General features: G+C 71.5%; 105 protein-coding genes and 2 pseudogenes (1 of these 107 running past the window's edge). 64 read left to right on the plus strand and 43 right to left on the minus strand.

All coding sequences use genetic code 11. The features are described from left to right. Positions 1-121: pseudogene (locus ACWENQ_RS37390) on the minus strand (IS5/IS1182 family transposase); the annotation flags it as partial. A 9-nt stretch (positions 122-130) separates the two neighbouring features. Here ACWENQ_RS37390 and ACWENQ_RS37395 point away from each other — a divergent pair. Both ACWENQ_RS37395 and ACWENQ_RS37400 read left to right on the plus strand, forming a co-directional pair. Continuing rightward, the gene (locus tag ACWENQ_RS37395) at positions 131-340 is read left to right on the plus strand and encodes a hypothetical protein (RefSeq protein WP_452418465.1); all 210 of its coding nucleotides are present in this window, start codon (positions 131-133) and stop codon (positions 338-340) included. After that, the gene (locus ACWENQ_RS37400; RefSeq protein ID WP_449930520.1) at positions 340-996 is read left to right on the plus strand and encodes a 2'-5' RNA ligase family protein; all 657 of its coding nucleotides are present in this window, start codon (positions 340-342) and stop codon (positions 994-996) included. Before ACWENQ_RS37395 ends, ACWENQ_RS37400 begins: the two co-directional genes overlap by 1 nt. 247 nt (positions 997-1,243) lie before the next feature. Here ACWENQ_RS37400 and ACWENQ_RS37405 read toward each other — a convergent pair whose 3' ends face one another. The 3 genes from ACWENQ_RS37405 to ACWENQ_RS37415 all read right to left on the minus strand — a co-directional run bounded on the left by ACWENQ_RS37405 (position 1,244) and on the right by ACWENQ_RS37415 (position 3,054). Continuing rightward, positions 1,244-1,954, minus strand: coding sequence for an SDR family oxidoreductase (locus ACWENQ_RS37405; protein WP_449930518.1), 711 nt, complete (start codon positions 1,952-1,954; stop codon positions 1,244-1,246). Further along, complete coding sequence (locus ACWENQ_RS37410) at positions 1,951-2,724, minus strand: hypothetical protein (protein ID WP_449930516.1); 774 nt, start codon at positions 2,722-2,724, stop codon at positions 1,951-1,953. Before ACWENQ_RS37410 ends, ACWENQ_RS37405 begins: the two co-directional genes overlap by 4 nt. A 75-nt stretch (positions 2,725-2,799) precedes the next feature. Continuing rightward, positions 2,800-3,054: a hypothetical protein gene (locus ACWENQ_RS37415; protein ID WP_449930514.1), complete on the minus strand. Its 255-nt coding sequence runs from the start codon at positions 3,052-3,054 to the stop codon at positions 2,800-2,802. Positions 3,055-3,280: 226 nt separating this feature from the next. Here ACWENQ_RS37415 and ACWENQ_RS37420 point away from each other — a divergent pair, with 226 nt between their 5' ends. From ACWENQ_RS37420 to ACWENQ_RS37435, 4 genes are all read left to right on the plus strand, one after another. Next, positions 3,281-3,466, plus strand: a complete 186-nt coding sequence (locus ACWENQ_RS37420; RefSeq protein ID WP_449930512.1) for a hypothetical protein — start codon at positions 3,281-3,283, stop codon at positions 3,464-3,466. Then, entirely contained in the window at positions 3,463-4,425 is a 963-nt protein-coding gene (locus tag ACWENQ_RS37425) for a TniB family NTP-binding protein (RefSeq protein ID WP_449930510.1), read from the plus strand. Before ACWENQ_RS37420 ends, ACWENQ_RS37425 begins: the two co-directional genes overlap by 4 nt. After that, positions 4,422-5,408: a TniQ family protein gene (locus ACWENQ_RS37430; protein WP_449930508.1), complete on the plus strand. Its 987-nt coding sequence runs from the start codon at positions 4,422-4,424 to the stop codon at positions 5,406-5,408. Before ACWENQ_RS37425 ends, ACWENQ_RS37430 begins: the two co-directional genes overlap by 4 nt. A 114-nt stretch (positions 5,409-5,522) precedes the next feature. Beyond that, the gene (locus ACWENQ_RS37435; RefSeq protein WP_452418466.1) at positions 5,523-6,386 is read left to right on the plus strand and encodes a hypothetical protein; all 864 of its coding nucleotides are present in this window, start codon (positions 5,523-5,525) and stop codon (positions 6,384-6,386) included. A gap of 62 nt (positions 6,387-6,448) precedes the next feature. Here the strand turns inward: ACWENQ_RS37435 and ACWENQ_RS37440 are convergent, their stop codons facing one another. From ACWENQ_RS37440 to ACWENQ_RS37450, 3 genes are all read right to left on the minus strand, one after another. Next, a complete protein-coding gene (locus ACWENQ_RS37440; RefSeq protein WP_452418468.1) occupies positions 6,449-7,327 on the minus strand; it encodes a recombinase family protein in 879 nt (292 codons plus the stop codon). 174 nt (positions 7,328-7,501) lie between these two features. Then, positions 7,502-7,921 carry a PPOX class F420-dependent oxidoreductase gene (locus tag ACWENQ_RS37445; RefSeq protein ID WP_449930504.1) on the minus strand — a complete coding sequence of 140 codons (420 nt, stop codon included), beginning with the start codon at positions 7,919-7,921 and terminating at the stop codon, positions 7,502-7,504. Between the two features lie 75 nt (positions 7,922-7,996). After that, positions 7,997-8,407, minus strand: a complete 411-nt coding sequence (locus ACWENQ_RS37450; protein ID WP_449930502.1) for a MarR family winged helix-turn-helix transcriptional regulator — start codon at positions 8,405-8,407, stop codon at positions 7,997-7,999. 117 nt (positions 8,408-8,524) lie between these two features. On the opposite strand from ACWENQ_RS37450, the gene ACWENQ_RS37455 reads away from it, so the two are divergent. After that, entirely contained in the window at positions 8,525-10,132 is a 1,608-nt protein-coding gene (locus tag ACWENQ_RS37455) for an MDR family MFS transporter (RefSeq protein WP_449930500.1), read from the plus strand. Then, on the plus strand, positions 10,125-10,751 hold the full coding sequence (locus ACWENQ_RS37460; RefSeq protein WP_449930498.1) for a DsbA family oxidoreductase: 627 nt from the start codon (positions 10,125-10,127) through the stop codon (positions 10,749-10,751). Before ACWENQ_RS37455 ends, ACWENQ_RS37460 begins: the two co-directional genes overlap by 8 nt. A gap of 490 nt (positions 10,752-11,241) precedes the next feature. On the opposite strand, the gene ACWENQ_RS37465 is transcribed toward ACWENQ_RS37460, so the two are convergent. Next, positions 11,242-12,135, minus strand: coding sequence for a methyltransferase domain-containing protein (locus ACWENQ_RS37465; RefSeq protein WP_452418470.1), 894 nt, complete (start codon positions 12,133-12,135; stop codon positions 11,242-11,244). Positions 12,136-12,357: 222 nt separating this feature from the next. After that, positions 12,358-13,266, minus strand: a complete 909-nt coding sequence (locus ACWENQ_RS37470; protein WP_452418471.1) for a reverse transcriptase domain-containing protein — start codon at positions 13,264-13,266, stop codon at positions 12,358-12,360. A gap of 430 nt (positions 13,267-13,696) precedes the next feature. Between ACWENQ_RS37470 and ACWENQ_RS37475 the strand changes: the two genes are divergently transcribed. The 5 genes from ACWENQ_RS37475 to ACWENQ_RS37495 all read left to right on the plus strand — a co-directional run bounded on the left by ACWENQ_RS37475 (position 13,697) and on the right by ACWENQ_RS37495 (position 18,041). Further along, positions 13,697-13,990 (plus strand): hypothetical protein, encoded by a 294-nt coding sequence (locus ACWENQ_RS37475; RefSeq protein WP_449930490.1) that lies wholly within the window; start codon positions 13,697-13,699, stop codon positions 13,988-13,990. A gap of 167 nt (positions 13,991-14,157) precedes the next feature. Continuing rightward, the gene (locus ACWENQ_RS37480) at positions 14,158-14,799 is read left to right on the plus strand and encodes a TIM barrel protein (RefSeq protein WP_449930488.1); all 642 of its coding nucleotides are present in this window, start codon (positions 14,158-14,160) and stop codon (positions 14,797-14,799) included. Positions 14,800-14,805: 6 nt separating this feature from the next. Further along, on the plus strand, positions 14,806-15,525 hold the full coding sequence (locus tag ACWENQ_RS37485; protein ID WP_452418473.1) for a YqjF family protein: 720 nt from the start codon (positions 14,806-14,808) through the stop codon (positions 15,523-15,525). Positions 15,526-15,689: 164 nt separating this feature from the next. Further along, positions 15,690-16,970 (plus strand): ATP-binding protein, encoded by a 1,281-nt coding sequence (locus ACWENQ_RS37490; RefSeq protein WP_449930484.1) that lies wholly within the window; start codon positions 15,690-15,692, stop codon positions 16,968-16,970. A 150-nt stretch (positions 16,971-17,120) separates the two neighbouring features. Then, complete coding sequence (locus tag ACWENQ_RS37495; protein ID WP_449930482.1) at positions 17,121-18,041, plus strand: NADP-dependent oxidoreductase; 921 nt, start codon at positions 17,121-17,123, stop codon at positions 18,039-18,041. 47 nt (positions 18,042-18,088) lie between these two features. Here the strand turns inward: ACWENQ_RS37495 and ACWENQ_RS37500 are convergent, their stop codons facing one another. After that, a complete protein-coding gene (locus ACWENQ_RS37500) occupies positions 18,089-19,765 on the minus strand; it encodes a right-handed parallel beta-helix repeat-containing protein (protein WP_452418475.1) in 1,677 nt (558 codons plus the stop codon). Positions 19,766-19,814: 49 nt separating this feature from the next. On the opposite strand from ACWENQ_RS37500, the gene ACWENQ_RS37505 reads away from it, so the two are divergent. Then, on the plus strand, positions 19,815-20,627 hold the full coding sequence (locus tag ACWENQ_RS37505) for a TetR/AcrR family transcriptional regulator (protein ID WP_449930478.1): 813 nt from the start codon (positions 19,815-19,817) through the stop codon (positions 20,625-20,627). 338 nt (positions 20,628-20,965) lie between these two features. Here the strand turns inward: ACWENQ_RS37505 and ACWENQ_RS37510 are convergent, their stop codons facing one another. Then, positions 20,966-22,099: a CobW family GTP-binding protein gene (locus tag ACWENQ_RS37510; RefSeq protein WP_452418477.1), complete on the minus strand. Its 1,134-nt coding sequence runs from the start codon at positions 22,097-22,099 to the stop codon at positions 20,966-20,968. Positions 22,100-22,173: 74 nt separating this feature from the next. Between ACWENQ_RS37510 and rpmG the strand changes: the two genes are divergently transcribed. Genes rpmG through rpmF form a run of 5 tightly spaced genes read left to right on the plus strand, consistent with a single transcriptional unit; the run spans position 22,174 to position 23,132 of the window. Then, positions 22,174-22,338 (plus strand): 50S ribosomal protein L33, encoded by a 165-nt coding sequence (rpmG, locus tag ACWENQ_RS37515; RefSeq protein ID WP_449930474.1) that lies wholly within the window; start codon positions 22,174-22,176, stop codon positions 22,336-22,338. Further along, the gene (locus tag ACWENQ_RS37520) at positions 22,335-22,436 is read left to right on the plus strand and encodes a 50S ribosomal protein L31 (RefSeq protein WP_449930472.1); all 102 of its coding nucleotides are present in this window, start codon (positions 22,335-22,337) and stop codon (positions 22,434-22,436) included. The genes rpmG and ACWENQ_RS37520 overlap by 4 nt, the downstream gene beginning before the upstream one ends. Beyond that, the gene (gene rpmB, locus ACWENQ_RS37525) at positions 22,433-22,663 is read left to right on the plus strand and encodes a 50S ribosomal protein L28 (RefSeq protein WP_449930470.1); all 231 of its coding nucleotides are present in this window, start codon (positions 22,433-22,435) and stop codon (positions 22,661-22,663) included. The genes ACWENQ_RS37520 and rpmB overlap by 4 nt, the downstream gene beginning before the upstream one ends. Next, complete coding sequence (rpsN, locus tag ACWENQ_RS37530; protein ID WP_449930468.1) at positions 22,663-22,962, plus strand: 30S ribosomal protein S14; 300 nt, start codon at positions 22,663-22,665, stop codon at positions 22,960-22,962. The genes rpmB and rpsN overlap by 1 nt, the downstream gene beginning before the upstream one ends. 2 nt (positions 22,963-22,964) lie before the next feature. Then, on the plus strand, positions 22,965-23,132 hold the full coding sequence (gene rpmF / locus ACWENQ_RS37535) for a 50S ribosomal protein L32 (protein WP_449930466.1): 168 nt from the start codon (positions 22,965-22,967) through the stop codon (positions 23,130-23,132). 241 nt (positions 23,133-23,373) lie between these two features. Here rpmF and ACWENQ_RS37540 read toward each other — a convergent pair whose 3' ends face one another. Continuing rightward, entirely contained in the window at positions 23,374-23,733 is a 360-nt protein-coding gene (locus ACWENQ_RS37540) for a hypothetical protein (RefSeq protein WP_449930464.1), read from the minus strand. Positions 23,734-24,124: 391 nt separating this feature from the next. Between ACWENQ_RS37540 and ACWENQ_RS37545 the strand changes: the two genes are divergently transcribed. Continuing rightward, positions 24,125-24,484, plus strand: coding sequence for a hypothetical protein (locus tag ACWENQ_RS37545; protein WP_452418478.1), 360 nt, complete (start codon positions 24,125-24,127; stop codon positions 24,482-24,484). 394 nt (positions 24,485-24,878) lie between these two features. Further along, positions 24,879-25,220, plus strand: a complete 342-nt coding sequence (locus ACWENQ_RS37550; RefSeq protein WP_449930460.1) for a TraR/DksA family transcriptional regulator — start codon at positions 24,879-24,881, stop codon at positions 25,218-25,220. 620 nt (positions 25,221-25,840) lie between these two features. Here the strand turns inward: ACWENQ_RS37550 and ACWENQ_RS37555 are convergent. Then, entirely contained in the window at positions 25,841-28,273 is a 2,433-nt protein-coding gene (locus ACWENQ_RS37555) for a SpoIIE family protein phosphatase (RefSeq protein ID WP_452418480.1), read from the minus strand. Positions 28,274-28,311: 38 nt separating this feature from the next. Next, positions 28,312-32,307 (minus strand): HAMP domain-containing protein, encoded by a 3,996-nt coding sequence (locus ACWENQ_RS37560; RefSeq protein ID WP_452418481.1) that lies wholly within the window; start codon positions 32,305-32,307, stop codon positions 28,312-28,314. A 144-nt stretch (positions 32,308-32,451) separates the two neighbouring features. Here ACWENQ_RS37560 and ACWENQ_RS37565 point away from each other — a divergent pair, with 144 nt between their 5' ends. Together ACWENQ_RS37565 and ACWENQ_RS37570 are read left to right on the plus strand one after the other, a co-directional pair. Beyond that, positions 32,452-33,654: a PP2C family protein-serine/threonine phosphatase gene (locus ACWENQ_RS37565; protein WP_449930454.1), complete on the plus strand. Its 1,203-nt coding sequence runs from the start codon at positions 32,452-32,454 to the stop codon at positions 33,652-33,654. Between the two features lie 34 nt (positions 33,655-33,688). Then, positions 33,689-34,204: a MarR family winged helix-turn-helix transcriptional regulator gene (locus ACWENQ_RS37570; RefSeq protein WP_449930452.1), complete on the plus strand. Its 516-nt coding sequence runs from the start codon at positions 33,689-33,691 to the stop codon at positions 34,202-34,204. Between the two features lie 16 nt (positions 34,205-34,220). On the opposite strand, the gene ACWENQ_RS37575 is transcribed toward ACWENQ_RS37570, so the two are convergent. Genes ACWENQ_RS37575 through ACWENQ_RS37590 form a run of 4 tightly spaced genes read right to left on the minus strand, consistent with a single transcriptional unit; the run spans position 34,221 to position 38,207 of the window. Continuing rightward, positions 34,221-35,156, minus strand: coding sequence for a hypothetical protein (locus ACWENQ_RS37575; RefSeq protein ID WP_449930450.1), 936 nt, complete (start codon positions 35,154-35,156; stop codon positions 34,221-34,223). Next, on the minus strand, positions 35,153-36,226 hold the full coding sequence (locus ACWENQ_RS37580; protein ID WP_452418482.1) for a hypothetical protein: 1,074 nt from the start codon (positions 36,224-36,226) through the stop codon (positions 35,153-35,155). Before ACWENQ_RS37580 ends, ACWENQ_RS37575 begins: the two co-directional genes overlap by 4 nt. Beyond that, positions 36,223-36,669 carry a DUF4188 domain-containing protein gene (locus ACWENQ_RS37585; protein WP_449930446.1) on the minus strand — a complete coding sequence of 149 codons (447 nt, stop codon included), beginning with the start codon at positions 36,667-36,669 and terminating at the stop codon, positions 36,223-36,225. Before ACWENQ_RS37585 ends, ACWENQ_RS37580 begins: the two co-directional genes overlap by 4 nt. Further along, complete coding sequence (locus ACWENQ_RS37590; protein ID WP_452418483.1) at positions 36,666-38,207, minus strand: phenylacetate--CoA ligase family protein; 1,542 nt, start codon at positions 38,205-38,207, stop codon at positions 36,666-36,668. The genes ACWENQ_RS37585 and ACWENQ_RS37590 overlap by 4 nt, the downstream gene beginning before the upstream one ends. 244 nt (positions 38,208-38,451) lie before the next feature. On the opposite strand from ACWENQ_RS37590, the gene ACWENQ_RS37595 reads away from it, so the two are divergent. From ACWENQ_RS37595 to ACWENQ_RS37605, 3 genes are all read left to right on the plus strand, one after another. Continuing rightward, positions 38,452-39,510 carry a hypothetical protein gene (locus tag ACWENQ_RS37595; RefSeq protein ID WP_452418484.1) on the plus strand — a complete coding sequence of 353 codons (1,059 nt, stop codon included), beginning with the start codon at positions 38,452-38,454 and terminating at the stop codon, positions 39,508-39,510. Between the two features lie 174 nt (positions 39,511-39,684). Beyond that, positions 39,685-41,610, plus strand: coding sequence for a glycosyl hydrolase family 8 (locus ACWENQ_RS37600; RefSeq protein WP_452418485.1), 1,926 nt, complete (start codon positions 39,685-39,687; stop codon positions 41,608-41,610). Positions 41,611-41,926: 316 nt separating this feature from the next. Continuing rightward, a complete protein-coding gene (locus tag ACWENQ_RS37605) occupies positions 41,927-42,187 on the plus strand; it encodes a hypothetical protein (protein WP_452418486.1) in 261 nt (86 codons plus the stop codon). Here ACWENQ_RS37605 and ACWENQ_RS37610 read toward each other — a convergent pair. The 4 genes from ACWENQ_RS37610 to ACWENQ_RS37625 form a co-directional block, all read right to left on the minus strand. Further along, complete coding sequence (locus ACWENQ_RS37610; protein WP_449930436.1) at positions 42,177-42,617, minus strand: PaaI family thioesterase; 441 nt, start codon at positions 42,615-42,617, stop codon at positions 42,177-42,179. The two genes, ACWENQ_RS37605 and ACWENQ_RS37610, sit on opposite strands and share 11 nt — an antisense overlap. Positions 42,618-43,053: 436 nt before the next feature. Beyond that, positions 43,054-43,704 carry a hypothetical protein gene (locus ACWENQ_RS37615; RefSeq protein WP_452418488.1) on the minus strand — a complete coding sequence of 217 codons (651 nt, stop codon included), beginning with the start codon at positions 43,702-43,704 and terminating at the stop codon, positions 43,054-43,056. Positions 43,705-43,826: 122 nt separating this feature from the next. Then, the gene (locus tag ACWENQ_RS37620; RefSeq protein ID WP_452418490.1) at positions 43,827-44,270 is read right to left on the minus strand and encodes a hypothetical protein; all 444 of its coding nucleotides are present in this window, start codon (positions 44,268-44,270) and stop codon (positions 43,827-43,829) included. A gap of 200 nt (positions 44,271-44,470) precedes the next feature. Next, positions 44,471-45,118, minus strand: coding sequence for a hypothetical protein (locus ACWENQ_RS37625; RefSeq protein WP_452418491.1), 648 nt, complete (start codon positions 45,116-45,118; stop codon positions 44,471-44,473). Between the two features lie 743 nt (positions 45,119-45,861). Between ACWENQ_RS37625 and ACWENQ_RS37630 the strand changes: the two genes are divergently transcribed. The 3 genes and pseudogenes from ACWENQ_RS37630 to ACWENQ_RS37640 form a co-directional block, all read left to right on the plus strand. After that, on the plus strand, positions 45,862-46,227 hold the full coding sequence (locus ACWENQ_RS37630; protein ID WP_452418493.1) for a PadR family transcriptional regulator: 366 nt from the start codon (positions 45,862-45,864) through the stop codon (positions 46,225-46,227). Further along, on the plus strand, positions 46,224-46,628 hold the full coding sequence (locus tag ACWENQ_RS37635; RefSeq protein ID WP_452418494.1) for a hypothetical protein: 405 nt from the start codon (positions 46,224-46,226) through the stop codon (positions 46,626-46,628). Before ACWENQ_RS37630 ends, ACWENQ_RS37635 begins: the two co-directional genes overlap by 4 nt. Before the next feature lie 22 nt (positions 46,629-46,650). Continuing rightward, a pseudogene (locus ACWENQ_RS37640) lies at positions 46,651-46,768 on the plus strand (transposase); the annotation flags it as partial. Between the two features lie 247 nt (positions 46,769-47,015). Here the strand turns inward: ACWENQ_RS37640 and ACWENQ_RS37645 are convergent. The 6 genes from ACWENQ_RS37645 to ACWENQ_RS37670 form a co-directional block, all read right to left on the minus strand. Next, the gene (locus ACWENQ_RS37645) at positions 47,016-47,990 is read right to left on the minus strand and encodes an alpha/beta fold hydrolase (protein ID WP_449930420.1); all 975 of its coding nucleotides are present in this window, start codon (positions 47,988-47,990) and stop codon (positions 47,016-47,018) included. 189 nt (positions 47,991-48,179) lie between these two features. Beyond that, on the minus strand, positions 48,180-48,968 hold the full coding sequence (locus ACWENQ_RS37650; RefSeq protein WP_449930418.1) for a glycerophosphodiester phosphodiesterase: 789 nt from the start codon (positions 48,966-48,968) through the stop codon (positions 48,180-48,182). Between the two features lie 265 nt (positions 48,969-49,233). Then, on the minus strand, positions 49,234-51,624 hold the full coding sequence (locus tag ACWENQ_RS37655) for a glycoside hydrolase family 65 protein (RefSeq protein ID WP_452418495.1): 2,391 nt from the start codon (positions 51,622-51,624) through the stop codon (positions 49,234-49,236). Continuing rightward, the gene (locus ACWENQ_RS37660; RefSeq protein ID WP_452418496.1) at positions 51,621-52,376 is read right to left on the minus strand and encodes an HAD family hydrolase; all 756 of its coding nucleotides are present in this window, start codon (positions 52,374-52,376) and stop codon (positions 51,621-51,623) included. The genes ACWENQ_RS37655 and ACWENQ_RS37660 overlap by 4 nt, the downstream gene beginning before the upstream one ends. An 80-nt stretch (positions 52,377-52,456) precedes the next feature. Further along, entirely contained in the window at positions 52,457-53,677 is a 1,221-nt protein-coding gene (locus ACWENQ_RS37665; protein ID WP_449930412.1) for a cytochrome P450, read from the minus strand. A 33-nt stretch (positions 53,678-53,710) separates the two neighbouring features. Next, entirely contained in the window at positions 53,711-55,327 is a 1,617-nt protein-coding gene (locus ACWENQ_RS37670; RefSeq protein ID WP_354911772.1) for an FAD-dependent oxidoreductase, read from the minus strand. 204 nt (positions 55,328-55,531) lie between these two features. On the opposite strand from ACWENQ_RS37670, the gene ACWENQ_RS37675 reads away from it, so the two are divergent. The 7 genes from ACWENQ_RS37675 to ACWENQ_RS37705 all read left to right on the plus strand — a co-directional run bounded on the left by ACWENQ_RS37675 (position 55,532) and on the right by ACWENQ_RS37705 (position 70,423). Further along, positions 55,532-56,134 (plus strand): TetR/AcrR family transcriptional regulator, encoded by a 603-nt coding sequence (locus tag ACWENQ_RS37675; RefSeq protein ID WP_452418498.1) that lies wholly within the window; start codon positions 55,532-55,534, stop codon positions 56,132-56,134. Further along, a complete protein-coding gene (locus tag ACWENQ_RS37680; protein ID WP_452418500.1) occupies positions 56,131-57,021 on the plus strand; it encodes an NAD(P)-dependent oxidoreductase in 891 nt (296 codons plus the stop codon). Before ACWENQ_RS37675 ends, ACWENQ_RS37680 begins: the two co-directional genes overlap by 4 nt. A 687-nt stretch (positions 57,022-57,708) precedes the next feature. Then, positions 57,709-58,575, plus strand: a complete 867-nt coding sequence (locus ACWENQ_RS37685) for a DUF4132 domain-containing protein (RefSeq protein ID WP_452418501.1) — start codon at positions 57,709-57,711, stop codon at positions 58,573-58,575. 2 nt (positions 58,576-58,577) lie between these two features. Next, positions 58,578-63,434 (plus strand): DNA-binding protein, encoded by a 4,857-nt coding sequence (locus ACWENQ_RS37690; protein ID WP_452418611.1) that lies wholly within the window; start codon positions 58,578-58,580, stop codon positions 63,432-63,434. Positions 63,435-63,465: 31 nt separating this feature from the next. Further along, positions 63,466-64,632 carry an ATP-binding protein gene (locus ACWENQ_RS37695; protein ID WP_452418503.1) on the plus strand — a complete coding sequence of 389 codons (1,167 nt, stop codon included), beginning with the start codon at positions 63,466-63,468 and terminating at the stop codon, positions 64,630-64,632. Continuing rightward, positions 64,629-68,270 (plus strand): DUF5682 family protein, encoded by a 3,642-nt coding sequence (locus ACWENQ_RS37700; protein ID WP_452418505.1) that lies wholly within the window; start codon positions 64,629-64,631, stop codon positions 68,268-68,270. Before ACWENQ_RS37695 ends, ACWENQ_RS37700 begins: the two co-directional genes overlap by 4 nt. After that, the gene (locus ACWENQ_RS37705; protein ID WP_452418506.1) at positions 68,267-70,423 is read left to right on the plus strand and encodes an SWIM zinc finger family protein; all 2,157 of its coding nucleotides are present in this window, start codon (positions 68,267-68,269) and stop codon (positions 70,421-70,423) included. The genes ACWENQ_RS37700 and ACWENQ_RS37705 overlap by 4 nt, the downstream gene beginning before the upstream one ends. Positions 70,424-70,578: 155 nt before the next feature. Here the strand turns inward: ACWENQ_RS37705 and ACWENQ_RS37710 are convergent, their stop codons facing one another. Continuing rightward, complete coding sequence (locus ACWENQ_RS37710) at positions 70,579-71,709, minus strand: DUF418 domain-containing protein (protein WP_452418507.1); 1,131 nt, start codon at positions 71,707-71,709, stop codon at positions 70,579-70,581. Between the two features lie 320 nt (positions 71,710-72,029). After that, the gene (locus tag ACWENQ_RS37715) at positions 72,030-72,944 is read right to left on the minus strand and encodes a MerR family transcriptional regulator (protein ID WP_452418508.1); all 915 of its coding nucleotides are present in this window, start codon (positions 72,942-72,944) and stop codon (positions 72,030-72,032) included. Between the two features lie 212 nt (positions 72,945-73,156). On the opposite strand from ACWENQ_RS37715, the gene ppk2 reads away from it, so the two are divergent. The 5 genes from ppk2 to ACWENQ_RS37740 all read left to right on the plus strand — a co-directional run bounded on the left by ppk2 (position 73,157) and on the right by ACWENQ_RS37740 (position 77,668). Continuing rightward, positions 73,157-74,110: a polyphosphate kinase 2 gene (ppk2, locus tag ACWENQ_RS37720; protein ID WP_449929598.1), complete on the plus strand. Its 954-nt coding sequence runs from the start codon at positions 73,157-73,159 to the stop codon at positions 74,108-74,110. Between the two features lie 675 nt (positions 74,111-74,785). Beyond that, on the plus strand, positions 74,786-75,400 hold the full coding sequence (locus tag ACWENQ_RS37725; protein ID WP_452418509.1) for a TetR/AcrR family transcriptional regulator: 615 nt from the start codon (positions 74,786-74,788) through the stop codon (positions 75,398-75,400). A 165-nt stretch (positions 75,401-75,565) separates the two neighbouring features. Beyond that, the gene (locus ACWENQ_RS37730; protein WP_452418511.1) at positions 75,566-76,426 is read left to right on the plus strand and encodes an alpha/beta fold hydrolase; all 861 of its coding nucleotides are present in this window, start codon (positions 75,566-75,568) and stop codon (positions 76,424-76,426) included. 302 nt (positions 76,427-76,728) lie between these two features. Further along, a complete protein-coding gene (locus ACWENQ_RS37735) occupies positions 76,729-77,106 on the plus strand; it encodes a hypothetical protein (RefSeq protein WP_452418513.1) in 378 nt (125 codons plus the stop codon). 214 nt (positions 77,107-77,320) lie between these two features. Next, positions 77,321-77,668, plus strand: a complete 348-nt coding sequence (locus tag ACWENQ_RS37740) for a hypothetical protein (protein WP_449929606.1) — start codon at positions 77,321-77,323, stop codon at positions 77,666-77,668. A 265-nt stretch (positions 77,669-77,933) separates the two neighbouring features. Here the strand turns inward: ACWENQ_RS37740 and ACWENQ_RS37745 are convergent, their stop codons facing one another. Continuing rightward, the gene (locus ACWENQ_RS37745) at positions 77,934-78,836 is read right to left on the minus strand and encodes a hypothetical protein (protein WP_452418515.1); all 903 of its coding nucleotides are present in this window, start codon (positions 78,834-78,836) and stop codon (positions 77,934-77,936) included. Positions 78,837-78,982: 146 nt separating this feature from the next. On the opposite strand from ACWENQ_RS37745, the gene ACWENQ_RS37750 reads away from it, so the two are divergent. From ACWENQ_RS37750 to ACWENQ_RS37800, 11 genes are all read left to right on the plus strand, one after another. Then, entirely contained in the window at positions 78,983-79,129 is a 147-nt protein-coding gene (locus ACWENQ_RS37750; protein WP_452418516.1) for a hypothetical protein, read from the plus strand. Between the two features lie 149 nt (positions 79,130-79,278). Next, entirely contained in the window at positions 79,279-80,271 is a 993-nt protein-coding gene (locus ACWENQ_RS37755; RefSeq protein ID WP_452418518.1) for a LacI family DNA-binding transcriptional regulator, read from the plus strand. A 127-nt stretch (positions 80,272-80,398) separates the two neighbouring features. Next, entirely contained in the window at positions 80,399-81,868 is a 1,470-nt protein-coding gene (locus tag ACWENQ_RS37760) for an FGGY-family carbohydrate kinase (protein WP_452418520.1), read from the plus strand. A gap of 22 nt (positions 81,869-81,890) precedes the next feature. Further along, on the plus strand, positions 81,891-83,540 hold the full coding sequence (locus ACWENQ_RS37765) for a hypothetical protein (RefSeq protein ID WP_452418521.1): 1,650 nt from the start codon (positions 81,891-81,893) through the stop codon (positions 83,538-83,540). Continuing rightward, entirely contained in the window at positions 83,537-85,030 is a 1,494-nt protein-coding gene (locus ACWENQ_RS37770) for a DUF4185 domain-containing protein (RefSeq protein WP_452418523.1), read from the plus strand. Before ACWENQ_RS37765 ends, ACWENQ_RS37770 begins: the two co-directional genes overlap by 4 nt. Before the next feature lie 46 nt (positions 85,031-85,076). Beyond that, positions 85,077-86,150 carry a glycoside hydrolase family 172 protein gene (locus tag ACWENQ_RS37775; protein ID WP_452418524.1) on the plus strand — a complete coding sequence of 358 codons (1,074 nt, stop codon included), beginning with the start codon at positions 85,077-85,079 and terminating at the stop codon, positions 86,148-86,150. A gap of 142 nt (positions 86,151-86,292) precedes the next feature. Continuing rightward, the gene (locus ACWENQ_RS37780) at positions 86,293-87,615 is read left to right on the plus strand and encodes an extracellular solute-binding protein (protein WP_452418526.1); all 1,323 of its coding nucleotides are present in this window, start codon (positions 86,293-86,295) and stop codon (positions 87,613-87,615) included. 55 nt (positions 87,616-87,670) lie between these two features. Then, positions 87,671-88,603, plus strand: coding sequence for a carbohydrate ABC transporter permease (locus ACWENQ_RS37785; protein ID WP_449929624.1), 933 nt, complete (start codon positions 87,671-87,673; stop codon positions 88,601-88,603). Continuing rightward, entirely contained in the window at positions 88,600-89,418 is an 819-nt protein-coding gene (locus tag ACWENQ_RS37790) for a carbohydrate ABC transporter permease (protein ID WP_449929626.1), read from the plus strand. The genes ACWENQ_RS37785 and ACWENQ_RS37790 overlap by 4 nt, the downstream gene beginning before the upstream one ends. Then, positions 89,415-91,904, plus strand: coding sequence for a GH116 family glycosyl-hydrolase (locus ACWENQ_RS37795; protein ID WP_452418527.1), 2,490 nt, complete (start codon positions 89,415-89,417; stop codon positions 91,902-91,904). The genes ACWENQ_RS37790 and ACWENQ_RS37795 overlap by 4 nt, the downstream gene beginning before the upstream one ends. Positions 91,905-91,921: 17 nt before the next feature. Then, the gene (locus ACWENQ_RS37800; protein ID WP_452418528.1) at positions 91,922-92,746 is read left to right on the plus strand and encodes a TetR family transcriptional regulator; all 825 of its coding nucleotides are present in this window, start codon (positions 91,922-91,924) and stop codon (positions 92,744-92,746) included. On the opposite strand, the gene ACWENQ_RS37805 is transcribed toward ACWENQ_RS37800, so the two are convergent. Both ACWENQ_RS37805 and ACWENQ_RS37810 read right to left on the minus strand, forming a co-directional pair. After that, positions 92,730-93,545, minus strand: a complete 816-nt coding sequence (locus tag ACWENQ_RS37805) for a M23 family metallopeptidase (protein ID WP_452418529.1) — start codon at positions 93,543-93,545, stop codon at positions 92,730-92,732. The genes ACWENQ_RS37800 and ACWENQ_RS37805 overlap by 17 nt on opposite strands. 9 nt (positions 93,546-93,554) lie before the next feature. Beyond that, the gene (locus tag ACWENQ_RS37810; protein WP_452418530.1) at positions 93,555-94,433 is read right to left on the minus strand and encodes a cutinase family protein; all 879 of its coding nucleotides are present in this window, start codon (positions 94,431-94,433) and stop codon (positions 93,555-93,557) included. A 295-nt stretch (positions 94,434-94,728) separates the two neighbouring features. Between ACWENQ_RS37810 and ACWENQ_RS37815 the strand changes: the two genes are divergently transcribed. From ACWENQ_RS37815 to ACWENQ_RS37825, 3 genes are all read left to right on the plus strand, one after another. Beyond that, on the plus strand, positions 94,729-96,177 hold the full coding sequence (locus ACWENQ_RS37815; protein ID WP_452418532.1) for an FG-GAP-like repeat-containing protein: 1,449 nt from the start codon (positions 94,729-94,731) through the stop codon (positions 96,175-96,177). A 353-nt stretch (positions 96,178-96,530) separates the two neighbouring features. After that, positions 96,531-97,037: a VOC family protein gene (locus ACWENQ_RS37820; RefSeq protein ID WP_449929640.1), complete on the plus strand. Its 507-nt coding sequence runs from the start codon at positions 96,531-96,533 to the stop codon at positions 97,035-97,037. A gap of 38 nt (positions 97,038-97,075) precedes the next feature. Next, positions 97,076-97,894, plus strand: coding sequence for a MerR family transcriptional regulator (locus ACWENQ_RS37825; protein ID WP_452418534.1), 819 nt, complete (start codon positions 97,076-97,078; stop codon positions 97,892-97,894). Positions 97,895-98,769: 875 nt separating this feature from the next. On the opposite strand, the gene ACWENQ_RS37830 is transcribed toward ACWENQ_RS37825, so the two are convergent. Beyond that, positions 98,770-99,177 (minus strand): DUF6463 family protein, encoded by a 408-nt coding sequence (locus ACWENQ_RS37830; RefSeq protein ID WP_452418535.1) that lies wholly within the window; start codon positions 99,175-99,177, stop codon positions 98,770-98,772. Positions 99,178-99,317: 140 nt separating this feature from the next. Between ACWENQ_RS37830 and ACWENQ_RS37835 the strand changes: the two genes are divergently transcribed. Beyond that, a complete protein-coding gene (locus ACWENQ_RS37835; RefSeq protein WP_452418537.1) occupies positions 99,318-99,905 on the plus strand; it encodes a TetR/AcrR family transcriptional regulator in 588 nt (195 codons plus the stop codon). 744 nt (positions 99,906-100,649) lie between these two features. Continuing rightward, a complete protein-coding gene (locus ACWENQ_RS37840; RefSeq protein ID WP_354911855.1) occupies positions 100,650-100,796 on the plus strand; it encodes a hypothetical protein in 147 nt (48 codons plus the stop codon). Positions 100,797-100,881: 85 nt separating this feature from the next. Here ACWENQ_RS37840 and ACWENQ_RS37845 read toward each other — a convergent pair whose 3' ends face one another. The 8 genes from ACWENQ_RS37845 to ACWENQ_RS37880 all read right to left on the minus strand — a co-directional run bounded on the left by ACWENQ_RS37845 (position 100,882) and on the right by ACWENQ_RS37880 (position 106,188). Beyond that, positions 100,882-101,856, minus strand: a complete 975-nt coding sequence (locus ACWENQ_RS37845; protein WP_452418539.1) for a hypothetical protein — start codon at positions 101,854-101,856, stop codon at positions 100,882-100,884. Between the two features lie 57 nt (positions 101,857-101,913). Beyond that, positions 101,914-103,383, minus strand: a complete 1,470-nt coding sequence (locus tag ACWENQ_RS37850) for a serine hydrolase domain-containing protein (protein ID WP_452418540.1) — start codon at positions 103,381-103,383, stop codon at positions 101,914-101,916. Positions 103,384-104,242: 859 nt separating this feature from the next. Then, positions 104,243-104,623, minus strand: coding sequence for a hypothetical protein (locus ACWENQ_RS37855; protein ID WP_449929652.1), 381 nt, complete (start codon positions 104,621-104,623; stop codon positions 104,243-104,245). After that, positions 104,613-104,807 (minus strand): helix-turn-helix transcriptional regulator, encoded by a 195-nt coding sequence (locus ACWENQ_RS37860; RefSeq protein ID WP_452418542.1) that lies wholly within the window; start codon positions 104,805-104,807, stop codon positions 104,613-104,615. The genes ACWENQ_RS37855 and ACWENQ_RS37860 overlap by 11 nt, the downstream gene beginning before the upstream one ends. A gap of 71 nt (positions 104,808-104,878) precedes the next feature. Next, the gene (locus ACWENQ_RS37865; protein ID WP_452418544.1) at positions 104,879-105,109 is read right to left on the minus strand and encodes a hypothetical protein; all 231 of its coding nucleotides are present in this window, start codon (positions 105,107-105,109) and stop codon (positions 104,879-104,881) included. After that, positions 105,106-105,255 carry a hypothetical protein gene (locus tag ACWENQ_RS37870; RefSeq protein WP_452418546.1) on the minus strand — a complete coding sequence of 50 codons (150 nt, stop codon included), beginning with the start codon at positions 105,253-105,255 and terminating at the stop codon, positions 105,106-105,108. The genes ACWENQ_RS37865 and ACWENQ_RS37870 overlap by 4 nt, the downstream gene beginning before the upstream one ends. Positions 105,256-105,306: 51 nt before the next feature. Then, on the minus strand, positions 105,307-105,441 hold the full coding sequence (locus ACWENQ_RS37875) for a hypothetical protein (RefSeq protein WP_449929656.1): 135 nt from the start codon (positions 105,439-105,441) through the stop codon (positions 105,307-105,309). Between the two features lie 168 nt (positions 105,442-105,609). After that, positions 105,610-106,188, minus strand: coding sequence for a TetR/AcrR family transcriptional regulator (locus ACWENQ_RS37880; protein WP_449929658.1), 579 nt, complete (start codon positions 106,186-106,188; stop codon positions 105,610-105,612). A 74-nt stretch (positions 106,189-106,262) separates the two neighbouring features. Here ACWENQ_RS37880 and ACWENQ_RS37885 point away from each other — a divergent pair, with 74 nt between their 5' ends. Together ACWENQ_RS37885 and ACWENQ_RS37890 are read left to right on the plus strand one after the other, a co-directional pair. Next, entirely contained in the window at positions 106,263-107,087 is an 825-nt protein-coding gene (locus ACWENQ_RS37885; protein WP_452418548.1) for an alpha/beta fold hydrolase, read from the plus strand. A gap of 338 nt (positions 107,088-107,425) precedes the next feature. Beyond that, positions 107,426-108,190 carry an ankyrin repeat domain-containing protein gene (locus ACWENQ_RS37890; protein WP_452418549.1) on the plus strand — a complete coding sequence of 255 codons (765 nt, stop codon included), beginning with the start codon at positions 107,426-107,428 and terminating at the stop codon, positions 108,188-108,190. Between the two features lie 151 nt (positions 108,191-108,341). Here ACWENQ_RS37890 and ACWENQ_RS37895 read toward each other — a convergent pair whose 3' ends face one another. After that, positions 108,342-109,514, minus strand: coding sequence for an MFS transporter (locus tag ACWENQ_RS37895; protein ID WP_452418551.1), 1,173 nt, complete (start codon positions 109,512-109,514; stop codon positions 108,342-108,344). 73 nt (positions 109,515-109,587) lie between these two features. Here ACWENQ_RS37895 and ACWENQ_RS37900 point away from each other — a divergent pair, with 73 nt between their 5' ends. From ACWENQ_RS37900 to ACWENQ_RS37920, 5 genes are all read left to right on the plus strand, one after another. Continuing rightward, entirely contained in the window at positions 109,588-110,610 is a 1,023-nt protein-coding gene (locus ACWENQ_RS37900; protein ID WP_449929666.1) for an ROK family transcriptional regulator, read from the plus strand. A 142-nt stretch (positions 110,611-110,752) separates the two neighbouring features. Then, positions 110,753-111,037, plus strand: coding sequence for a hypothetical protein (locus ACWENQ_RS37905; protein WP_449929668.1), 285 nt, complete (start codon positions 110,753-110,755; stop codon positions 111,035-111,037). A 284-nt stretch (positions 111,038-111,321) separates the two neighbouring features. Further along, positions 111,322-112,533 carry a hypothetical protein gene (locus ACWENQ_RS37910; RefSeq protein ID WP_449929670.1) on the plus strand — a complete coding sequence of 404 codons (1,212 nt, stop codon included), beginning with the start codon at positions 111,322-111,324 and terminating at the stop codon, positions 112,531-112,533. A gap of 25 nt (positions 112,534-112,558) precedes the next feature. After that, complete coding sequence (locus ACWENQ_RS37915; protein ID WP_452418553.1) at positions 112,559-114,346, plus strand: hypothetical protein; 1,788 nt, start codon at positions 112,559-112,561, stop codon at positions 114,344-114,346. Next, positions 114,343-114,965: the 5' end (the start) of a hypothetical protein gene (locus ACWENQ_RS37920; protein WP_452418555.1), read on the plus strand. The gene runs 829 nt beyond the window's last position; the window shows 623 of its 1,452 coding nt (coding positions 1-623); it begins with the start codon at positions 114,343-114,345; the stop codon falls past the right edge of the window. Before ACWENQ_RS37915 ends, ACWENQ_RS37920 begins: the two co-directional genes overlap by 4 nt.

The raw sequence follows: 114,965 nt of genomic DNA on the forward strand, positions 1-114,965 counted from the left end.
GGTAGAGCACCCCGTTGATCACCATCCGGTGGTCGTTCCACCGACCGCCACGCATCCCGCCAGCCGGCAGTAACGGCACCAGCCGTGCCCACTCGACGTTCGTCAGATCACCACGACCCATATGCCAAGAGTGACAAGACCAGCGCTCACCGTCAGGAGATCTAAGAAACAGCTCCTAGACCCGGTCATCCGCAGGGTCGGCGACCTGGCGGCCGCCCTGGCCCGCTCACCGATGCGTGACAGCGCTCCGGCCTCGAACCTGCAGGCCGAGATCGAGGCATGGAGCCTGAAGTCGGCGCCCCGCCTCCTTGCCCTCTCGCGCGGCCAGGAGACTATCTGATGAAATCGGCAACCATGAACGATGAGCAGATGGCCAATCACTGGTGGTGGCGTCCCGGCTGGAAGCAGGGACGCCGCTTCTACGCCTGGCACTTCACCTTCGATGACCAGCCAGAGGTGCATCGGCTGGCCCAGCAATACCGTGAAGGGCTGGCTGGCGTTCCGGGTTTGGATCTGGTGCCGGACCAGTGGCTGCACCTGACCATGCAGGGCCTCGGCTTCGTTGACGAGGTCCCCGAAGAGGACGTTCACGCGATCATCAAGACGGCCACCACACGGCTGGCTGGTATTGCTTCCTTCGACATCACCTTGGGCCGGCCCCGGGTGACTCCCGAGGCCATTCGCTGGGAAGCCGTGCCCGACGATCCCCCAGCAGCTGTCCGTGACGCGATACGCGCTGCGATCGGCGACGTCTGGCCGCACGTACCCGAACCCGCCGAAGGCTTCGCCGCCCACGTCAGCATCGCCTACAGCAACGCCGATGGATCAGTCAGCCCTGTCTCGACGGCGCTCGCGGCCATAGAGGCGCCGCCCGCAGTGGCCCGCATGCGCAACGCGGAGCTGATCGTTCTCGGCCGGGACCGGCGGATGTACGAGTGGGAAACCTTCGCCACAGTTCCCCTGGGAGGGCATGGCTCGGCTGGACCCAGCCGGTAGCGGCAGACTGCCGGGCCCGCCGACGCAGCGGTGTACATCCGAGGCTCGCCGTGTCGGCTTCACCGCCCAGCCCTCACCGAACCTGTGCCAGGACGGCACGGGTTCGATCGACGGCGGCCACGCCTGCGTGGTGTGCGAACCGTCCGGAGTGCCGACCTGCTCAGCGACCACCCGGTAGGCGAGGCCGGGCTGGCGCATCGCGAGGACCTTCGCGTCGCGCTCAGCCTAGGTCACACCACTGCTTTGACTACCAGGCCAGGGGCCGGCGTTCGTAGAACAGGCCGCCGGTGGGTCCGTCGTCGGGCAGGGTGGCCAGCCACACGGGGGTGTCGGCACCCTGCTCAGGTGTACGGTCTGTCTGGCCGTAAGCCATGCGGGTGTTCATGCGGCCCGGGGAAGCGGCGTTGACCAGAATCCCGGTGCCGTTCAGCTCGGCGGCCAGAATCCGGGTCAGCGCGTTGAGGCTCGCCTTGGAGACGCGGTAGGAGACGTTCGTGTCGGCCATCGTGCTGATCGAGCCCAGGTGGCTGGTGATGTTGACGATGCGGCCATAGCCGTTGCGGCGCATCTGCGGGACGGCGGCGGCGCAGCACCTCCAGGCGCCCAGCAGGTTGGCCTCCAAGGTGGCGTGGACTTTCTCGAAGTCGGGGTTGGCGGCTGCTTGGCCGCGGTCGATGGCGATGCCGGCGTTGTTCACCAGCACGTCGAGGCGGCCGAGCTGGTTGGTGATGTCGGCGAAGCAGCGTACGACGCTGGCGGGATCGGTGACCTGGAGCTGGTGGGCAGAGGCGGCTAGACCTTTGCTTCGCAGTTCGTCGGCGGTCTCCTGTGCGGCGCGTTCGTCTCGGGCGCAGATTGCCACGTGCAGGCCGCGTTCGGCCAGTCCGGCGGCGATCGCGCGTCCCAGACCCCGGTTGGCGCCGGTGACGGCGGCGATGCGCGTGGGGTGCGTGCTCATCCGAGCAAGGATGCCAGCTGCTCATCGAGGTCCCGGCGGCGACCGCCTGCAGACAGGCGGTCACGGGCGGCCAACAACCGCTCGATGTTGCGCTGGGAGGGGGCCTGCTGGAGGAGGGGGACCACCTCGGTCAGGACGGCGGCTGCCTCGTCTTCATAACCCATGTGGTGCTGCGCGTGCGCGCGTTTGGTGAGGTAGGTGGCGCGGTCGCGGACTTTGGTGGTGGGGAACTGCTTGAGCGCTGTGACCAGGTGGTCATCGGCCTGCTGGTACAGGCCCAGATCGAGGTAACAGCTGCCTGTCTGGGCGTGAAATTCGGCCTCGTCGAAGTAGGCGATGAAAGCGGGATCGTCGTCGGTGGTGCCGTGCCCGAGGTAAGTGTCGGCGGCGGCAATCAGGCGTTCACACTCTGCGACTTGCCGCAGCGCGGCGCAGGCGCGTGCTTGCCGGAGCGCGAGCATCGCGTTCGTCCGCGGCGTGGCATGACCAGCGCCCGCGCGGGCCCGTTGGGCCAGGTGCAACGCTTCAGGAAGGAGTCCGAAGTCGTAGCACTGCAAGCTCATGGACTTGAAAATGTTGGCGCCCTGGACACGATCACCAGCGGCGTGCGCGGCGTATATGGCAGCGGTCCAATAGCGCTGGGCGGCTGCATGCAGTCCGGCATCGAAGCAGGCAAAACCCGCCACCCGGCCCAGTTCGGCGGCCAAGCCGTGCAGCCGGCGCGCGACATTGGCGCTGTAGGAGGCCTTGTCAAGAACCTCATTGACCATGCCGAGCTCGGCGTCGATGAGCCTGCGAGCGCGCTGGCCGCCGTATGCGGCCTCCAGTAGGCGCAGGCGAGGTAGTCACTGGCTGCGTCCTTGGGCCGACTCACCCACCGTCATGGCCAGGCGCGTCGTGGCTTCCCACGTCGCCTCGGGGGCCGCGCCAATCGCCCGCCTTGCGGTGCCGAGCAGTTCCACTGCCGACGAGTAGCTATCGGTTGGCGCGTCAGGAATGGCCCATGTTGGCGCGCCGATTCGCTCCATCCGCTCACGAGCCACGTCCTGCTCGCTCCATCGGTGTGCGAGGGCGACCAGGTCGTCCGTGCTGAGCTCCACAGTTCTCCTCGCATGCTGGCATGGCCGCGCGCGCTGGGCGGGTCGCCGAACTCGCTGCGGCTCGGCCGGAGATCAGCCGAACTGTACACGAAACACACACGAAGATCATCTGTCAGGATGGGCTGGGGCCCGCCGTAAGGTCTCGCTCACCTTCGGTCAGCGCGCCGCGATCGCCCGGCTGCGCCAGGACGGCCGCGCTCAGGTCGATGAGAACGCCCTGTTCGCCATGGTGGAGCAGATGCGGCAGATCACTGAGGACGCGGCCGCCAAGACCCGACGGGCCCGGCGTGAGGTCGAGCGCCGCTCGGCGACCCCCGCGCCGCACGCAGCAGGGCCGCCGTTTCCGCCGCCGGTCGAGGGGCGCGCGGATGAGGAGCCGGTGCGGCCGTTCGAGGTGATCGAGCAGTGGTGAGCCACGAGCCGGACGGCAAGCCGGACATTGTGCCGGAGTTCGAGATCGAGCTGGAGCCAGGGCGGGTGGAGGATCTGTCGCACCTGCATGAAAGCGCCCGGCCGGTGGCCCGGCTGCCTGCCGCCGAGCGGCTGGCCCGGGTCCGGGCGGACTGGTGGATCGGCTACACCCGCGCCAGGCAGGCGCTGGAGCAGTTGCACACGCTGCTGGCCTGGCCGGCCAAGCAGCGGATGCCGAACCTGCTGGTGATCGGGCCGACCAACAACGGCAAGTCGATGATCGTGGAGAAGTTCCGGCGCTCGCATCCGCCGATCTCACACCCGGAGGCGGAGGAGATCCCGGTGCTGGTCGTGCAGATGCCCTCCGACCCGCACGTGGCCCGCTTCTACACCGCGCTGCTGAGCGCGCTCGGCGCGCCGCTGCGGCCCCGTCAGCGGCTGGCCGAGCTGGAGCAGCTCGCGGTTCGGCTGCTGCGGCAGGCCGGCGTGCGGATGCTGGTGATCGATGAGCTGCACAACGTGCTGGCCGGGCGCGACGGGGCGCGCCGCGAGTTTCTCAACCTGCTGCGCTTCCTGGGCAACGAGCTGAAGATTCCGCTGGTCGGTGTCGGTACCCGGGACGCCTACCTGGCGATCCGCTCCGATGACCAGCTGGAGAACCGCTTCGCCCCGTTTGTGGTGCCGCGCTGGGAGCCCGGCCGGGAGGCGAGCACCCTGCTGGCCAGCTTTGCTGCTGCCTTCCCGCTGCGCCGTCCCTCCTTTCTGGCCACCCCGGAGATGACCGAGTACCTGCTGGCCCGCAGCGAGGGCACCATCGGGGAACTGGCCGCGCTGCTCACTGAGGCCGCCGTCGCGGCGATCGAGTCCGGCGAGGAGGCCATCACCCAGCGCACCCTGCTGCTGGCCTCCTACGCCGGCCCGACCGAGCGGCGCCGCAAGTTCGAACGCGAGCTGATATGACGCGCGCGGACTGGCCGGAGAGTCTGCGCCGCTGGCCCGTTCACCCCGAGCCCGCCCCTGGTGAGGCTCTGTCCTCCTGGCTCGGTCGTCTCGCCGCGCTGTATCGGCTGTCGGTCGAGCAGCTGCTGACGTACAACCTGGGCGCGGCGTCGGCCGAGTTCGACCGCGGCGCGGACCTGGACTACCAGGTGCCTGCGATCATCGTGCACGCGCTCGCCGCGCGGACCGGCGTCGAGGTGGACCGGCTGCGCCAGATGACGGTCGGCGGGTGCGTGCCGTGGCTGGCCGACACCCTGAATTCCTTCGACGGCCCGCAGGCCTTCGCCGCCTATGTCCGGCAGGAGTCGGTGCTGCTGCCACCGGGCAAGGCCGGATACCACGTGGTCAACCGCTGGCGGCCCTGGCTTCCGGTGACCGGGCGTCCGTGGCGGACGGCCCGGCGCATCTGCCCCACCTGCTCGACCGACCCGGGGCGCGGCGTCGTTTTGCTGGCCGCGCTCCCCCTCATGACCAGTTGCGCAGAGCACGGCTGCCGACTGGAGAACCTCCACGATGTTCGCCGGGCCCACCGCTACGGCGAGCCGACGCCCCCACGCCCGGCCCCGGCCGCCGTCGCTGCGCTGGACCGGCTCACCTTCGAAGGCATCACCACTATGGGCGTCACCCTGCCCGGGCGGAACGTGCACGTCGGCGAGTGGCTGCGCCTGTTGCGGACGCTGCTGGACGAGGTCAGCATGGTCGACTCCCGGGCCGGTCCCGGCGCGGCCGCCGTCCTGCACCAGATCTGGGACGCCGCCGGCCTGCCGTTCCGGGCGGGGCTGTCCTTCTGGCGGCCGTACGAGCGGCTGAGCGCCCCCTACCAGGAAGCGATGCTGCACGCGGCGGCCACCGCGGTGCAACTGGCCGCGGACGGGACGATCATTCCCGGCGGCACGCTCGGCCCGGCGCTGCAGCCTGCTGCCCACCGGAACGGGCACCGATGACCAGGTGGAACGGCCCGACCTTAGTTTCGCGTCGCCTGAGGCCTACGAAAGAGGCGCACGCTTTGCAATTTCGCCAGGCAATCCAGCGACGACGCAGCAGATAACCTAGCCTTCGTGAAACGTCGCCCCCCTCGCTCGCTGGACATCAGTCTCGACGATGGACGCATCATTGAGGCAGGCATCGACATAGGATCTGGCGCCCGCATGAGACGACCGGAGTTGCTTGACGAGATTGGGCGGCGCCTCTTCGAGAGCTGTCCTATCTGCGGCGGGCCTCCAGAGAAGGACGAGCATGTGCCCCCCAAGAGTATTGGTGGGGTCATCATGACGCGGACCTGCCGTGGCTGTAATCAAACCTTCAGGGGTCGTGTAGAAGGCGGAGTGAAAGACTGGTTCTACGGCGCGACCAGCGAGGTCGAATTAGCTTCTGAAAACGTGCGAGGCTCTCGAAGAGTCGGCAAGATGCAGATCATGCCAGCGCGGGGTGGAGGCTTCCTCGTGACTATGGGGGGAGGAAGCGAAGACGACTTCCGGGCCATGCTGCTGAGCAAGCAGGTGGTCGTCAGAGGCCGAGGCCCCGATCCCAACATACTCCGCCTTGCCTTGTTGAAGCATGTTTACCTGGCGCAGTGTCTACGGTCCGGAGTCCCGGAAGGAGCCCTGGCGGATCACATTCGAGAAAGCATCGTAGCGGCGCGGGACGCCTCACGGCGCGACCCCATGCCAGTAAGTCCGGTAGCGCTCGGGCTCACCGTTGTTCGTTTCTCCGTAGATGAACGTTTGTCAGCGTCCCCGCTCGTGGCTGCACGTATCGAACTTCCGGACGGACCAATGGATGGGGTCATCATGCTAGGCCGCTTCTTTGTGTCCTGGCCTGCCTATCCTCCGGCGGACATCCAACCTATCGATAATCCGTGGATTGAATACGTTCTCGAAGTGGGGGACCCGGTCACCGGGACCATCGTTCGGAAAGGCTGACACCCGAGTGAGGCATCGGGCGTGTAGGCGAGACGAGGATAAGGAATCGCTGGACTCCGTGATCACCCGGCCACGGCCGCGGATGTGGTGGAGGCCTCGTCGTGATCGCGCAGCATGCGCAGGACGGTGGCCGGGGAGGGGTGCTGGCCCTTCTTCTTGCCCTTGGTGATGACGAGGCGAGCGGCGATGTCGCGCAGGCTGAGGTTCTGCCGGCGCAGGTGCAGGGCCATGGAGAGCATCGCGTCGTCGGTGACGGCGGCGCCGCCGATGGTCTTACCGCGGGCACGGGCGGATTCGTGGCCTTCCAGGGTGCGGTCGCGGATGTACTCGCGTTCCATCCCCGACAGCGCAGCCAGCACGGTGAACACCACGCCGGACGGGTCATGGCTGCCCTGCAGCTCGCCGGTGAGGAACTCCAGGCCGATGCTGGCGGCGCGCAGCTGCTCGGCCAGGGCGGCCAGATCGAGGCCGCGGCCGAGCCGCTTGTGCTCGTGCACCACGAGCGTGACCGCCACCCCGGCCGTGCGGAAGTCGTGGGCCAGGGCGACGGCCTTGTCGAGCTCGGGCCGGACCGTGGCCCGGGTGGAGATCTTCTCGGCGAAGACCCGGGTGACCCCTGCGGCCTTCAGCGAGTCGAGCTGGGTGTCCAGGGACTGGCGGACAGTAGAGGCGCGGGCGTACCCGATCCGCACATGCCCGGCCGGTTCGGCGCCGACCGTGGCCGGGCGGGGCAGCTCGATCCACAGCGTGCCCGGCTTGCGGCCGGCCGGGGTGGCCACGCTGAGCGCCTTGGCGAGCGCGGGCACGAGCCGGAAGCGGGCGGTGTGGTACTGGACGGCGACCTTGCCCTTGCCGGTCCGGCAGGGCGATCCGGCCGGGGCGGCCCAGGAGGTCATCGGGCAGGCGTGGGCCTCCACGCGGAGGTAGTCGTCATCGGACACCACCTGATCGTTTCATGGATGCGTTTCAATCATCCATCTGTTTGCACCGACCTATGAAACGGTGTTCCCCCTGGACGGGCCCGGCCGAAGATCGTGTTTCATGGGTCGTCGCCTGTGAAACAGAGGAGCGGAGAACGGACGACGGAGGCTGGCCTGCCTCGCAAGTCAGGTCTCTCAGGGAAGGTTGACCGAGCGGCCGTCGGGCTCGGCCGGGTCGATGTGCCAACTGAGGATCCGTTTGGGATGGATGCGGATGATCTCTGGCGCGACCGTTCCCGGCGGGCCGGGTGGGTTGTCCACGGCGAGGGTTTCCGCCCGGCCGCGGATCTCCACACCCCGGCCCATACCCGGTTTGATCGCCTCGGGGCCGTCGGGCGTCATATCGTCTACGACGAAGCTCACTCGCGGGTTGGCCTGGATGTTGCGCCAGCGCTGCGTGCGTGCCACCCACGGTCCACCTAGATCGATGGTCCCGTCCGGGTTCAGGCGGAAGCCCAGCGGGCGCACGTGCGGTGTGCCGTCCGGGCCCAGGGTAGCCAGCCGTCCCATGGGCTGCCGGTCGAGGTAGTCGCGTTCGGCGTCGTTGAAAATCATCTCTTCTTTGCTCGCCTTCTTCCTGTGCCGGTCGGTCCGATCGGCCGCCGCTGCCGTGCTGCGGCCGCAATCTCGCTACATCTGATCGAAGATGCCGGCGACCTTGCCGAAGACCCGGATCGCCGCCTGGAGATCCTCGGGGGGCACGTCCGACATCGCTTCCTGCCAGCGTTGCCGCCACCGTTCGCGCGCCTCGGCGACGAGCTCGTGCCCGCGATCGGTCAGTACGATCTGCATCGCGCGCCGGTCGGTGAGGCTGCGCTCGCGTCTGATCACTCCCCTGGTCTCGAGAACGTCCAGCATGCCGGTCATGGTCGCCGGGGTGACGTCGGCATAGTCGGCCAGCTGACGGGCGGTGGCATGTCCCGCTTCAGCCAGGCCGTCGAGGGCGCGCAACTGCGTTCCGGACAGGGCGTCGCCGCTGGCCTGCTCGCGGCCGCGCTTGCGCCGGAACGCGGCGAACATCGCGGCGACCGCCAGTTCCACGTTCTCGAGCTCAGTGTTCACATTCGGATCCTAACAGTCAAGACCCTAATGGTGTGGACTTTTAGTATATGGGTCCATAATGTACGGAACCTAACTAATGGAGCCGGAGGTCTCCCCATGACTGAATCCCTGGCCCCGCCCACCCCTGCGCCCCGGCTCGGCCGCGGCGCGGTGACCGCGGTGATGGCGGCGCTGATGCTCGGCCTGCTGCTCGGCGCGCTGGACCAGATGATCGTGGCGGCGGTAATGCGCACCGTCGCCGATCAGCTGAACGGCCTGACCCTGCAGGCGTGGGCGACCACCGCCTACCTGATCACCGGCGTGGTGTCCACGCCCCTGTACGGGCGATTGTCGGACATCTACGGCCGCAAGCCCCTCTACCTGATCTCGATCTCGCTGTTCCTGCTCGGCTCGATCTTGTGCGCGGCGGCGCAGTCGATGTACGAGCTGGCCGCGTTCCGCGCCGTACAGGGACTGGGTGCCGGTGGCCTGATGGCGCTGGCGTTCGCGATCCTGGCCGACATGCTGCCGCCGGAGGCGCGCAGCCGGTACCAAGCCTGGTTCGGGGCGGTGTTCGGGATCTCCAGCGTGGCCGGTCCCGTGCTCGGCGGCATGTTCGCCGGCATGGACGGTTTCCTGGGTGTGACGGGGTGGCGCTGGGCGTTCCTGGTCAACGTCCCGATCGGCATCGTCGCCCTGGTGCTCGTCGTGACGCTCTACCGGTTGCCGCACACTCGCACCGATCACCGCATCGACTACGGCGGCGCTGCGACGCTGCTGCTGGGACTGGTGCCCCTGCTGATCGTGGCCGAGCACGGCTCCAGCTGGGGCTGGACGTCGCCGCGCACGCTCGCCCTGATCGGGGTGGGCGTCGCGGGGCTGCTGGGGTTCGTCCTGGTCGAACGGCGGATGGGCGACTCAGCGCTGCTGCCGCCGCGGCTGTTCGCCAGCCCGCAGTTCACGATGAGCAACGCGGTCAACGTCGTCGTCGGCATGGGCGTGTTCGGCGGGCTGTCGGTCCTGCCGCTCTACCTGCAGATCGTCAAGGGCCTGTCCCCGACCGAGGCGGGCCTGATGCTGATGCCGCAGACCTTGGGCATCGTCGCGGCCGGCCGGTTGTGCGGCTCCTTCCTCACCCGTACGGGACGCTACAGGGGCCTGCTGATCCTCGGCCTGGCCGTCATGACCGCCTGCGCGTTCGGTTTCGCGCAGCTGACCCCCGGCACATCTCTGTGGTTCACCGGCCTGATCACGACCGTCATGGGCCTGGGCATCGGCCTGTGCTTCCAGGTCATGCTGATCGCTATCCAGGCGTCCGCCCCGACAGGCACCATGGGCGCCGCCAGCGCCTCCTACACTTTCTTCCGGCAACTCGGCGGCACCGCCGGAACCGCGATCTACCTGTCGGTCCTATTCGCTCTCGCCGAGGGCCGCATTACTGCCGCCTTCCACCAGGCAGAAAGCACCCCGGCGTTCCAATCAGCCCTGCACGACCCTGCGGTGACCGCAGATCCCAGCGCACAGCATCTGGTAGCCAGCCTGCACGATTGGTCCGACGTCGACCTCAACAACACCTCCTACCTCGACCATCTCGACGCCCGCCTGGCCCGGCCCGTGCTGGACGGCATGGCCAGCGCGATGGACACCGTCTTCATTGTGGTCGGCTGCGTCATGGCCACAGGTTTGGTCCTCGCCCTGTTCCTCAAGGACAAGACTCGTGATTGACCTGGAGATCTGGTCGGACGTGATGTGTCCCTGGTGCTACATCGGCAAGAAGCGCCTGGACCGCGCCCTCGCGCACCCTGAGGAGGTCCGCATCACCTGGCGCAGCTTCCAGCTACGTCCCGACCAGCCGCCGACTCCTGGTGCCACCCTTGCCGAGATGATGGCGCGACGCTTCGACCTCGGCGCACTGGACCTCACAGAGATGTTCCAGCGGATTCGGCGGCTGGGCGCGGCCGAGGGTCTGGAGCTGAACCCCGCCACCGCCCGCCCGGTCAGCTCCTTCGACGCCCACCGTCTGATCCACCTGGCCACCGCCCACCGCCTTGCCAACGTCGTGGTCGAACGACTCTTCCACGCCCACCTCACAGACAACATCAACGTCGCCGACCCTCAAGTCCTCCACACCCTCGCCATACAGGCCGGTCTGCCCGCCGCGGTGGTCCGCGCCGTTCTCGACACCGACGCCTACGCCGCCGACGTCCGGGCCGACGAGGAACGCGCGGCCCATCTCGGCGTCCGCCAGGTCCCCACGTTCGTCATCAACGGCACACCCGTCCTCTCCGGAGCCCCCGACCCCACCGAGTTCCAAGCACTCCTGACGAGCGCGACGGTGCGATAACACCTCGCGGTCGTCCTGGCCCCTTCTCCGCCCCCCATGCGAGCCGACCGCGGCCCACCTACTCCGGCCGTTTCCCGCTCGCATGGCACAGGCGGCCCGGCCGAACCATGCCGGGGCGAGGCCAAGTGGCGGCCGATGAGGCGCTGGCAGGCCAGAACCTGAACGCGGCCACGGGCCGCGAAGGTCGGCCAGTACGTCGCGGCCGCGGGTGGCTGCGGTCTTCCAGTCCAGCGGCGTCGGCGCGCTCCCACCGGCCGTGGTCGCCGGGGTTGCTCCCAGCATCACGTGCAGAGAAGTTCTGACATCCGTGCAGCCAGCTCCTGAAAACGACACCGGGCGTACCCGACCGGTGTGTCGGCACCGGGGTTGCGGGACGTTTCCGAGACGATGCTCGGCATGACGACCGCCCCAGTAAGGGCTACTCCTGCGGCCCGAAAATCTCCTCGACGAACAGCGTTGTGGGCAGGTCGGGATACGCCTGGATCCGCACCTAACCCAGTGCCGGCGGGTGCTCGGCTGGACGGCGTCCCCAGGCCGAGATCAGCGGCGCGAGTGTCAGGTCGAGTTCGCCCGCGTGGATAGCGGCCAAGTGCGCGTCGATCTCGACGTCGTCGGCCAGGCCGGCCGCGAGCAGCTCGCCGCGCACGTGCCGGATGGTCGCCGCCTCCAGCCGGTCGCAGGCCAGCCCACCGACCGGGAAAGAGCCCGCCGCGGCGACATCTACCAAGCCGGCCTCACGCAATGCCCGCGGCAGTGTCCGGCCGTAGCGCAGGTCCGCGCCGCGGCGCGTCAGCAGCTCCCGGACCGCGTCGCGCAGCCGGTTGGCCCGCCGCTGCGCCGGGCCGCTGTCGTCCAGGCATGCCAGTGGCTGCAGAGCGGTATCGGCGTCCTCGACCAGCAGCCAGCCGCCGGGCCGCAGCGCCGCCGCCATCGTCGCCAACGCCCGAGCCCGGTCGGGTACATGGACCAGCACAAGCCGGGCGTGCACTAGATCGAACGTCCCCGGCTCCGGGGGCGGATCAGCGGCGACGTCGTGCCGGCGCACCTCGTACCCGCCGCCTGCCTTCAGCCACGACGGGTCGATGTCCGTGGCCAGCACGTGCCCGGTCGGACCGACGGCCGCCGCGAGCGCCTCCGGGATACTGCGGCCACCGGCCCCCACCTCCCAACAGCGCGAGCCAACCCTGACCCCCAGTCGATCGAAGTGCCCCAGCGTCACACCGTCGAACAGCTCGGCCAGCCAAACGAACCGCTCGCCCGCCTCGGCGCGCGCGTTGTCCAGCAGGTACCCGCGGGCGGGAGCGGGCTCTCCACCGAGCGCGGTAGTCCCGCCTATCGGATCCGGTCGGCCACCGACGTGCGGCGGGCGGGGCGAGGAGGTCATCGCTACATGGTCACCTCCCCAGACCACCAGCGCCACGACGACGGGAGAGGGATATCTCACACAGCCAGCGAACCCCGCACGTCCTCCTGCACGGTTCTGCACCGTGACGCGCCGGAAGGGGTACATGTATTCGGCCCCCACAGTCAGCGCACCAGGCGCGGGACAGCGCGCTGACCGGACTGTCGGCTCCGGCCGGTTCGACCTCGTATCAGACGCCTTCGATCACGACGTAAAGTCGGGGCCAGCGGATCCAGCAGATGCACGTCCCCGTTCATGACGGGTGGTACCTCTTCTCCAGTTCGGGATCCGGGGCGCGCCACTCGCAGGGCTTGGCGCCGGTGGCGACGTCGCGGTGCTGTTACGCGACGCGCACACCGGTCGATGGGCCTTGGCGTTGTCTTTTTCGCTGGAAGCTACGGGTGGCCCCGTAGGCGGGTTGGCCGACGTAGGCCAGGAGCGATGGCGACAGCCTGGCGGGGTCTGCGGCGAGCTGGTCGGCGGTGTCGAGGCTGATGGATAGATGTTGGCCAGCAGCGGGGAGATGACCCCTCCCTGCGGAGTCCCGGTGAGAGTCTCCGCAAGGCCACCGTGGAGTTCGACAACCCCGGCGCACAGGAACGCGCTGACCAGCCGCATAACCTTGCGGTCCTTGAGCAGTTCGCCCACCAGATCCATCAGGACATGATGATCGACGTTGTCGAAGCAAGCCTTGATGTCGCCCTCGATGACCCACTCGTAGGCGCCCGGCTTGCAGGTGAAATGCCGAATCTCGGCGATGGCATCCTGAGCCCGACGTCCAGGCCGATACCCATGCGAAGCTGGGTAGAAATCGACCTCGAAGATCGGCTCCAGGATCAGCTTGAGCGCCATCTGCACCACCCGATCGCGCAGCATCGGGATCCCCAGATAGCGGACAGCGTCGTTCTCCTTGGGAATCACCGCCTGCTTGACCGGCAGCGCTCGGAACGTCCCATCCTTGAGCAAGGACCGCAGGTCCTCCAGAAACGGGATCACTCCGAGGCGTTCCTCGACGTAGTAACGCGTCACCGCGTCCACGCCCGCTGTCCTGGCACCCCGATTGCCAGCCACCCGCTCCCAGGCCACCAACAGCGTGGCCCGGTCATAGATCAAGTTGAATACATCATCGAACCGGCGTGCCGGTTCTTCCCATGCCCATCGGTGCAGCTTCAGCTGATGATCGAGTACCCGCCGCTGGCCACCTCTTCCGGCCATTCATGCGGCGGCGCGTCGTTATTCAACAACGTTCCTTCCCGACAGCAGTGCTGCTGCCATCGCGCTGTCGCCCTTCCCCATGCACACGGCTTTCCCGTCCTCGGAGTACTACGGCGACTCCGCCACGACCCGACATCATCAGCGGACGTCGCGCCTTTTCCGGACTATTCAGCTGCGCGCGGGCGCGAGGCCTCGGGGCCAGCGCCCCTGAAGGGGGCCATGCCCGAGGACCTACTGACGGCCTTGTTCCAGCCTCACCCGAGGTCAGTCACTTGTAGGCGTGACCGAGCCGTCACAGGGGCCGGCGGCCGCGTTGAAGCAGTCCGGGGTGCAGGTTGTGCTGTGCGCTGACGGCACGTTCCTGAGCAAGCAGCGCATCACGCAACGCATCGTGGAGCTGGGGATCGACGCGGTGTCGGTGTCGCTGGATTCGGCCGACGCCGTTTACGACGACACCTGGCCTCCCCCGCCGAACAAGTGCGACGGCTGGCAGCGCGTCGTCGACGGCGTGCGCACTGCTGGCCGCGCGCGGTCCCGCCTCAGGGCCGCGGGTGGGCCTGTACACCGTGGTCACCCGTCTGAACCTGCCGGACATCGTCGCCATCCCTCGCCTTGCGGCTGAGCTCGGCTGCGACTACGCCGTGCCGCAGCCCGTCTCCCTCGATGACGACCCTGTCGCAAAGCATCGGATGAGTCCGGCGAACAGCCGCTTCCCGACATCGGCCAACCGGAAAGGTCGATGCATCTGCGGACACAGCCGGTCTGTCCTTCGCGGCCAACCTTTCGATCTTGTTCGGTCATCTTCCGATGCTTGCCCGGCCCGCAGCGGCCGCAGCAGCCGGGTTCGACGTCGCCGAGATGTGGTGGCCGTGGAACACTCCCGTGCCCAACGACTCCGAACTGGACGCCCTGTGCGCTGCCCTTGCTGATGCCGGTGTGCGGCTCGCGGCCCTGAATTTCGACGCCGGGGACATACGATCGGGGGACTGCGGCCTGCTGTCCAGCCCCTCGCGAGCCCGCCGCTTGCGCGACAACATCGATGTCGCCGTCGGCCTGGCCCAGGCCACCAGATGTCCGATCCTCAACGCCCTGTACGGCGACCGCGAGGACGCAATCCCCCAGGAGTCACAGGACGAGGTCGCGATGGAATGCCTGACACAGGCCGCACAGACCGCGCACGCCGCAGGCGCCTTGGACGTTGTCGGCGCGGGGGCCGGCGTTCACGCGTCACCTCCGGCGCCCAGCGGCTGTGCCGTCCGGCCGGAGGTCCGGCCCGCCGCGGGCAGGGCGACACCGATCATGGTGTCAATCTCGGCGAGTTGTTCCTCGGTCTGCTTTTCGGTGCCCTCGGGGCGCATCGGCCCGCGACCATACCGCCACCGGTCCGCCCGATCGCCGCGGCGAGGTGACCGGCGGCACGTCGGCGGGTAGCAGACGATGATGAGAGCGCCGGCGTCTCCTCGCGTCGCCTACCCGGTGATGTACCACCACTGGTCGACGATGACCTTCCTGCACTGGCGGTACCCGCCCGCCGTCGTCCGGCCCCTGGTGCCCGACGGGCTGACGGTCGAGACCTTCGACGGCGCGGCGTGGGTCGGGCTGACCCCGTTCCTCATGGAGGGGGTGCGGACGCCGGGACTGCCCGCGCTGCCGTGGCTGTCGCGCTTTCCCGAGACGAACCTGCGCACCTACGTCCGTGACGAGCGGGGCCGCGGCGGGATCTGGTTCCTGTCGCTGGATGCGGGACGGCTTCCCGCCGTCCTTGGCGGCCGGGCCGGCTACGGCCTGCCGTACTTCTGGTCGGACATGTCCGTCCGCGCCGACGAGGCGCGCGTGCGGTACCGGTGTCGCCGCCAGTGGCCCGAGCCGAGCGGGGCGCGCTGCGACGTGGACGTGGCGCCGGGCACGGAGCTGGCCGAGCACGAGCGCGACGCGCTCGCCCACTTCCTGACCGCCCGGTTCCGGCTGTTCACCCTGATCGCGAACCGGGTGGCCGCGGCCCAGGTCGAGCATCCGCCGTGGCCGCTGCGCAGCGCCCACCTGGTGCGCCTGGAGCAGGATCTCGTCGAGGCGGCGGGGCTGCCCGCGCCGGACCACTCGCCCCTCGTGCACGCCTCGCCCGGGGTACCGGTGCGGGTGGGGATGTGGGGCTGGTGAACCGCCGATTCTTCACTGTGTGACCTGTATCGCATACTTTGTCGGGTAATTTCGGCCAATCTTCCACTCAGTACATTTTTCCCGCTCCTGTTGTCCGGCCTGACCCGGGACCGGCCCCCGGAGCTGCCCTACCGTCGTAGCCCCGAGACGAGGAGGCGGCACCGGTGAACTGGCACATCCATGACTACCGCGAGGACGATCTCGCGGCCGTGGTCCACCTGATCGACACCACGGCCGGGCTCGGCCAGGAGTCGGTGTTCTCCCTTGCCGAATGCATCGGGGCGCTGACGTCGCGGCAGCCCGCCGTCGTGGCCGTCCACCGCGGCGTGCCCGTCGGCGCGGCGCTCTCCCACGTGGCGGGCGAGCGGGCCTGGGTGATGCGGATCGCGATCGCCTCCGCCTGGCGCGGGCGCGGGCTGGCCAGCGCGTTGCTGCGGGAGCTGGAGCGGCGGCTGGTCGACGCGCGGGTCCGGCGCATCGCCTACGTCCTGCCGGAGGAGGAGCTGATCGGCGAGGGGCTGGTCAACGCCGGCTACACCCGGCGCCCCGCGGTGGCCTACTTCGAGAAGGCCGAGCCGGCCGGCGGCCTCGGCGCCCACTGGCTGGCCGAGCTCGGCGGCCGCTTCCTGCCGAGGGACCTGTGGGACAAGGTGGCCGGCATGGAGGTGGAGAAGGACCTGATCGAGCGGCGCGTCGTGCTGCCGCTGGCCGAACCCGAGCGGGCCGCCAGGCATGGCGTGCGCCCGCCCAGGGCGATCGCCCTGTTCGGCCCGCCCGGCACCGGCAAGACGACCTTCGCCCGCGCGATCGCCTCGCGGCTCGGCTGGCCGTTCGTGGAGCTGCTGCCGTCCCGGTTGGCCGGCGACGGCAACCTGGCCGAGGCGCTGCGCACCGCCTTCGCGCGGATCGCCGAACTGGAGCGGGTGCTGGTCTTCATCGACGAGGTCGAGGAGATCGCCGCGGTGCGCGCCGAGCGCCCGGAGGCCGGCAGCCACGGCATCACCAACGAACTGCTCAAGCTGATCCCCGGCTTCAGGGAGCGTGACGAGCGGCTGCTGGTCTGCGCCACCAACTCCATCCGGTCGCTGGACCCGGCGTTCCTGCGGCCAGGCCGTTTCGACTACGTGGTGCCGATCGGCACGCCCGACGCGGCCGCCCGCTCGGCCATCTGGACGCGGTACTCCGACGGGCGGCCCAACGTGGATCTGGACAGGCTGGTCGCGGCGAGCGAGCTGTTCACCCCGGCCGACATCGAGCACGCCGCCAGGACCGCGGCACAGGCCGCCTTCGAGCGGGACCTCGCCGGCGCCGCGCAGTCGGCGGACCTGCCCGCGGGCGCGGGTACGGCCGACTACCTGGCGGCGATCGGCCAGTGCAGGCCCACCGTCACCGCCGAGATGATCGAGGAGTTCGGCGCCGACATCACCACCCACGCCAGGCTCTGAACGGCGGGCGCCACCCGATCGCCACCGAATCGCCACTCTGGGCGGACCGTGGCCGGAGGAAGGGTTAGCGCAAAGGCGCCCCTGGTGAGAACAGCTCCGCCGCGGCCGTCCCTGATCCGGGGTCGCCGCGCCCGCGGAAGGAGATCACTCATGCGCGCCGTCACCTACGACGCCTACGCCGCCGACAACTCGCGGCTCAGGGCCGGCGAGATCCCCGATCCCAAGCTGGGGCCGGGCGAGGTGCTCATCGAGGTGCGCGCGGCCGGGGTCAACCCGGTGGACTGGAAGGTCATGGCCGGTCTGCTGGACGGGATGATGCAGACGATCTTCCCGGTCGTGCCGGGCTGGGACGTCGCCGGGGTGGTGCGCGCGGTCGGCCCCGACACGCCGGAGTTCGCGCCCGGCGACCACGTCATGGCCTATGCCCGCAAGAGCGTCGTGCAGGCCGGGACGTTCGCCGAGCTGGTCACGATGCCGGCCCCCGGGGTCGCGCGCAAGCCGTCCGCGCTCGACTGGAACCAGGCCGGAGGGCTGCCGCTGGCGGGGATGACCGCGCAGCGGACCCTTGACCGGCTGGAGGTCGGTCCCGGCGACGTCCTGCTGGTGCACGGGGCGGCGGGCGGCGTCGGCGGTCTCGGCGTGCAGATCGCCCGCGACCGGGGCGCCCGCGTCATCGGCACCGCCTCCGAGGCCAACCACGGCTACCTGCGCGAGCTGGGCGCCGAACCGGTGACCTACGGGGAGGGCCTGGCCGGGCGGGTCCGCGAGCTGGCCCCGGACGGTGTGACGGCGGTGGCCGACTTCGCCGGCGGCCAGCTCGAGGCGACCCTCGCCGTGCTGGCCGAGGGCGGCCGGCACGCGTCGATCGCCGACAACACCGTGGAGCGGCACGGCGGCCACTGGATCTGGGTCCGGCCGGACGGCGCCAAGCTGGCCGGGCTGGCCGAGCTGGCCGACCGGGGCGCGCTGACGGTCGAGGTGGCGCAGACCTTCCCGCTGGAGCAGGCCGGCGCCGCCTTCGACGTCAGCCGGAGCGGCCACGGCCGCGGCAAGCTGGTGATCACACCGTGACCCGCCCGGCCGCCGGGTTCCGGACGGCCGGGCGGATCAGGGGCGATCTACCGGAGTCCGGCGCCGGCCACGATGTCGGCGACCGTCGGGTCGTCGCCGAACGCCCCACCCTCCAGGGTGGTGTTGGCCGCGAGGATCACGCCCTCCGGGGGCCGGCCGGGGTCGGCGTCCCAGACGTTGCCGATGAAGGCCACGTGCTCCAGCGGCGGTGACACCTCCAGCACCACCGGCTTGTCGGCCCTGTGGACGACGTTGCCCTGGACGGTGACCCAGGTGGCGCCGTAGTCGGTGTAGAGGCCGAAGTTGTAGGGCGTGATCGTGTCGCGGACGACGTTGCCGCGGACCAGCGCGCCGGTGGCGTACGAGCCGCCCTGCCTGCCCGAGATGTAGATGCCGCCGCCGTCGGCCAGCACCTGCATGGTGTCGTGCACCAGGTTGTGCACCAGCTGGGCGCCGCTGCCCTCGTAGACGACGATGCCGTTGTGCGGCACGTCGTTGATCTGGTTGTGCGCCACGACGGTGTCGGTGGTGCCGGACACCAGCATGGCCGGCGAGCCGCTGTAGTCGCGGCCGGTGTGGTGGATGTGGGTGTTCTCCACCCGGTGGCGGCGGGCCCCCGCGCCGATCACCACGCCGCCGCCCGACACGTCGTCGACCACGCTGTCGCGCAGCACGTTGTCCTCGCCGTCGCCGCGGAACTCCAGCGCGACCCCGCCCAGCCGGGTGAACCGGCAGCCTTCGAGCGTGACCCGCGAGCAGCTCTCGAAGATCACGTTGCCGGGCATGACGGCGCTCTCGCCGGGGATGGTCACCTGCGCCTGGCCGTCGGCGAAGGTGACCGTCTGGAGCGGGCCGCCGTCGTGGTAGCCGTTGCCGTGGTAGTGCAGGAACCCTTCGGGGGCGCTCGGGCGCAACCATGTCGCCTCCGCGAAGGTGATGCCGCGGAAGGCGACGTCGCGTACGTCGCGGGCGTGCACCAAAGTTTCCAGCACCGGCGCGACCACCTCGTCAAGCCGCTCGCCGGGCCGCGGCAGGTAGTGCAGGACGCCGTCGGCCAGCGCGAAGGCGCCCTCGGTCAGGAAGGCGGGGCTGTTCTCGGCCGAGGTGGGGTTGTCGGCGCCGTTGGACTCCCCGGCGCCGGGGCCGTCCCAGGAGATGACCGAGTGGTAGAGCCGTACGGCCCAGCCGAAGGCCGGTTGCGCCATGGTGACGGCGCTCGACCGCTCGTCCCCGGTGATCCCGGCCACCTGGCAGCGGGCCTCGGACCAGGGGTAGACGCCCCGGTAGACGAACTCCACCTGGCCCGGCCACGACTGCGGCCGCGGGTCGCCGGTGACGTAGCCGGTCTCGGTCCTGGTCAGGCCGTGGTCGAGGGCGATGGCCGCCCGCGCGGCGCGGCGTCCCGAGACGTAGAGCTGGCGGGTGGCCAGGCCGGGGACGTCGGCCGTGACGGCTCCGTTCGCGTCCTCGCGCCAGCCGGTGATCCGCCGGCCGCCGCTGATCACCACCGTCTCCTGGGCCGAGGTGCCGTAGCCGTAGGCCTGGTAGACCACGCCAGAGTCGGCGGCCGACAGCCGCAACGGTTCGGCGAGGCGGTAGGTTCCGGCTCTGAGAGTGATCACAGTGCCTGGGGAGGCCGCCGCGCGGGCTCGCTCGAGCGTGGCGAACGGGTGCTCGAGCGTGCCGGGGCCTGAGTCGTCGCCCGACGGATCGACGAAGAACATGACAGTGCTCCTCTCCGGTAATGTGTACAGCATATACACGGGAGAGATCATGACAGATCCGGAACGCAGCACCGAACTGCTGTGGGGCGCCAGGAGCCGGCTCAGCCTGGAGCGCATCGTGCGCGCCGCGGTCGAGCTGGCCGACGCCGAGGGGCTGGCAGCGGTGTCGATGCGCAGGGTCGCCGAAAGCCTCGGCTTCACCACCATGTCGCTCTATCGTCACGTGCCCGGCAAGGGCGAGCTGGTCGACCTCATGCGGGACGAGGTGATGGGCGAGCAGGACGCCGCCGACCCCGATCCCGACCAGGGCTGGCGGGCGGAACTGGAGTCCTGGGCGCGCGGCATGCTGGCGCTCTACCGGCGGCACCCCTGGCTGCTGGAGTCGACCGGAGCGCGCCACGTGCCAGGGCCGAACGCGCTGGCCGGCTTCGAGCGGGCACTGGCCACGGTGGTGCGCACCGGCCTTGCGCCCGCGCAGGTGGTGGCGGCGGTGACCCTCGTCGGCGGGTTCGTCGAGAGCGCCGCCCGGCAGGTGGCGGCGGCCGAGCAGGCCGAGCGGCGCACCGGGGTCAGCGAGGAGGACTGGTGGGGGCAGCGCGACAGCCTCTTCCAGCACCTGGACCGGTATCCGACGCTGAGCCGGATCTATCTGGCGGGCGGGTACAACGAGCCGCTGGACCTGTTCGAGTTCGGCCTGGAGCGGGTGCTCGACGGCATCGAGACTTTGGTGCGTTACGAAATTCGTGATGAAAGTCGGTGCTCGGTGTGCGGCCGGGCCGTGGAGGGCGCCACCAGGGGCAGGCCGCGGGCATACTGCTCGCCGGCCTGCCGGCAGCGCGCCTACCGAACCCGCCAGGGCTGATCGCGGTGGGGCTCAACCCCGACGGCACGCTGGACGCCTTCCCACCCCTGCGCGGGTAAGGGGACGCGCCATCCGCCCGGTCACCTGCGGTGGCGGCTTCGACCGCGCGTCCCGTCACTACCCATCACCTTCGGCCACCTGACGTCGATCAGCTGACCTGCGGCCACAGGCTCGGCGGCGCCGGGGCGGCACGACGGCCGTGCGGCGGGCGGCCCGGTAGCCGTCGCCCTTGACGGTCAGGGCGGCGGGTTACTCGCGGAGCATGAACGTGTGGTGCCATCGCCTTGCCGGATCAGGCCACGTTCCTGAGGAGCGTTGAGACAGCCCGATCCGGAGCTTCACGCGCTCCCCTTCAGGTCCAGGACGGGGGCGAACGGGTCGTCGAAACGGTCCCACTGCCCGGCTCCCGGCAGGGCGTCGCTCTGGTCGATCAGGCAGGAGTCGAGCAGGGCGTGCAGGCGGTGCCGGTCGAGATCGGGGCCGGTGAAGACCAGGTGCTGGACCCGGTCGCCGATGACGGGGTTCCAGTCCAGGGCGGCGGCCGTACGGCGGGCCGGCGCGGCCAGCTCCCAGGCGGCCTCGGGCAGCGCGGCCAGCCAGGGCCCGGCGTCCTCCACGGAGACCACTCCGGCCACGGCGTCCCAGGCCAGCATCCGTTCGTGCCGGTTGGCCAGCCAGAACCGCCCGCGGGAGCGGACCGAGGTGGTGACCAGCTCGTCCATGGCCTCGAACAGGCGGCCCGGATGCAGCGGGCGCAGGCGGCGCCAGACGACCGTGGTGATCTCGCCGGTCCGCGCGTCGCCGGGCAGCTGGGCGGTGGCCGGATCGACGCGTTCAGCCAGCTCGTGCACGCACAGGGGGGAACCGGTGGCGTCGGGATCGACGGCGATCGGGGTGTGCGGTGCCAGATGGGCCAGGACGGCGGTCGAGAGCTCGACGTCCTCGTCGTCACCGCCGTGCAGGGACAGGGCGGTGGCGTATTCGATCTGCCGGGCCAGCACCTCTGCGAGATAGCGCTGGTCGCCGGCGGCGGCCTGGTGGCCGGAGGCGGTCAGGCGGTCGCCTCGGCAGATGTCCACGGGCATGCACTCCGCGTCCAGCGCCGTCAGGACACAGGTCAGGCGGAGCAGGTCGGCCGCCTCCCCGTCGGCCAGCGCCTCGGCCACCGAGCGCGGCTCCACCGAGTCCCACAGGTCGACCACCAGCAGGGGTGCGGTCGTGGCGTGCCGTACGAGCTCGGGGAGCAGGTCCTCGCGGACGGCGCAGGTGACGCAGCCGTGAGCCAGGCGCACCTCCGTCCGATCCAGGACGCCGGAGCTGTCGCGGACCACGCGCTCGACCCGGCCGGCGGCGAGGTCGCGCAGGTCGTGATGGATCGCGATGGCTCCGGGATGCCGGCGGAGCAGCCGCTCGACCGCGGCGGCCCGGGCGCCGCCGTACAGGCCCGCGACGAGGACGACGGGGGTGGGCACAGGACCTCCTGAGTGCAGCATGAAAATGGTTGTCGTTATCATGGCACACGCCGTCAACCCCGAAAGGACTGAGGATGGCCAGAAACGAGCTACGCCCGGTGATCAAACTGCGCTCCACCGCGGGCACCGGCTACACGTACGTGACCACCAAGAACCGGCGTAACGACCCTGACCGGCTGACGTTGCGCAAGTACGACCCGACCGTCCGCCGGCACGTCGAGTTCCGGGAGGAGCGATGAGAAAGGGCATCCACCCCGTCCGCACCGGCCGCAACCGGGTTCTCGACACGACCGGCCAGGTCGAGCGCTTCCGGCAGCGCTACGGGAGGACCTCGTGATCTGCCAGCTCACCGGAGTCAGGCCGGCCTTCGGCAACAACGTCTCCCACTCCCATCGGCGCACCCGGCGCCGCTGGAACCCCAACGTCCAGCGGCGGCGCTACTGGCTGCCGAGCGAGAACCGCCATGTCCGGCTCACGCTCAGCGCCCGCGCCATCAAGACGGTGGACAAGATCGGCATCGAACGCGCCGTGGCCCGCATCAGGGCCCGGGGAGAGAAGGTCTGATGGCCAAGAAGAGCAAGATCGCCGCCAACGAGCGCAGGAAGGAGATCGTCGCCCGCTTCGCCGTACGGCGGGCCGAGCTGAAGGAGGTGATCCGCACCGGCACGCCGCAGGAACGGGCCGCGGCCGTGCGAGAGCTGAACCGGCAGCCCCGCGACGCCAGCCGTACCCGCGTCCGCAACCGCGACGCCGTCGACGGCCGGCCGCGGGGACATCTGACCAGGTTCGGGCTGTCCCGGGTGCGCTTCCGCGAGATGGCGCACCGGGGCGAGCTGCCCGGCGTCACGAAGGCGAGCTGGTAGGCATGGCCGTTCCCAAGCGGAAGACCTCGCGCGCCAACACCCGGCACCGGCGGTCGCAGTGGAAGGCGAGCGCGCCCGACCTGGTGCCGATCGTCGTGAACGGCAGGCAGGTGCTGGTCCCCCGCCGGCTCGTCCGCGCCTACCAGCGCGGCCTCCGCACCATCCGATGAGCTGATCGACGGTGGCCCGGTGAACGCGACCGGGCCACCATCGCCGCCGCATGGGCGCCGCCCACCCACCTTGGACGCGGTCGCCGGTAAAGACGCAACCTGGTCGAACGGTGTTTCACCAAGCTAAGCAGTGGCGAGCCGTCACCACCCGCTTCGACAAGCTCGCCGGCCGCTACCTCGCAGGCGTCGCCATCGCGTCGATCGTGCTCTGGCTTGGCCACACCGAATCATCAGACGGGTCTTAGCGCAGCCACCGCAGAGCTGCGTCGGCGCAGTCCTCGGGACTGCTGTTGAAGGCGATGGCCGCGTCGGGCGCGTGCTGCCGGACCAGGTTGACCACCTTCTCGAAGAATTCGAGCAACGGCTCGTGCTTGCGGATGCCGCCCCCGATCACCGCGCAGACGTAGTCTTCGCGGGTCAGCGCGTCCACGATCGCTTCTTCGGGGTTCTCGTCGAGTGCCACCAGGCACCAGTCGGCCTCGATACCATGATCGTCGAAACGGGCCTGACCGCGTGCTATCGCCGCCTGGACCGGCTCCGGGTCCCAGCCCTGGATCTTGGCCGGGTCGAGACCGACCACCAGTACTCGTGCCGCTGTCACGGGTCCTCCTCGCAGAACATCTCTCCGCCGGCGCGATGGTTGACGGTGGTGCCCGGGTCCATCGGCATTGTCGATCGCCTCTGGAGGGCGCCACGTTATCCCGATCTTGCCACGCGCGCTTCTTGATGTGCTCTCGTCAGAGTGACAGGACGTTGCGTTAAGGCCCGTAGCGTTCAGGAACCTCTCGCCACGACGCGCCGGTCCGCAGCCTCCCACAAGATCCCGTTGATGACCTCGCGGTGATCGCGCCAGGACGTCCCCTGCCGGTCGGGTGGCGGGCCGGCGTCATGGCCGGGCCGGCGGGCGGCGGGCGGCGGGCGCCCCCCCCTGCCGGCCTTGCCCAGGACATACTCCGGTGCTCCCGGCGCGGAAGTGGGCTATGGTCGGCCTCATGGCGACCTTCTGGCGCACTCGCGGTTCGACCGCCTTCATGGCGGCGGTCGGCCTGCTTCTGCTTGCCTTGGGCCTGGTCGCCGTCACTCCCACCTGGGCCGGCGGCATCCACCATCGCGCCGCCTTCGCCATGGAAGTCGTGACGCCGGGGGCCGAGGTGTCGACGCTGTCGACGCTGCCAACGGCCGCGGTCAGAGGCACCGAACACCTGCCGCGCCTGTGGCCGGCCGGGAACCGGACGCGATCCGTTCCCGAGACGCCGGGTCTGACCTGGCCCGCCTCCGGCTCCGCGGCCATCTGCGACCCCCAGCAGTCCGGGCATCGCACCGCGGGATCGCGTAGCCCGCCGCTGGCCTAGAGCCTCTCCCTTCTCTTCACGCGTCGTGTCCCGCGACGCTCTGCTCAGAGCGTGGCGGGACACGACGCGATGTCGCCATGCCGCGCGTCCCCGACGCGACGTTGCCATGTCGCCCATCTCTCCCATGTCGCATGCCGCATGCCGCTGTCGCATGTCCGCTGTGCCGCGCCCGGGATGCGGGCAGGCGTGTCCGTTTGCCGGTGGTTCGGCGCCGCTTGTCCGCGGTTCGGCGCCGCGCCTCATGGGCCGCCGCCGCGCACCCGCGGCCTGGGCCCGTGGCGTCGGCGACCTGACCGCATGGGGATGCCGCGCGCCCCGAGAGCAGCGCCTGCGGCATCCGCGATCTGACCGACGGCGTCAGCGCCGTCCCCTCGACCCGTACAAGGAAGCACTCATGACTCACGACAACGAATCCGTCCTGCTCAGCGACGTCCAAGTCCAGGCCATCACCGAGGACCTGCGGGAGCAGCTGATGTGGCGCACGTCGCGGCTGGACGAGCTCAGGGTCCTGGCCGAGAACATCGACAAGGGCGACGGCTCCCTGCAGGGCGTGCTCGCCGATCTGGCCGCGACCGAGCGGAGCATCGCCGAGATCCAGCTGTGCCTGGAGCGGGTGTCCGGCCGGTCCTACGGGCAGTGCGCCGACTGCGGCACGGCCATCCCGTTCGAGCGGCTGAAGATCCGGCCGCTGACGCGGCACTGCGTGGCCTGCCGCCGGCGGCACGAGACCCGCTGACCGGCCACGCCCGGCAGCCAAAGGGCTCCGGCGACCAAGGGCCTGGTGACCCAGGTGACCAAGCGGGCCAGGTGACATGACCACACGGGCCATGTGACCACACGGGCCACGTGACCACACGGGCCCGACAAACCGGACCCGATGACGGCCAAACGGGTCCGGTGAGGACCGATGCGGGCCAAGGTGCCTGGTGAGGACCGACGACGACCAAGGGGTCCGGTGAGGACTGAAGCGGGTCCGGTGACCCCGCTGGTCCGAAACCGGCCTGGGGACCAAACAGGTCCGGCGACCGAGCAGGCCCGGTGGCCCAGCGGATTCGGTGACCGGGCGGGCTCGGTGACGGCCGCCCGTCAACGTGGCGGCCGTCACCGCGGCCGTCACCGCGGCCGTCGCCCGAACCGCCGTGGCCGTCACCGCGGTCGCCACTCGCACGTCGTCCGAACCGCCGTGGCCGTCACCGTGGCCGTCACCGTGGCCGTCGCCCGGACCGCCATGGCCGTCACTGTGGCCGGCCAGAGCACCTCGACGGCCGGCCAGACCACGTCGCTAACCAGTCAGAGCACCTGGACGCCGGTCAGACAGACCACGTCGACGGGCGGTCAGAGCACCCCCACGGGCGGTCAGAGCACTTCGATGCCGATCAGGCAGGTGTCGTCGTCGGTGTCGGAGTTGCTGTGCGTGAGGAGCCGGTCGAGGCTGTGCTCCAGGGTGGTGCTCAGCTGCTCCAACGTGGCGAGCAGGTGTTCCTGCGAGCGTTCCAGGGTGACGTCGCGCCGTTCGATCAGGCCGTCGGTGTACATGAACAGGGTGTCGTCGCGCTCCAGCTGGACGACTCCCTCGTCGTAGTCGGCCTCCGAGATCACGCCGAGCATCAGCCCGTTGATCAACGGCAGCTCGGCCGCCCCGCCGTCGCGTACCAGCACCGGCGGCAGGTGGCCGGCCCTGGCCCAGCGGAGCACGCGGGTCTCCGGGTCGTACAGGCCGCAGATGGCCGTCGCGGTGACGCGTTCGGTCAGGTGGTGGGTGACCAGGTTGAGCCAGCCCATGAGCTGCGCCGGGCCAGCTCCGGTGGTGGCCAGGCCGCGCAGCGCGTTGCGCAGGACGACCATGCCGGTGGCCGCCTCGATGCCGTGCCCGGCGACGTCGCCCACCGACAGCAGGACCTTCTTCGACGGCAGCACGACCGCGTCGTACCAGTCGCCGCCGACCAGGTGGCCTTCCTCGGCGGGCCGGTAGCGGACGGCGATGTTCAGGCCGAACGCCTCCACCGGCCCCTGGGCCGGCGGCATGATGGCGTGCTGGAGCTGCAGCGTGAGCCGGTTGCGTTCGGCCGCCTGCTGCTCGGAGTGGGCCAGCTGGTCGCGGGTGGCGGCCAGCGCGACCTCGGTCCAGTGCTGGGCGGAGATGTCCTGGTAGGCCCCCCGTACGGCCAGCAGCCGGTCGTCGGCGTCGAAGACGGGTTCGGCGACGACGCGGATGTGCCGGGTGCTGCCGTCGGGACGCTGGAGCCTGAAGGTGGTGGAGGCGGGCCGCCGGTGGTGGAGCACGGTGCGCAGGAAGCGGCCGATGGCATCGGCGTCGTCCGGGTGGGCGTGCTCGCGCAGGTGCTCCAGCGGGATCGGCCGCTCGCCCGGCTCCAGTCCGTGCAGCTCGTGGAGCTGGCTGTTCCAGGTGATCTCGCCGGTCTGGGCGTCCTCCTCGAACCCGCCGATCCGGCCGAGCCGCTGGGCGTGCTGCAGCAGGCTGGCCAGGCGCAGCGACTCGTCCCGCATCCGCCAGATCAGCAGCACGCAGTCGCCGTGCCGGGTGATGCTCACGCCGGCCACGCTGGTCAGCGGCACGTGCTCGATCAGCGCGGTGAGCGTCATCCGCTCGGTGCGGAAGGCCTCGCCGGTGGCGTGCACGTGCTCGATCTTCTCGAACAGGCCGTGTTCCTCGGCCGCCGTCGGGTAGGCCTCCAGCAGCAGGGCCCCGGCGACCACGGTGCGGGGCCGGCCCGCGGGGTCGGCGAAGCGCGGGTTGGCGTGGTGGATGCGGAAGTCGGTCAGCAGCCCGCCGGCGTCCAGTTCGGGGCGCAGCACGAGGGCCGGGTCGGCGAGCGCGTCGGCCAGTTCGACCAGTTCGGCCAGGTCGGGCGCCGGCGCGGGCGTGGCCGCGCGGTCTTCCAGGGTGCGCGCGCACAGCTCGGCCAGGGCCTCCACCTGGCGGTGGATCGGTGCCGGCTGCCGTTGCAGCGGCTGCGGCCAGCTGATCTCCAGGACGCCGAGGATGCGGCCGCCGGTGCCGGCGGGCACCACGACGCGGCCGGCCGGCACGGCCTGGCGGTGGCCGATGGACGGCAGGCCCGACTCGCCGAGGTCGGCGAACCACACCGAGCGCCGTTCCATAAGCGCGCGCCGGGCGGGCGTGGCCACGCCGGGTGGCACGTAGCGCCACCTCCTGGCCTCCTCCACGCTGTGCCCGGCGAAGCCCACCAGGGTCAGCGAGGCGTCGGCGCCGGCCGACCACAGCGCGACCGCGGTGGCACCCAGCGGCGTCAGCGCGTGTTCCAGCAGGGACTCGGCCACCATCTGGCTGTCGGCGGCGCCCAGCATGCCGCTTTCGGCCTCGCGCAGCTGCACCGCGACCGAGCCGCCGCCGTCCCCACCGCCGTCACCATCACCGCCGCCGTCACCGCCGTCATCATCTTCGCCGTCGCCGCCGTAGCCGCCGCCGCCGTAGCCGCCGGAGCGCCGCGGCCGCTCGACGAGCAGCTCGCGCGCGACCTGCGTCAGCCGGTCCTGCGCGGCCTGGTTGATGAGGTCGGCGGCCAGCTCCAGCTGGGACAGTCCGGCCTGCTCGGCGAGCGTCGCGAGCTGCAGGGCCGCCTCGGTGGGGCCGCAGTGCAGCCGCTCGACCAGGATGCCCTTGGCCAGCTCGATCAGCGCCCGGCCCTCGGCCGCGTGCTGGGCGCGCGCGATCTCGTCGCGCAGCCGCTCGATCGTGGCGGCCAGCCTGCCGACGGTGCCGGCGTGGCGCGGGGTCGGCTCATCGGGCCTGGTAGGGGTCGGCACGCTCTGCTCTGCTCCTTCCACGGGGCGGCCTCCACGGGCTAGCGTGCGATCCACTGCTGGATGCGGGCGAGCAGGCTGTCGGAGTCGACGGGTTTGGTGACGTGGCCGCTCGCCCCCGCCGCCAGGCTCTTCTCCTGGTCGCCCGGCATCGCCTTGGCGGTGACCGCGATGATCGGCAGTTCCGCGTACTGCGGCATGGCCCTGATCGCCGAGGTGGCTGTGTAGCCGTCCATCTCCGGCATCATCACGTCCATCAGCACGAGGTCGATCTCGGGGTGGGCGATCAGCGTGTCGATGCCCGCGCGCCCGTTCTCGGCGTGCAGCACCCGCATGCCGTGGATCTCCAGGATGCTGGTCAGCGCGAACAGGTTGCGCGCGTCGTCGTCGACCACCAGCACGGTACGGCCGGCCAGCGTGCCGCCCTGCTCCCGGCCGGCGGGCCGGCCCTCCTTCTCCGAACGCACCAGCGGCAGCACGTCGCCCGGCTGGTCGGCGGTCAGGTGCAGGGCGATGCGCTCGCGCAGCTCGTCCAGGCTCGACAGCAGCTCCAGCGGCTGGCAGTCGGCGCGGGCCCGCAGTTGCCGTTCCTGCGCCAGGTCCATGCGCCAGTTGTTGTAGGCCAGGATGGGCACCCCGCGCAGCGCGGTGTCGCCGTCGATGGCGTCCAGCAGCCCGAAGCCCGCCCTGCCCGGCATGTCGAGGTCGAGGACGATGCAGTGGCAGGGCTCGGCGGCCAGCGTGGCTGCGGCCTCCTGCGCGCCCGCGGCGGTCACCATCTCGATGGGGCCCTCCATGGGGGCGGTGCCGACGTCGCGGCCGGCCAGCTCCGCCAGGACGCTCTCGGCCACCAGCGACAGCAGGCCGCGCGGCCGTTCCTCCACCACCAGCAGCCTGCGCTGCGGGTGCGGCGGCTGGGGCGGGGGCTGGTCCTGCTGTCGGTCGGCGCGGCGCTCGGCGTCGCCGCGGCCGGCGTGCGGCGCCGCGGGGTCGGCGGGCCGCTCGGTGAAGTCGGGTCTGGCGACCGGCAGGAACAGTGTGAACGTGCTGCCCTCGCCCTGCGTGCTCTGCGCGGTGATCGCGCCGCCGAGCAGGTAGGCGATCTCCCTGCTGATGGACAGGCCGAGCCCGGTGCCGCCGTACTTGCGGCTGGTGGTGCCGTCGGCCTGCTGGAAAGCGCCGAAGATGGCTTCCAGCTGCTGCTCGGCGATGCCGATGCCGGTGTCGATGACGCGGAAGGCGACGGCGGGGCCGTACGGTCTGACCGAGGGGGGGAGCTGCGCCCGGGGAACCGGTTCGATGCGCAGCTCGACGCTGCCGGTCTCGGTGAACTTGACCGCGTTGGACAGCAGGTTGCGCAGCACCTGGCGGAGCCTGGAGTCGTCGGTGAGCAGGCCGTCGGGCACCCCGGGCGCGGTCGTGATGCGGAACTCGAGGCTCTTGTCCGTGGTCATCGGCCGGAAGGTGGCCTCGACGTAGTCGAGCAACTGGCGCAGCGACACCCGTTCGGGGCTGATGTCCATCTTGCCGGCCTCCACCTTGGACAGGTCGAGGATGTCGTTGATGAGCTGCAGCAGGTCCGATCCGGCCGAGTGGATGACGCTGGCGTACTCGACCTGCTTGGGGGTCAGGTTGCGGGTGGGGTTCTGGGCCAGCAGCTGCGCGAGGATGAGCAGGGAGTTCAGCGGCGTCCGCAGCTCGTGGCTCATGTTGGCCAGGAACTCGCTCTTGTACGTGGAGGCCAGCGACAGCTGCTGGGCGCGGTCCTCCAGCTCCTGCCTGGCCTGCTCGATCTCCAGGTTCTTGGTCTCGATGTCCTGGTTCTGCGCGGCCAGCAGCGCCGCCTTCTCCTCCAGCTCGGCGTTGGAGCGCCGCAGCTCCTCCTGCTGGTTCTGCAGCTCCTCCGAGCGGGACTGAAGCTCGGCGGTCAGCCGCTGCGACTCCGCCAGCAGCTCGTCGGTGCGGGCGTTGGCGACGATGGTGTTGACGTTGGCCCCTATCGTCTCCATGAGCTGGTCGAGGAAGGCCCGGTGCACGGGGGTGAACGCGTACAGCGAGGCCAGCTCGATGACGCCGAGCACCTGCTCCTCGACCACGATGGGCAGGACGATCAGGGACGTGGGCACGGTCTGGCCGAGCCCGGAGGAGATCCTGACGTAGCCGGGCGGGATCTCCTCCATCGCGATCGTCCTGCGGGTGCGGGCCGCCTGGCCGACCAGCGACTCGCCCATCCTGAACCTCGTGACGGAGTCGCCCGCCGGGTGGCCGTAGGCGCTGATGAGCTGCAGCTCGGTGCCGGTGGGCGCCTCCTCGGCCAGGTAGAAGGCGCCGACCTGGGCCGAGACCAGCGGCGCGAGCTCGTTCATCACCAGCTCGGCCACCGTGGACAGGTCCCGGTGCCCCTGCATGAGGCCCGACATCCGGGCCAGGTTGGACTTGAGCCAGTCCTGGTCCTGGTTGGCCCTGGTGGTCTCGCGCAGCGACTTCACCATCGAGTTGATGTTGTCCTTGAGCTCGGCCACCTCGCCGGAGGCGTCGACCGTGATGGAGCGGGTCAGGTCGCCCGAGGTGACGGCGCTGGTCACCTCGGCGATGGCGCGCACCTGGCGGGTCAGGTTGCCGGCCAGCTCGTTGACGTTCTCCGTCAGCCGCTTCCATGTGCCTGACACGCCTTCGACCTCGGCCTGGCCGCCCAGCCGTCCCTCGCTGCCGACCTCGCGGGCCACCCTGGTGACCTCGGCCGCGAAGGACGACAGCTGGTCGACCATGGTGTTGATCGTGGTCTTGAGCTCCAGGATCTCGCCGCGGGCGTCCACGTCGATCTTCCTGGTGAGGTCGCCCCTGGCCACGGCGGTGGTGACCTGGGCGATGCTGCGCACCTGGTTGGTGAGGTTGTCGGCCATGGAGTTGACGTTGTCGGTGAGGTCCTTCCAGGTGCCCGCGACGTTGGGCACGCGGGCCTGGCCGCCGAGCTGGCCTTCGGTGCCGACCTCGCGGGCCACCCTGGTCACCTCGTCGGCGAAGGCGGACAGCGTGCCGACCATCGTGTTGATCGTCTGCGCGAGCGCGGCCACCTCCCCCTTGGCCTCGACGATGATCTTCTGCGACAGGTCGCCCTTGGCCACCGCGGTCGCCACCTGGGCGATGCCGCGCACCTGGTCGGTCAGGTTGGAGGCCATGAAGTTGACGTTGTCGGTGAGGTCCTTCCAGGTGCCCGACACGCCCCGCACGGTGGCCTGGCCGCCGAGCTGGCCCTCGGTGCCGACCTCGCGGGCCACGCGTGTCACCTCGTCGGCGAAGGCGGACAGCTGGTCGACCATCGTGTTGATGGTCTCCTTGAGCTCGAGGATCTCGCCGCGGGCGTCCACCCTGATCTTCTGCGTCAGGTCGCCCTTCGCGACGGCGGTGGTGACCTCGGCGATGCTGCGCACCTGCGCGGTGAGGTTGTCGGCCATGACGTTGACCGACTCCGTCAGGGCCTTCCATGTGCCGGAGACGCCCTTGACGTCGGCCTGGCCGCCCAGCCGTCCCTCGGTGCCCACCTCGCGGGCAACCCTGGTCACCTCGTCGGCGAACGACGACAGCTGGTCGACCATCGTGTTGAGCGTGTTCTTCAGCTCCAGGATCTCGCCCCGCGCCGAGACGGTGATCTTCTGGCTGAGGTCGCCGCGCGCCACCGCGGTCGCCACCTGGGAGATGTTGCGCACCTGGGCGGTCAGGTTGCCGGCCATGGCGTTCACGGAGTCGGTAAGATCTTTCCACGTGCCTGACACACCCGGCACGTCGGCCTGACCGCCCAGCCGTCCCTCGGTGCCGACCTCCCTGGCCACCCTGGTGACCTCCGAGGTGAACAGCGACAGCTGGTCGACCATGCCGTTGAAGACGTGGGCGATCTCGCCCAGCAGGCCGTCGGCGTCGCCGGGCAGTCGCGTGCCGAAGTCGCCGTCCCTGACGGCGGTGAGCCCGGCCAGCAGCTGCCGCAGCTCGAGCTCTCCCGTCTGGCCGACCTGCCGCGCACCCGACCGGCTGCCGCTCACGCTGTCGCCCGCCCCCTCAATATCGTTGCCATGAGACAAATATTTACAGGAGGCTAGCGCAGAGGATCATGTATCGACAATCCGTAGCGGTGACCAACTATTTGCTATGGTGCAAAGAACCTCTCCATCCGCTAGGAATGGCACGTGGCACTCCGAAACGGCCTGAACGCCGTCTACCAAGCGATGCGCGCCGCTGCGCCGTACGCTCTGGCCGAAGCGGTCCGCGATGCGCTCATCGGGCACGGATCCGCGCGGAGCGTGGAGCTCCTGCTGGCCGACTACGCGCTCGTGGCACTGCGACCGGTGCTCGCCGACCCCGACCCGGCGACCCCCGAGATCCGCATCGACTCCAGCGCCGCCGGGCGCGCCTTCGCCTCCCAGCAGCCGCTCTGGGAGGACGCCCACAGCACCCTCTACCTGCCCGTCACGGCCTGCGGCGAACGGTTCGGCGTCCTCGGCGTCCGCCTGCCCGCCCCGCCCGAGCCCGACGAGATGCCCGACTTCGGCGAGGTGGCCGCCGCGCTCGCGCACGGCCTGCTCGGCGCGGACCGGCTCACCGACCGCTACCAGCGGGCCCGCCGCCTGGCCCGGATGACGCTGGCCGCCGAGATGCAGTGGGGCCTGCTGCCCGGCTACGGCCACCGCGGTACCGGCTACCGGCTCGCGGGCCAGCTCGAACCGGCCTACGCCGTCTACGGCGACAACTTCGACTGGAGCTGCGGCCCCGGCTCGCTGACCGTCTCGATCACCAACGGCATGGGCGAGGGCATGCGCGCGGCGCTGCTCACCACGCTGGCCGTCACCGCGCTGCGCAACGCCCGCCGTTCGGGGGCGAACCTGGAAGAGCAGGCCGGCCTCGCCGACGAGGCGGTCTACGCGCAGTACGGCGGGCGCGAGCACGTCTCGACCCTCCTGCTCCACTTCGACGCCGTCACCGGGCAGCTGTCCGCCGTCGACGCCGGCTCCCCGCGCATGATGCGCCTGCGCGGCACCGACGTCGAGACGATCAAGCTGGAGCAGCAGCTTCCCCTCGGCATGTTCGGCAACACCGCCTACACCGAGCAGAGTGTCACGCTCCAACCCGGCGACCGGCTCGTCGTCATGACCGACGGGGTGTACGACGCGCGGTCGCGGCAGGACGGCTCCTTCGGCGAGGCGCTGCTGGAGTCGGCCGTCAGATCCACACGCCTCCAACCGGCCGACGAGGCGGTCCGTACCATGATTCGTGGCATGCTGACCTTCAGAGAAGGCGTGGACGTCTTCGACGACGCCGTCGTGGTCTGCCTTGACTGGACGGCCGAGCAGCAGGCTGATGACCTTCCCCCCGCCAGGGGCGACGTCATGTGACGGACGCGCCCTCGGCTCGAACCTGGATTGCCGCATGAACGACCATCACGAGCTCGGTCACCTCGACCCCGCCACCGGGGCCGCCGTCGAAAGCGCCGCCGCGGCGCTGATCGCGGTCTGGGCGTACTCCCGCCACTCCGCGGCCACCCAGGTCTCCTCCACCCAGCTCCAGGCGCTGCTGACCATCGAGCGCCACGGCGAGATCAACCTCGCCAGGCTGGGCGAGGCGCTGGGCGCGCTGCCGTCCTCCACCAGCAGGCTGTGCGACCGCCTGGAGGCGACGGGGTGGGTACGCCGCGCGGCCTCCCACGACGACCGGCGCGAGCTGACCATCCGCCTGACCGCCTCGGGCAAGGCCCTGCTGGAGGAGCTGCGCAAGCGGCGCCGCGACGACCTGGCCCAGGTGATGGACCAGATGCCGCCCGCGGCCCGCAAAGCTCTCCTGCGCGGGCTGCGGGCCTTCACCGCGGCCGCCGACCGGGTCACCGACCAGCGGGTCGACCGTTCCGACGAGAACTGGACCCTCATCGCGGGACGGTTCCTGGCCTGACCGGGACGGCGTCAGCTCACTGGAGCAGCCGGGCCGAGCGGACGGCGGGGGCCAGCGGCCGCCCCACCCTGGCCACGTGCAGGAGAGTCCGCGGATCGGCGACGCCCAGCCGCTCGGCCAGGCGATCGCGGGTGGCGGCGCAGTCGATGATCTGGCTGAGCGGGTGCGTGGCGTAGCCGAGCGCGGACAGCACCAGCCACTGCCGCATCAGCGCGCGGCCCGCCTCGACCTGGTCGTCCACGGCCCCGACCAGCACCAGCACGTCGCCGTCGTGGTCGAGCAGCCCGCGGGCGGCGCCCGCCAGCAGCCTGGGCAGGCCGACCCGGCGCAGCGCCGGATAGGCGGCCAGGGCGGCGCGCAGACCTGCCGTCTCGGCGGCGCTCAGCCCCAGCGCCTGGTGCGTGAGGCCGTCGAGCCGGTAACGGGGATGAGCCGGGGTCAGCCGCAGCCACGCGCGCAGCTCGCCGGTGACCGCCGCGTCGGACCACTGGCGCACGTCGGCCGCGTGCAGCAGGTCCGCCACGTCACGGCAGGCCAGGCGGCGCACCTCGAGCCGTCCCTGGCCGCGCAGCCGCTCCAGGACGTCGGCGGGCAGGCCTCCCGGGTGGTAGGCGCCGCGGTTGGTGCCGCGCCGCCGTACGTCCGCCGTGGTGAAGGGGGTCTGGTACGGCTGCGCCGTGCCGTACAGGAAGCCCACCCTGCCCGGGCCGGGGTCGGGCCGGAAGCCGACGCGCAGACCCGCCGAGGCGCAGACGATCAGGCAGCACTCGACGAACGCGCCCAGGCTGAGGCGCAGGTCGCGGCCGGTGGGGTCGCCGATCGGCAGGCAGCGCTCCGGGTCCCACCCGACCATGGCCTCGGCCCCGTGGTAGGTGAGGGTCCACGGCTGGGTGTTGTGCGCGCTGGGCGCGCGCCAGAAGTCCGGCTCGAGGGCGCGCAACTCGTCGATCAAGTGAGGTTCTTCTCGTAGAAGGTGTAGCCGTGCAGGGGGCGGCCGCCCATGGCGACGTACTGCGCGGCGGAGGCCGGGTTGACGCGTTCGACGTAGGTGCTGCGCAGCGCCAGGTAGCCGCCGCGGCGCAGGCCCTCGTGCAGCTCGCGGGACAGCAGACGCATGTAACCGTGGCCCTGCTCCCCTGGGACGGTGCCCTTGATGATGAGCACGGCCTCGCGGCGGTGCCGCTTGCGGACAGCCAGCAGCCTGAGCTGGTTGAGAAGGTGCAGGTTCCCGCCGACCTCCACGACGAAGCGCGAGATGTCGGGCACGCAGAGCACGAAGGCCACCGGACGGCCCGCCTTCGTCAGGTACAGCAGCAGCGACTCGTCCAGCAGGAAGGCCAGGCCGTCGGTCTGCTCGGCCAGCTGCTCGGCCGAGATCTCGGTGTAGTAGCCGAGCTGGGCGAAGCTGGCGTTGAGCATCTCGCGCAGGATCGGCAGCTGCCGGCCGATCCGCCTCCTGTCGCCGCGGTGGATCCGCAGCCCCTCGGCCGCGATGCGGGAGTCGTCGAAGGCGAACACCGGCTCGTCGGGCACCGGGCAGATCCAGGTGTCGGACTCGAACCTGCGGGTGAACCCCGTCCGCTCGTAGGTGCCGGGGTAGTACGGGTGGTTCCAGGCGCTGTCGATGAAGCCGCGCTCGCCGAACCCCGAGGTGATGACCCCGCCCGACTGGTTCGGCAGCAGCGACACCGGGCCGAAGACCGACTGCCTGCCCGCCGCCCGCCCGGCCGCGCAGATGCCGTCCAGCAGTTCCTCCCCCGCCTCCTGCGTGAACTCGGTCAGCCCGAACAGCTGCGCGGCCGTGCCGAGCTTGGCGTCCAGGGCGGCGTCGGTGTGCAGGGTGGTCCGCCCGACCACCTCTCCCCCGCGTTCGAGCAGGCACAGCCGTACGCCCCGGCGATGCCAGGCGCGGACGGTCGCGTGCACCGGCGGCACGAAACGCGGGTCGCCGCCGTAGATCCGGTCGGTGAGCCCGAGGAAGGCGCGCAGGTCGCGCCCGGACTCGACGGGACGCAGGCTCACCCGCGGCTCACCCGCGGCCCCTCGCCCTCCTCAGCGGACAGCGGCGTGAACGTCTCGATGTGCGCCATCGGACCGCCCTCCGCCCGCCAGACGCCGTTGGAGTAGCCCTCGGGCTCGGCGTTGTAGAGGCGGATGTATCCCCCGGTGGCGTTCCTGGTGCCGTCGGTCACCCACTGCATCAGCCTGCGGTGGTGGCGGCTGCGGGCGAAGCGCAGCAGCGCGTCGCGGTCCTCGAAGAAGGCCAGCGTGCCCAGCGTGAAGGGGAACTCCCAGTAGACCTTGTGCCAGCGGTAGCCGCGCATCCGCTTCATGTCGCGCACCATGCGGAACCAGGTGAAGGTCAGCGTGATGATCGACAGCGGCCCCCGGTAGCGGGTGGCGCCGACGAACATCGCGGTGGCCTGCCCCTGCGGCGGCGCCTTGCTGAAGTCGGTGGTCCTCACACGTCCTCCACCAGGTAGACGTTCTTCATCTTGGTCAGACCCGCGAACGGGCCCTCGCCGCTGTCGAAGATCCGCACGCGCAGGTCGGCGGCGGTCGGGTCCTCCTTGAGCGACTCGGCGAAGTCGCGCGAGACCCGCCGCAGGTGGGCCACGACGCCCTCACGGCAGATGCCGGCCAGCGCGTCGCGATCGGGCTCGGCGCCTTCGCGCAACTCGACGTTGATCACCGGGCGGTACTCCAGGCCGGGCAGCTCCTCCAGCGACAGGCAGAACCTGGAGATGCTCGCGGCGTACGGGTTGCCCTGGTAGAGGCCGTACTCCACGTCCTGCGGGTAGAGGTTGGCGCCCATGTAGGAGATCGTCGAGTCCTTGCGGCCGAACAGGAACAGCAGCGGCAGGTTCATCCGCTCGTCGGTCCAGGTGGCCGGGTAGTCGGCGCCCAGCGCCCGCCTGACCTCGGCCAGCGTGTGCAGCCTGGCCTCGTCGCCGACGTTGTAGCGCAGCTTCGGCTGCAGGCAGCTCTTGGTGTTGATCGTGCACAGCAGCTCGCCGGAGCCGTTGACCTCCAGGAAGGTCTCCAGCGGGTTGTAGTGGAAGATCATCGGTAGCCGCTGCTCGCCCGGGCCGAGCAGGGCGTCACGCAGCCGCTGGTCGGTGGCCAGGCGCTTGCGCAGCCGTACGGTGAAACCGCTCTCGGCGCCCATGCCGATCGTCAGGTCGCTGGCGCCGTACCCGGAACGGACCTCCTCGAAGCGCTCCTCCAGGTAGTCGCGCAGCGCCTCCGTCATGCCCTCGCCGCCGACCATCCCCCGGATGCGGTAGTCCTTCCAGGGGAAGCCCGCGGCGTCGAGCCGGTCGCGCAGGTGCTTGAGGAAGGGCGGGTAGGCGGCCACCACGTAGTCGTAGCCGGGGCCGAAGTGCTCCAGCGTGTCGGCGATCTTCTCCAGGTCGGGGCCGGTGTTCTTGACCATCGCGATGCGGGCCATGGCGGCGCCGGTGGTCGTGCCGGTCGCCCAGGCGCCCATCGAGTAGGCGTTGATCACGAACAGCTTCTCGCCGGGGAAGACCAGCTCGATGTATCCGGCGGCGTTGCGGTAGATGCCCCGCAGCTCCCGCGGCCCGCGCACCCAGTTGTACGGCTTGCCGCTCGAACCCGACGACTCGTCCACGATCACGCCTGGCCGGTGCAGCCTGCCCTCCTGGCACCGGCTCTGCTCGTCGTAGACGGCGGCGTAGTTCTGCTTGGTCGTCTCGGGGAAGTCCGCCAGCCGCCTGGCGTCCTCGGCGCCGTGGCCGCGCACGAAGTCGCGGTAGGCGGGCACGTCCACGGCGGCGAACTGGCAGGCCACCCGGGCATGGACGCGGGCGAGCCGATCGAGGGCCGGATGGTAGGAACGGGCCACGAACCGCCAGACGGCGGGATGCAGGCTGCCCAGCCGGTAGGCGCCGGTGAGCAGCCACGAGTACGCCTGCAGCCTGGCCCGGCGCCAGCGCTGTCGGGCGGTGAGCGGCCCGAGGCGCGGGCTCTTGCGCGTCATACCGGCGTAACTTAGCGAATATCCATCGATATCCGGTCAACGGCCCGGAAATGTGGCGCGGGCGGCCGGACGGCTCGGGTGTTTCGCACATCCGGCCAGCCGCCTTTACAAAGTAGATCTCATGTGCCGCCCGACCGGGCGACCGGTGCGCTCCAGGGCGTAAGGACTTCGTGAGAAATGCCGGCCGAGAGCGGCCTTACGGTGATCACGACCCCCTCCCGCCCCTCCCGAAGGGACCTTCAGCATGCGCCGACACCTCCGCCGTCTCACAGCGACGGCCGTGGCCCTGGCCGCGACCACGTCATTAGCCTCGATCACCTCTCCGCACGCCGCGGCGGCCGGCACAGCGGCACCCCTGCGCGCCGTCCACCTCGGCACCCTCGGCGGCACGTGGAGCATCGCCCGCGGTATCAACAACCACGGCCACGTCGTCGGCGACAGCCCGGTGGAGTCCGGGCTCAGCCACGCGTTCCTCTGGAAGAACGGCAAGATGACCGACCTCGGCACGCTCGGCGGCGGGACCAGCTTCGCCTCCGACGTCGACGACGACGGCCGCGTCGTCGGCTGCAGCGAGTTGCCTTCGGGTGAGTGGAGTCCCTTCCTGTGGCAGAACGGCACGATGACCGATCTCGGGGCGCACGGCGCACCCGGCTTCTGCGGCGCGGACGTCGCCCGCGGGCACATCATCGGCACTTTCGCCCCCACCCCCGGCTTCGCCGAGCAGCGCGCCTTCCTGCTGTCCGGTGACGTCAAGACCGTCATCGACCGCCGTCCCGGCCTGACGGCCAACGCCGTCAACGACCGCGGCCAGGTGGTGGGCGCCGACAACTACACCGTGGACGAGAGCGGCTTCCCGCTGTCGACGTACCGGGCGTACCTGTGGCACGACGGCACCGGCCGGGAGCTCGGCACGCTGGGCGGGATGAGCTCCCCCAGCTCGATCAACAACCTCGGCCAGGTGGTCGGCAACTCGGACACGGCCGACGGCCGACGCCGCGGCTTCTTCTGGGACGGCTCCTCCATGACGCCCCTTCCCCTGTCCGCCGACGCTTCAGGCGCCGGCGCCGAGGCCATCAACGACCGCGGCCAGATCGTCGGCTCCTCCATCAAGGCCGGCGAGGTGTACGGCTTCGCCACCCTGTGGGCCGGCCCCACGGCCCCGCCCCGGACCCTGCCGCTGCCCGCCGATGTGAGGGTGGACTCCTCCCGAGCTTTCGACATCAACAACCAGGGCTGGATCGCCGGCTTCATCGACTACCACTGGAACACCGGCCTCAACACGCAGGCCGTCATCTGGCGCTGACCCTGGCCTCCAGGTGGGCGGGTGGGTGCCTCCGCGCCCGCCCACCCTGGTCGCCTGCCGTGACCTCGGGTCTTGGACGAATCGCCGCTTGGGTCTTGCGCGCGCGCCGGAAGGACCTTACCCTGCGGCGTTAGTTAGGAAGTCTTCCTAACTATCCCCCTGGAGGACCCGCGCATGACATCTCGTCTGAGAGCCGCCGCCCTGGCCGCCCTCCTCGTCCACCCCATCCTGTCAGCAACCCCGGCAGCGGCCGCCACCGCGCGGGCGGACGTCCTGCTGTCGCAGGGCAAGCCGGCCACCTCCTCCTCCGTGGAGGGCAGCGGTTTCGGCGCCGGCCTGGCGGTCGACGGCGACACCGGCACCCGCTGGGCCAGCGCCGAGGGCCACGACCCCGAATGGATCAGCGTCGACCTCGGCGCCGCCGCCACGATCAGCAGGGTCCGGCTCACCTGGGAGGCGGCCTACGCCAAGGCCTACCGGATCCAGACCTCCGCGGACGGCTCCACCTGGACCGACGCCTACTCCACCAGCACCGGCGACGGCGCCGTCGACGACCTGGCCGTCACCGGCACCGGCCGCTACATCCGCCTGTACGGCACGACCCGCGGCACGCCCTACGGCTACTCGCTGTGGGAGTTCGAGGTCTACGGCAACACCGGCGGCGGCGACACCACGGCCCCGACCGCCCCCGGGAGCCTGCGCGCCACGGCCACCACCTCCAGCAGCGTCTCGCTCGCCTGGAACGCCGCCACCGACAACGTCGGCGTCACCGGGTACGACGTCTACCGGGACGGCACCCGGGTCGCCACCGCCACGGGCACCACCCACACCGACACCGGGCTGAGCGCCTCGACCGGCTACTCCTACACCGTCAAGGCCCGCGACGCCGCCGGGAACACCTCTCCGGCCAGCACCGCGATCACCGCGACCACCCAGGCGAGCCAGGGCGGACCCGCCGTCCCCTTCGGCAGCCACACCATCCCCTACGCCGCGGGGATGCTGCGCCCCTCGGGCGACCAGGCCACGCTGGACCAGAAGGTGATCGACTACTACCGGCGGTGGAAGGCCGCCTTCGTCCGGCAGAACTGCGGCAACGGCTGGTACCAGGTCATCTCCCCCGACGCCGACCACCCTTACGTGGGTGAGGCCCAGGGCTACGGCATGGTGATCGCCGCGACGATGGCCGGAGCCGACCCCGACGCCAAGAAGATCTTCGACGGGCTGGTCAAGTGGATGCTGGACCACCCCTCGTCCATCAACCCCGACCTGCTGGCCGCCGAGCAGGACACCTCCTGCCAGAGCGTCGAGGGCGGGGACGCCGCCACCGACGGCGACATGGACGTCGCCTACGGCCTGCTCCTGGCCGACCGCCAGTGGGGCAGCTCAGGCACCTACAACTACCGCAACCTCGCGATCAGGCACATCAACGCGATCAAGCGCGACGAGCTGAACCCGTCCACCAACTTCCTCAAGCTGGGCGACTGGGCCGATTCGGGCGACCAGCGGTACTACGTCTCCCGCGCCTCCGACTGGATGGTGGACCACTTCCGTGCCTTCCGGAAGGCGACCGGTGACGCCACCTGGGACACCGTGCGCACGGCGCACCAGAACCTGATCGCCTCGATGCAGGCGAACTACGCTTCGGCCACCGGCCTGCTGCCCGACTTCGTGGTCAACACCAACACCACGCCCAAGCCGGCCTCTGGCAAGGTCCTGGAGCACGTCAACGACGGCTACTACTGGTGGAACTCCTGCCGCGTCCCGTGGCGCATCGGCGCCGACGCGGTGACCAGCGGGGACGCCAAGTCGCTCGCGGCGGCCCGCAAGCTCAACTCCTGGATCAGGAGCAAGACCGGCGGCGACCCCGGCAAGATCGCCATCGGCTACCGGCTCAACGGCGCGCAGATCTCCAGCGGCAGCGACGCCGCCTTCTTCGCCCCGTTCGCGGTGGCGGCGATGACCGACTCCGGCAGCCAGGCCTGGCTGGACGCCCTGTGGAACAAGATGGTCGCCACCCCGATCGACTCGGAGAGCTACTTCGCGGCCAGCATCCAGCTCCAGGTCATGATCACCGTGACCGGCAACCACTGGGTCCCCTGACGGCCGACCCCGGCCGGTGTGGGTGACCCCGCACTCCGCCCGCACCGGCCCCACCCACGCCGGCCCCGACCGGACCCGCCGTCAGTCGCCGGCTCCGGCCGGCGCCGCTGCGGTTCCTGCTGCCCGCCGGCACCGCGGGCACGGCGTGGTGGACGACCACGTCGGGAGCTGCGCGTCCGGCCATCCAGCGGGCCCCGCGCCAGATCATCGTCACAGCCGCCGCGATCCTGCCCGGCAAGGCGCGGCGCGAGCGCTACCTCGAGCAGTGGCTCGCCGACGGCGAGGGGCGGCGGAGCTGGGGATCAGCGCACTGTCCGTGGCGTTCGGGGCCGTCAAGGCCGCGGTGGCGATGAACCTGACCCGCCGCTCGGCCGTGGCGCTCGGACTCGCGGTCGTGCTGGTCGTCGGCGGGATCCGGCTGATGATGACCACGTCCGGCTGGGTGCCCGCCATAGCCATGGCGGGCGTGGCGTTGCCGTTCCTGTTGCTGATCATCCCGGGTTCACCGACCGCGACACGCCGCAGCCCCACTGATCTCAACTCCTTACCGCCCTTCGCCGACGCGCTTACGAGCTGACCGGAACTGCGATGGTGCCTTGCGCCACGGCACACAGGGTCTCGAGACCATCAGGGCCCACGGTCGACAGCTCGCACTGGCAGACGACGCGGGTCCGGCCGGCGCGGACGACATGCGCGCGTGCGCGCAGCATCGCGCCGACGGCGGGCCGCAGATAGTCGATGGTGAACCCGGAGGTGACCAGGTTCGCGCCGGCCACAGTGCCGGCGGCGAAGGTCAAGGCGTTGTCTGCGGCATAGGCCAGGACTCCACCGTGAAGGAAACCGTTCTGCTGGCGCAGGTCGTCGCGAATGTCCAGCTCCAAGGTTGCCTTTCCGTCGCCGAAGGCGACCAGCCGTGCGCCCAGTAGAGCGCTGAACGGCTGGGCCGCCAAGACCTTGCGGGCGATCTCTATGGTGGGCAATGCTTCTCCATTCTCAACGTCGGCCATAGGTACTAACGAGGGGCCAGAATAGGAGCGGTACGAATCGCCGCGGTCTGGCCCTGGCGCAGACCCTCGCGGTCGAGCGGTCCGGAGATCGACATCATCCCGCCACGTGATCCCGACTGCCCTGACGGCCGAGCCTCTTCACCTACCGCCGTGACTCGGCATGGGTAGCCATGCTCCCGACTCCGGGACCTCTTGAGCCCGGAGCCCAGGATGCGTATTGGCTCGGTGAAGGGGTCAGCGGTCGCACCGGCGGCGGTGAGGGCGGGTGCGGCGGGCATAGCTGATGGCGGCCATACCAAGAGCGACCCCCCACAGCCAGTACATGGGAACAGAAACCCAGTAGAACCGGTCAGGCAGCCCTGGCCGAAGCCGAGGTCATCCGCGCCGCTCACCAGCGTGCCCAGCATCTTGGTAAGGATCATCCCGAAGTGCACGGTCATCGCGATGGATATCCCGGCGGCCGGCCCAGGACCAGCCAGCGCGGAACAGAGCGGCCTACCACGCCCGGCACCCAGCCAGGGAAGACCCTGCCCCAGGCGTGCACCAGCGACCACGGCAGCACCGTGCCCGCCAGCACGAAGCCGACCTCGAACAGCACCAACGAGACGCCGACGCCCAGCCCTGCGCTGTCGAAGCCCACGACCAGCTGGGCGATGACCCGAACCGCGCAGCCCGCGGTGGCGGCGTAGGCCGCCCCTTTCGCCCACCTCGGCGCGTGCTCGGCCCGCGCGACCTCCGTCGTGCGGCCACAGGCGAGGCAACCGCCGCGCAGGCGCCGCGCGTGCATCAAGGCCACAGCGGCTACCAGCGCTCCTCCCGTCAGGCACGCGGTACGGCTGAGGAAGCCCAACGGAAAGAACCGCACGCCGATGCCGGGCAGCAGCCCACCGACCACGTCCAGCACGAACAGGGCCGCGGCCACGATCAACACCCCGCTCACGATCCACGCCCCGGCCAGCAGGACGCGACGGGCCACAATCGACCGCCGCAGCCGCGCGAGCCCGACCGTGACCGCCACCGCGGCCAGACAGAGCACGACCGCCTTCCACCCGGAGAAAGCGATCAGATCGACGCCTATCGGAGACATCTGTGGCGGGCTGTCGACGAACGCCCCGTGCGCCTGGAGCGTGCCGTACAGCAGGGCTCAGGCAAGCACCGCGCGCGGCGCCCACGAGTTCCAGGCCGGCGCCGGCCCGTCCTCGGCGGAGGTCATCGGGGCACCGCCCGCAACGGGAGCTCGCGCGTCGGGCGGCGCTGCAGCTCGCGCGTGCTCAGGAACAGCAGGACGGCCCACACCGAACAGTAGCCGCCGAACAGCGCGCCGCCCCGGTCAGTGAACAGCCCGGTGCCCAGCATGCCGACGCCGCCCACGGCTGCCATCGCCGTGACCAGCCAATGCAGCGCGAGCAGGATCCTGCGCGGCCACCGCCCCGGCAGGCTGAGCCGGCCAATGATCAGGACCGCGATGATGAGCAGCGCGCTCCCGGCGTTGGCCCACTGCGCCAGCGCCACCTCCCCAGGCCCGTACACCTGGTAGCTGTCGGGCGACACGTGCGGCCCGCCCGTGACGCCGAGCCGTCCATCCAGGGCGTACGACACCTTCGACGCCACGTACAGGCCCGTCCATGCCATCGCCGCATACGCAATCCTCATGACTCCTCCTCGGCTACCACTGTGCTGCGACGTCCACCGGACGGGTCTCCCCCGGCAAGGGGATCCGCCTCCCTCACGCGGGGGGCATCTCACTGCAGAGGATGGGAATCCGCTAAGCAGCCGATCTTCGGAGCTCTTGCCTCACATGGAGCAGAGTGCCGATGGGGCCGACGCTGTCGGCATCCCAGGTTCCGGCATGCTCATCGCCAGGCGAGCACATCGTAAGCTCGCGCCAGGTCATCGGCCCACGGCATGTCGTGATCACGCTCAAATGCGCTGTACAGGCGCTCTCTGACCCGGTCGCGATGCAGCCAGGTGAGGACCGCGGCGGGCAGATGCACTCCTCTGACCCACCCGGTCACCAGGTCGGCGAGATGACGGTCTGCCGCTGGTCCGCGAATGGCGTCCCAACCGTCGAGGAACAGGCTCACGCTGTCGGTGAACTCGCCGACCACGCTGAGGAATTCGGCCGTGTCGCCAAACGAGCCGACCTGCGGTGGATACTTCGCCAACAGCGACCGCCAGACCGCCATGAGGTAGCCGCCGACAGCCTCCCGCTCAGCTGCGGGCCAGGCCCGCCAGCCCAGCCGGACCAGCAGGCCCAGGACCATACTCGCGTACAGCTCGTTTCCCGTGACGAGCCGCTCCAGCAGCAACGGCAGCAGACTCTTCACGTCGTCGTCGGTCCCGACCGTGTTCCCCAGGCTGATCGTCAGTGAGAACAGGTCATGCTCATCCACCAGCACCGAACCGCGACAGTGCGGACACCCGTCAAGGACCGCCCTGCGCGGGTAGCGGGCGAACACCTCCCGAAGCCGTCCCACAGCCACGCCCAGCCCCTCGTCCACCGGCCAAGTGTCGCACCCGGTATCCGCCACGGTCGCAGACGGGTCGGAAGCGCCCGCCGGGCTCGGAGCGCAGCAGGGTGGATGGGCGGGCCGCAGCGTGGTCGTCATGCTGCTCCGCCGTGAACTTTCCTTCTATGGGCCGCGTTGGGACTTGCGAGGGTGTCTGTCCGCGTCGTTCCTCGCGGGCCTTCCCTCAGTCGTCATGAGTGCGGTTGTAAGCCCCGAGTTCTCCCTGCTTGGTGCACGCCTGTATGGGCTTCCCGTTCTTGGACGTGACTCGGTTCGGGCGGCGGTCGAGCCTGTGTGTACCGGGGCCAGGTTGATGGGACCTTCTCCACGGCGTTCGAGGTACCGGCCAGGCCAGCCGGCGCCGCCGTACGGCCAGCCACGCGGGCGCGGTGCCGGGGGCGCGGCGGAACTGATGGCGTTGGCCGCAGACCACCGTGTGCACCGGGACGCCGAAGACCCATCCCGAGTAGACGTCTGAGCCGCGCCGCGCCCCCATCGAAGAGGCGCACGTTGGCTGAGGCTGACGGCTATCGGCTTGCCGCGATCACCGCGTACAAGGGCGGCAACCCACGCCAGGCTCGTCCTGCGCGGGACCGAGGCTTCCGAGGATGCCGCGGAACGTCACGGCCACCTCGTCACCGGCATGGAGGCCCTGGTCTGGCAGGGCGAGCTGCACGGCATCCCGGAGGAGACGTCGTCAGCAATACCTTATTTCATCTAGGTAAGATAGATCTATGGCGGGCATTGAACGAGTCACACAGCCCACGTTGGACGTCCTCGAAGTGCTGGTTCAGTCCCAGCAACGGAGTGAGGAGATGCACGGCTGGGCCATCATGAAAGCCACCGGCCGCGCCGGTCCCACCGTCTACAAGGTCCTCGACCGGCTCGAAGACGCCCACTGGGTCAAGGGGAGATGGGAAGAACTCGCCGACGACCAGCCCGGCCCGCGTCGCCGGTTCTACGAGCTGACCGGCGAGGGTGTGCCCGCCGCCCGCGCTCTCCTGGCCCAGCGCCGCCCGTCCGCGCTCACGACCCGCCCGGCGCTCGGCTTCGCGCCGCTCGCCTGGCTGAACACGCTACTGGCCGGAGGAGCTCGTTGAGCGGCTGGGAGATCATATTCGCCTTCGTCGCGGGCCTGATCGTCAACGAGATGTGCGACGTCTCGCCGTGGCTGGCGAAGAGGCTCGTCCGTTGGTCCGCTCATCTTCGGTATCGGGACTCCATACGCGCGCAGGTCCGCGCCGAGGAGTTGATCGCGCTGATCGACTCGCGGCCCGGCAAGCTGCTCAAGCTGTTCACGGCCATCGGATTCCTAGGTGCCGGCACGGGGGTTCGCGTCTGGGATCACCTCCGAGACCTACGAAGAGGCGCAAGGTTCCGGAGAAGCGACCCCGGGCTGGTTACTCTCACGCTCGAGAGAACGGTGAAACTAACCTGGGGCCGCCGCCGCAGCCCGTTTCCGTCGCGGCGGAGAGTTGGCGCCGTGCCACCAAGCGATTGAAGGCGTGAGATGAGGCGAGCAGATCTTCCCCAACCGGGCCGCGATCATCCGGCTGGTCGGGGCTGTACTGGCCGAGCAGACCGACGAGTGGGTCGAAGCACGCCGCTACATGGGCCTGGGCATCCTCGCCAAAGCCCGCGTTCGGGTGATTCCCGGCGACACACCAGCCCAGAACCGGCAGCACCGGCCCATGGTCGAACGCTCCATCGCCTGGCTGATTGGGCCTGAAGGCCGCTGCCGCCGTCTGCGCCATCGCGACACCGCCGCCGCCCACTGGTGGCTGCGCACCCGCATGGCCGCGCTCAACCTCCGCCGTCTGCTCAACCTTGGCCTGCGCCGAGTAGCCGGCAGCACCTGGATCCTGCCCACCTCCGCCTGACCCTCCCTTCACCGCGTACGGGCCGCGGCGATCACCTCCTGGACGGCGTCGAGGACCAGGCCGGGCCGCGTGATGTGCACGTAGTGGTCGGCCGTGTCGGCGACCACCAGCCGGCCGCGCGTCGACAGGGCGGCGAGGTCCGCGGCGCGTGCCGTAGCGGTCGCCTCCTGGCCGGACGGGGAGATCACCACGACCGGCAGGTCGCCCCACGCCCGCGGCCGGACCGTCGCGCGCACCTGTGCGGCGCCGTCGGCGGCCGCCCACGCCTCGGCCCGGGCGGCCGCCATGCTGCCGGAGCCGTAGACGACGACGGCGTGCTCGCGAGCCGCCCCGGTGGCCGAGGCCGGCACGAAGGCGTCGCCGAACAGCCGGAGCAGGCCCAGGCGGGCGGCGAGCTGGTAGGCGGTGAACTGGACGGCCAGCAGCGGCCGGGAGACCTCGATCGCCCCGGCGGCCGTCTCGTCGGTGACGTCGACCAGCACCAGGCCGGCGGTGAGTTCCGGCCGGCGGTCGGCGAAGATCCGCACGCTGTTGCCGCCGAAGGAGTGCGCGACCAGGACATAGGGACCCGCCTCACCCGCGGCGGCCAGCAGCGCGTGCAGGTCCTCGGCGGCCCGCTCGGCGGTCGGCGGCGACGGGCTCCGCCGGCTCCACGCGTATCCGGCCCGGTCGTAGGAGCACACCCGGTTGCCCTCTGACAGCCGCCGCTGGATCGGCTCCCAGCTCGCGCTCGACTCGGCCAGGCCCGCCTCCAGGACGACGGTGGGCGCGCCGGTCCCTGTGCAGTGCAGGTGCAGGCGGTGGCCGCCGACGTCGACCAGCCGTCCCGGCATCCGGTGGCGTGCGGCGTCGCCCTGCCGGGCGACCGTCTCGTACAGGAATCCCCCGCTCACGGCCAGCACGAGCAGGCCCGCGGCCCACAGGGCGCCCCGCCGCAGCAGCCGCCGCCGCGGCCGTGCCGCCGGCGCATCTCCACGCGTCATGCCTCGAACCTACGGACGCGGCCCGCCCGTCACCTCCTCCGCGCAGACGGAGCCGCCGCTACGACCCGCGCCCCGGCCGCCGCCGCCCTCTCCTCCGGCAGGACGACGCGGCCGTGGGAGCGCGGTCCCAGGGCCGGTCCCGGGCCCCGGGCCGGCCGCGCCGGTGGCCGGCCCGGGCGGCTGGCGGCTCTAGACGCACCGTCCGGCCAGCCAGGCCCGGTAGTCCTTGGTGTAGTTGGTCATCACGCTCTTGGGGGCCTGGTTCAGGACGGCCTGCCAGCGGGCCGTGTTGCCGCGCCAGTCCGGTGGCGGCTCGTCCCATCCGACGCTGTCGGTCCACCGGGCGGCCGACCCCTTGAGCAGCCCGGGATGGCGCCTGGCGAGCTCGCCCTGGATCCAGGAGTCGGTCGAGTAGACCAGGATCCGCTGCCTGCCCTGCCGTTCGACGATCGGGTCGGAGATCTCCTTCCATCCGCGCGCCGCGTGACCGGAGGTGAGGACGGCCTTGGTCTCGGGCTTGATCTCGAGCAGGGCGACCAGGTTCCTGGCGGCCACGTGGTCCAGCCACTCCCGCAGCGTGTACACCCGCTCGCCGGTGTAGGGGCCGCGGGAGACGCGGCGGCTCTGCAGGTTGTCGCTCCCGTAGGCCCACCAGATGTCGGTGATGTCGCGCCGGGTCCCCGTCAGGCCGTTGGTGGAGGTGTTGTGCCACATCACCGCCTTGGTGCCCTCCCTGGTGAGCTGGACGTCGGCTTCGACGCCTGCGGCACCCCAGGACTTCTGGTCGTCGACGGCACGACCGCTGTTGGGCTGGCGGACCTGGTCCTTGGCCATGTCGGCCGGGTCGTGGGGGTAGCCGCCGTGCCCGAAGACCAGCGGGCAGGCCGGCGCGCCCGCGACGGCCGGCGGGGCGCCGGTGAGGGAACCGGCCACGAGCCCGGCGGCCGCCAACGCGACGCCGGTCCTGCGCTTCGTCATCTGCCACCCAGGGGAGTCGTTCGGCACAACGGACGATCTACGTGGCGGGAGCCTAGTGATCCCGCTGACCCGCGATCAAGCACCGGGCGTCAGCCGCGGGACCGGGCGTGGACGATCAGCGCCCACACGAAGCAGCCGAACGAACCGGTGGCGGGACCACCAGGCCGCCCATGAACAGGATCATGAAGACCGGGTTGAGGATGGCCACGTTGATCTTCTGCATGGCCTCGCCGACGGCCTACCGCCAGACGTTCAGGCCGCGTGCTCAGGTGGCGGGCGTCATGGAGGAGGCGCCCTCCGCCGGCCGCAGGCGGCGCCGGGCCGGTTCGCGCCCGCGCGGCTGGCGGGGCGCGGCGGTCGCCGGCGGCGGCGCCGGAACGGGGCAGGTGACGGGCGAGCCGTGGGCGACCGTGATCGGCTTGCCGTGGTGCAGGAGGGGCAGCGGGTCGCCGTCGAGCAGCGTGTAGGTGGCGCTGCCCTGGTCCACCCGCACCGCCAGCCTGCTCCCCCGCATCACGATGGTGAAGCCGAGCCGCGACAGCCCGTCGGGAAGGCGCGGCGCGAAGGTCAGCCCGCCGCGCCGGCTGCGCATGCCGGCCAGGCCGTTGACCAGGGCCATCCAGCTGCCCGCCAGCGAGGCGATGTGGAGCCCGTCGCGGGTGTTGTGCTCCAGGTCGTCGAGGTCCATCAGCGCGGCCTCGGCCACGTAGTCGTAGGCCAGCCGCAGGTGCCCGACCTCGGCGGCGAGCACCGCCTGGACGCCCGCCGACAGGGAGGAGTCGCGGACGGTGAGCCGTTCGTAGTAGTCGAAGTTGCGGGCCTTCTGCTCGGGGGTGAAGGCGTCGCCACGCCGGAACATGGCCAGCACCAGGTCGGCCTGCTTGACCACCTGCTTGCGGTACAGGTCGAAGTAGGGGAAGTGCAGCAGCAGCGGGTACTGCTCGTCGGTGGTGGCCGCGAAGTCCCACACCTCGTGGCCGGTGAACCCGGCCGCCTGGGGGTGGACGCCGAGCGTGGCGTCGTAGGGGACGTGTATCGCCTCCGCCGCGTCGCGCCAGCCGGCCATCTCCTCCTGGTCGACGCCGAGCTCGCGGGCGCGTTCGGGATGGCGGCCCGCGGCCTCGGCGGCGGCCACCAGGTTCTGCTGGGCCATCAGGTTGGTGTAGACGTTGTCGTCGGAGATGGCGCTGTACTCGTCGGGTCCGGTCACCCCGTCGATGTGGAAGCGGCCCTGGGCGTCGTGGTGCCCCAGCGACCGCCACAGCCGCGCGGTCTGCGCCAGCAGTTCGAGCCCGATCCCGCGGTCGAAGTCCTCGTCCGCCGTGCAGTCGACGTAGCGGACGACCGCGTCGGCGATGTCGGCGTTGATGTGGAAGGCCGCGGTGCCCGCCGGCCAGTACCCCGAGCACTCCTCGCCGTTGATCGTCCGCCACGGGAAGCCGGCGCCGCGCAGGCCGAGCTGGCGTGCCCGCTCCATGGCCAGCGGCAGGGTGGAGTGCCGCCAGCGCAGCGCGTGCGCGGCGCTGTCCGGCAGGACCTGGGTGAGCAGGGGCAGCACGTACGCCTCGGTGTCCCAGAAGCTGTGCCCGTCGTAGCCGGGCCCGGTCAGCCCCTTGGCCGGGATCGCCCTGCCCTCCGCCCGAGCGCCGGCCTGCAGCACGTGGAACATCGCGAAGCGCACCGCCTGCTGGACCTCGCCGTCCCCGTCGACCTGCACGTCCGCGTTGCCCCAGAACGTGTCGAGGTAGGCGCGCTGCTGGGCCAGCAGGCCGTCCCATCCGGTCTGCACGGCGCCGGTGAGCGCGGCGGCCGCCTGGTCGCGTACGGCAGGCTCCGACCGCGCGGCCGACCAGCCGTACCCGACGAACTTGACCAGGCGCAGCCGCTCCCCCGGGCTGAGGAACACCGTCACCGTCACCCGGCCGAGGTCGGGCCCGCTCTCGGCGCTGACCAGCACGTTGTCCGGCCCCTCGACGACGTGGTCCATGCCCGCCGCGACGATCAGGCGGCTCTCCCTGGTGCGGTGCAGCAGCCCTGCGCGAGCGTCCTTGGCGCCGTGCTCCAGGCCGATCAGCGGGGCCTGCAGCGCGGCGGCGACCCGGGGATCGCCGCCGGGCGGCGGGAGCGGCTCGTTGGCGACGAGTTCCGACTGCACCACCAGCCGCACCGGGCGGGCCAGGGTCTCCACGTCGTAGCAGATGGCCGCCACCGAGCGCTGCGTGAAGGACACCAGCCGGGTAGAGGACACGCGCACCACGTCGTCGGAGGGCGAGGCCCATTCGGCCCGGCGGTGCAGCACCCCGGCGCGCAGGTCGAGCAGCAGCTCGTGCGAGCGCAGCTCCCCGTAGCGGACGTCGAACGGCTCGTCGTCGACGAGCAGCCGGATCAGCTTGCCGTTCGTCACGTTGATGACGGTCTGGCCGGACTGCGGGTAGCCGTAGCCCGCCTCCGCGTACGGCAGCGGCCGCAGCTCGTAGACGCCGTTGAGGTAGCAGCCCGGCAGGCCGTGCGGCTCGCCCTCCTCGAGGTTGCCCCGCCAGCCGATGTGGCCGTTGGACAGCGCGAACAGCGACTCGTAGTGGGCCAGGACGTCCAGGTCGAGGTAGGTGGCGCGCAGGCACCACGGCTCGGTGGGGAAGGCGGCATGGCTGATCACGGGTGCTCCAGGAGCTCGGCCAGGTCCTTCACCACGACGTCGGCGCCGTGCGCCCTGAGCTCGGCCGCCTGGCCCGCCCTGTCGACGCCGACCACGAACCCGAAGCCGCCGGCCCGGCCCGCCGCCACTCCCGCGAGTGCGTCCTCGAACACCGCGCAGCCGGCCGGGTCCATCGCGAACGCCCGTGCGCCCGCCAGGTACATGTCCGGCGCCGGCTTTCCCGCCAGGTGCTCCCGCTCCGCCGTGAGCCCGTCGACACGCACCTCGAACAGGTCCTCGATGCCCGCGGCGACCAGCACGTCGCGGCAGTTCGCGCTGGAGGAGACCACGGCGCGGCGCAGCCCCGCCTCCCGCGCCGCCTTGACGTAGCGCACCGACCCCTCGTAGGGCCGCACGCCGTCCTGCTTCATCCTGCGCAGCAGGATCACGTTCTTCCTGTCGGCCAGCCCCTTCACGGTGTCGGCCCGCTGCGGGTCGTCGGGGCTGCCCTCGGGCAGTTCGATGCCGCGGGAGGCGAGGAAGGCGCGGACGCCGTCGGCGCGGGGCCTGCCGTCCACGTAGTCGTCGTAGTCGGCCACCGGGTCGAAGGGCACGTACGGCTCGCCGCGCGCCCTGGCCCGCTCTCTCAGGTAGCCGTCGAACATCTCCTCCCACGCGGCGGCGTGCACCGTGGCCGTCCGGGTGAGCACGCCGTCCAGGTCGAACAGGCACGCCCGCACGCCGCCGGGCAGTCCCAGGTCGTTTCCCTTCACCGCATTCCCCGTTTCCCCGCCTCCGGCCCCCGTGGCGTGATCCCCTTCCGCGCCGGGCGGCCGGCGGCTGCCCGGCCCGCTCAGGGCTGCTGCGACGGCAGGACCTGGTCGTAGTCGATCTCGACGTGGCGCGGCCCGCGCAGTACCGCGCTGGGACGGTATGGCGGCGGGTCGGTGACCAGCCGCGGGTTGACCAGCCGGCTCACCAGCTCGCGCAGGGCGATCTGGGCCTCGAGCCGGGCCAGCGGCGCGCCGAAGCACTGGTGGATGCCCCCGCCGAAGCCGAGGTGCTGGATGTAGGGGCGGTCCGGGTCGAAGCGGTCGGGATCGTGCACGTGCGCGGGGTCGCGGCTGCCCGAGGCGAGCGCCAGGATGATGGAGGAGCCCTTGGGGATGTCGACGCCCGCGACGGTGATGTCGTCGAAGGCGACGCGCTGCGGCAGGAAGTGCACGGGCGGCTCGAAGCGCAGCAACTCCTCGACGGTGTGGATGATCAGTTCGGGCTCCTTGCGGAGCCGGTCGATCATCCACGGGTTGCGCAGGATGGTGAGCATGCCGTTGGCGATGAGGTTGACCGTGGTCTCGTGCCCGGCGAGCAGCAGCAGCGCGCAGGTCGCCATCACGTCGACGTCCGACATCGAGCCCTCGGGACCGCTGTAGGTGACCAGGCCCGACATGAGGTCGTCACCCGGATCGCGGCGGTGGGCCTCGGCGAGCTCGCCGAGGTAGCGGCCGAGCTCGAGCCTGGCGGCCTGGTGGCGCCGTTCCCGCTCCTCCGCGTCCCCCTCGCCGGGGCCGATGCTCTCCACGATCGCCGTGGCCCAGGTGTGGAAGCGGGGCTCGTCCTCGCGCGGTACGCCGAGCAGGTGGCAGATCACCGTGACGGGGAAGGGGTAGGCGACATCGTCGACGACGTCGGCCCGCGTGCGGCCGTCGAGGCCGTCGACCAGGCCCGTGACGATCCGCTGGAGATCCCCGCGCAGGTTGTCGACCACGCGCGGCGAGTGCGGCGGTCCGAAATGGCGCATCGCCAGGCTCCGGAGCCGGTCGTGCTCGGGCGGATCGCGCATGATGAACGAGGGCGGCAGCCCGCCAGTGGGCGGCGGCTCGTTCAGGTTCTCGGCGTCGGAGCTGACCCGCGGGTCGTGCAGCAGCGCGACGATCGCGTCGTAGGTGCTGACGACGTAGCTGCCGTCCTCCTGGCGCGCCACGGGCGTCTTGCGGAGTTCGGTGTACAGCGTGTATGGGTCGGCCCGGTTGGCGAACTGGAGGATCTGCTCGTAAATGCTTGCCGGCGCCACGAAGGTGCCTCCCTGTCTTGTCGTTCGAGGGTGCTACTGCGAATGCCGTACGAGCGTGACGCGGCGTTCGGCCGGGTCGTGCCCGGTCACCACCACCGTCGCGCCCTCGGCCGGGGCCAGCCGCTGCGGGACCCCGGCGGGCACCGGCCGCACCTCCTGTGTCCGGCCGACCATGCGGGCCTCCGGCGGGAACGGCGCGGCCCGCTCGATCTGGTCCCGGTAGAAGTCCAGCCACATCGCCTGGTCGAAGGTGACCGCGGCGGTGATCCTGCCGCGGAAGCCGTAGACGGCGACGAACCTGCGCCGGTCCACCGAGCCCTGCACGATCGCGATCTCGTCGGCCACGGTCGGCACGCCGACCGACTTGATGTTGACGCCGAACTGGATGGACCAGAAGACCGGCAGCGACAGGTGCGGCCAGCGGTGGGCCTGGTCGCTGAGCATGTTGTGGGCGGCGATCTCGGCCTGGGCGACCGCGTTGCCCCAGTGCTCCAGCGCCATGAACTGGTAGTGGTAGACCGGGTGCGGGAAGCGCGCCACGTCACCGGCGACGAAGACGTCGTCGGTGACCAGGCCGTTGATGTCGAAGGCGCGGCAGCCCGCGTCGGTGGCCACGCCCCAGGGTCCTGCCGCCAGCCCGGAGCCCTGCAGCCATTCGACGTTGCGGATGGCGCCGAGCGCGACCACCGCCACGTCGGCTTCGACCCGGCTGCCGTCGGACAGCTCCGCCCCCACCAGCCGGCCGGCGGCGTCGCCTTCGAGCGCCCTGACGGTGACCCCGCACCGCAGGTCGACGCCCGCCTCGCGCTGCATGTCCGCCGCGACGGCGCCGATCACCTCACCCATCGAGCCGTGCAGCGGCGCCTGCCCGGCCTCGACGAGGGTGACGGGCAGATCGAGGTCGCGGCAGACCGAGGCCACCTCGCATCCGGTGAACCCGCCGCCGATGACCAGCACCCTGCCGACGCCGGCGGCCAGCCGGTCCCGCACCTGGCGTGCCTCTTCGAGGGTGCGCAGCACGTACACCCCGTCGAGCGCGGCCTCTTCCGGTTTCGGCCACGGTCTGGCCCGCGCGCCGGTGGCGATCAGCACCTTGTCGAAGTCGATCGTCCGGCCGTCGGCGAGGCGGACCTGCTTGGCGCCGAGGTCGAGCCCGGTCGCGGGGGTTCCCGCCACCCATTCGACGTCGATCTCCCGCAGGTGGGGCAGCATGGTGTGCTCGGCCTCGACCATGCCCTTGAGCACCTGCTTGGACAGCGGCGGCCGGTCGTACGGCTGGTACGGCTCGTCGCCGACCAGGGTCACGGTGCCCTTGAAGCCGTCCCTGCGCAGGACGCCCGCGGCGCGGCCGCCGGCCAGGGACGCGCCGACGATGACGATGTGCCCGCTGCGTTTGAACTTGCCGTCGCTGTCACTCGTCGGGTGTGACAGCTCGGGGTCCACGGTCCGGTGCTGGGTGGCCATCCGGTCGAGGTGGATGGCCTGCACGGGACAAGCGGCCGCGGCCTGGAGCACCCGCTCGCGCTGGCCGTCATCGGGGTCGGTGTCGTAGAGAAGCGCTTCCTGGCCGAGCATGACGAACGCGTCCGGCGCCAGGAAGGCGCACTGCCCGTATCCCTGACAGCGTGTGAGATCAACGACTACGCGCACGGCGACTCCCCCCGTCGTTCCAGGCGGGCATCCGCCGCCCAGGCCGATCTGACACCTCCTTACCCGGCGCTTCGTTGGCGGTAAGTGAAGAAAAGTCATCGTTTGGGCATTTTCGCCGCATCGATGCGCTCGGTGGGGATGGTCGACAGGAGCCACTCCTGGAATCTTGAATGCGCGTTCCAGATATGGGGTAGGGTGAGCCGCGTGGCGAGAACGAGGGAGTTCGACACCGACGCGGCGGTCGAGGCGGCGATCGGCGTCTTCTGGAGCAAGGGCTACGCCGCCACCTCCATCCAGGACCTGGTGGAGGCGACGGGGATCGGCCGCGGCTCGTTGTACGCCGCCTTCGGCAGCAAGGAGGGGCTGTACGAGGCGGCGCTCACGCGCTACGCCGAGCGCTCCTCCGCCGACATCGCCGCCCGCCTGGACAGCGCGGCACCCATCCGCGAGGTGCTAAAGGATGTGCTGATCGCGCTGGTGGAGGCCACGGTCACCGATCCCGGGCGGCGTGGCTGCCTGATCACCAACACCGTGACCGAGCGGCTGCCCGCCGACCCGGTCGCCGGCAGGGTGGCGGGCGGGGCGCTCGACCGCAACGCCACGGCCTTCACCGCCGTGCTGCGCCGCGCCAGGGAGCGCGGCGAGCTGCCGCCCGACGCCGACGTGACCGCGATGGCCGACCTCCTCGTGACCACGATCCAGGGCCTGCGCGTCCAGGGCAAGGCGGGCGCCGACCGGCGGCGGCTGGTGGCCGTCGTCGAACTGACACTTTCTGTACTGTTCATTCACGATTGGAGTTCGATATGACCAGGGTCGCAGTGCTGGGCACGGGGATCATGGGCGCGGCCATGGCGCGCAATCTGGCGAGGGCGGGCCACGAGGTGGCGGTCTGGAACCGGACGAGGGAGAGGGCGCTGCCGCTGGAGGCCGACGGCGCGGTCGTCGCCGCCGGCCCGGCCGAGGCCGTGGCGGGCGCGGAGGTCGTGATCACGATGCTGAACGACGGTGACGCGGTCCAGGAGGCGATGTCGGCGGCCGCGCCCGGGCTGCGCGCCGGGCAGGTGTGGGCGCAGATGAGCACCGTCGGCGTCGCCGCCATCGACCGGCTCGCCGATGTCGCCCGGTCACACGGGCTGGTGTTCGTGGACGCGCCGGTGCAGGGCACCCGGCAGCCCGCCGAGGCCGGGACACTGGTCATCCTCGCGGCGGGGCCCGCCGACGAGCGGCTGGAGCCGGTCTTCTCCGTGATCGGCGCCAAGACCCTGTGGGTCGGCGAGGTGGGGGCGGCCACCCGGCTCAAGCTCACGACGGTCGGCTTCGGGATCTCGCTGACCTCGGTGGTCGCCGAGGCGCTGGCGCTGGCCAAGGGGCTCGGCGTGGATCCGGCGCTGTTCGGCGAGGTCATCACCGGCGGGCCGATGGACAACCCGTACCTGCAGGCGAAGGTGAAGGCCATCCTGGCCGGGGACTACACGCCCAGCTTCACCGTGCGCAACGCCGAGAAGGACACCCGGCTGATCGCCGAGGCGGCGGCGGGCGCGGGCGTCGCGGTGGACCTGGCCGAGGCCGCGGGCGAGCGGTTCAGGAGGGCGGAGGCTCAGGGACACGGGGACGACGACATGGCGGCGAGCTACTTCGCGAGCTTTGCCCCAAATGCATCCGATGACCAGGGGCCCCTCCCCACAGGCGCGTGAAGTCGCGCGGCGAGGAGACCACCTGGCACAAGCCCGACCACCAGGTGGTGGAGGCCTCGATGGAGATGTCGGCCTGCTTCCTGGCCACCGGGTAACCGAGAGCGCCGCGATGGGCCTGCACGTGCTGGGCACGGCGGCCGGTGGTGGTCTCCCCAGTGGAACTGCGCGTGCCCCGGCTGCTCCGGGGCGCGCGCCCATCCGTGGCGGCGCCGCCACGCCTCGCTCGCGGGCGAGCTCGCCGGCGGCAGCCGCTTCGTCGTGAACGCGACCCCCCGGCATCGCCGACCGGATCGAGCTGACCGGCGCGCTGCGCCCGGGCCCCCAACCACGAACGACCCCGCTGGCGGGCGTCATCCTCACCGCTGGAGACGCCGAACGTGCGCGAGCACCCGCCGGCTGACCCTGCACCCCTCGCCGCGCCGGCTCGACCTTCTCCGGTAGCGCCCGCTCCTCCGGTAGCCCTCACTCCTCCGGTGGCCCCGCTCCTTCGGTAGCCACCGCTCCTCTGGTGGCCCCCGCTCCTCCGGTGGCCCCCGCTCCTCCTCCGGTGGCTCTCGCGCAGTCCGGAAGCCCGCGCCCGCAGGGCTTCCGGGCGCATTTGTCGGTGGATGCCGCTAGCGTTCCGCGCATCATCACAGCCGCGGGAGCTGCGTCCCGCGTCTTCGGCATGGGCGAAAGGCGGCAGCGTTGGGTTGGCTGGCGGCGGGCGACGGATATGAGGTCGCCCTCATCGAGGGCCGGGTGGCGGCGAGAGCCACCGCCGGCAGGGCGGCGGGACGGCAGCTGAAGTCGCTGCCGAAGGCGTTGCGAGACCATCCCGAGGTGGACCGGCTGCGCCGCCTCGCCGAGTGGCTCGACCGGCACGCCGCCTCATGCGTCGCCCAGGTCGACGCGTGGATGGTCTCGTCGCTGCCCGTCCCCACCGCGCTGCTGGCCCGCGTGTGGCCCGACGAGGCGTGGCAGTCGGCGCTGCGCGACCTGGTCGTGGTCGGCGACGATCCCGACGAGGTCGGCTTCCTGCGCGACGCCACCGACGCGGGCGAGCTGCGGGTGGTCGACCTCGACGGCGAGACCGTACGGCTGTCGCCGCGGACGGTGACCCTGCCGCACCCGGTGCTCCTGCAGGACCTGGAGGAGCTGCGCGAGTTCGCCGCCGAGCTCGGCGTGGTCCAGAAGGTCGAGCAGATCCACCGCGCCACCTGGCGCAAGCCCGCCGAGCTGGGCGAGCGGGACAGCGCGGTGAAGGAGTTCGCCGGCGGCAGCTTCGACTCGCGCTTCGGGCTGGCCGCCCGCGCCACCTCGCTCGGCTACCGGGTGTCCGGCGGTCACGCCACCTGCAGGGTGCGCGACGCCGGGCGCATCACCGAGGCCGCGGTGTGGATCGGCGAGCCGTACTGGGACGACGACGTGGCGACGGGCGACCTGCGGTGGAGTGACCAGGACGGCCGCACGCTCGCGCTGCGCGAGGTCGGCCCGGTGGCCTGGTCGGAGGGGATGCGGATGGCGGCGGCGCTCTACGCGGGGCGGCGGGTCGAGGAGGGGAAGGGCGCGTGACCATGGAGATGTCGCCGGCGGAGGAGCTGCTGAAGGCGGGGGCGGTGCTGCCGCCGGACACCGAGGGGGCCGGCGAGCGGGCGGTGCCGCTCACCACCAGGGCCTACCGCCACCCCGGCCTGGACGACCGGGTGGTGGTCCGTCTGGTCGCCGCGGAGCTCGGCGCGGCCGAGGACTTGGCCGCGGGCTTCCTGGGCCTGATCCCTGACGGCGAGCCCGCCGTCGTCGGGCTCGGCTCGCGGCGGTCCCTCGGCTTCCCCGAATGGGTGCTGGTGCACCACCCGGAGGACGGGCAGCACGCGCTCGCCGTCGTGCCTGAGCTGGAGCGCGCGGCGCGGCAGGCGAAGTCCAAGCCCAAGGCCGCGCTGGAGGCCTACCACGAGCTGGCCGGCAGGCTGGCCGCCGCGGTCCCGCACTTCCTGCCCACGTTCTACGAGCAGGCCGGCCGGGTGTTCCTGGAGGTGGAGAACGCCACCTACGCCGCCCAGCTGTTCGGCCACGCCCGCAAGGCCGAGGCGCGGCACGGGCTCGCCATCGACGAGGACCGGCTCGACGCGGTGTTCCTCGAGTTCGCGCTGGCGGGCGCGCTGCCGGTGAAGGTGCTGTCCGGCTACGCGAAGGAGCTGGCCGCCCGCCTGCCGGCCGACGAGGCGCTGCGCAGGTTCGCGCGGCTGTGCGTGCGGCGCACCGCGGGCGGGCTGCCGCCCTCGACGCAGATGGCGACCGATCTGCGCCGGCTCGCCAAGGCGGCGGGCGCCGACGCCGACGCGGAGGAGCAGGCATTCCTGGGCCGGCTGCTCGACCTGTCCGCGACCCTGCTGGCCCCGGCCGGCTGGTGGAAGGCGCACCGCGCGGCGATCGTCGCCCTGGGCCGGCGCGAGCCCGAGGTCCGCGGCAGGCTGCTGAACGTCATGCCGCAGGCGAACGACCACGAGCTGCCGGCGGTGTGGCTGGACATCCTCGAGGCTTGCGGCGCCACCGCCGGCCTGGCCGGTGGCGAGGTGCCCGAGGGCGAGCGCCCCGGCGACGGTACCGCCGGCTGGCTCGAGCGCTTCCTGAAGGCCCGCGACGACGCCTGGGGCGTCCCGCCGCGGCTGCCCGCCCTCTACCTGCTGGTCGAGCGGCTGGCCGGCGTCGTGCGGGCCGAGCTGGCCGGATCCGGCCGCACGCTACGGGTCCCCTACGACCTCGACCTGCTCGACCTGCTGCTCGCCCTCGACATCCCCGTGGCCGAGCCGAACACTCTGCTGCTGGAGCAGTGGGCGCGTGGCGAGGGCCAGCGCGACCTGCTCGCCCTGGCCGCCGACGACCGCTTCCACCTGCCCTTCCAGCGGGCGGCCGACCGGTTCACCGACGACGAGGACGGCAGGCGCGCCGCCCGCCTGCTGGCGGCCTCGCCCGGCGGGCGGCCGCTGCTGGCCGCGTGGGTGCGCTCGGTGGCCGCCCGCTCCTCGGCCGCGGGACTGCCGGAGCTGCCCGACGCCATGCGGCGGCTGTCCTGGCTGCCGGGTGAGGCGCTGGCCCTGGCCGAGGAGGAGGTGCGGCGGGCCGCGCGCGCCGACGTGGCCGAGGTGCTGGCCCGCACGCTGCGCGCGGGGCTGTTCGACGAGCTGGGCTGGCCGGCGTGGGAGGAGGCGGCCGCCGCGCTCGTGCGCAAGGAGGACGTCGACGACCTGATCGTGGCCGACGCCTGGCCGCACCTGATCGTCGCCGGTTCCGCGCAGGCGCGGGTGCTGGCGGCCGACGGCGCGGTGCTCACCCACGACCTGCGCCGCCCGGCCGACGACGACTGGGGCGACGCCGGATTCCACTACGTGGACGGCGAGCTGCTCGTGTACTGGCAGTCCCGCCAGCTTGACGGCGAGCTGCGCGGATACTGGCACACCTCTCCCGGCCGGCTCCACCACGTGGAAGGCGATCACCCCCGCGGCACCCGGCTCGACTGGTACCGCGGCGACGATCCCGTCACCCTGCCGCTGCCCGGCGGCGGGCGCACGACCGGCCACGGGCCACTGCGCAAGGGTGACACGGCGGTGCCGTCCGAGCGGTCGGTGATCACTGACGGCACCTCCCACTGGGTGTGGACGTGGGACGGCGGCGACGGCACCACCACCGGCTGGTACGAGTTCGACCCCGCCGACGGGCAGGTGGGCAGGAAGGCCATGCCCGGCTTCCTCGCCGACGCGTTGCGCGCCGCGCCGACCGGCAGCACGTTCGACTCGGGCTGGCTGCTGCCGGCGCCCTCGGACGAGCCCACCCCCGCAGCCGTTCCGGTGCGCGGCCTGTACGGCTGGCGGGTGGTGGTGCTGCCCGACGGGTCGCTGCGCGGCGAGGACCTGTCCGGCCGTACCGTCACGGTGCCGCCCGGCACCGACGCCGTGCTGCGCGCCCTGACCTTCCCCGGCGACGACCGGCCCAGAGCCCTGGTACGACAGAGCAGCTACCGCGTCGGCCTCTCCGACCCCGACGGTGTCGTCACGGCCGTGGCCAGGACCGACGCCGCTCCCGGCGTCTTCGCCGAGGGCACGCTCATCCTGCCGCCGGTGCGCTACTGGCACTGCCTGCGGCCACGGGACCCGGAGGGCTCGGCCGCCCTGCGCCGCCTCGACAGGGACACCGCGGCCGCCCTGCTGGCGGCGGGCGAGAGCCGCGACGTCGACCTGCCCGCACGGATCCGCGCGGCGATACCGCAGGTCAGCCATGACGCGCTGGTCGCCGGCATCGCGGGGGTGGTGCGCTTCGCCGCCGTTCAGCAGGCCGCGCTGCGCGGTGTCGAGGCGCGGCTCACGGCGGTCCTCGACGGCCGTTCCCAGGACGAGGGACCGGCCGGCCCCTCGGACGACCTGCTCGAAGCGGCCCTCAACGGGCTCACCAGCACCGTCAGGAACGTCTGGAACCGCCGGCACACCGACGCCGCCTACCGGCGGATGCGGGCCATCGGGGAGGCGGTGGCGGCGGGCGCCGAAGCCGCGGCCCCCGGCCGCCTGCACCTCGACCAGCCCGAGCTGCCCGTCACGGGCCTGCCGTGGGATCGCCTGCTCGACCACCTCGCCGCCGTGGCGTTCCGAGCCGCCGCGGAGGTGAGCGAGCCGGAGCACCGCGCGGTCCTGCGCGAGCTGCTGCGCCACTTCGGCGAGTTCGGGCTGCCCGTCGCGGCCGATCCGGCCCGGTGGCGCACGATGACGCTACGCCTGGACCAGAGCCACCTGCTCGCCCCGGACGGCGACAGGCGCGAGATGCGGGACGCGCTGCTGCCGCTCGGCGGCGGCGCGGTGCTCGCCTTCCTGTTCTGCGAGTCGCTCGGCGACACGGGCGCCTCGTGGTCGGCGCTGTTCCACGACCCCACGGGCCGGTTCGAGGTTCCCGCCCCGTACACCGTCGTCGCCTCCGGCCCGGTCGGCGAGGCGAGGCGGGCCGACTGGCTGGAGGCCTTCCTCGCCGAGCTCGACGCGCGCGGTCCCGCGCCGTGGCTGCCCGCGGCGGCGGAGGAGTTCGCCAGGCTCACCGGTGTCTCGCTGACGCTCGCCCGGCTGGTCGTGTCCGGCATGCCGTACGTGGACAGCTACGAGCGCAGCTTCCTCCCCAAGGACGCCCGCACCACGCTCGGGGTGAAGGTCGGCGACGCCGCCATCGCCAAGGAGGAGCTGCGCGGGACGGACCACGGGCTGCGGCGGGCGGTCGTCTCGGCGCTCCTGCCCGACGACCCCGCCCGGCTCTGGACGGACGGACCCGACGTGGCCCGCGCGGCCGCGATCTGGAGCGGCGCCATGGGACGGCAGATGCCGATCCCCGAGTGGCTCACCGCCGACGCCAACCGCGACCTGCGGGGCGTCGGTGCGCCCGGCACGGCGCTGCGCACGCTGGCCGAGCCCGCCGCCGCGCCCGAGCTGACCCGCGACCTGGTCTGGACGGTGCGGGGCGACCGGGTCAGGCCCGCCGACGAGGAGGCCACCGGCTTCACCGGGCACACGCTCGCCATGGTCGTCACCACGGCGGGCTGGCTCGCCCACCGGCTGCCCGCGGGAGACCCCATCCGCGCGGCGCTGCCCGAGGCGCTGGCGGCGGTCAGGGCGCGGCTGGCCAACCCGGAGCTGATGCTCGACCTCGACCGGTACGTCGACCTGCCCGCGTTCAGGACGGCCGCCGGAGCGCCGACCGAGGTCGGCACGGGCTACGAGAGGTACGGCGCGCTCGTCATGGCGACCTACGACGAGCGGCCCGCGCCCGGCGTCCGCACCTCGCTGCTCGACCCGTCCGGCGCCGACCCCTACCTGCGCGCCCTGCTCGGCATGGAGCAGCCGTTCCCCGTCGAGACCGCTCTGCGCACCGCCCTCGACCCGCGCTTCGCGGCGCTGCTGGCCGACCCCGGCGATCCGGTGGCCGGCACGCGTGACGCCGACGGCACGTGGTGGCCGCAGGACCCCACCCGCTCGGTGCCCGACCTGGTGGTCGAGGCGGCCAAGGAGTACGGCCTCGGCGAGGACGCCGCGGCCCTCTACCTGATGCTGCTGGCCATGCCCGACCCCACCGATCGCCACGTGGCCCGGTGGACGGGCTGGAAGCCGGCCCGGTTCAAGGCGGCCCGCGCCGAGCTGGCCGCCACGGACCTGGTCGTCGAGGCCGCCAGGAACCGGGCGGGCCGCTCGCTGTTCCTGCCCGGCGGCTGGAACGAGCTGCGGTCCCCGTGCCTGCCGCTGGAGGAGTGGAAGGCACCGCTGTTCGGCGCCACGGCAGGACGCACCCCGCTCGTGCCCGCCGAGCCGGCCGCCGACCTGTACGCAGGGGCCTGGCGGCGGGTCAGGGACGGCGACGCCCCCAGGTTCGCCCAGCTCCAGATCAGGCGCGGCAAGCGCCGCTGACCGACATCCGTACCGACGAGGACGTGTATTCATGACCCTGACACAGGACCAGGCGACCGCGCCCCGGCAGGTGCTGCCCGCCGAGGAGCGTCACGCCGCCGAGCTCGCCTTTCTCGCCGCTCACGACGACGGCCCCCGGCCGCCCGGCTGGAGGCTGACGCCCCGCGCGGTGGTGACGTTCATCTGCGGCAGCGGCGACGAGACGCTGGAGCTGCCGAAGAACCGGCGGCCCGCCGACGGCGCGCCGGCCCGGCTGAAGATCGCCGCCAAGTTCGTCGGCGAGCGGGCGCTGGTCGAACGATGCGTGGTGACGCTCGCGGGAGAGCGCGGCCTGCTGCTGGTCGGCGAGCCGGGCACCGCCAAGTCGATGCTGTCGGAGCTGCTGGCGGCCGCCGTGTGCGGCACCAGCGCGCTCACCGTGCAGGGCACCGCGGGCACCACCGAGGACGCCTTCCGCTACGGCTGGAACTACGCCCTGCTGCTCGCCCAGGGGCCGAGTCCCGCCGCGCTGGTCGACTCCCCCGTGCTCACGGCCATGCGCGCCGGGCGCGTCGCCAGGGTGGAGGAGATCACCCGCTGCCTGCCCGAGGTGCAGGACGCCCTGGTGTCGATCCTGTCCGACCGGCGGGTCAGCGTGCCCGAGCTGGCCGGCACCCCCGACGCCCAGGTGGCGGCCACGCCGGGCTTCACCGTGATCGCCACGGCCAACCTGCGCGACCGCGGGGTCTCGGAGATGTCGGCCGCGCTGAAGCGGCGCTTCAACTTCGAGACCGTCGATCCCATCGCCGACGCCGCCGCGGAGACCTCCCTGGTGCGCCGGCAGGCCACCGCGGTCGTGCAGCGGGCCGGCGCCGCCTTCGCCGTCGACGACGCCGTGCTCGAGGCGCTGGTCACCGTCTTCCGCGACCTGCGCTCCGGCCGTTCGGACGAGGGCTGGGACGTGGAGCGGCCCGGCACCGTGATGTCCACCGCCGAGGCGGTGCAGGTCGCGGCCTCCCTCGGTGTCGCCACCGCCTACCTGCCCGGCGGGGACGTCCTCGACCTGGTGCCCGGACACCTGCTCGGGGTGGTCCGCAAGGACGACCCGGCCGACCACGGGCGGCTGCTCGGCTACTGGGACGGCCCGGTACGGCGCCGCGCCGAGGACGGCTCGGCGATGTGGCGGCGGCTGTGGGACCTGCGGGAGACCCTCCGGTGACCGTCCAGGACCACGACACGGTCGGCCCCGACCCCAGGGAGGCGGTCGCCGCGCTGGCCGCCTCGGCGGTGCCGTACGTGGTGGGGGTGCGCCACCACAGCCCCGCGCTGGCGGTGGCGCTGCCCGCGCTGCTCGACGCCGCCGACCCCGAGGTGGTGTGCGTCGAGCTGCCCGCCGACTTCCAGCCGTGGCTGCAGCACCTCGCCGACCCCGCGACCGTCGCGCCGGTCGCCCTCGCCGGGTCAGGCGTGGACGGGCGGCTCGGCTTCTACCCGTTCGCCGACTTCTCGCCCGAGCTGGTGGCCGTCCGCTGGGCGTGGAAGCGGGGAGCCGAGGTGCTCTGCTGCGACCTTCCGCTGTCGGACCCCGGCTGGCAGGCGGCCGACCCGCCCGGCCTGCCCGCTCCTGACCCGTCCACGCCCGGCCCGAAGGCGGGTGTGGCCTTCGCCGACGCGCTGGCCGCCTCGGGCACCGGACGCGAGGGCGACGACCTGTGGGACAGGGCCGTGGAGGTTCTGGCGCCGGGCTGCGAGCCGGAGGCGGTGCGCCGTGCCGCGCTCGGCGTCGGCTGGGCGCTGCGGCGCGACGCCGAGACAGGCACGGAGTCGGCGGGCGGCGTCCCGGCCAGGGACCTGGCGCGGGAGGCGCACATGCGCCGCGTGCTCGCCGGAGCAGCGGCAGGCGGGCGCCGCGTCGCCGCGGTCGTCGGCGCCTTCCACGCCCCGGCCCTGCTCGGCCTCCAGCCCGGCGCCCGGGCAGAGGCGCCGGCGGCGGCCGGCACACCCGTCACCTCGCTGGTGCCGTACGCCTTCGACCTGCTCGACTCGAGGTCCGGATACCCCGCGGGCATCCGCGACCCCCGCTGGCAGCAGGCGGTGTTCGCGGCGGGCGGCGATCCCGGGCGGGTCAGGGACGGCGCCGCCCACGCCATCACCGAGGTGTGCCGGCAACTGCGCGCCGCCGGGCACACCGCGGGCACCGGCGAGGCCGTCGAGACGCTCCGGATGGCCTGCGACCTGGCACGGCTGCGCGGCCTGCCCGCCCCCGGGCGCGGCGAGCTGGTCGAGGCGGTGACGACCGTGCTCGGCCAGGGCGAACCCCTGGGCAGAGGACGAGCCCTGGCGCAGGCCATGGAGACCGTCCTCGTCGGCGCGGAACGGGGCAGGATCGCCCCCGGCACGCCCCGTTCCGGCCTCGGCCCCGCCGTCGAGGCGGAGCTCGCCGCGCTGCGCCTGCCGTGCCCCGACGATCCCGACCATCGGGAGGTACGGCTCGACCCGCTCCGCTCCGAGCTGGACGCGCGCAGGGAAGTGGCCCTGCGACGCCTCCTGGTCTGCGGGGCGGGCTACGGCGAGCCGATCGAGGTGGCGGGAACGGGCGACGCCGGCGCGCTCACCACCAAATGGCGGCTGGCGTGGACTCCTGCCGTCCCGGCCCGGCTCGACCTGGCCGGCGTTCGCGGGGTGACCCTCGCCCAGGCCGCGGCGGGCACGCTGCGCGACAGGTTCCGCCGCGAGTCCGCCGACGGCGGGCCCACCTGCGCGCTGATCCTCGACGGCCTGCGCGCCGCGGCCCGCTGCGACCTGCCGGAGCTGGTGGCGGCCCGCCTCGACGACGCCGCGGTCACGCTTCCCGCCGCCGCCACGCTCGCCGAGTTGCTCGAGGCGCTCGACATGCTGGAGGCACTGCGCCGCGAGCATCTGCCCGGCACCACCCCGCAGGGTCGCGAGCAGGCCGCCGAACTGGCGGGCACCCTGCTCGAAGCCGCCGTACGCGCGCTGCCCGGCCTGGCGGGCAGCGACCAGCCGGAGGACGCGGTCGCCCTGGTCGCCCTCGCCTCCAGGGCCGGGGAGGAACGCCTCGGCCTGCGGATGGACGACACGCTGGCGGGGCTCGCGCGCACCGCCTCGCCGCTGATCCAGGGGGCGGCCATGGCCGCACGCGTCCTGCTCGACCTGGACGGTCCGGACGCTCTCGGCGCCAGGGCGGCGGGGTGGGTCGACACCGCGACCGACCTCGACAGCCGCAGACGCCTCAGCCGCCTGCTGAGCGGCGTGCTCACGGCGGCCGCGCCGCTGCTGCAGTCGGCCCCTGAAGCCCTCGTGCCGCTCATGGACCGCATCGACGCGCTGGCCGACCAGGAGTTCCTCGATCGGCTGCCGGCGTTGCGGGGCGGGTTCGACACGCTCGCGCCCGCGGGCCGTACCCGGTTGCTGAGCGAGGTGTCCGCGCGCCTCGGCGGGCGGCTCGACGTGACGCTGGAGGCTCCGCCCGCGCTGCTCGCCCTGTGGGCCGCCGCCGACACGGCGGGGCTGGGCGCGCTGCGTGCGCTCGGGCTACCGTTCGCACCGGACCCGGCGGCCGGTGATCTCCTCGTGGCACGGCAGGACCAGACGACCCCCGGGCCCGCCACCTCGGACGACGGACCCCGAGCCCTGACGATCCCCGAATCCGCCGCCTCGGACGACGGAGCCCGGGCCCTGACGATCCCCGAATCCGCCGCCTCAAGCGACGCTTCGCGCAGGTTCGCGCCGACAGACCGGTGGCGGCTGCTGCTCGGGCGGGAGTCCGAGCGGCTCGCGGCGGGCGCCCGTTCCTACGCGCGAGCGCTGGACGAGCTGTACGGCGCGGGCCGCGGCGAAGGCGCCGACGACTTCGGGGAAAGCGACGGGCCCGGCGGCACCGGCGACTCCTTCCCCACCGCACGCGAGTGGGCGGAGGAGCTGGAGGCCCTGTTCGGGGCGGACGTGCGGGAGGAGGTCCTGGCGCGAGCGGCCGAGGCCGGGAGGACCGACGTCCTCGACGTTCTGCGGCCCGGCGCGGTGCGGCCGTCGATCGAGCTGCTGACCTCGGTGCTGACGCTGGCGGGCGGCCTGCCCGAGCAGCGGCTGGCCACATTGCGGCCGCTGGTCCGCCATCTGGTCGCGGAGCTCACCCGCGAGCTGGCCACCCGGCTCCGGCCGGCGCTGACCGGGGTGGCGAACCCGCGTCCGACCCGCCGTCCGGGTGGCAGGCTCGACCTGCCGCGCACGCTGCGGGCGAACCTGGCCCACACGCGCCGCATGGGCGACGGACGGCTCGTGGTGGTCCCCGAACGGCCGGTGTTCAACAGCCGGGCCCGCCAGGAGGCCGACTGGCGGCTGATCCTCGTGGTGGACGTGTCCGGCTCGATGGAGGCCTCGGTGGTGTGGTCGGCGCTGACCGCCGCGGTCCTGGCGGGCGTGCCCACGCTCTCCACCCACTTCCTGGCGTTCTCCACGCAGGTGATCGACCTCACCGACAGGGTCGCCGACCCGCTTTCCCTCCTGCTCGAGGTGCAGGTCGGCGGGGGTACGCACATCGCGGCGGGGCTGTCTCACGCCCGCTCGCTGGTCACCGTGCCGAGCCGTACGCTCGTCGTGGTCGTCAGCGACTTCGAGGAGGGATACCCCCTGGGCGGCCTTCTCGGCGAGGTGCGTTCGCTCGTCGGGTCGGGCGTCCACCTGCTGGGCTGCGCCGCCCTCGACGACGAAGGCGTCCCCCGCTACTCGTTGCCCGTCGCCCAGCAGCTCGTCGCGGCCGGCATGCCGGTCGCCGCCCTCAGCCCGCTCGCCCTCGCCCGCTGGGTGGGCGACCGCCTCCGCGGAGAAGCCAGGTGAACTCCCCCACGCCAACCGTTCCCCCCGCCCTGCCGCCCGTGGCGCCGCACGTGGTGGCCGCGGCCGTCGAGGTCCTGACCTCCAGGCTGCGCAAGAAGCTGGACGCGGCGGTCGAGCAGTACGCCGCCGTGTCCCCCGTCGCCGACGGCGACGGCATCACGATCCGCTGCGGCGAGGACGCGGTCGTGACACTCTCGCCGGGGACGTCGGGTGCGATCCTCGAGGAGGACCAGGCGCGGTGCAGCTGCCTGCTGTCGCCGCGGTGCCTGCACCGCGCGGCCGTTCTCAGCGCCTGCCCCGTGGCCGACGCCGCCGGAGAGATGGCCGGCACCGGAGAGACCGACACCGGAGAGGTCGCCGCCGGAGAGATGACCGACACCGGCACGGATCCCGACGCGAGCTCCGGTGCGGCACCGGCCGGCGGCGCCCACTCCGGCGCGAGTCCGACCACCCACGCGGACTCCGCCGGCACGGCACCGGCCACCCGTGCGGGCTCGGGCGCGGAGGCGACGGCCGGCGGGGGCGCGGGTTCCGGGTCCCCCACCGGGACGGACGGCTCCGCCCAGGCCGGCGATCCATCCCGCGCGGGGCCGAGTGCGGCGCAGGTGGCCGCGGCGGCCGGGCTGTGGGCCGCCGCCGCGGCGGTGCTGTCCGCCGGGGTGCCCGCCGCGGGCGCGGTTCCGCAGGCCGAGTTGCTCAGGGCAGCGCACACCGCCCGGCTGGCCGGCCTGCCCAACGCCGAGGCCGCCGCCGTACGCGTCGTGCGCGGTCTGCGCGCGGCCCGCGAACGCCACGACGGTCACCGTCTCGCCGACCTGGTGTCCGCGCTGCGCGAGCTGCTGCTCACCGCCGGCCGGCTGGCTTTGGCGGACCCGGATCCCGCGCTGGTCGGCAGCGTTCGCCGGAGCTACCAGCAGGGCGGGAGCCTGCGGGCGCACGGCGTCTTCAGGGAGCCGGTGATCAGTGCCACCGGCTACGGCGGCGTGGTCACCCACCTCGTCGCGGAGGACGGCCGGTGGTTCTCGGTCGCCGACGTCAAACCGGGCGGGGCCGCTCGCGCGCGCGGGGCGGCCACCGCGACCGTGGCCATCGGCTCGGCCATGCTGAGCCATGCCCAGCTGGCGCGGGCGGGCCTGTTGATCGTCGGAGCGACCGTTTCGCCCGACGGCCGCCTCGGCGCGGGTCGCGGGGTGCGCGCCACTCCGCTCACCGGCATCCCGTGGACGGCCGGTCCGCTGGCCGCCCTGTTCGCGCGTCCGCTGGCCGAGTCCGCCGCCGCCCGGCTGTCCGACGACGGGTGGAGCGAGGCGGAGGCGGCCCGCGAGCCGGTCGGCTGCGATCTGGTGATCGTCGGTACGGCGGGCGACGCCGTCCTGGCCCGCGAGCTGTGGCCCGCCGCCACCGCGGGCGCGGATGCCGACGGTCCCACCCCTCAGGCACCACCCGGCGGCCCGGCGGACGGTGATCCGGTGTGGCGGGCCCCGTCGAGCGGCCTGGCCGGTGACGATGTCCGGCCGGCGCGGCCCGGCGGCCCGCTCATCCGGCTCGTCCCCGCCGGCCGGCACCCCGGCCTGGCCCACCTCGACAACCTGCGACGTCTCGCCTCGCGCCCCGGCATGCTGGTGCGCGTCGTGGGCCGGGTCGATCCGGACCGGGCGGCTACCCTGATCCCCTTGGCGGTGGGTCCGGTGCCGGGCGCCGAGGCGACCCTGCGCCTTCCCGCCGACTGGCACGATCGGGCCGACCTCGGCTACGACCGTCTGCAACGCTCGCACCTGCCTCCGGATGACGCCTGCCTGCCGTACCGGATGGAGGGGGCGGAGGAACGCGTCGATCCGGTGGCGGGCGCGCCGCTCTGGCGGGTACGCCGGCTGGTCGAGCTGGCCGTCGCCGGCGGCCGCAGGGCGGTGGCCGAACCCGCGCGCAACGGCGACGCCCGTGCGCAGGCGGCCGCCCTGCGCGGTGCGGGGTTCCTTGCCGCGGCGGACCTGGTGACCGCGCTCACCGCCGAGGCCGACCGCAGGGCTCGCGACGTGTTCGGCCGGTTGGCCGAGTCGGACACCGATCGTTACGCGTGGGCCTGGCTGGCCGCCGCGGCCCACCTGGCCGCGACCGAGCGGGCCCTGGTGCGGGCGTCCTGGCAGGCCGGTTGATCGCCGGACGGCATGGGCCGGGCCCGGAGCGCCCCAGCGGCTCCGGGCCCGGCCGTTCCTCCCCGTTCGTGCCGGCGTAGACCGAGGGGTCCTGGGTCATCGCCCCGGCGGGCGCTCGGCTGGTCGGGCGGCGCGGCGCGGGTACGGGCGCCCGGTCACGACCGCTGGAGTTCGGCCTGCCGCCTCCAGGGGGCCTGGTAGGCCCACTGCCAGGCCAGCTCCAGCGGTCCGCGGTCGAAGCGGCGCAGCCAGAGGGAGGCCAGCGTCATGAACAGCAGGCAGATGGCCGCCCACGCGACGGGCACCCACCAGGGTCGCAGCCCGTCGAGCCGGACGGCCAGGCCGAGCCCCCAGCCGTAGCAGAGCACGCTCGCCGCCAGGTTCTGGAAGACGTAGCAGGACAGCGCGGTACGGCCGACGCCGGCCAGCCCCCTGCGCATGACGCCCGGCGCGCCCTTCATGCCGAGCACGATCGAGGCGAGCAGCGCGAGCAGGCCCAGCGCGACCAGCGGCGGCAGGATGTAGCGGTCCACGGCGAACCACGCGGGGCCCGCGAAGGACGTGACCAGGTTCAGCGGGGCGGCCACCCCGAGCCCGGCGAGAGCCAGCTTCCTGCGCAGGCCCGCGCCCCGCTCCTCGAACACCCCGGCCCGCAGCAGCCGCGAGCCGAGCAGGAACAGCACGATCCCCATGGGCACGATGAAGACCAGCTCCGCGCGCAGGAGAAGGACGTGCTCCAGGCGCGCGGCCACCTGGTCGGTCCAGCCGCCCTGGCTGTAGAGGGTGACGGCCCCTGAGCCGCCGGGGGCGTCCTCCGCGAGCAGGGCCAGCGTCAGCAGCGCGACCAGGGTGACGTGCACCGTACCCGCCGCGACCATCCAGATCCGCACCGTGCGCTCGCTTCTGCCGATCAGGTACGCGACGACCATGGAGGTGATCGCGTACCCCATGAGCACGTCGAACTCGAAGATCAGGATGTAGTGCAGGAGTCCCTCGGCGAAGAGCAGCGCGGCCCGCCACAGGTATCTTCCCGGCCAGGTGAGGCCCTTGCGCACGGCGCTGCGGTACTGGAGTTCGAGCCCGATGCCGAACAGCAGGGTCAGCAGCCCGAGGAACTTGCCGTTGGACAGGAACCGCAGGAGGGTCTCCACCGTGCCCGGTGCGCCGCCCATGGCGAGTATTCCGGCGGGGCCCGCCGGATCGGTGAAGATCCAGATGTTCGTGCCGAGGGTGCCCATGATGGCGACACCCCGCAGCACGTCCAGCGCGTCGATACGTGTGGTCACGCATCAAGCCTTCCAGCGGCAGGAGACCGTGATCTCCTACCGCCAGACGAAACTGCGTGTACATCCATCGATGGACACGCGTCGCCTTCGGTCGTCTGGTGCTCGCCGCCGCTGGGCGGAACGAGCGGAACGAGCCGAGCGGGCGAACGGGGGGACGGCGGAGCGGGCGAGCAGACGGAGCAGACGAGCGGGGAGCAGTCGAGCGGGCGGAGCGGGTCGAGGGTGAGTGATCGGGGGCGGCGGCCGGATCAGGGGTGCGCGCGCAGGGCGGATCAGAGATGCGCGCGCAGGGCGGATCAGAGATGCGCGCGCAGGGCGGATCAGGGGTGCGCGCGCAGGGCGGCGGCGAGCCAGCCGTGGTCGTCGAGCCGGGAGGACGGCGCCGCCTCGCCGTTCACGGTCGCCAGGAGCTGCCGGTACCGCTCGACCCGCGTGTCCTGCCCGTCCTCCAGACGCGCCAGCACCTGCGCGCGGTCGGCGGGGCCGAGCAGCCGATCCAGCACCTGGGCCGCTTCGGCCGAGCCGGGATCGATCCCCCGCTGCCGGGCCTCGCCGACCATTCCGGCGATCTTCTTGGCGAACCAGAGGAACGCCCCGGGCTCGCGGCCGGGACCCTCCTGCCCGCGTCCGGCCGCGTGCTGCTCGGCCATGACGCGCATCCGCCGCCGGAAGTCCCTGTCCTGGACCAGTTCGGCCAGCTCGATCCAGGCCTCGACCTGCTCGGGTGTGGGATCGGCGGGCAGTTCCGCCGGGGTGTGGCGCAACCGCGCCTTCAGATGGGGGTCGGCGTCCAGACCGGCGAAGACCTCCTCGAGGAAGTCCTCGACGATCTGACGGCGCTCGTCGGCCGAAAGGCGTGCCAGCTTGTCCAACCGAATCAGCTCCTCTGGTCTGGGCCGTCGCCGGGCGAGGGCGCTCAGCACCGCCCGACGCAGCCGCAGGACGCGGATCTGCGCGTCCAGTGCCATGACGTGGGTTTCCGCGACGTCCGCGATCGTGGTCCGCTGCTCCAGCACCCGGCGGACGTCGCTCAGCCCGAGCCCGAGCTCGCGCAGGGTGCGGATGAGGTCCAGCCTGACCACCGACCGGGCGTCGTAGAGCCGGTAGCCGCTCTCGCTCCGCCCGGCGGGCGGCAGCACCCCGATGTCGGACCAGTACCGGATCGTGCGCACCGGCATCCCGGTCCGCCGGGACAGCCGGCCGATCGTCAGCGGTTCCCCGCGGTCGTCGTCCATGAACACGAGTGTGGGGCTTCCAGCCGCTGGAGACTCAAGCCCTCCCGGCACAGCGATCAACGCAGTCCGCCCGCGTGGAGAATCGCCGGTCGTTCCGCTGGCGGCTCCTGCCCGGCGGGATTTCTCGGCGAACGTGGCGGAAGGTGGTTAGATCGGCCGCCGAGGGTGCATGGTGACGGTATGGGCATCACCACTCTCGCCGGGTGTGCACGATGAACGATCCGCACCGACGACGCCTGGTCGTCCTCGGCTCCCAGGACGCGGACGACACCGGAGAGCTGCTCGACAGCACGCCCGGCCTGTGGGTCGATGATCGCGACGATGACGACCCCAGGCTGTACCGCGCGGACGGCACGCAGGTCGACACCTGGCGCCAGCACTACCCCTATCCGGCACGCCTGCCGCGGCCGGCGTACGAGCACGACAAGCGCTTGCTGCAGATCGAGCTGCTGAAGCTGCAGTACTGGATCAAACGGACCGGCCTGCGACTCGTGGTGCTGTTCGAGGGGCGCGACGCCGCCGGCAAGGGCGGCACCATCAAGCGCTTCATGGAACACCTCAACCCGCGCGGCGCGACCGTGGTCGCGCTGGAGAAGCCCAGCGAACGCGAACGGAGCCAGTGGTACTTCCAGCGCTACATCGCCCACCTGCCGGCCGCGGGCGAGATCGTACTGTTCGACCGGTCCTGGTACAACCGGGCGGGCGTCGAGCGGGTGATGGGCTTCTGCACCGAGGAGGAGTACCTGGAGTTCATCGAGCAGGCGCCGCGGCTCGAACGGCTCCTGGTCGAGTCGGGCCTGCATCTCATCAAGCTCTGGTTCTCGGTCTCACGCGCCGAGCAGCGCACCCGGTTCATCATCCGCCAGGTCGACCCGGTCCGGCAGTGGAAGCTGTCGCCGATGGACCTGGCCTCGCTGAACAAGTGGGACGAGTACACCCGGGCCAAGGAGGACATGTTCCTGCACACCGACACCGACGTGGCGCCCTGGACCGTCATCAAGAGCAACGACAAGAAGCGCGCCCGGCTGGAAGCCATGCGTCACGTCCTGAGCCGGTTCGACTACGCCGACAAGGACGCCCACGTCGTGGGCACCCCCGATCCCCGGATCGTGATCTCCGCAGCCGACATCTTCGACGAGGATCACACCACCGACCAGGTACGGTGACCGGCCGGCTCGCCCGAACCCCGCCCCGCCCGCGTACCACGCACGCACCACGGAGAGCGGCCCACCACACCGATAGCCGGCCAACGCGCCCCACCCCCAGCCGGCCCCACCCCGGACCCCACGCCTCGCCACACCGCTAACCGGCCGACACACCCCGGCGCCGGTCCCCGTGCGCCTACGGCATCGACGACCGACGTGGCCGAACGCCGCGCCGCCTGGCCAGGCTGGCTGCACCTGTACAACCATCACCGCGGACACACCGCGCTCGGAGGCCGACCGCCCGCCGGCCGCGTCACCAACCTCACGGGACGGAACACCTGGCCACGTGGGATGCTGCCCGAGCCGAGGGCTGACCCGCGTCTGCCACTGCGAGGTGGCGGGGAAATGCCGGTCCAGGATGTCGGCCCACTCCGGCAGGATGACGAAACCGCCGCGGCCGCGAAACGTGTCGTCCTTCAGCGTGACCGGTTCCACCAGGGCCTTCACGAACGGGCTGTCGGCCTGCTCGGCAGGCAGGGCGCGCAGGGCGTTGTGGAAGCGCGCCACCGCGTCGGGGAAGAGTTGCCAGGCGCGTTCCACCTCCTGGCGCACCGTCTCGGCGCCGATCTCCATCCGCGGCCGGAGACTCCGATATGTTAACCGTGGTTCCCGTTTTTCTCTCAGAAAGGTACGCCAGTGGCCGAGTCCGATGAGCTGGAATCGCTCATCTCCCAGGGGCGCAAGCATGGGGTGCGCAAGCGCATCATCCTGTTGCAGGCTGCTCGGCTCTTCGTGGAGCGAGGTTACGCCGACACCGGAATCGACGACATAGGGGCCGCGGTCGGCATCAGCGGGCCTGCGGTCTACCGGCACTTCCCCGGCAAGCAGGCCATCCTCCTCGCCCTGATCGAGCTGTCGCTGGAGCGTCTGCGGGAGGGGACGCAAGCCGCGCTGGCCGACCAGGACCGGGAGCCTCAGGAGGCGCTGATTGCCCTGGTGGACTGGTTCTCCCGGTTTTCCGTCGAGAACCGGAGTCTGACTTTGGTCATGCAGGCCGAGCTGCTGTGGCTGCCGGAGCAGGATCGGCGGCGACTCAATCGCCAGATGCGGCAGATACGTGAGGAGTGGGTCGGGCTGCTGATCGAGGTGCGACCGGAGCTGTCCGACCTCGCGGCGCGGATCGCCGTCACATCCGTCATGGGGATGGTGACGTCGGTGCTCGCCGCCCGGCTGAGCGATGACACCCAAGCGCTGAGCGTGCATCTGCGGACCCAGATGATCGCCGTCCTGCATGCGCCGGCTGTCTTGTGACGGTTCCGGTTCGAGTAAAAGTTAACGTGTCTATACTTTTTCTGGAAGGGTGCTGCGGGAAGAGAGCGCGGACTCGGCGGACGGTCAGTGAGCGCTCGGCCTCGTGCGGGACGCCGTAGCGCCAGTCGTCGCAACTGGTCCAAGCCAGAACGAAGGGCAGAATTGATGGAACGCATGGTCGAGGCCAACGGGATCCGTCTGTGGTGCGAGACGTTCGGGGATCCGGCCGATCCCGCGCTGCTGCTCGTGATGGGACTCGGTGCCCGAGGCGCCACCTGGCCCGATGAGCTCTGCCGGCTTCTCCAGGAGGGAGGGCGGTACGTCATCCGCTACGACAACCGGGACACCGGGCTGTCCAGCTGTGTCGATTACGAGGCCAAGCCGTACACCATGATCGACCTCGCCCAGGACGCGGTCGGCTTGCTCGACGGCTTGGGCATCGCCGCGGCGGACGTGGTCGGCGCGTCGATGGGCGGCATGATCGCCCAGGAGATCGCGCTCGAACACGCTGGCCGGCTGCGCAGCCTGACGGTCATCATGTCGAGCGCCGAGCCTCTCGATCCCGTGACCAACACCTTCCGGGGCACGCAACGGGATCCGCGGCTGGCCGCCTGGGACGCCGAGCAGATCGCCAATCCGCCCAGCACCCGAGAGGAGCACGTTGAGGCACATCTGAAGCTGGCTCGCATTCTCACCGGACAGGTGACGGCGTTCGACGAGACCGCCACGCGTGCGCTCATCGAGCAGCAGATCGAAAGTGCCACCGATGCGGGCCACGCCTCGAAGAACCACGTCCTCGCGGCCTTCGCCTCTCGCGACCGCTCCGGGCTTGTCAGCTCGATCACCGCCCCGACTCTGGTGATTCACGGGTCGGACGATCCGATGGCACCCATCGCCCATGGCGAGGCACTGGCAGCGGCGATTCCCAACAGCGAGTTTCTGCCCATCGAGGGAATGGGGCACGGGTTCCCGCCGCCGGTGATTCCTCGTATCTCCGCCGCGATCCTTCGGCACACCGGGCGATAGCCGACAACCGCACCTCGACCACCTCCGGGTCCGGTGCTACCGCTCTGGGGGTCGACAGCGCGGCGGTGTGCGGGCACTCCTACGGCGGATGGCTCGCGCTGACCCACGCCCCGCACGCGCCCGCGCGGGTCCGGCAGCTGGCGCTCCTGGATCCCACCCAGCCCAGAGCTGCCAGAGGAGCCCTCCGGCAGCAGATCTCGGGATCGGCTGACGGCAGGACGAGCGTTCACCGGTTGACGATCGGCTGTCCATGGCCGCGGTGAAGGCTGTCGTGACCATTGCGACAGCACGGAGGAAAAGTCATGTCCTTGCACAAACTCGCCCTGAGCGTCTCCGCTCTCATGTTCCTGACCCTGAGTACGGCGGCCTGCGGCTCGGGAGGCGAGACTGCCGCCGTGGCCGACACCAAGGGCTGCAAGGAGATACGAGCCATCATGGCGAGCACGGTGACCCAGCTCCAGAGCAACGCCGAGGACCTGGAGGCGATGAAGCAGTTCTACGGCGACAGCGCACAGAAGATCAAGGAACTGGACGTCGACGAGAAGGTCGAGGAGGCCCAGGGCGCGGTCGTCTCCCTTTACGAGGAACTGGCGGAGATCAGCGCGCCAGAAGAGGCGGACCAGTACACCGACCAGGCCAGTGCGACCGTGTCGAAACTGAACTCCGCCTGCACCGCCTGAAGAACGACGTCGAGCAGACTCAGGCCGGCGGTGAAGGTCACCGTACCGTTCCTGATGGACGGCCTTGAGCCGCACCTCATGGGGGACCACCGGCCGACTGCCGCCGGTTGCCCGGCCCAGGCGGCCCGCCTAGGAGAAGAGCTGTGCGGTTATAGATCGTTCATCAACCGTCAAAGTGGGGTTCGTAGGCTCTGACGCCATGAAGAAGATTGTGATGACCATCGCCCTGATGACCGCCGTACCCTTCCTGACCAGTTGCGGCTCCGCCTCCGCCGACGCGTGCAACGCCGCGGCAGCGGCCAGTGCGACCTGGGAAAAGGAGCTCGGCTCCGCTCAAGGCGCGGAGGCGGTCAAGGGCGTCAACACCACGTACAAGGCGGTGCTGGTCGAGCAGGCAGGCAAGGTGGACGGCGCGGTCAAGTCGGCCATGGACGACATGGCCGCTTCGCTCGACGCTGCCAACGCCGCCATCGACGCAGGCGACGAGGCGGGCATCGACGCGGCGCAGAAGGGCACGGACGCGAAGACGACGGCGCTGAACACCGCCTGCCAGGCGGGCTGATCCCCTCCCACACGCATCGATCGGGTACGCGCCGCCGTGGAAGTCCACGACGGGTTCTGAGCATCTCCGGGGTCCGCGCCCACCCCGGAGACTCAACGGTCGGCCGCAGCAGCGAAGCGCCATGTCACCGCCACCTTCCGCCCTGACGGGGTAGCCGCCCTCGTCCCACCCCGCCGTGGACGAGAGCCGGACATGCCACAACTCTGCGTCGACGGCGAGCCGGGCCTCTGGCCGCAGGCGGTGAACATGACCGCGCTCGACCGCCTCACCGGCCGCCCCCGGCGCCCTCCGCCCCGTGAACGGCTGACGCTCCCACAGCTCCTCGGCCTGCGTCGGTCAGCGCGCTGATCGGGTTGTCGTCGACCGACGGCCACTTCAGATCATCGAAGTCGACGACCTCGCCGGCCGGAGGCGCCGCGATCGCGACCTTCGCGCCCCAGCCGCTGTAGCGCGTGTCGACGATGTCGTGCACCGTGGCCTTGACCAGCTTGCCGTCCTTGGGCACCTCGGTTTTCAGGCTGTACTCCGTGATCAGACGGACAGGCAGCCGGTCACGGTCGACGAAGAGCCTGAAGGAGATCTTGCCCACCTCGGAGTTGCCGTACTTCCCCTTGTACAGCTCCTTCCCGCTGAGAGCGCCGCGGTACTCTCCGGCCCTGGCGAACGTGGCCTTCGCGATCACCAGCTTCAGGATCGCCGGGTTCAGGACGTCGACACGCTGGTCGCCGCGCTGCCCGTCGTTGTTCCACGAGGAGCTGCCGCTGAACCGGACCCAGTGCTTGCCTTCGGGCATGTCGCCCCACTCGAAGCCCTTCACGTAGGTGGCGCGGCCCACCTTGACCGCACGCAGCGTGGCCGGTTCGTAGTCCTCGCCTAGCCCGAGAGCTGCCTTCTGCTCGTCGGTGAGCTTCGTCTTCGACGTGAGGTCGTAGTCCACGGCCGCGGACTTTCCGAACCCGATCACTCCGCTGGTCCGAGTGAGGAAGACTCCCTTGATCCCGCTGACGGTGGTCCGGTTCGCCTCGGACACCCGGACGCCACGCCCAGGGGCGAACTGCTTCTGCACGGCCGTGACCGGGTCCTCGGGCGCGGCGGCCTGAGCTTGTCCGCCACCCGCGAAGAACGCGGCGACCACGGCCGTGACGGCAACGACTGCGACACGTTTCATGCGGAGGATCTTGTCGCTCCGGCGTCACGAAATGATCTCGAGCCGCATGCCGGCGAGCAGGGCGGGCTGTCCGTGCGCGGCGAGCTGGGTCTCTGTTGTCGCACACCAGGGGGAGCCGGTACGACAGGTACGGACTCGTCGGCGCCATGGACGATGACGACGCCCGCCGGGTGCCCGGACTCGCGCCTCAGACCGTCTACCGCCGCATCGACGCCAGACATGTCATCCACGACGACAAGCCCAGGGAGTTCATCGCCGCCGTCACCGATTTCCCCGACACGCTCATCAAGTGAGCTGACCCTCGGGCGGAGTCCCGAGGTCTCCAGAGGAGGCAGGGTCGCTCCCTGGCCCGCCGCGCGGGACCCCGGTGAGCGCACGGATCTGCTGTGAGGAATCGATTGCAGCTACGCTTTCCCTCCAGAGGATCCGAAACGGGGACAGGATGACGACGATCTACGATGTGGCTCGCCACGCGGGGGTGTCCGCCGCGACGGTCTCGCGGGTGGTGAACGGCCGGCCGAACGTGGATCCGGTGCTGGCCGAGCGGGTCAGGCGGGCCCTGACCGAGCTCGAGTACCGCCCCAACGCCGTGGCGCGCAACCTGCGCAAGAGCCAGACCACGCTGTGGGCCGTCATCATCTCCGACGTGGGCAACCCGTTCTTCACCGCGATGGTCAGGGGCGTGGAGGACGTCGCCCAGAAAGCCGGTTTCTCGGTCGTGCTGTGCAACAGCGACGAGGACCCCGCCAAGGAGGGCAAGTACGTCACCGCCGCGCTGGACGACCAGATGGCCGGTGTGATCATCTCGCCGTCCGGGCGGGCCACGCATGTCAACCGGCTGGTCGACGCCCGGGTGCCGGTGGTGGTCATCGACCGGCAGCTGCGCGGCATCGCCGTCGACACCGTGCTGGTGGACAACGAGCACGGCGCCGAGCTGGCCACCGCTCACCTCATCGACTCGGGGTATGAGCGCATCGCGTGCATCACGGGGCCGCGCAGGCTGTCGACGGCCGTCCAGCGGCTGCGCGGCTACCAGCGTGCGCTGCGCGGGCACCGCCGTGCCGTACGGGAAGAGCTGGTCAGATATGCCGACTTCCGGGAGGAAGGCGGGTATGCGGCGATGGAGGCGTTGCTGCGGCAGGACTCCCCGCCGGACGCCGTGTTCGCCGCCAACAACCTGATGACGGTCGGCGCCGTGGAATGCCTGGTCGACCAGGGTGTGCGCATCCCCGAGGAGGTCGGCGTGGTCGGCTTCGACAACATCCCGTGGGCGCATCTGGTCAGGCCGTCGCTGACGACCGTGGGGCAGCCCACCTACGAGCTGGGCCGTACCGCCGCCCTGCTGCTGGCCGAGCGGATCGCCGAGCCGTCCCGCCCGGCCGGCAGCGTCACCCTGCACACCCAGCTGCACGTCCGCGAGAGCTCCCGCCGCTGACCCCAGCGACTGCCGCCGCACCGGCGAACTGTCACTGACCCCAGCGAACCGCCGCCGACACCATTGACTCCGGTGTCTGCGTTCATTACGTTCTGGGCAATCAGCAATCGATTTCTCAGGGGTGCGCATGTCTGTGCCCGTCGTGCTCGGGGTCGACATCGGGACGTCCAGCAGCAAGGGAGTGCTGGTCGGCCTGGACGGCACGCTGATGCGGTCAGCGGTCCGCGAGCACGCGGTGGACCGCCCCGGCCCCGGGCGCTTCGAGATGGACGGGCGGCTCTGGTGGGAGGAGTTCCGCGAGCTGGCCCGCGAGCTCGGCCGGGACGCCGAGGTGGTCGCGGTCGGAGTGAGCGGGATGGGGCCCTGCGTCCTGCTCGCCGACTCCGCCGATCGCCCGGTGCGGCCCGCCATCCTCTACGGCGTCGACACCCGCTCCACCGCCCAGATCGCCAGGCTCGAACGCGAGCTCGGAGCGGAGGAGATCCGCCGCAGGGGCGGCTCCGACCTGTCGAGCCAGGCGGCGGGCGCGAAGATCGCATGGGTGGCCGACGAGGAGCCCGAGCTCTACGCGAGGGCGCGGCGGCTGTACATGCCCAGCTCGTGGCTGGTGCGCCGGCTCACCGGGGCGTACGTGCTCGACCACCACTCGGCCAGCCAGTGCACCCCGCTCTACGACGTCGGCCGCCTCGACTGGCACCGGCCGTGGGCGGACACGGTCGCGCCGGGCATCGAGCTGCCCCCGCTGCGCTGGCCGGGCGAGCCCGCGGGGACGCTCACCCGGCAGGCCGCCCGGGAAACCGATCTCCCGGAAGGCATCCCCGTGATCACCGGGACGGTCGACGCCTGGGCCGAGGCGCTCAGCGTCGGCGCCCACCGCCCCGGCGATCTCATGCTCATGTACGGCACGACCATGTTCCTGGTCCACACCACGCCGGAACACCGGACCTGGCCCGGTCTGTGGGGGACCGTCGGCGCCCTGCCGGGCACCTACAACCTGGCCGGCGGCATGGCCACCTCCGGCGCGATCACCGCCTGGCTGCGCGACCTGTTCGGGGCCGCCTACCAGGAGCTGCTCCAGGAGGCCGACGCGTCCGGCATCGGCGCCAACGGGCTGCTGATGCTGCCCTACTTCGCCGGAGAGCGCACCCCGGTCATGGACCCTCAGGCCAGAGGCGTGATCGCCGGGCTCACTCTCTCCCACACCCGGGGCGACCTCTACCGGGCGGCGCTGGAGGCCACCGGCTTCGCCGTGCGGCACAACGTCGAGACCATGCGGGCGGCCGGCGGCGACATCCGGCGCATCGTCGCCGTCGGCGGCGGCACCCAGGGCGGTCTGTGGACGCAGATCGTCTCCGACGTCACCGGCACACCCCAGGAGGTGCGCGCCACCTCGATCGGAGCCTCGTACGGCAGCGCCTTCCTGGCCGCCCGGCTCGTCGGTGAGGCGTCGATCGACGCGTGGAACCCCGTTCGGCACCTGGTGACCCCGCGGCCGGACGCGGTCACCCAGTACGACCAGCTCTACCGCCTCTACCAGCAGCTCTACCCGAGCACGGCCGGCATCGCGCACGCCCTGGCCGGCCGCCAGCATCGTTGACCCCCCACGTGAAGGGCAGCCCATGTACCGATTCCCCGAGCTCAACGAACCGCCCGCGGCGGAGCCCGGCGTCGTCTACACCGTCGCCAGCGGCGACCTGCGTCAGAGCGCCAACCAGACCTGCTGGCCGGTGCAGGAGAAACTGGAGAACGATCTCGCGGCCACGCTGCGCGACCTGGGCTGGTCGGTCCGGCGCGGCCACGACGTCGATCCCGACAAGGGACACGGCTTCATCGACAGCCAGCGTGCCGGCATCGAGGTGTTCAAGGCCCTGCCGCCGGACGCGCCGCTGATCGTGGTGGAGGCGGTCTGGCAGTACAGCCACCACGTGCTGGCCGGGCTGCGCAGCCACCGCGGGCCGATCCTCATCGTGGCCAACTGGAGCGGTCAGTGGCCTGGCCTGGTCGGCCTGCTGAACCTGGCCGGCAGCCTGACCAAGGCGGGCAGGCCGTACTCGGTGCTGTGGAGCGAGGACTTCACCGACGAGTGGGCCAGGCACGGACTGAAGACCTGGCTGGAGAACGGCGAGCTGACCCACGACACCAGCCACGTCACCAGGCTGGGCGAGCTGCCCCCGACCCCCGAGTCCGAGCTGGGCCGGGCGCTCGCCCGCCAGCTCGCCACGGAGAAGGCGATCATCGGCGTCTTCGACGAGGGCTGCATGGGGATGTACAACGCCATCATCGACGACGAGCAGCTCAACCCGCTCGGCATCTACAAGGAGCGGCTGTCGCAGAGCGCGCTCGTCGCCGAGATGAACCGGGTCGGCGACGCCGAGGCGCTCGCGGTGCGCGCGTGGCTCGACGAGGCGGGCCTGACCTTCCACACCGGCGCCGACGAGGCCACCGAGCTGACCGAGTCGCAGCTGATCAGCCAGTTCAAGATGTACGTCGCGGCGCTGCGCATCGCCGACGACTTCGGCCTGGACGCCGTGGGCATCCAGTACCAGCAGGGGCTCAAGGACGTGGTACCGGCCAGCGACCTGGTGGAGGGGCTGCTCAACAACGTCGAGCGCCCGCCGGTGCGCAGCCGCGACGGCTTCCGCGAGCTCTACGCCGGCCGTCCGCTGCCGCACTTCAACGAGGTGGACGAGGGGGTCGCGGTCGACTCGCTGATCACCAACAGGGTGTGGAGCGCGATGGGCCTCGACCCGGCCACCACGCTGCACGACATTCGATGGGGCGAGGAGTACGAGGGGCGGTTCGTCTGGGTTCTGGAGATTTCGGGGTCGGTGCCGGCGTCGCACAACGGCGGTTACGACAAGTCGTGGAGCATGCGGCAGCCGCCGATGTACTTCCCCCTCGGTGGCGGCACGCTGAGCGGCGTCTCCAAGCCCGGCGAGATCGTCTGGTCGCGGGTGTTCATCATGGACGGCGAGCTGCACGTCGACCTCGGCCGGGCGAGCGTGGTGGAGCTGCCGGAGGAGGAGACCAGGCGCAGGCTCGACGCCACCACCCCGCAGTGGCCGATCATGCACGCGGTGCTGCACGGCGTCACCCGCAACCAGTTCATGGCCCGCCACCGGGCCAACCACCTCAACGTGGCCTACGCCCACGACGCGGACAGCGCCGACAGGGCGCTGACGGCCAAGGCCGCGGCCTTCGCCGAGCTCGGCGTGCACGTGCACCTGTGCGGAATCTCCGCGCCTGTCCCAGGAGGGAGAGAGCGGTGAAGCTCTTACGCGTCCCGATCGCCATGGTTCTGCTGTCCGGTCTGGTGGCAGCGGGCCCCGCCCAGGCCTCATCGGCCCACTCACCGGCCATCGTGGTGAGCAAGATGACCGGACCCGGCTCCGTCAGCGCCACCGACGCCAACTGGAAGATCAAGGCCACCGATCTCGGCGTCATGTGGGACAACGGCAGCGGCGAGATCCTCGCCGCGTTCGGCGACACGTTCGGCGACACCTGGCGACCCCCTGGCGCCAACGGCGACGACTGGCGCAGCCAGGTGCTCCTGCGCAGCACGGACCCCGACCTCGCCGACGGCATGTCGTTCAGCAGCGCGGCCACCGACGCTCCCGGCCACGCCAAGGAACTCATCCCCAGCAAGAAGATCGACGGTGACGAGATCACCGTGATCCCCACGGCGGGCGTGTCGGTGGGGACACGGCAGTACCTCGCCTACATGTCCGTACGGCACTGGGGCGAGCCCGGAGTCTGGACCACGAACCACTCCTCGATCGCCTACTCCGACGACAACGGCCAGAACTGGGTCACCGGCGGCCCCCGATGGGACAACCCCGGCGGTGACAACCACTTCCAGATGGCGGCGTTCGTCCGGCGTGACGGCTTCGTCTACATGTACGGCACGCCGAACGGCCGCAACGGCGCCGCCTACCTGGCCAGGGTCCCCGAGGCCGCCGTGCTGGACAAGGCCGCCTACCGGTACTGGACGGGAAGCGCCTGGCGGTCCGGCCCTGACACGCTGGCCACCCCGGTGGTCGCGGCGCCCGTGTCCGAACTGTCGGTGCAGTTCAACGCCTTCACCGGCAAGTGGCTGATGACCTATCTGAAGGGCAGCGACGTGGTGCTGAGGACCGCGCCCGCGCCCACCGGCCCGTGGAGCGCCCCCGCGGTGGTGGCCGGCTTCGCCGACTTCCCCGGCCTGTACGGCGGCTTCATGCATCCCTGGTCGTCGGGGCCGAACCTGTATCTGGCGCTGTCGGAGTGGACGCCGTACAACGTCTATCTGATCCGCGTCACCCTGAACCGCGACGGGAGCATCACCAACCCGAACCTCGTCCGGGACCCCAGCTTCGAACGCCAGACCACGGGCACGGTGTCGGCGCCGTGGGCGGTGACCGGCAACGGCGGCATCGACCAGGCCACCTGGGCCTTCACCGCGGATCGCAACGGCTTCGTCAGGTACGACCGCGGCTGGCACGACCTGCACCAGACCGTCTCCGTCACCCCGCACACGGCCTACACGCTGAGCGGCTGGCTCAGGACCTCGCCCAACAACGACAACGGGTTCTTCGGCGTGCGCAACCCGGGCGGCCCGCCGTTCGCCGAGGTCAACTTCGGGGCCGTCGGCGGCTGGACGAAGTTCACCGTCACCTTCGACAGCGGTAGCCGCAGCTCCGTCGAGGTCTTCGCCGGGATCTGGACCGACAACGGCGACATGTGGCTCCAACTGGACGACTTCGCCCTGACCAGGACCTGACCTCATCGACGTGACAGTCATCTTCTCGCTTCTCATAGGAGGACCCGTGACCTACGGTCAGCACGGCAGCAGCCTGCGCGACCTTCCGCGCCTGCGTTCGCACCGCCGCAGGAGGGCGTCGAGCTGGGACCGTTCGGGCGGCAACGACGACCGTGTGACGGTCGCGCCGGGAGAGACGGTCACCCTCGCCGACATCCGCGGCGCCGGCTCGATCAACCACATCTGGATGACCGTGGCGCCCCGCGACCCCGGCACGCCCGAGACCCACGACCGGGACTTCCTGCGCAAGCTCGTCCTGCGGGTCTTCTGGGACGACAACGAACACCCCAGCGTGCTCGTGCCGCTGGGCGACTTCTTCGGCATGGGCCACGCCCGTACCGCCAACTTCGTCTCGGCACCGCTCCAGATGAGCCCGCAGGACGGCAAGGCCTTCAACTGCTGGTTCCACATGCCGTTCAGCAGCCGGGCCAGGTTCGAGCTGACGAGCGAGTGCGAGGCGGAGGTGCTCTGGTTCTACTACTACATCGACTACGACGAGTTCGACGAGCTCGGTGAGGGACTGGGCCGCTTCCACGCCCAGTGGCGGCGCGAATGCCCCGCTGACGGTCTCGACCAGGGGCAGATGTCCAACGCCGAGTACCTGTTCGGCGGGACCAACCTCGACGGCGACGGCAACTACGTCATCCTCGAGGCCGAGGGCCGCGGCCACTACGTCGGCTGCGTCCTGAACGTCACCAACCTCCGCCGCACCTCCGACTGGAACTGGTACGGCGAGGGCGACGACATGATCTTCATCGACGGCGAGGCGTTCCCGCCGAGCCTGCACGGCACAGGGACCGAGGACTACTTCAACACCGCGTGGTGTCCCAGCCAGCCGTACCACGCCCCCTACCACGGGCTCACCCTGCCGGGCGGCGAGAACTGGTCAGGGCAGATCTCGATGTACCGCTTCCACATCGAGGACCCGGTGCCGTTCACCACCTCGATCAAGGTCACCATCGAGCACGGCCACGCCAACCGCCGCCAGGACGACCTGTCCTCGGTCGCCTACTGGTACCAGGAACTCCCGCACCGGCCGTTCACGCTCCCACCCGTCAGCGCGCGGCTGCCCATCTTGTGATCACCCGGGCCGCGCGCTTCCCGCACCCGGCGCCGTTCCTCCGCCGGCGGCCGGGTGTCCTCCAACCTGTCGCTCTGCGAGCCGTACCTCGATCCGCGGCGCATCGACAGGGCTCACCCCCCACGTCACCGAAGGAGACGACGTGCGCACACAACTCATCCGGCTGGTCGCGGCCGTGGCCGGCACCGCGGTGCTGGCCGTCGGCTGCGGGTCGGGCGGCACGGGCCAGGGCGCGGCAGGCGGCAAGGCCGAGATCACGCTGTGGCAGCAGAAGTTCACCGACCAGGAGGACGCCTGGTACAAGAAGGCTGTCGCCGCGTTCAACAAGTCGCAGGACAAGGTCGTGCTCAAGCATGTGATCGTGCCGGCCGACGTGTGGGACCAGAAGATGAAGGCCGCCCAGGCCGCCGGCAAGGCGCCCGACGTCTACACCGTCAACTACAGCAAGGTGCCCGGCTTCGCCCGCACCGGTCAGATCCAGGCGCTCGACCCGCTCATCCCGGCCGGCAAGTGGGCCGGGCTGCAGGAGTCGGTGGTCGGCTCGGTGGAGCACAAGGGCAAGAAGTACGGCTACCCCATGCTGGTCGAGCCGTCGGCCGTGCTCTACTACCGCAAGGACCTGTTCGCCAAGGCCGGGCTCGACCCGAACAAGCCGCCGGCCACCTGGCAGGAGCTCATCGACTACGGCAAGAAGCTGACCACCAAGGACGTCGCGGGTGTCGTCACCGCCGCCAATCAGATCGACATGGCCTGGTCGACCTGGGGTCTGCAGTGGAACGCCGCCGGGCACCTGCCGATCAGCGACGACTGGTCCACGCCGCAGGCGGCCGACGCGAAGTACAAGCAACTGCTGCAGGTCTACCAGACGCTGTACCAGCAGGGGATCATGCCCAAGCAGCCGCTGGCGCCCTACGCCGACGCCAACCCGCTGGGTCAGGGCAAGACCGCGATGATGGTCTGCGGTTCGTGGGCGGCCAGCGTGCTGCTCCAGGACTACCCGAAGATGGTCGCCGACATCGGCGCCGCCGCGCTGCCCTCCTTCGACGGCGACACCACCAAGCCCACCGCCACGCTCGGCGGCTGGACGCTGGTCGTCGACGCCAAGTCCAAGAACGCCAAGGCCTCGGCCGACTTCGTCTCCTGGCTGCTGGCCGGTGACCCCACGCTGCTGGTCGAGTTCTTCAAGAACACCAAGTTCTCCAAGTACTCGCCGCGGGCGGCCGTGGCCGACGCGATCAAGAACGACCCGGCCGCGGCGGAGAACCCCTGGGCCCGGACGATCGAGGAGCAGGTCGTGAAGTACGCCAAGCCGGAGCCCGCCTATGACTGGGCCGTCAGCCTGGCCTTCGGCAAGGCCATCGAGAAGGCGCTGCAGGGCAAGGACATCGACCAGGCGCTCCAGGCGGCCGACGCCGAGATCAAGGACGTGATCGCCAAGAACAACCTGGCCGGACAGGGTTCCTGACCAGTGAGCCCGCTGCCGGTCCCGCACAGGACCGGCAGCGGAGAAAGGAGCGCCCGTGGCTGTCACGTCACTGCGGGCGGCACGCGTGGAACGCCGCGCCGGCGTCCGCGCCCGCCCAAGGCGGGAGAGCAGGGCGGCGTTCACCATGCTGGCGCCGCTGCTGGTCCTTCTCGCGGTCTTCGTGATCTGGCCGCTGATCCACGCGGTCTACATCAGCTTCTTCACCTGGAGCTTCTACGACCCGGCGGTGTTCGTCGGGCTGGAGAACTACATCAACGTGGTCACCGACGAGGAATTCGTCAACTCGGTGGTGCGCGGCCTGCTGTTCTCCGCCATGGTGGTCCCCGTCCAGGTCACGATCGCGTTCGTCTTCGCCAACCTGGTCAAGACGGTCAGCCGCCGGATGGCCGCCGTCATGAAGGTGACGATCTACGTCCCCGCCGTGATCTCCGAGGTGATCGCCGCCATCGTGTTCGCGCTCATCTACACCCATCGCGGCGGCCTGCTGAACTGGTTCCTCGACTTCTTCGGCATCGAGGCGGTCCCCTGGCTCGGCGACACCGCCACCGCGCTGCCGGCGGTGGCGATCCCCGCGATCTGGATCGGCATGGGTGTGGCGTCCCTGATCATGCTGGCCGGCCTGCTCGACATCCCGGAGGCGTACTACGAGTGCGCCTCGCTGGACGGGGCGGGGCCGTGGACCAAGATGTTCCGCATCACCCTGCCGCTGATGAAGAACGTCATCCTGTTCCTGCTGGTCACCGGCTTCGCGGCGTCGCTGCAGTTCCTCATCCTGCCGTGGCTCATGACGCAGGGCGGGCCGGTGAACTCCACCAACCTGCCGAACCTGTTCATCCTTCAGCACTTCAACACCGACCTGTACGTCGGCTACTCGATCGCCGCGGCGCTGCTGCTGTTCGGGGTGCTCGGCGCGGTGTCGGCGGTCATCTTCCGGCTGGTCCGATCAGAGAAGGCGATGGACGCATGAGAGGCGCGCTCGGCTGGATCATCCGGTACGGCCTGGCCGTGGCGATCATCGTCGCCGCGCTGTTCCCCCTGGCCTGGCTGGCAGTGGCCGGCTTCAAGGCCAAGACCGAGGTGGCGGCCACCCCGTTCCAGTTCTTCCCCGAGGTGTGGCGCTGGGACAACTACGCCCAACTGCTGGCCGACGAGGCGTTCGTGCGCGCGCTCGGGGTGACCTTCGCCGGGGCCGCCCTGTTCGCGGCGCTGAGCCTGGTGGTCAACGCGCTGGGCGCCTATGCCTTCGCCAGGCTGGAGTTCGCGTTCAAGCGGACGATCTGGGCCATCGTGATCACCACCATGTTCATCCCCGGCATCGCGATCATGCTGACCTCGTTCATCGTGGTCACCGAGCTGGGCATGCTGGACAGCATGGCGGTTCTGGTGGTCCCCGGCGCGGCCTCGGCCGTACAGGTCTTCTTCCTGCGCCAGTTCTTCCTGGCGGTGCCGACCGCGCTGGAGGAGGCGGCGCAGCTCGACGGCGCGGGGCCGTGGCGGATCTTCCGCCACATCTTCATCCCGCTGTCCAAGGGCGCGTTCGTGGTGGTCGGCGCCACCTCGTTCCTGCTGTTCTGGAACTCCTACGTCTGGCCGGTGCTCACCATCACCGACCCTGAGCTGTTCCCGATCCAGCAGTACCTGGCCACCTTCCGCTCCGAAAGAACCAGCGAGCAAGGCCTGCTCATGGCCGGATCCACGCTGGCCGCCCTGCCCGTCATCATCCTGTTCCTGATCTTCCAGCGGCACATCATCCGCGGCGTGCGCCTCTCGGGACTCAAGTGAACGCCCACCTCGGCAACGCCCGGCCGATACCCCACGACGAGGGCAGGCACGTGGCCATGCCCCTGGGCGGGATCGGCACCGGCAATCTGGCGATCTGTGCCGACGGCGCGCTCCGGCAGTGGCAGCTGCAGAACGTCGGCAACCATCGCGGCGTCCTGCCGTACACCTTCTTCGCCCTGCGGGTGAGCACGTGGGAGCCGCCCGCGAACGAGGTGTTCGTCCTGCAGGCGCAGGCTGCCGACGCCCCGGCGACGCCGCTGGTCGACGACGACCACGTGCCGGGGTGGCAGCGCGAGCTGCTGCGCGGCCATCGGGGGGTGACTGGAACGACCTTCCGAGGGCTCTACCCCTTCGCCCACGTGGAGTATCACGGGTTGCCCGTCGAGGTCGGGCTGGAGGCGTTCAACCCGCTGATCCCGCTGGACGTGGACGACAGCTCGCTGCCCGCCGCGCTTTTCACCTTCACGATCAGCAACCCGGGGCCGCTTCCCGCGCAGGTGTGGCTGGCGGCGGCCGTACAGAACCCGGTCGGGCACGACGGCAGCACCCCTGTCGACGGCGTGCGCGCGCTCGGCTACGGCGGCAACACCAACCGGGTGCGCCGCGAGCGCGGGTGGACCTCGCTGGTCATGGACAACACCGCAGTCGACCCGGCGGCGCCCGGCGCCGGTCAGGCGGTGCTGGCCGTGGACGCGGCCGACGCCGTGACGATGCCGCAGTGGACGCATCCGGACGAGTTCCTCGCCTTCCTGGCCGGGCGCGCGGTCTACGCCGACGCCGAGAAGGCGCGGCACGCGCCGTGGCTGGCGGACTACCAGGGCAGCGGGCCGCAGCAGGGGTACGGCCCCAGCCCGGCCGGTCGGACGTGGAACGGTGGTGTGGTCGCCCCGATGATCCTCCAGCCTGGCGAGTCCCGAAATATCCGGATTTGTCTGGCGTGGTATTTCCCCAATCGCTACGCCGACTTCGTCCAGTTCGGGCCGCCGAACCCGCAGTGGGGGCCCACCAGGTTCTGGCTGGGCAACGCCTACGCGACCAGGTTCGCCGACGCCGTCGACGTCGCAGGACACGTGCGCGAACAGTGGGCGCGGCTGCGTGACACGTCGCTGAGCTGGGTGGACACGCTGGCCGGCAGCAGTCTGTCTCCGGCAGCGGTCGAGCACCTGGCCGCGCAGGCGGCGATCCTGCGCAGCCCGTCCTGCTTCCGCACGGCCGACGGCGCGTTCTTCGGCTTCGAGGGAGTCCTCGGAGCCTCGACCGTGATGTGGTCGGGCGATGTCGGCGGATCCTGCCCGCTCAACTGCACCCACGTGTGGAACTACGCGCAGGCGGTGGCCAGGCTCTTCCCGTCGCTCGAAAGGAGCATGCGCGCCACCGAGTTCGACGTCATGCAGGCGCCGGAGGGCTACCTCCCGCACCGGGTGATCGCGCCCACCTACCTGCGTCAGCTCTGGGAGGTGCCCATCGGCGGCCCGGTCGAACCCGCGCTCGACGGCATGCTCGGCACGATACTCAAGACCTACAGAGAGGTACGGCACGGCGCGGACTGGCTGCAGCGGTACTGGCCGCGGATCAAGCGCCTGCTGGCCCATATCAGGGAGAAATGGGACCCCGACGGCAGCGGTGTGCTGGTCGGCGTTCAGCCCTCCACCCACGACATCGACCTGTGCGGGCTCAACCCGTTCATGGGCACGCTCTGGCTGGCGGCGCTGCGCGCCGCTGAGGAGATGGCGATCCTGATGGGCGAGCCCGCCATGGCGGCGGAGCTGCGCGAGCTGTTCACCAAGGGCGGCACGCGCTACGACGAGGCGCTGTTCAACGGGGAGTACTACACGCAGGTGCTGGAGGAGGGCGACTCGGCCGAGTTCCAGTGGCTGGAGGGCTGCCTGACAGACCAGCTCATCGGCCAGTGGTGGGCCCACCAGCTCGGCCTCGGCCACGTGCTGCCGCGCGAGCACGTGGTGAGCGCGCTGCGCGCGGTCGTCAGGCACAACCTGCGTACCGGGTTCGACGGCTTCGACCACCCGTACCGGGTGTTCGCCGACGGCGCCGACACCGGCCTGCTCTTGTGCACCTGGCCGCGCGGCGGCAGGCCGCGGGTGCCGACCCGCTACTGCGACGAGGTGTGGACCGGCAGCGAGTACCAAGTCGCGGCCCACTGCCTGTGGGAGGGGCTGGAGGAGGAGGCCGGCGCGATCCTCGACGGGGTGTGGGCCCGATACGACGGCCGGCGGCGCAACCCGTACAACGAGATCGAGTGCGGCGACCACTACGTGCGCGCCATGGCCGGCTGGTCGGTGCTCGACGCGCTGTCCGGCGCCACCTACGACGCCGTCACCCAGCGGCTCACCGTGTCGCCCCGTGGGCACGGGCGGTGGCCGCTGCTGCTTCCGACGGGATGGGGGACCCTCATCCGCGACGACGACGGCGTGCGGGTCTCCTGCACCCACGGGGACCTGAAGGTTCACGTACAGGAGTGTTCGTGACTGCTGGCCTCTGAGTGATGAGGCGCGGGATCGCGGTGACGCCGGTGTGCCCTGGAGGGGTGGACACACCGCTGACCGACACCGTCGAGATCGCCGGGGGTGGACCAGCGCCCCCGCCGGCCGGGTCACCCGTACGGCTGGTGATGCGGGTCGGCCACTATGAGATGCTGGCGACGTTCATCGGGACCCTGCGCATCGCGCGCCCGACGCGCACCGGAGCGTTCGTGACTGACCTGCGGCCCCTGCCCAGCGGACGGCATCAGCTGACCCGCGAGGAGGTCGTGTCCTCCCAGCGCGCCCGCATGCTGAAGGCGATGTGCGAGTCGATGCTCGAACGCGGTTACGCCGGCACGTCGGTGACCGACATCGTGCGCCGCGCCGGGGTGTCGCGGGAGACGTTCTACCAGCAGTTCGCCTCCAAACAGGCCTGTTTCGTCCAGGGCCTCGACGAGGCGATCGACCTGCTGGCCGCGCTGCTCGACGCCGCGCGCGATCCCCGGCTCCAGCCGCTCGAACGCTTCCGCGTGCTGCTGCGGACGTATCTGCGCGCCCTGGCCGCCGAGCCGGCCCGCGCCCGGTTCTTCCTCGTCGAGGTCTACGCCGCCGGTCCCGAGGCGGTGGCCAGGCGCATGGAGATGCAGCGGCGCTTCGCCGCCGAGATCGGCGACATCTTCGAGGCGCGGACCGACGACGACAGGTTCGCCTGCGTGACCCTGGTGGCCGCCGTCGCCCAGCTCGTCACCGCGCACCTCATGGCAGACGATCTCGACGGCCTGGTGGCGCTGGAAGAGCCGCTGACCCGGATGGCCGAGCGGCTCCTCACGGTCAGCAGTCGGGGATGACGGCGCCGTCGTTGTCCCTGGCCTCGTCGTTGCCCCACCGGCTGAGGTAGTAGGCCGACACGTAGGCGCCCCAGCCGTTCTTGCCCGCGTACACGATGTCGAGGTCGGTCTTCAGCCACCAGTGGTTGTAGTTGCCCGAGCCGTCGCGGATCTCCTGGCCCCAGACCTTGCAGTACACGTAGTTGGTGCCCGCCTTGAGCACGCCCTGCGCGTCGGCGGTGTTCGGCTCCGCGTAGCCGGTGGCGTCGGCGAACGTGTCCACCCAGGACCGGCCACCGCCCGAGCACCCGTTGTCGCTGGTGAGGTAGCGCTGGTTGTAGTACGGGGGGTAGGGCGCCAACGACTGGCCGTTGATCACGATCGTCTGCCCGGCGCCGTTGTAGAGCTGCTCGTAGTGGATGTGCGGGCCGCTGGAGCCGCCGGTCGTGCCCGTCACGCCGACCTGCTGGCCCTGCGACACGGAGGCGCCGTGCGGCACCGAGAAGGAGGCCAGGTGGAAGTAGTACGTCTTCCAGCCGCCGCCGTGATCGATCACCACGTAGTTGCCGGCGCCCCCGGCCTCCCAGTAGCGGTAGGCGGTGCCCGAGGCCGAGGCCAGCACCGGGGTCCCGTCCGTCGCGCCGCCGTCCGACCTGACGAAGTCGAGCGCGAGGCGCACCTCGGTGGAGTGGTGGCTGTAGGTCCAGGTCTGGCCGCAGGGGAAGGGCGCCTTGAACAGCGGCGCCGCGTGGGCGGGGAGGGCGGGTAACAGCGCCGGCAGCAGGACGACGGCCGACAAGGCGAGACGCGCGGAACGCATGGGCGACTCCTAGGAGACCGGCAACCAGGGGAACTCGTGGAGGCGGTCGCGGACCGCCGCCGGCAGGACGGGCCCCATCGCCGCCCGGTAACCGGCCACGGCGTCCGCGGCCCGCTGACGATCGCCGTTGAACAGCTCGTACGGGGTGGGGATCGGCAGCGGGAGCGGGGGACCGTACGGAACCCTCGGGGGTTGCGCGATGACGACGTCACCGGAGCCGGTCACCGCGTCGGGGTCGATGTCGTAGGCGTGGTCGCCGAGGAAGTAGCCGGCGACGCCGTTGGCGAAGCCCAGCAGGTTGGTGATCGGGTTCTCGGAGTGGCAGATGCCGTCGTTCTGGTTGCAGATCTGCTTCACCCGCAGGTCGCCGAAGCCGCGCGGGCCCTTCATGGTGATGCCGGGCACCACGGTGGGCAGGTTGGTCTCGATGCCGCCGGGCCCGCCGTTGACGCCGGTTCTGCGCGGGTCGCCGTACAGGACGCCGTTGATCAGTTGGTGCGGGATGTCGCCGGACCCGGACAGGGCGTGGAGCACGTCCCCCGCGACGATCGCCCCCTGGGAGTAGCCCGAGATCGTGATGCGGCTGCCGGGGCAGGCCGCGTGGAAGGCCCGCACCGCCCGGTCGAGGGTGGCGATGCCCTCGGCGACCGAGTCGTCCAGCGAGACCGGGTCGCCCGGGTAGGGGGCGATGGACGCCGAATAGTGGATCTTCGTGAAGCCGACGCCGGGGGGCAGGGTGGCGTTCGTCCGGTCGTAGACGTTGGCGTCCGGATCGAGGTGGCCACCCACCTCGAAGATCATCTTGGTGTCACAGGTGGCGGCCGCGGCGGGCGAGGAGACCCCCACCAGCCCGGCCGCGACTAACACTCCCGCTAACGCAGCTCTCATGACAGCCTCCTTGCCAAGAAAGTAATCGATTTCCCGACTCGTGTACACGGTCGTTCGCGAATCATCCCGGGCCGCTGCGGGAGGCGCGCCGACGGGGACGCGGCGGTGCCGTCCAGCCACCGTGGCTGTTCAGGCCGGAGTCCCGGATGGCCGACTCACAGAAGTCTTCAGGGGGCGCAGGTCGCACCGGGGGGCCTCGTCGCTCTCGGCTTTCTCCCAGACATCACGTGGTGGCTGACCAGGAACTACGGTCAGGCACAAGTGATCCCCAAGTCGGCGTGCTGATGCTGCTGCCATGCACGTCAGAAAGATCGTACGGTCGGCGACGTTGCTCGCCCTGACCGCGGCGCTCGTGTTCCCCGCCGGTCCTGCACATGCCGTGGCCGCGCGGAACACCGACTTCAACGGCGACGGCTATAACGACGTGGCCCTCACCTTCGCGTACCGGAGCTCGGGCGGGATCGCCGTGCTCTACGGCGGACCCAACGGGACCAGTGGCCACCACCTCATCCGACCCCCGGCCGGATGCACCACGGTGGACAGGTGGGGCTCTATCGTCCCGTGCCAGTCTTGGGGGCTGACGATGGCCGCCGCCGACGCCAACGGCGACGGCAGGACCGACCTGTACTTCTCCGGGTTGAGCGAGGCGCAGGCCATGTCCTGGCAGTCCGGAGGGTTCGGGACGGTCGAGCGGCACGTGTCCACTGTCATGTACAACGGCAGGATGGAGATCGGCCAGTTCGGCGGCCAGTTCGCCAACGACGTGGTCATGGCGGACACCGTCGTCCGCGGCGTCACCCCGCCGTGGACGGGCATCAGCGGCTGGTACGACGGCCAGGGGCAGTACAAGTCCTTCCCCTTGCCCGACACGGACGTCCGGGTCACCCGCAATGAGCCGAGGCACACCGCCTCCGGCAACGTGGACGGTGGCTATGACAAGGAGATCGCGATCGTTCAGGCCAGGTCGATGCGCGAGCCCTCGACCGGTGAGGAGTGGGTGGAGCACCACCTGGTGCTCGCCGACGACCTGGAGGAGAGCCCCGTCCGGATCATCGAGCTCGGCTCTCCGGCGACCTGCACCGCCTCGCCGTATCCCGCTCTCCGCGTCTGCCCGGAGTCGGACTCACAGGTCGTGACCGGCGACGTCAACGGAGACAAGTACGACGACGTCATCATGCTCACGCCCAGCAAGCGCACCCTGCACGTCTTCTACGGCTCGTCCTCCGGTCCGAGCACCGTTCCCGGCTTCACGGCGCGGGACGTGGACTGGGCGGGCGGCGTGCTGTGGCGCGGAGTGACCACCGGGGACGTCAACGGCGACGGGGCCGAAGACATCGTTCTCGGCAGGCCCGACGTCGGCGGCTCCACCGCTCCCGCAGGAGGCGCGGTCGTGCTGATCCCCGGGTCCCGCAACGGCCCGGCGATCGCGGACGGGCAGGTCATCACGCAGGACGGCGTCCGGCCGCTGTCCGGATCGGCTCCCACGCCGCTGCCCGATCCGATCAGCGAGCAGTCCGTTCGCGGCGACGCCTTCGGCGCGGCCGTCTCGGTCCTGGACGTTACCGGCGACGGCAAGGCTGAGCTCATCACCAGCGCGCCGGGTAAGAACGCGTGGCAGGGCATGCTGGCCATCGTCCGCGGCACCCCATCGGGGCTCTCCGCCACCGAGGCGCAGGTGATCCATCCATCGCAGATCGGGATCGACGTCGAAACCCCGGAGATGGGTCTGCATCTGCTGCGGTGAAGCCCAAGGCAGTGCGCGAGCGGTGATGGAGCCATGCCTGTCTCGTGGGAATGACCCCTGCTGCACTCACGGGCCTTGAGGCAGGGCGCAGGGCGCTGACCATTCCCCGATGGTCATGCTCGAACCCCACGGATGGGCAACCTGGGCTCACTCCCACCGCGAGCCGAACCGGGACCCGGGCGCTCTTGTCGTACGTGCATGGGGAAGGCCAGCCACGCTCCAGCGACAGCACCAAGCGGGTCAGACCCGAGCCGCCTGAGCACTCCTGCCCCGCAGATCGAGACTCGTGCGGCTTGACGCACGTGCTGATCCGGATTTGACCCTGACGTTGCGTCAGGCACCACGATGAACGCATGACCGACTACTACGAGGCATTCGATATCAGCCCTGTCCCCCCGCCCGGGCCCGACGCGACGCCACCTGAGATTTACCGGGGCATCTACGGCATGCCGATGTTCGTCACCGTGCCGACGCCGGACCTGGCCGCGTCCGTGGATTTCTGGACCCGCGGACTCGGCTTCATCGACCTGTTCACGGTCCCGGGCCAGGTCACGCACCTTCGACGGTGGGCGTTCCAAGACGCTCTGCTCGTCCCGACCGACGCCCTGCCGGCCCCTTCGACGGTGAGCATCGGCTTCAGTTGCGTGCTGAGCCAGGTCGACGAGATCGCGCAGGCGTGCACGGCACTGGTGCCCGGATGCACGACAGGACCGCGACAGACACCGTGGAACACCGTGGAACTGGAGGTCATCACGCCGGAGAACGCTCGCGTGATCATGACTGCGGCCCGTCCCCTCGACCTCGACAGCGCCGAGGCACGCTACCTCGAAGCAAACGGCTTCACGCTCCCCAAGGGGTGAAACCGCGTAAGTCAGACGCGCATGTCAGACTCGGCAGCGTGACCGACACCGCGATGGACGATGCCGCGGGACCCGGCGGGCTGACCGTCGGGGCCGCGGCATCGCACGTGGAAGTCACCGTCCGCACCCTCCATCATTGGGACGCGATCGGGCTCGTCCGCCCGTCCGGGCGGACCACCGGCGGTTACCGGCTCTACTCCGCGGCCGACATCGCACGCATCCACCGGGTGCTCATCTACCGCGAGCTCGGTCTGTCGCTCGACGACATCGGTGAACTTCTCGATGCTCCGACAGTCGATATGACCGTGCCGCTGAGACAACAGCGCGCCCAGCTCCTCGATCGCATCTCCCGCTTGCAGGCAATGGTCGACGCGGTCGATCGCATGATCGAAGCAGCACGCACCGGCATCCTGCTCTCCGCGGAGGATCAAGTCGCGATCTTCGGGCAGCGCTGGAAGCCGTCACTGACCGCGGGCGCACGTGACCGGTGGGGCGACACAGCTCAATGGGCACAGTACGCCGAGCGCGCCGCGGGCATGACCCCCGAGGACTGGCAGCAGATCGCCGACAACATCGCAACGCTCGAGCACGACCTGGCAGCAGCCAAGCGCGCCGGCGTCAGGCCAGGCAGCGCCGAAGCCAACGCTCTGGCGGAACGACACAGGGCCTCCATGGACGCGTACTTCGACTGCACCCTTTCGATGCAGGTCTGCCTGGGAAGGAAGTACGCCGCCGATCCTGGCTTCACGGCCTACTACGACGCAATCGAGCCAGGCCTGACCATCTGGCTCCGTGACATCATCGACGCCAACGCCCGCGATCGAGGCATCGACCCGGATTCGGCGAGCTGGACCTGACGCACCCACTGTGGCGCCGGCGTAGCCGGCGGGCCTGCTCCCCGGCGCTGACCAGCAGGGCGGTGGCGGCATCGACCTCCGGCTTGGCGCACAAGCTGGCCGCGCGTATCGGCGCCCGCTCGACCATGGCGGCGGGAACGACATCACCCGCGAGTTCGGCACCGCACTCGGCGTCGCCCTCCTCGGTACCCTCCTGGCCAGTGGCTACCGCAGTGCCATCGACGACAGGCTCGGCGGCGTCCCTCAAGGCGCGGCGGACGCTGCACGCCAGGGCGTCGCCAACGCCGTCGAGGCTGCGGGCACTGCCGGCTCCCACGCGCGGGCGCTGGTTGATGCCGCCCGGCAGTCCTTCGTCGACGGCTGGCAGCAGGCCATGTGGGCAGGTGTCGTCGTCATGGGCGTCTTGTTCGTCTACACCGCCGTCCGCGGTCCGCGAAACAAGCTCTCCACATCGGCGGACGAGGAGAAAACCCCCGAAGACCGACACCCCCAGGTGACCGCGTAAGAGCTGAACCGGCTCGCGCAGGGCCTTCTTCGGCCAGTGGTCGGGCGCTAGGCACGCCTGGCACCCGACCACACTCGCGTCACACCGCCGCTACCCGATCAACCGTCTGACTGTCCAGGTTTCACGCGAACGCCATCCTGGCTCACCAGCGCGAACGTCATGGATGGCGGCTGATGGGGCGAGCCTTACCGACAGGCCGTAAGACGGATCAATCGCGGGTTCTGCACGCTGGTGGCGGTCCGGGTCGACGCAGCCGCCCGCGCGAGGCCGGCCCGGCCGCTGGTGACCGGGCGGTGGTCGTCGGCCGCCAGGAGGCCAGCCGGTCAGGGGACGGGTTCGATCGGGAACCGGCGCGGCTTGCAGGTAACGCTCATCGAAGCCCGGCCTGGGGCGCGGGGTTGTCCTGGCGGGCGGCGCGGCGGGCTCCGACCAGCAGCAGGACGTTCGCGAGCAGGAGGATCGGCCAGGGCGTGAACGCGAGGACCACAGCGCCGGCCACGGTCCAGATCCCCAGCGTCCACGCGATGAACGGCGGCGGCACAATGCCGCGGCGGTCCAGCCACAGCACGATCAGGCCGACCACGATGAGCGGCACGCCGAAGCTGGCCAGACTCAGCCAGTACGCGCTGTTCGCCGGGCCCATCGCGGCGAAGTCCTCGCCCCACAGCTCCCCGCTGAACCATGCCCCGGCGTGGCGCGCGGCGCCCTCCAGCGTCAGGGCGCTGAGCGTGTGCGCGGCCCCGAAAAGCGCGATGAGCCAGCCGGCCCACTTGATCATCTGAGTTCTCCGTTCTTTCGCGGAGTCACGCGCATCCGGGCGAACTCCAGTTACGAAACTCTAGTTTCGATACTCCTGTTCCGTATAATGCAGGCGTGGCAGCGAGAAAGCAACGGGGAGGACGCCCCCGCGACAGTCGTGTGGATCACAGAATCCTGCAGACCGCCCGTGAGCTGATCGACGAGATCGGCTACCCCGCCCTGACCGTCGACCAGGTCGCGGCCCGCGCCGGGGTAGGCAAGGCGGCGATCTATCGCCGCTACACCTCCAAAGCCGAGATGGCGTTCGCCGCCACGGTGCACGGACAGCAGTTGCCTCCGCCGGCCGACACCGGCTCCCTGCACGGAGACCTGCTGGCGCTGGCCCGCGCGTTCCATGTCCGCCTGGCCGCCCCGGCGACCCGGGATCTGGGACCGGCCCTGATGAGCGAACTCGCCGTCAATCCCGAACTGGTGACCCGGTTCCAGGACACCTTCCTGGCCGCCGAACACGCCGATGTTGCCCGCATCATCGAACGGGCCGTGGCCCGCGGCGAGCTGACCGGGCCCGTCGACCCCGCGATCGCCCACGTGCTCCTGGCCGGCTCCCTCACCGCCGCCCTGTACATTCTCCAGGTGCCCGTCGACGATGCGATGGTCGCCGACCTCGCCACCGCCGCCGTAGCCGGCATCATCGCCCTGGCCAACCGGCACAACAGCGACCCCGGCAGAACCGCGGAGCCGTGTTGACAGGGCTGTTCCACCTGGTCGGCCCGCGCAGGACCGGGAAGCCTGCACGAACACGACGCGCTACGGCTCCGTCCGTGTAGTCAGCCGCATGAGAGGCGCTCCTGGCGCTGCCCCAGGCGGGCGACACCCTGTAGTTCTGGAAGTCCGACCGGTGGGGCCGCTCGGCGGGGCCCGTGCTGGCCACGGTCAACGAACGCCTGAAGCCGAGCGTGAGCTGGGTGTCGTCTCCAGGCCGGTCATGGCGTGTTCCTGAAGGCGGGGCTGCGGGCGCAGTGGTGGCGAGCAGGGCGCGCAGGCGGCCTTCGGCCTGCTGGACCGCTGCGGTGAGGGCATCCGCGTGGGCTGTTCCGGCCCCGAGGTTTGCGACGGCGAGCACGGCCGTGACTGCCTGCTGCTGCTCGTGGGACATCTGGGAGCCCGCGCGACCTTCTGCCGGCTGACGGTGCTTCCTGGTTGGTGCGGCACGGCAGTGGCCCGGTGGCCGGTCGGTCCCGCCGCCCGATACGCCTATCGCGCTGCCGCTCGGCTGATGCGCGTCTGGGAAAAGGTTGAACGACGCGGGGTACCCCCTGCGGATGTGACGCTCCGTGATGTGTTGTACTCAGATGACCCCCGCCTTCTGTACATCCGTTTCAGCATGGGTTGGAGGCAGGTATGTCCGTGAGTCGTGGACCTGTGTGTCAGGTCGTCCCCCACGGTGATCGTCTGACCGTCACCGGGTGGGAGCCCCAGAGACACGTCCCCTTGGTGGACGGTGAGGGGCGCGACACGCTCACCCGGCAGGTCGTCCAGGCGTCGGTGATGGTGATCTGCGAGGTCCACGGCTGGTGCGGGCGGGTCCCCGTGGACTCCGACTACCGGCCTCCAGGCTACGAACCCTGGCCGCTCTGATCCGGCCGTGGTCCCCCGTGGCGGCTGACGTGTCCGTCTCTGAAGGGGCGCGCCGTGCGCCGCGGCGGGCCGGTTTCGGTGGCCGTCAGGCCGTCTCGACCATCAGCGCGTCGCGCACCTTCCGCAGCCCCGGCAGCCCGGCCGGCACCGCCGCGGCCCGCCGCCGCATCTCCTCCGGGGTGCCGACGCCGAGGTCGTCGAGCAGGTCCTGAAGGGCGGCCGTGCCGTACGGGCTGAACGTCAGGCAGCGCGCGAACGTGACCACGATCCACCAGACCGCCTCCCGGTGCAGGCCCTGCTCGATGAGGTCGCGGGTGCCGTCGATGGAGATCTGCCGGGCCTCGGGGGCCAGGTCCGTCCCGTACGGCTTCGCCGGATCGTACGGCACGCGGTCGTAGACGTCGGCCAGCCGGTCCAGGTGCGCGGCGACGCGCGAGGCGTCGAGGTGGGCGCACCCGAGCCAGTCGAGCAGTACGTCGTGGAAGCCGGCGTGCCCGTGCCTCAGCAGGACCTCCCGGGCTGCCACGTACCGGCGGCGGACGGTCGGGTTGGCGCGAGCGGCGGTCAGGATCACCAGCGTGGGCAGGCTGGCCGGGAACGCCCAGGAGAGCACCCGGTCGGCCAGCGGACGGCCGACGTCGAACCGGGCCAGAGGGGAGATCCGCTCCTCCAGCGCCGCGCATCGGATGCGGACCCAACGGGAGCGGCCGAACTCCCCCGCCACCGCGGCGTGCAGCGCGGCGAGCCGCCCGTCCGGATCGGCCAGGAGGACGCCCCTGCTCAAGGCGGGCGCCAGCGCCGGTGACGACAGCACGTCCGCCGCGGACTCCAGCGGGGCGTAGCCGACCTCCAGCAGCACGCCCTCGTGCCGGAACTTGCCCAGCTTCGGCGGTGCCACCCCGTCGACCACGATCACGAGATCGACGTCGGAGGCGGCCGGAAGCTCCGCCTCGGCCGGAAGCCAGGCCGCGGACCCGCTGACGTAAGCGCCGACGAATCCGGGGACCTGATGCTCCGCCACCCATCGCGCCGCCACCGCCCGCGCCTCTGCGATCTTCATGGCACGACCCTAGGGGATCCGGACCGGGCGGCCGGGACGCGGACGGGGGCGCACGCGTCAGACCACGAGCACGAGGAGCGCGACGATCGCGGCGTCGATGGCGAGGCTGAGCAGGGCGGGCAGCCAGCGGCTGCGATGGCGGGCCGTGGGCAGCTCCCGCCAGCGGGCCAGGTGGACGGCCGTGCCCGCCGCGGTGACCGCCGCCACGAGGATGAACGCCGCGAAGGGCACCGTGCCCCAGGCCCCGGCCATCCAGGCCACCCACAGCAGCAGGGCGGCGTTGGCCGTCGCGTTGACGGCGCCGAGCCGGTCGGCCTGCGGACGGCTACGGCTCGGCCGCCGCCGGGTCGCCGGCTCCCACGTGATCAGCACGGCGGCGGCGAGCAGCCCGGCGGTGACCGTGAGGAGGAGCGGGTCGGTGGACGCGGGCGTGGGTTCCTCGTGGCCGAGCAGCCGCAGGCCCACGTGGTCGACGTCCTTGTCGGTGTTGCCCAGCACGACCACGCCGCGCCGCCCCGCGCGGTCGAACCCGACGTATGACCGGAAGCCGCCGGTGCCGCCGTTGTGCCAGGTGACCTCGCCTTCCGCGGTCTTCGTCGTGAACCAGCCGTAGCCGATGCGGCTGGTCTCGTCGTCCGTGAAGCGCGGCGTCGCCGCCTCGGCCCCAGGGGCGCCGCCCTTGAGCATGGCGTCGACGAGGCGGGCGAGGTCGGCGCTCGTGGACCAGATCCCCACGCCCGCCGGGGCGTAGCCGTCGCTTGTCCACGGGTCCGCCTCGTGCCCGGCCTCCACGTAGCCGTGTGCCCTGCCCTCCGGTGGGACGGAGGTGGTGGCCCTCATGCCGAGCGGGTCGAGCACCCGCCGCCTCAACAGGTCGCTGTACGGCTGCCGCGCGCGTTCGGCGAGCGCGTGCCCGAGCACCGCCATGCCGAGGTTGGAGTAGGCGACCGTGCCGCGTCCGGAGAGCGTGGCGGAGTTCGCCGCCTCGCGCACGTCGGAGACGCCCTGGCCGGAATAGGGGTTGCCGTGGGTGTAGTTCGCGGCGGCTGCCCGTACCAGCGTGCCGAGACCGCCCGCGAGCCGCGGCAGGCCGGATCGGTGGCCGGCCAGCTCCTCGTAGGTGATCGAGCCCTGCAGGCCCGGCACCGGGGACCGCGGGTCGAGGCCGTCCCTCGCGGCCATGTCGGCGAGGAGCATGCCGGTGAGCGCCTTGGTCACCGAGCCGATCTCGAACGGGGTGGACGCGTCGACCGGATGCGGGACGGGGCCGCCCGTGTCGCCGACGCCCGCCGTACGGACGGCGCCGTTCTCGATCAGCGCCACGGACAGCGCGCGGTAGCCGTCGGAGCCGGCCGCGTGGCGCACGGCCTGGGCGAGCGCGCGGTCACCCGTGGTCACGGCCCCCAGGCGCGGCGGCGCGGGCGCGACGGCGAAGGCCGCGACCGCGGCCAGCACGGCCGCGACCAGGACGGACGTCAGCCGGCCCGGTGTCAGCACCAGGTCGCTCCGCTGGAACATGGAACGCATCCCCTCTCAGGGTCGGATCGGATCGATTGCGAACGGTGTGACCGGTTCCGCGTGGGCCCCCTCGCCTGTCAGGGTCGGATCGGATCGCTTACAAACGGTGTGACCCGTTCCGCGAGGGCACCTCGCCGTGTCCCGGGGATCCGGGGAACGGCATGGCGGCACCACGCGTGACCGGCCGGACCACGAGGGCGGTCAGGGGGCACGCCCGGGAATGACGAGCGGGATCCCGGCGACGGCATGAGCACTCCCCCACCGGGGCCGCGGGTGGACCCGTCCCCAAGGACGACCGCGCAGCAGGTGCGCACCCGTCCCCTCGGAGGGACGGCCACCGCCCGCACGGATGAGCGCCGGTTCGTGAGGGACGGCACCCGACCGCCACCCACGGCACGGCCCCTGCTGAGGGCGGCGCACACCGCCAGACCCGGTGATCGTCCTTGTCGGGCCGGAAGCCGGGGTTGGGCATGGCGCCCACCAGCGCGAACCCGAGAGCCCGAGAACCGGGGTGCGCCGGCGGACCGGGCCAGCGGCCGTCGCGGCGGAGCTGGGCTGGTTGGCCGGGCCGAGTCGGTTGGCCAGGCTAAGCCAGGCTGAGCCAGGCTGGCCCGCTGGGTTGGTTGGGTCGGTTGGGTCGGTTGAGCCCGTCCAGGCTGGGTCGGTCGGCTGGGCCCGCCCAGCTGGCCCGCGGGTTGGTTGGGACCGCCCAGGCTGAGTCGGTCGGGTCGGCAGGGCCGGGGAGGGCCTGGGTGGGTCGGGTCGGGAGGGCCTGGGTGGGTCGGGTCGGGAGGGCCTGGGTGGGTCGGGTCGGGAGGGCCTGGGTGCCGGGTTTTCGCGGAATGCGGCGGATGAGCGGATCCGGTGGTCAGCCCCGGCGGGAGAAGTAGACGAGGGCGGCCACGTAGGACACGCCCGCGACGGCTCCCAGTAAGGCGAACGGCATGGGATCCTCCCCGCGCCAGACCTGCACGAAGAACCCGCCGACCACGACCATGCTGAGCACGTGGGCGGTGGCGCCGCGGGCGCGCAGCTCGTTGAGCTTGCGCCGCTCGTCGCCCAGTTCCCCGCTCAGCATCGCGGTGGTCTCACTGGCCTTGCGCGTCAGCACGAGGAAGGCGGCGTATCCGGCCATGATCCCGAAGAGCGCGAGCCCGAGGACGACCTGGCCGCGGAGCATGAACGGCACGCCGAGCAGCAGCCCGAGCACGAGGCTGAACGCCGTGATGAACCAGCGGTTAGTCGTCACAGTGGAAGATCTCCTCGACGGTCCGGCCGAAGAATCGGGCCATGCGGATGGCGAGCGGGAGCGACGGGTCATACCGGCCCTGCTCGATGGCGTTGATCGTTTGCCGGGAGACCCCGAGACGCTCCCCGAGGGTCTGCTGGGAGAGCCCCGCGGCGTTCCGGAGCTCTCTGATGTCGTTGTCCACAACGTAAAGCTCCCTTTACTTCAACCTCACGATGGAAAGTACCCTTGACACCGGCGGGTGTCAAGGGAGCTTTACTTCGTGAGCACCCGCACGTGGCCGACCAGCATGGGCCGTCCCGGCGCGGTGGCGGCCGTGGGTCCGCCACCGAACGCCTGGGGCAGCCCGCCGCCGACGGCCACGTTCAGGATCAGGAAGAAGCCGTGGCGGGTCGCCCGCTCCCAGGTTGCCGTGTCCATCCGGGTCGCCTCCACGGTGAAGGGCAGCCGCCCGTCCAGGTACCAGCGCACCTCGCGCTCGGTCAACTGGACCGCGTAGGTGTGGAAGGAGCCGTGGCAGGTGGGGCACGACCGCTCGCCCGAGGTGATCCCGCGCGGCTCTGCGGGTCCTCCAGGTAGGGGACGAGATGGCGCAGGAAGTCGGGCCGGGGGCAGAAGTCGGCGTCGAACACGGCGACCAGGTCGGCGTCGCCGAGGGTCAGGCCGTGGTTGAGGTTGCCCGCCTACTTCAGGTGGCCGCGGTCGGGCCGCGAGTCGTAGTCGAAGGCGTGCTCGCACGCCTGGCGCTCAGCCTCGGGCCGGGCGGCGTCGTCGAGCACGAGGACGCGTAGTGGAGCGTTCCAGCTCAGGGCCGCCACGTGGCGGAAGGTGTTGGCCGGCACCTCTTCCGGCTCGCCCAGATGGGCAGGAGGACGTCGACGGAGGGCAGGGCCGGCGGGCGCCAGGAGCGGACGAGCAGGAGGTGCGACTCCCAGGTGGTGGTGCGCTGCGCTGGCCGTCGACATAGAACACCCAGCTCGTCAGGTTCAGCGCGAGGGCGGCGCGCCCAGCAGGCGGCCGAGGAGGTCGTCGACCACCCGCTCGGCCCTTTCCGTCTCACCCGTGCGCGCCACCAGCAACGCCACCTCGTTGATCGCCGCCAGCAGCATGTGGGCGTACATCCCCAGGTGGTCGTCCCGGACGGCTCCGGTGGCCCGCAGCGCCCCCCTGAGCATGCCGAAGGCGTGGCGGGCCTCGACCTCGCGCCATTTCTCCCAGCCGAGGACCGAGGGGGCGTCGACGAGGACGATCCGCCGGACGACCTCGTCGCCCGCCAGGCGGATCCAGGCCAGGACGCCCAGGCGCAGCGCCTGCTCCGGGCTCACGGCATCGCGCACGGTGTCGGCGATCCGGCGGCCGACCTCCGTCTCCACCGCCTCGAGGACCGCCTCGAACAGGGCGTCCTTGCCGGCGTAGTGGTGGTAGAGCGCTCCCCTGCTCAGACCCGACTCGTGCAGGACCGTCTCGATCGAGGTGCCCTCGTAGCCGTGCTCGGCGAACAGGCGGGTGGCGATGGCCAGGACCCTGTCGCGCGTGGCGGCGCCGCGCTCTGCCTTGCGGTTCATGACCACCACTCTAGACATACCGACCAACGGTCGGTTATTTTCCAGACCGACAGTCGGTTTGTTATGGAGGAACGATGAGAACACGTCACGGCATCTCCTACGTCGACGAAGGCGACGGGCCCGTCGCGCTGTTCGTGCACGGAGCCGGCACCAACGCGAGCCTGTGGGGCAACGCCATCGCCGAACTGCGCGCCGAACGCAGGTGCGTGGCCCTCGACCTGCCTCTGCACGGTCGGAGCGAGGCGAGGGACGAGCTGTCGCTGCCCGCCCTCGCCGAGCTGGTCGAGGAGTTCTGCGCCGATCTCGGCCTCGGCACGGTCGACCTCGTCGCCAACGACAGCGGCGGCGCCATCGCGCAGGTCCTCGCGGTCAGGCACCCGGAACGGCTGCGCACGCTCACGCTGACCAACTGCGACGTGCACGACAACCTGCCGCCTGAGGCCTTCAAGCCCACCGTCGAGCTCGCGGCGAAGGGAGAGCTCGCGCCGCTCACCGCCGTGCTGCTCGACCGGCCCGCGCTCGTGACCGGAAGCGCCTTCGGCGCGGGCTACGAGCGCATCGACGACCCCGAGGCGCTGGTCGAGCGGTTCCTCCGGCCGATCTTCGGCGATCCCGAGCGCGGCCGCGCCTTCGAGCGCTTCCTGGTGGGGCTGGACGCCAAGGACCTCGTCGCCATCGAGCCGGAGCTGGGGCGGCTGGCCGTACCCACGCTGGTGGTGTGGGGCACCAGTGACCCGTTCTTCGAGCCGCGGTGGGCGCGGTGGCTGCGCGACACCGTTCCAGGGGTCAGGAAGGTCGTCGAGATCGAGGGCGGCAGGCTCTTCTTCGTGGAGGAGCGGGCCGGCGAGCTCGTCCCCCACCTGCGCGAGCACTTCGCCTTCGGACTCCGGCAGGCCTGAGGCCCACGTCCGGTGCGCCCCGCGTCGGGTCGCCGCGGCGGCCGGCAGCCCGTGTACCGGCCTGGGACCCGCGCCGGACGGGGAGCCCGTGCGCCGGAAAGGCGCCCACACGGGCCGAGAAGGACGCGCACGGGAGAACGCCCAGGCAGGAGGAGGAAGGGCCCCGCACCCCCCGGGAAAACGCCCACGCACGCAGAGGAGAGCTCGCAGGGGGTAAACGCCCCGGCACGCACAGGAAAGCCCGCACGCCCGGGGTAAACGCCCCGGCACGCGGAGGAAGCCCGCACGCAGGGAAAACCGGTGGAGAGCGGCGCGCAGCGCCGTCCACACTGGGCCGCGTGACAGAGAACGCATTGGTGACGGCAACGACGACCGGAGCCGCGGACGAGGTGAGACGGCTGCTGGAGAGCGGAGCCTCCCCCGACGCGCCCGACCACGAGGGCAGCACCGCCCTCTACCGAGCGGCCGTCCAGGGGCACGCGGAGATCGTGCGCGCGCTGGTGGCGGCCGGGGCCGATCCGAACCGGGAGAGCGGCGGCGGCAGCGAGGGGCTGCCGCTGTGTGCCGCGGCCACCTGGGGGCGACTGGACGTGGTGGTCGCCCTGCTCGACGCGGGCGCCGACCCGGACCTGAAGGAGGATCCGGACAGACACGCGATGGCCGCCCTGCACTGGGCCGCCGCCAAGGACCATCTCGCCGTCGTCTCAGCGCTGCTCGGCAGGGGCGCCGACCCCGACGTCCTGGACAGCGTGGGCAACACCGCGCTCGTCCACGCCACCCGGTACGGCGCGGCGGCCGTGGTCCGGGTGCTCCTCGATCACGGAGCCGACCCCTCGATCACCGACGGCCAGGGACGGCCTGCCCTCGATCTGGCCCGCGACCTGGCCGGCCAGGACATCGAAACGGTGGTCCGCGACCGGGCCGGGGAGTACGCCCCGGCGGGCGCGCGGATCAGCGTGCGCCGCGAGAAGCCGGAAGGCGGTGGCGAGCGCGTCGCGGCCGAGGTGCGGGAGAGTGACGGCCGGTTGCGTTCGGAGTCGTTCCTCGGGACCGGCCATGCCGAGATCGTCCGCCTCCTGGAGGCCCGCCCGCCCGGCGCGTAGGCCTCCGTTCCCGAGGTCCCGCACCGGAAAGGAAGGCAGCCCGCCCGCGAGATCCCGCGCCAGGCCGGCCTGCGGCCCTCCACGGGGTCCGGGGCGGCGGACAGCTCCATCCACGCGAGGCCCCGTGCCGGGCGGACCGGCCGGGTCTCGTTCACACCTTGCAGGGGGTGAGTCCGGCCGCCTCGGCCTGTCGCACGCGCGGGCGCATGACCGCCGACAGCAGCACCATCAGCACGGCCACCCCGGTGATCATGGCGAAGGCCGCCGGGTAGGAGACGCCGCCCGCGACCCAGCCGGTCACCGCGGGAGCCGTCAGGCCCGACAGGTAGGTGATCGTCGCGACTCCCGCCACGCCCTCGCCGGGCGTGGGCCCCGCGTTGCCCGCCGCGGCGAACACCAGCGGCACGATGGCCGCCACGCCCAGCCCGATCAGCGCGAAGCCGATGACGCACAGCACCGGCGTGCGGGCGGCGACCACGGTGACGCCGCCGGCGACGGCCAGGGCCCCGCCCGCCCTGACCACCGTCACCGGCCCGAACCGGTGGACGAGACGGTCACCGGCCAGGCGGGCGCCCGCCATGCAGAGCATGAAGATCGTGTAGCTGGCGGCGGCCGTGCCGGGGCCCGCGTCGGCGACCTCGGTCAGGTAGACGGCCGACCAGTTCGCGCTCGCGCCCTCCACGAAGGTGCCGCAGAAGCCGACCACGCCGATGCCCAGGACGGCCTTGGGCGGCAGCGCGAAGCGGCGCGGTGCGGGCGCGTCGCCGAGCGCGCCGCCCGGCGGGTCGGGGAACAGGCCGCGCCCCGCGACCGTGCCGGCCAGCAGCATCACCAGCGCCATCGCGCCGAGGTGTGTCCGGGCGTCGGTGCCCGTCTGGGCGGCCAGGATGCCGACGCCGCCGCCGGCCAGGCTGCCCAGGCACCACATGCCGTGCAGCCCCGAGATGATCGGGCGGCCCAGGCGCCGTTCCAGGACGACGCCGTGCGCGTTCATGACGACGTCGCACATGCCGGCGGCCGCGCCGTACAGGAGGAAGACGGCGAACAGCACGGCGGGCACGGGGGCGAGGGCGGGCAGCGCCAGCGCGAGGCACCACAGCGCGAGCACGACCCTGGTCGCCCTGGCGCTGCCGAGCCGGTAGCTGAGGCGGCTGGCCATGGGCATGGCGACGAACGCGCCGATCGACGGGCAGAGCAGGGCCAGTCCGAGGGTGATGGCGCCGAGGCCGAGGTGGTCCTGGATCCAGGGGATGCGGGTGGCCAGGCTGCCCGCGACGGCGCCGTGGACGGCGAAGACGGCGGCGATGGCACGGTGGGGGCTCATGGCGCCGAAATTATCAGGAAGCCTTCCTGATGAAAAGAGGTAATAGGCAGGCTCCCTGCTTATTATGTGGAGCGTGAAGACCGCCACGCCGGCCATGGCCCGCGCGATCAACGACCGGCTCGCCCTCGACCTGCTGCTGGAGCGCGGCCCGCTGACCGCTCCCCAGTTGCGCGAGCTCACCGGCCTGTCCAGGCCCACCGTCTCCGACCTGGTCGAGAGGCTCATGGAGGGCGGCCTGGTCGAGGTGACCGGGGAGTGCGGCCAGGACCGGCGCGGGCCGAAGGCACGCCTCTACGGCATCGTCGCGGGCCGCGCCCACGTGGCAGGCGTGGACCTGCGGCGCGCGACGGTCGAGGTGACCGTCGCCGACATCACAGGGACGACGGTCGGCACCGCCATACGCGATCTGCCCGGGCGTCCCGACCTCGCCGCGTTCGTGGAGAGCACGGTCAGCGCGGCCGCCGGCGGCCGCGCGCTGGACACGGTGGTGATCGGCGCGCCCGGCCTGGTCGATCCGCGGCACGGCGAGCTGGTCGCCGGCAACGGCGTGCCCGGCTGGGGGCCCGGCTTCGTCCAGGAGGTACGGCACCGCCTGGGCGTGCCGGTGATCCTGGAGAACGAGGTGAACCTGGCCGCCGTCGCCGAGCACCGCACCGGGGCGGCCATGGGGAGCGACGACTTCGTCCTGCTGTGGCTCGATGACGGCGTCGGCGCGGCGGTCGTGCTGGACGGCAGGCTGCGGCGCGGGGCGTCGGGCGGCGCGGGCGAGATCGGGCTGCTCGAGGTGGACGGCACGACGTTCTGCGAGAGCGTGGCCAGCGGCGCGGCGCGCGAACTCGGCGGCGAGGAACTGGCCGGGCGGATCGCGCTGGCCGCCTTCGCGATGGTGACGATCCTCGATCCGGGCGTGGTCGTGCTCGGCGGGAAGACGGGGCGGGCCGGGGGCGACACGCTCGCCGGGCTGGTGGGCGAGCGGCTCGGCGCGCTGTCGCCCGCGCCCACCAGGGTGCTGGCGAGCACCGTGGCAGGCAACGCGATCCTGCAGGGCGCGGTGCTGACGGCCCTCGACACGGCCCGCGACAGGATCTTCGGCTGACGCCGGCGCACCCAGGGCCGCGACGATCTCCTCCCGCCGGCCGGCGGACTCGCGTGAGCCGGCCCCTGCAAGCACGACAAAAGGGACTTGCAACCGGCTTCGACTAGAAAGCCCCCATTGCTCCACGGACAGGGGGACGACCGTGACCGATGCGCACGAGCTTCAGCGCCCGGCGCCGGAGGCGCTTCGCGTGCGCGGCCTGCCGTTCGGCCGGGCCAAGAATGTGATCGCGGACATGGCGGTCGCCGGGCTGCGCCTGCTGATCACCATGGGCCGGTCGATCCAGCCACCGGCTCGCCGCTCGCGGCGACTCTGGCGACCCTCCCCGTCCTGCCTGACGAAGAGCCGGCGGGCGGATTTCGGTTGGACATTCATCGACAAAGAGATCGACCGAAGACAATTCATCCCGACGCCGCCCAGTAAATGATCTAGAGCGGCCCGTCGAGGCCCTTCGGCATCCGGCACGACGGACGGGCCGTCCATCTATAACGTACTGTCAGGAGCCAGTCAAGGACGCAAATTATACTTTTTGGTACTTCTCTATAGACATTGCCGAAATGGCGTTCTAGTAATATCCGGAAAGTTCGATTACTAGATTTATGACCCTTGAAAGGACGGGCCGTAAGTCTAATATCTGGGTTTGTGTCCCATGATCCATCGGACTTACCGGACAAGCAGGTCTGGCCACCCGGCCACTCCGATGACACCGCCGTGACAGCTCCCATCCCTCCGCTTGCCAGGCACAGGTCGCAGCCGCAGCCGCCGGAGGAGTGGGAGCCCGAACGGCTGTCCGCAGGCCCGTGGCGGCTGATCATTCGTGCGGGGACCGTATTCGTCGCGCTGACCGTGGTGGGGATCGGGATCGGCGCGATTCGCTCGTCGTGGACGCCCGCGCCGAGCGTGGTCACGCCCGTGGCCAGCGCGTCCGCGCCGGCGACCGACCGGGGATCCGCCCAGGCCGGGGCGGCGCAGCAGCAGGCCACGCCGGTCGGACCCGGGACCTCGGGCGAGCCGGTCGAGCCGGGGGCTTCGGCGCCGCCGCGAGGGGGCGGAGCCGAGCCCGCGGTCTCGACCCGGGAGGCCAAGCGGGTGCACGACCGCTTCCAGCGCGACCTGTCGGCCGTCCAGCTCGACATGGACGACAAGGCCGTGGCCCAGCTCGAGCAGGGGCTGGCGCTGGAGATGACCAGGGCGAGCTTCGAGACGGCCAGGCTGCGCGACGACCCGGTGGCGGCCGGCATCTGGCCGGGCACCAAGGTGTGGGTGCCACGCCGTACGGCTGAGGCAGGCGAGTGGTTCGTGGCCGCCATGCACGAGCCGGGCGTGGCGCGCGTGACCGACGTGCTGGTCAGGACGAAGCAGGGGTGGCGGCTGGTGGCCTCCACCGCCGACACCCGCACCCCCGCGCCCGAGCTGCCGGCCATCGCCGTCGACGCCGACGGGTACGCCACCAGCCTGGACGAGTTCACCTCAGGCCTGCGCGGCACGCCCAAACAGGTCGCGCTCGCGCACCTGAGAAGCCTGGAACGGGCCACCGACGACGAGCGGTTCGCCGACGGGCCGTGGACGTCGACGGCGGTGCGGCTCTGGCAGCGCGAACGCGCCCAGCTCCGCAAGGCCGGCTGGAAGCTCGAGCTGTCCTACCGCCTGACCGGGAAGGTGCGGGCGCTCAGGACCGTCGACGGCGGCGCCCTGGTCTGGTACGCGGCCCGCTCCACCGAGGTGCGCACGGCCGAGCGGCCGGGCACCACGGTGACGCTGAAGGGCTCGGCCGCCGTCCGCACCGCCAACCGGCCGTTCGCTCAGACGGCCAGCGCGACCTACGGGCGGATGTACCTGGCGTACGTTCCGCCGATCGACTCCACCGAGCCCATCAGGGTCCTGGGCGACTGGACAGACGTACTGGAGAGCCACGGCACCTGACGGACCACCAGATAAGAGGAGCACCATGGCGACATCCCCACGCAGACCTTCCAGGTCAACGGTCGTCACGACAGCACTCACGATCGGCGTGTTCGGCGCCGGGGCGGGACTCGGCGGTTTCCTCCAGAGTCGTGCCCCCGAGCCCCGCAGCGAGGTCCTCCGCCTGGCGGCGGGCACCTATCAGCTGGACGAGCAGGAGGGCGGGTCGTCCTCGGACGCGCTCACCGCCCGCTCGCTCACCGGCGCGGACGGCGGCAGCACGCTGTCGGGCGGTTCGGGGGGCCCGCCGTTGTGCCTGGCGGCCACCGTCGACTGGCTGGCTGTCCAGGGGTCCGGTGAGGCGTGCGCGTCCATCCCCCTGCTGGGCAAGGAGATGACGGATCCGCCCCTGCTGCGCCCCGGAAACCCGGCGGAGCGGTCCACGCCGGTGCCGAAGGCGCCGGAGCCGAAGGATCCCGCGCCCAAGAAGAGCGATCCGCCGCCGGCCACGCGGATGAACGAGCCGCCGCCGCAGCGATCCGACCCGCGGCCGCCCGCCAGGGAGCGGGACGACTCCCCCGAGCCCAGGAGGAGCGAGGCTCCCGCGCCCAGGCGCAGCGAGCCCCCCGCGCCGAGGAAGAGCGAGCCGGAGGCGGACAGGAAGAACGAGAACGACAGGAAGGACGAGAACGATAGGAAGGAGGACAAGAAGGCCGAGATCCCGGCGCCTGGCTTCCCGAAGGGCACACTGCGGGCCGTCGAGCCCAACGCGCAGCCGCTGCCCAGCGGCCCGCCCCGCCAGCCGGTACGGCCCCGCCCCGCCGACCAGAACCCGCCCGACCAGGTGCCGCCGGGCCAGAACCCGTCCAGCCAGAACCCACCACGGCAGAACCCGCCACAGAATCCGCCGCGGCGGACCCCACCGAGCCAGAACCCGCCGGACCGCGGCACCCCGGATCGCGGCACCCCGGACCAGGGAACGCCACGCCGGCATCCGACCGTCCGGCCGCCGGACCAGTACCCCACGGCCCGCCAGCCGGCCCCGCGGGTCCCCACCCGCGTTCCCACGGCCCCTCCCCCTGGAGGCAACCCGACGGTCCGGCCCCCCGACGACCGGCAGTGCCTGGTGACCGGCCCCGACGGCAACGCGCTGCGCCCGGCCGTGGCCGGCAGGATCGCCCCCGGCTGCGAGGACCCCGCGCAGACCGCGTTGCCGACGGCCAGGCCCGCGCCGCCGACCGGCAGGACCACGCCCACCGCGGCGCCCAAGGCCACCCCCAGGGCCACCGTGAAGGGGACCGCCAGGACAGCGCAGCCGTCCATGCCGACGTCGCTGCGGCCCGCCGCCAGCCCGGGCCGGCGCACCGGGGCGCCCGCCACCTCGGGCCCGCGCGTCGGCGACGGCACGGCCCTGCGTCCGGCCACCGTCGAGGGCGAGAGCCTGCCGATCTTCCAGGATCCGGCGCTCATGCGCCGCGCCGAGGAGGCCCTCGGCCTCGACGGCACCAGGTCCTACGTCGACGCCAACGGCGAGTGGGACCTCACCGTCGCCCCGCCCGGTACTCCCGAATGCCGTGACTACAGCGAGCAGCAACTGCAGGCCATGGGGGTCTCCACCGCCTCGCCCGCCAGCCTGCCGCGCGACTCGTGCCTGTGGCCGGCCTTCATCCGCTGGCTGTACGCCGATCCCGCCCCCGGCGAGGTGAGCAACTGGACGAAGTTCACCGGCCTGCCCGACCGGAACCTCCAGCTCGTGGTCGTCGACCCGAACAGGGCAAGCCTCCAGCCGCCCGAGACCGCGCCGGGCGCGGTCGACCCGGATCAGGGGCCATGAGCTCTCTTCACGACACGGGAAGCGCCATCCTCGGACCCGATCGGGCGGCCGCGTGGGTGCGGGAGCACGGCGGCCACCTCATGGACTACGCCTGCTACCGGCTCGGCGAGGCGGCGGCGCCGGCCGCCGTCGCCGCCGCGCTCGGCGCGTCGCACTGGCGTGCCGTGCCGGAGAACGTCTCCGAGCGCGGCCTGCTGTTCGCGGCGTTGCGGGGCGTGTGCCTGGCCGATCCGGCGTGCCGGGACGGTTACCACCCGGGGACGGGGCCCGGCCTGCCCGACGCCGAGCTCATGGCGCGGGCCTGGGGACTCGTCGACCCGCTGGGCGTGGAGGCGCTGCTGCTGCTGTTCCGGCACGAGCTGACGCTGGCCGACCTGTCCCATGTCCTGGGGCTGCCGGAGGCCGAGGCGCACCGGCTGGTCACCAGGACGCAGGACCTCATCGAGACGCTGGTGAGCGGGCTGGACGCGCTCGCCCGCGGCCGTCCGACGTGTGACGGCCTCGTGGCGCTGGTGTCGGCGGCCTTCCCCGCCGGCTCCGACGCGGCGCGCGCCGACCTGGTCACGCACCTGATCGAGTGCGCGGCGTGCAACCGGCCGTTCAACATCCACTACACCGT

Source organism: Nonomuraea sp. NPDC004354 (genome assembly GCF_053602555.1).

What these genes read in the sequence shown, in the direction of transcription:
- ACWENQ_RS37400 (WP_449930520.1), top strand. Translation starts at nt 340, where the DNA reads ATGAAATCGGCAACCATGAACGATGAGCAGATGGCCAATCACTGGTGG.
- ACWENQ_RS37405 (WP_449930518.1), bottom strand. Translation starts at nt 1,954, where the DNA reads ATGAGCACGCACCCCACGCGCATCGCCGCCGTCACCGGCGCCAACCGG.
- ACWENQ_RS37410 (WP_449930516.1), bottom strand. Translation starts at nt 2,724, where the DNA reads ATGGTCAATGAGGTTCTTGACAAGGCCTCCTACAGCGCCAATGTCGCG.
- ACWENQ_RS37420 (WP_449930512.1), top strand. Translation starts at nt 3,281, where the DNA reads ATGGTGGAGCAGATGCGGCAGATCACTGAGGACGCGGCCGCCAAGACC.
- ACWENQ_RS37430 (WP_449930508.1), top strand. Translation starts at nt 4,422, where the DNA reads ATGACGCGCGCGGACTGGCCGGAGAGTCTGCGCCGCTGGCCCGTTCAC.
- ACWENQ_RS37445 (WP_449930504.1), bottom strand. Translation starts at nt 7,921, where the DNA reads ATGATTTTCAACGACGCCGAACGCGACTACCTCGACCGGCAGCCCATG.
- ACWENQ_RS37455 (WP_449930500.1), top strand. Translation starts at nt 8,525, where the DNA reads ATGACTGAATCCCTGGCCCCGCCCACCCCTGCGCCCCGGCTCGGCCGC.
- ACWENQ_RS37465 (WP_452418470.1), bottom strand. Translation starts at nt 12,135, where the DNA reads ATGACCTCCTCGCCCCGCCCGCCGCACGTCGGTGGCCGACCGGATCCG.
- ACWENQ_RS37485 (WP_452418473.1), top strand. Translation starts at nt 14,806, where the DNA reads ATGATGAGAGCGCCGGCGTCTCCTCGCGTCGCCTACCCGGTGATGTAC.
- ACWENQ_RS37495 (WP_449930482.1), top strand. Translation starts at nt 17,121, where the DNA reads ATGCGCGCCGTCACCTACGACGCCTACGCCGCCGACAACTCGCGGCTC.
- ACWENQ_RS37500 (WP_452418475.1), bottom strand. Translation starts at nt 19,765, where the DNA reads ATGTTCTTCGTCGATCCGTCGGGCGACGACTCAGGCCCCGGCACGCTC.
- ACWENQ_RS37505 (WP_449930478.1), top strand. Translation starts at nt 19,815, where the DNA reads ATGACAGATCCGGAACGCAGCACCGAACTGCTGTGGGGCGCCAGGAGC.
- rpmG (WP_449930474.1), top strand. Translation starts at nt 22,174, where the DNA reads ATGGCCAGAAACGAGCTACGCCCGGTGATCAAACTGCGCTCCACCGCG.
- ACWENQ_RS37520 (WP_449930472.1), top strand. Translation starts at nt 22,335, where the DNA reads ATGAGAAAGGGCATCCACCCCGTCCGCACCGGCCGCAACCGGGTTCTC.
- rpsN (WP_449930468.1), top strand. Translation starts at nt 22,663, where the DNA reads ATGGCCAAGAAGAGCAAGATCGCCGCCAACGAGCGCAGGAAGGAGATC.
- rpmF (WP_449930466.1), top strand. Translation starts at nt 22,965, where the DNA reads ATGGCCGTTCCCAAGCGGAAGACCTCGCGCGCCAACACCCGGCACCGG.
- ACWENQ_RS37545 (WP_452418478.1), top strand. Translation starts at nt 24,125, where the DNA reads ATGGCGACCTTCTGGCGCACTCGCGGTTCGACCGCCTTCATGGCGGCG.
- ACWENQ_RS37550 (WP_449930460.1), top strand. Translation starts at nt 24,879, where the DNA reads ATGACTCACGACAACGAATCCGTCCTGCTCAGCGACGTCCAAGTCCAG.
- ACWENQ_RS37570 (WP_449930452.1), top strand. Translation starts at nt 33,689, where the DNA reads ATGAACGACCATCACGAGCTCGGTCACCTCGACCCCGCCACCGGGGCC.
- ACWENQ_RS37590 (WP_452418483.1), bottom strand. Translation starts at nt 38,207, where the DNA reads ATGACGCGCAAGAGCCCGCGCCTCGGGCCGCTCACCGCCCGACAGCGC.
- ACWENQ_RS37595 (WP_452418484.1), top strand. Translation starts at nt 38,452, where the DNA reads ATGCGCCGACACCTCCGCCGTCTCACAGCGACGGCCGTGGCCCTGGCC.
- ACWENQ_RS37600 (WP_452418485.1), top strand. Translation starts at nt 39,685, where the DNA reads ATGACATCTCGTCTGAGAGCCGCCGCCCTGGCCGCCCTCCTCGTCCAC.
- ACWENQ_RS37610 (WP_449930436.1), bottom strand. Translation starts at nt 42,617, where the DNA reads ATGGCCGACGTTGAGAATGGAGAAGCATTGCCCACCATAGAGATCGCC.
- ACWENQ_RS37615 (WP_452418488.1), bottom strand. Translation starts at nt 43,704, where the DNA reads ATGTCTCCGATAGGCGTCGATCTGATCGCTTTCTCCGGGTGGAAGGCG.
- ACWENQ_RS37620 (WP_452418490.1), bottom strand. Translation starts at nt 44,270, where the DNA reads ATGAGGATTGCGTATGCGGCGATGGCATGGACGGGCCTGTACGTGGCG.
- ACWENQ_RS37630 (WP_452418493.1), top strand. Translation starts at nt 45,862, where the DNA reads ATGGCGGGCATTGAACGAGTCACACAGCCCACGTTGGACGTCCTCGAA.
- ACWENQ_RS37645 (WP_449930420.1), bottom strand. Translation starts at nt 47,990, where the DNA reads ATGACGCGTGGAGATGCGCCGGCGGCACGGCCGCGGCGGCGGCTGCTG.
- ACWENQ_RS37650 (WP_449930418.1), bottom strand. Translation starts at nt 48,968, where the DNA reads ATGACGAAGCGCAGGACCGGCGTCGCGTTGGCGGCCGCCGGGCTCGTG.
- ACWENQ_RS37680 (WP_452418500.1), top strand. Translation starts at nt 56,131, where the DNA reads ATGACCAGGGTCGCAGTGCTGGGCACGGGGATCATGGGCGCGGCCATG.
- ACWENQ_RS37690 (WP_452418611.1), top strand. Translation starts at nt 58,578, where the DNA reads ATGGAGATGTCGCCGGCGGAGGAGCTGCTGAAGGCGGGGGCGGTGCTG.
- ACWENQ_RS37695 (WP_452418503.1), top strand. Translation starts at nt 63,466, where the DNA reads ATGACCCTGACACAGGACCAGGCGACCGCGCCCCGGCAGGTGCTGCCC.
- ACWENQ_RS37715 (WP_452418508.1), bottom strand. Translation starts at nt 72,944, where the DNA reads ATGGACGACGACCGCGGGGAACCGCTGACGATCGGCCGGCTGTCCCGG.
- ppk2 (WP_449929598.1), top strand. Translation starts at nt 73,157, where the DNA reads ATGAACGATCCGCACCGACGACGCCTGGTCGTCCTCGGCTCCCAGGAC.
- ACWENQ_RS37730 (WP_452418511.1), top strand. Translation starts at nt 75,566, where the DNA reads ATGGAACGCATGGTCGAGGCCAACGGGATCCGTCTGTGGTGCGAGACG.
- ACWENQ_RS37735 (WP_452418513.1), top strand. Translation starts at nt 76,729, where the DNA reads ATGTCCTTGCACAAACTCGCCCTGAGCGTCTCCGCTCTCATGTTCCTG.
- ACWENQ_RS37740 (WP_449929606.1), top strand. Translation starts at nt 77,321, where the DNA reads ATGACCATCGCCCTGATGACCGCCGTACCCTTCCTGACCAGTTGCGGC.
- ACWENQ_RS37745 (WP_452418515.1), bottom strand. Translation starts at nt 78,836, where the DNA reads ATGAAACGTGTCGCAGTCGTTGCCGTCACGGCCGTGGTCGCCGCGTTC.
- ACWENQ_RS37750 (WP_452418516.1), top strand. Translation starts at nt 78,983, where the DNA reads ATGGACGATGACGACGCCCGCCGGGTGCCCGGACTCGCGCCTCAGACC.
- ACWENQ_RS37755 (WP_452418518.1), top strand. Translation starts at nt 79,279, where the DNA reads ATGACGACGATCTACGATGTGGCTCGCCACGCGGGGGTGTCCGCCGCG.
- ACWENQ_RS37760 (WP_452418520.1), top strand. Translation starts at nt 80,399, where the DNA reads ATGTCTGTGCCCGTCGTGCTCGGGGTCGACATCGGGACGTCCAGCAGC.
- ACWENQ_RS37765 (WP_452418521.1), top strand. Translation starts at nt 81,891, where the DNA reads ATGTACCGATTCCCCGAGCTCAACGAACCGCCCGCGGCGGAGCCCGGC.
- ACWENQ_RS37790 (WP_449929626.1), top strand. Translation starts at nt 88,600, where the DNA reads ATGAGAGGCGCGCTCGGCTGGATCATCCGGTACGGCCTGGCCGTGGCG.
- ACWENQ_RS37800 (WP_452418528.1), top strand. Translation starts at nt 91,922, where the DNA reads ATGAGGCGCGGGATCGCGGTGACGCCGGTGTGCCCTGGAGGGGTGGAC.
- ACWENQ_RS37805 (WP_452418529.1), bottom strand. Translation starts at nt 93,545, where the DNA reads ATGCGTTCCGCGCGTCTCGCCTTGTCGGCCGTCGTCCTGCTGCCGGCG.
- ACWENQ_RS37810 (WP_452418530.1), bottom strand. Translation starts at nt 94,433, where the DNA reads ATGAGAGCTGCGTTAGCGGGAGTGTTAGTCGCGGCCGGGCTGGTGGGG.
- ACWENQ_RS37815 (WP_452418532.1), top strand. Translation starts at nt 94,729, where the DNA reads ATGCACGTCAGAAAGATCGTACGGTCGGCGACGTTGCTCGCCCTGACC.
- ACWENQ_RS37820 (WP_449929640.1), top strand. Translation starts at nt 96,531, where the DNA reads ATGACCGACTACTACGAGGCATTCGATATCAGCCCTGTCCCCCCGCCC.
- ACWENQ_RS37830 (WP_452418535.1), bottom strand. Translation starts at nt 99,177, where the DNA reads ATGATCAAGTGGGCCGGCTGGCTCATCGCGCTTTTCGGGGCCGCGCAC.
- ACWENQ_RS37845 (WP_452418539.1), bottom strand. Translation starts at nt 101,856, where the DNA reads ATGAAGATCGCAGAGGCGCGGGCGGTGGCGGCGCGATGGGTGGCGGAG.
- ACWENQ_RS37850 (WP_452418540.1), bottom strand. Translation starts at nt 103,383, where the DNA reads ATGCGTTCCATGTTCCAGCGGAGCGACCTGGTGCTGACACCGGGCCGG.
- ACWENQ_RS37880 (WP_449929658.1), bottom strand. Translation starts at nt 106,188, where the DNA reads ATGAACCGCAAGGCAGAGCGCGGCGCCGCCACGCGCGACAGGGTCCTG.
- ACWENQ_RS37885 (WP_452418548.1), top strand. Translation starts at nt 106,263, where the DNA reads ATGAGAACACGTCACGGCATCTCCTACGTCGACGAAGGCGACGGGCCC.
- ACWENQ_RS37895 (WP_452418551.1), bottom strand. Translation starts at nt 109,514, where the DNA reads ATGAGCCCCCACCGTGCCATCGCCGCCGTCTTCGCCGTCCACGGCGCC.
- ACWENQ_RS37915 (WP_452418553.1), top strand. Translation starts at nt 112,559, where the DNA reads ATGGCGACATCCCCACGCAGACCTTCCAGGTCAACGGTCGTCACGACA.